Origin of the sequence: Streptomyces peucetius (assembly GCF_025854275.1) — a bacterium.
Classification (GTDB): domain Bacteria; phylum Actinomycetota; class Actinomycetes; order Streptomycetales; family Streptomycetaceae; genus Streptomyces; species Streptomyces peucetius_A.
Genome location: NZ_CP107567.1, coordinates 3,755,114 through 3,870,456 on the forward strand (window position 1 = coordinate 3,755,114; position 115,343 = coordinate 3,870,456).

Annotated in this window: 91 protein-coding genes, 11 tRNA genes, 3 rRNA genes, 1 other RNA gene, 7 pseudogenes and 1 riboswitch (2 of these 114 running past the window's edge); of the genes and pseudogenes, 50 read left to right on the top strand and 63 right to left on the bottom strand. The window is 70.0% G+C overall.

Annotated features, from left to right (window positions below; genetic code table 11):
- A protein-coding gene (locus tag OGH68_RS17205; protein WP_264245024.1) for a sensor histidine kinase crosses the window boundary here: on the top strand, positions 1-94 show its 3' end. The gene continues 1,193 nt to the left of window position 1, outside the view; the window shows 94 of its 1,287 coding nt (coding positions 1,194-1,287); its start codon lies beyond the left edge, outside the window; the stop codon is at positions 92-94.
- Positions 91-768: a response regulator gene (locus OGH68_RS17210; protein WP_264245026.1), complete on the top strand. Its 678-nt coding sequence runs from the start codon at positions 91-93 to the stop codon at positions 766-768. The genes OGH68_RS17205 and OGH68_RS17210 overlap by 4 nt, the downstream gene beginning before the upstream one ends.
- Before the next feature lie 81 nt (positions 769-849).
- Here the strand turns inward: OGH68_RS17210 and rrf are convergent.
- From rrf to OGH68_RS17230, 4 genes are all read right to left on the bottom strand, one after another.
- Positions 850-966: ribosomal RNA gene (gene rrf, locus OGH68_RS17215) — 5S ribosomal RNA — on the bottom strand.
- A 96-nt stretch (positions 967-1,062) separates the two neighbouring features.
- Positions 1,063-4,187, bottom strand: a 23S ribosomal RNA gene (locus OGH68_RS17220).
- 288 nt (positions 4,188-4,475) lie between these two features.
- A 16S ribosomal RNA gene (locus tag OGH68_RS17225) occupies positions 4,476-6,003 on the bottom strand.
- The 16S, 23S and 5S rRNA genes sit together here, the layout of an rRNA operon.
- A gap of 630 nt (positions 6,004-6,633) precedes the next feature.
- Positions 6,634-7,203: a MarR family winged helix-turn-helix transcriptional regulator gene (locus tag OGH68_RS17230; RefSeq protein WP_264245027.1), complete on the bottom strand. Its 570-nt coding sequence runs from the start codon at positions 7,201-7,203 to the stop codon at positions 6,634-6,636.
- Between the two features lie 156 nt (positions 7,204-7,359).
- Between OGH68_RS17230 and OGH68_RS17235 the strand changes: the two genes are divergently transcribed.
- Entirely contained in the window at positions 7,360-8,658 is a 1,299-nt protein-coding gene (locus OGH68_RS17235; protein WP_264250126.1) for an MFS transporter, read from the top strand.
- A gap of 15 nt (positions 8,659-8,673) precedes the next feature.
- On the opposite strand, the gene OGH68_RS17240 is transcribed toward OGH68_RS17235, so the two are convergent.
- Both OGH68_RS17240 and OGH68_RS17245 read right to left on the bottom strand, forming a co-directional pair.
- Positions 8,674-10,401 (bottom strand): SpoIIE family protein phosphatase, encoded by a 1,728-nt coding sequence (locus OGH68_RS17240; protein WP_264245028.1) that lies wholly within the window; start codon positions 10,399-10,401, stop codon positions 8,674-8,676.
- Positions 10,402-10,528: 127 nt separating this feature from the next.
- Entirely contained in the window at positions 10,529-12,016 is a 1,488-nt protein-coding gene (locus OGH68_RS17245; RefSeq protein WP_264245029.1) for an NAD(P)/FAD-dependent oxidoreductase, read from the bottom strand.
- Positions 12,017-12,341: 325 nt separating this feature from the next.
- Between OGH68_RS17245 and OGH68_RS17250 the strand changes: the two genes are divergently transcribed.
- Together OGH68_RS17250 and OGH68_RS17255 are read left to right on the top strand one after the other, a co-directional pair.
- Entirely contained in the window at positions 12,342-13,118 is a 777-nt protein-coding gene (locus OGH68_RS17250) for a TetR/AcrR family transcriptional regulator (protein WP_264250128.1), read from the top strand.
- 197 nt (positions 13,119-13,315) lie between these two features.
- Positions 13,316-15,274, top strand: coding sequence for a sigma-70 family RNA polymerase sigma factor (locus tag OGH68_RS17255; protein ID WP_264245031.1), 1,959 nt, complete (start codon positions 13,316-13,318; stop codon positions 15,272-15,274).
- 48 nt (positions 15,275-15,322) lie between these two features.
- Here the strand turns inward: OGH68_RS17255 and OGH68_RS17260 are convergent, their stop codons facing one another.
- A complete protein-coding gene (locus OGH68_RS17260; RefSeq protein ID WP_264250129.1) occupies positions 15,323-17,488 on the bottom strand; it encodes an asparagine synthase-related protein in 2,166 nt (721 codons plus the stop codon).
- 683 nt (positions 17,489-18,171) lie between these two features.
- On the opposite strand from OGH68_RS17260, the gene OGH68_RS17265 reads away from it, so the two are divergent.
- The 4 genes from OGH68_RS17265 to OGH68_RS17280 all read left to right on the top strand — a co-directional run bounded on the left by OGH68_RS17265 (position 18,172) and on the right by OGH68_RS17280 (position 23,653).
- Positions 18,172-19,665 carry an MFS transporter gene (locus OGH68_RS17265; protein ID WP_264245033.1) on the top strand — a complete coding sequence of 498 codons (1,494 nt, stop codon included), beginning with the start codon at positions 18,172-18,174 and terminating at the stop codon, positions 19,663-19,665.
- A gap of 187 nt (positions 19,666-19,852) precedes the next feature.
- On the top strand, positions 19,853-21,061 hold the full coding sequence (gene lhgO, locus OGH68_RS17270; RefSeq protein ID WP_264245036.1) for an L-2-hydroxyglutarate oxidase: 1,209 nt from the start codon (positions 19,853-19,855) through the stop codon (positions 21,059-21,061).
- Between the two features lie 355 nt (positions 21,062-21,416).
- Complete coding sequence (gene trmB / locus OGH68_RS17275) at positions 21,417-22,208, top strand: tRNA (guanosine(46)-N7)-methyltransferase TrmB (protein WP_264245038.1); 792 nt, start codon at positions 21,417-21,419, stop codon at positions 22,206-22,208.
- A gap of 71 nt (positions 22,209-22,279) precedes the next feature.
- Complete coding sequence (locus OGH68_RS17280; RefSeq protein ID WP_413470995.1) at positions 22,280-23,653, top strand: PrsW family intramembrane metalloprotease; 1,374 nt, start codon at positions 22,280-22,282, stop codon at positions 23,651-23,653.
- 167 nt (positions 23,654-23,820) lie between these two features.
- On the opposite strand, the gene OGH68_RS17285 is transcribed toward OGH68_RS17280, so the two are convergent.
- The 3 genes from OGH68_RS17285 to OGH68_RS17295 all read right to left on the bottom strand — a co-directional run bounded on the left by OGH68_RS17285 (position 23,821) and on the right by OGH68_RS17295 (position 26,830).
- Positions 23,821-24,870, bottom strand: coding sequence for a M23 family metallopeptidase (locus OGH68_RS17285; protein WP_264245040.1), 1,050 nt, complete (start codon positions 24,868-24,870; stop codon positions 23,821-23,823).
- 10 nt (positions 24,871-24,880) lie between these two features.
- Positions 24,881-25,036: riboswitch (cyclic di-AMP (ydaO/yuaA leader) on the bottom strand.
- Positions 25,037-25,425: 389 nt separating this feature from the next.
- A complete protein-coding gene (locus tag OGH68_RS17290) occupies positions 25,426-26,574 on the bottom strand; it encodes a PP2C family protein-serine/threonine phosphatase (RefSeq protein ID WP_264245042.1) in 1,149 nt (382 codons plus the stop codon).
- Between the two features lie 182 nt (positions 26,575-26,756).
- Positions 26,757-26,830, bottom strand: a tRNA-Met gene (locus OGH68_RS17295).
- Positions 26,831-26,969: 139 nt separating this feature from the next.
- On the opposite strand from OGH68_RS17295, the gene sigJ reads away from it, so the two are divergent.
- Positions 26,970-27,848 carry an RNA polymerase sigma factor SigJ gene (gene sigJ, locus OGH68_RS17300; protein WP_264245043.1) on the top strand — a complete coding sequence of 293 codons (879 nt, stop codon included), beginning with the start codon at positions 26,970-26,972 and terminating at the stop codon, positions 27,846-27,848.
- Positions 27,849-27,859: 11 nt separating this feature from the next.
- Here the strand turns inward: sigJ and OGH68_RS17305 are convergent, their stop codons facing one another.
- Positions 27,860-28,162 (bottom strand): hypothetical protein, encoded by a 303-nt coding sequence (locus OGH68_RS17305; protein WP_264245044.1) that lies wholly within the window; start codon positions 28,160-28,162, stop codon positions 27,860-27,862.
- A gap of 73 nt (positions 28,163-28,235) precedes the next feature.
- On the opposite strand from OGH68_RS17305, the gene OGH68_RS17310 reads away from it, so the two are divergent.
- Positions 28,236-28,916, top strand: coding sequence for a class I SAM-dependent DNA methyltransferase (locus tag OGH68_RS17310; RefSeq protein ID WP_264245046.1), 681 nt, complete (start codon positions 28,236-28,238; stop codon positions 28,914-28,916).
- 105 nt (positions 28,917-29,021) lie between these two features.
- On the opposite strand, the gene OGH68_RS17315 is transcribed toward OGH68_RS17310, so the two are convergent.
- From OGH68_RS17315 to OGH68_RS36440, 3 genes and pseudogenes are all read right to left on the bottom strand, one after another.
- A complete protein-coding gene (locus tag OGH68_RS17315) occupies positions 29,022-29,582 on the bottom strand; it encodes a hypothetical protein (protein WP_264245049.1) in 561 nt (186 codons plus the stop codon).
- A gap of 103 nt (positions 29,583-29,685) precedes the next feature.
- The gene (locus OGH68_RS17320; RefSeq protein WP_264245051.1) at positions 29,686-29,904 is read right to left on the bottom strand and encodes a hypothetical protein; all 219 of its coding nucleotides are present in this window, start codon (positions 29,902-29,904) and stop codon (positions 29,686-29,688) included.
- A gap of 64 nt (positions 29,905-29,968) precedes the next feature.
- Positions 29,969-30,058 (bottom strand): annotated as a pseudogene (locus tag OGH68_RS36440) (transcriptional regulator); the annotation flags it as partial.
- Positions 30,059-30,598: 540 nt separating this feature from the next.
- Here OGH68_RS36440 and OGH68_RS17325 point away from each other — a divergent pair.
- Positions 30,599-31,012 carry a hypothetical protein gene (locus tag OGH68_RS17325; RefSeq protein ID WP_264245053.1) on the top strand — a complete coding sequence of 138 codons (414 nt, stop codon included), beginning with the start codon at positions 30,599-30,601 and terminating at the stop codon, positions 31,010-31,012.
- A 132-nt stretch (positions 31,013-31,144) separates the two neighbouring features.
- The gene (locus OGH68_RS17330; RefSeq protein ID WP_264245054.1) at positions 31,145-31,279 is read left to right on the top strand and encodes a hypothetical protein; all 135 of its coding nucleotides are present in this window, start codon (positions 31,145-31,147) and stop codon (positions 31,277-31,279) included.
- Positions 31,280-31,335: 56 nt separating this feature from the next.
- Here the strand turns inward: OGH68_RS17330 and OGH68_RS17335 are convergent, their stop codons facing one another.
- Positions 31,336-32,067 (bottom strand): DUF5919 domain-containing protein, encoded by a 732-nt coding sequence (locus OGH68_RS17335; protein ID WP_319020274.1) that lies wholly within the window; start codon positions 32,065-32,067, stop codon positions 31,336-31,338.
- A gap of 394 nt (positions 32,068-32,461) precedes the next feature.
- Here OGH68_RS17335 and OGH68_RS17340 point away from each other — a divergent pair, with 394 nt between their 5' ends.
- Positions 32,462-32,956, top strand: a complete 495-nt coding sequence (locus OGH68_RS17340; RefSeq protein WP_264245058.1) for a glycine-rich domain-containing protein — start codon at positions 32,462-32,464, stop codon at positions 32,954-32,956.
- Between the two features lie 325 nt (positions 32,957-33,281).
- Here OGH68_RS17340 and OGH68_RS17345 read toward each other — a convergent pair.
- The 9 genes from OGH68_RS17345 to OGH68_RS17385 form a co-directional block, all read right to left on the bottom strand.
- Positions 33,282-33,354, bottom strand: a tRNA-Lys gene (locus tag OGH68_RS17345).
- A gap of 125 nt (positions 33,355-33,479) precedes the next feature.
- Entirely contained in the window at positions 33,480-36,962 is a 3,483-nt protein-coding gene (locus OGH68_RS17350) for a FlgD immunoglobulin-like domain containing protein (protein WP_264245060.1), read from the bottom strand.
- A gap of 208 nt (positions 36,963-37,170) precedes the next feature.
- Entirely contained in the window at positions 37,171-40,617 is a 3,447-nt protein-coding gene (locus OGH68_RS17355; RefSeq protein ID WP_264245062.1) for a hypothetical protein, read from the bottom strand.
- 78 nt (positions 40,618-40,695) lie between these two features.
- Positions 40,696-44,118, bottom strand: a complete 3,423-nt coding sequence (locus OGH68_RS17360) for a FlgD immunoglobulin-like domain containing protein (RefSeq protein WP_264245063.1) — start codon at positions 44,116-44,118, stop codon at positions 40,696-40,698.
- Between the two features lie 220 nt (positions 44,119-44,338).
- Positions 44,339-46,453, bottom strand: coding sequence for a DEAD/DEAH box helicase (locus OGH68_RS17365; RefSeq protein ID WP_264245064.1), 2,115 nt, complete (start codon positions 46,451-46,453; stop codon positions 44,339-44,341).
- 293 nt (positions 46,454-46,746) lie between these two features.
- Complete coding sequence (locus tag OGH68_RS17370) at positions 46,747-47,409, bottom strand: hypothetical protein (RefSeq protein ID WP_264245066.1); 663 nt, start codon at positions 47,407-47,409, stop codon at positions 46,747-46,749.
- Positions 47,410-47,514: 105 nt separating this feature from the next.
- On the bottom strand, positions 47,515-47,877 hold the full coding sequence (locus OGH68_RS17375) for a fluoride efflux transporter FluC (protein WP_264245068.1): 363 nt from the start codon (positions 47,875-47,877) through the stop codon (positions 47,515-47,517).
- Entirely contained in the window at positions 47,874-48,377 is a 504-nt protein-coding gene (locus tag OGH68_RS17380) for a FluC/FEX family fluoride channel (RefSeq protein WP_264245070.1), read from the bottom strand. Before OGH68_RS17380 ends, OGH68_RS17375 begins: the two co-directional genes overlap by 4 nt.
- Positions 48,374-48,724: a metallopeptidase family protein gene (locus tag OGH68_RS17385; protein ID WP_264245073.1), complete on the bottom strand. Its 351-nt coding sequence runs from the start codon at positions 48,722-48,724 to the stop codon at positions 48,374-48,376. Before OGH68_RS17385 ends, OGH68_RS17380 begins: the two co-directional genes overlap by 4 nt.
- Positions 48,725-48,798: 74 nt before the next feature.
- Between OGH68_RS17385 and OGH68_RS17390 the strand changes: the two genes are divergently transcribed.
- The 4 genes from OGH68_RS17390 (at position 48,799) to OGH68_RS17405 (ending at position 50,780) form a co-directional block, all read left to right on the top strand.
- Positions 48,799-50,418, top strand: coding sequence for a metallophosphoesterase family protein (locus OGH68_RS17390; protein ID WP_264245075.1), 1,620 nt, complete (start codon positions 48,799-48,801; stop codon positions 50,416-50,418).
- Between the two features lie 80 nt (positions 50,419-50,498).
- Positions 50,499-50,571 (top strand) — tRNA-Glu (locus OGH68_RS17395).
- Positions 50,572-50,609: 38 nt separating this feature from the next.
- Positions 50,610-50,684 (top strand) — tRNA-Asp (locus OGH68_RS17400).
- A gap of 22 nt (positions 50,685-50,706) precedes the next feature.
- Positions 50,707-50,780: transfer RNA gene (locus OGH68_RS17405), tRNA-Phe, on the top strand.
- 631 nt (positions 50,781-51,411) lie between these two features.
- Here OGH68_RS17405 and OGH68_RS17410 read toward each other — a convergent pair.
- Genes OGH68_RS17410 through OGH68_RS17420 form a run of 3 tightly spaced genes read right to left on the bottom strand, consistent with a single transcriptional unit; the run spans position 51,412 to position 53,450 of the window.
- Complete coding sequence (locus OGH68_RS17410; RefSeq protein WP_264245076.1) at positions 51,412-52,242, bottom strand: cytochrome c biogenesis CcdA family protein; 831 nt, start codon at positions 52,240-52,242, stop codon at positions 51,412-51,414.
- Positions 52,239-52,991, bottom strand: coding sequence for a DsbA family protein (locus OGH68_RS17415; protein ID WP_264245078.1), 753 nt, complete (start codon positions 52,989-52,991; stop codon positions 52,239-52,241). The genes OGH68_RS17410 and OGH68_RS17415 overlap by 4 nt, the downstream gene beginning before the upstream one ends.
- 57 nt (positions 52,992-53,048) lie before the next feature.
- Positions 53,049-53,450, bottom strand: coding sequence for a hypothetical protein (locus tag OGH68_RS17420; protein ID WP_264245080.1), 402 nt, complete (start codon positions 53,448-53,450; stop codon positions 53,049-53,051).
- A 144-nt stretch (positions 53,451-53,594) separates the two neighbouring features.
- On the opposite strand from OGH68_RS17420, the gene hrpA reads away from it, so the two are divergent.
- From hrpA to OGH68_RS17435, 3 genes are all read left to right on the top strand, one after another.
- Positions 53,595-57,566 (top strand): ATP-dependent RNA helicase HrpA, encoded by a 3,972-nt coding sequence (hrpA, locus tag OGH68_RS17425; RefSeq protein WP_264245081.1) that lies wholly within the window; start codon positions 53,595-53,597, stop codon positions 57,564-57,566.
- A 94-nt stretch (positions 57,567-57,660) separates the two neighbouring features.
- A tRNA-Asp gene (locus OGH68_RS17430) sits at positions 57,661-57,735 on the top strand.
- Positions 57,736-57,971: 236 nt separating this feature from the next.
- Positions 57,972-58,226, top strand: coding sequence for a DUF6274 family protein (locus OGH68_RS17435; protein ID WP_264245082.1), 255 nt, complete (start codon positions 57,972-57,974; stop codon positions 58,224-58,226).
- Between the two features lie 379 nt (positions 58,227-58,605).
- Here OGH68_RS17435 and bldC read toward each other — a convergent pair whose 3' ends face one another.
- Positions 58,606-58,812 (bottom strand): developmental transcriptional regulator BldC, encoded by a 207-nt coding sequence (gene bldC / locus OGH68_RS17440; protein WP_003949541.1) that lies wholly within the window; start codon positions 58,810-58,812, stop codon positions 58,606-58,608.
- A 479-nt stretch (positions 58,813-59,291) separates the two neighbouring features.
- Positions 59,292-60,131 carry a hypothetical protein gene (locus OGH68_RS17445; protein ID WP_264245083.1) on the bottom strand — a complete coding sequence of 280 codons (840 nt, stop codon included), beginning with the start codon at positions 60,129-60,131 and terminating at the stop codon, positions 59,292-59,294.
- Between the two features lie 181 nt (positions 60,132-60,312).
- Here OGH68_RS17445 and OGH68_RS17450 point away from each other — a divergent pair, with 181 nt between their 5' ends.
- Both OGH68_RS17450 and OGH68_RS17455 read left to right on the top strand, forming a co-directional pair.
- Positions 60,313-61,404 carry a Leu/Phe/Val dehydrogenase gene (locus tag OGH68_RS17450; protein WP_264245084.1) on the top strand — a complete coding sequence of 364 codons (1,092 nt, stop codon included), beginning with the start codon at positions 60,313-60,315 and terminating at the stop codon, positions 61,402-61,404.
- A gap of 279 nt (positions 61,405-61,683) precedes the next feature.
- On the top strand, positions 61,684-61,938 hold the full coding sequence (locus OGH68_RS17455; protein WP_005315345.1) for a DUF3073 domain-containing protein: 255 nt from the start codon (positions 61,684-61,686) through the stop codon (positions 61,936-61,938).
- Between the two features lie 133 nt (positions 61,939-62,071).
- On the opposite strand, the gene purM is transcribed toward OGH68_RS17455, so the two are convergent.
- The 9 genes from purM to purS form a co-directional block, all read right to left on the bottom strand.
- Positions 62,072-63,175: a phosphoribosylformylglycinamidine cyclo-ligase gene (gene purM / locus OGH68_RS17460; RefSeq protein WP_264245085.1), complete on the bottom strand. Its 1,104-nt coding sequence runs from the start codon at positions 63,173-63,175 to the stop codon at positions 62,072-62,074.
- Between the two features lie 32 nt (positions 63,176-63,207).
- Entirely contained in the window at positions 63,208-64,725 is a 1,518-nt protein-coding gene (gene purF, locus OGH68_RS17465; RefSeq protein WP_264245086.1) for an amidophosphoribosyltransferase, read from the bottom strand.
- 317 nt (positions 64,726-65,042) lie between these two features.
- Complete coding sequence (locus OGH68_RS17470; RefSeq protein WP_264245087.1) at positions 65,043-65,861, bottom strand: META domain-containing protein; 819 nt, start codon at positions 65,859-65,861, stop codon at positions 65,043-65,045.
- Positions 65,862-65,965: 104 nt separating this feature from the next.
- Positions 65,966-66,757 (bottom strand): maleylpyruvate isomerase family mycothiol-dependent enzyme, encoded by a 792-nt coding sequence (locus tag OGH68_RS17475; protein WP_264245088.1) that lies wholly within the window; start codon positions 66,755-66,757, stop codon positions 65,966-65,968.
- A 9-nt stretch (positions 66,758-66,766) separates the two neighbouring features.
- The gene (locus OGH68_RS17480) at positions 66,767-67,606 is read right to left on the bottom strand and encodes a M23 family metallopeptidase (RefSeq protein ID WP_264245089.1); all 840 of its coding nucleotides are present in this window, start codon (positions 67,604-67,606) and stop codon (positions 66,767-66,769) included.
- 23 nt (positions 67,607-67,629) lie between these two features.
- Positions 67,630-68,145: an ArsR/SmtB family transcription factor gene (locus tag OGH68_RS17485; protein ID WP_264245091.1), complete on the bottom strand. Its 516-nt coding sequence runs from the start codon at positions 68,143-68,145 to the stop codon at positions 67,630-67,632.
- A gap of 113 nt (positions 68,146-68,258) precedes the next feature.
- Positions 68,259-70,508: a phosphoribosylformylglycinamidine synthase subunit PurL gene (gene purL, locus OGH68_RS17490; protein WP_264245092.1), complete on the bottom strand. Its 2,250-nt coding sequence runs from the start codon at positions 70,506-70,508 to the stop codon at positions 68,259-68,261.
- Positions 70,505-71,185: a phosphoribosylformylglycinamidine synthase subunit PurQ gene (gene purQ / locus OGH68_RS17495; RefSeq protein ID WP_264245094.1), complete on the bottom strand. Its 681-nt coding sequence runs from the start codon at positions 71,183-71,185 to the stop codon at positions 70,505-70,507. The genes purL and purQ overlap by 4 nt, the downstream gene beginning before the upstream one ends.
- Positions 71,182-71,427, bottom strand: a complete 246-nt coding sequence (gene purS, locus OGH68_RS17500) for a phosphoribosylformylglycinamidine synthase subunit PurS (protein ID WP_189887244.1) — start codon at positions 71,425-71,427, stop codon at positions 71,182-71,184. The genes purQ and purS overlap by 4 nt, the downstream gene beginning before the upstream one ends.
- 291 nt (positions 71,428-71,718) lie before the next feature.
- Here purS and OGH68_RS17505 point away from each other — a divergent pair, with 291 nt between their 5' ends.
- From OGH68_RS17505 to OGH68_RS17525, 5 genes and pseudogenes are all read left to right on the top strand, one after another.
- On the top strand, positions 71,719-72,057 hold the full coding sequence (locus OGH68_RS17505; RefSeq protein WP_264245095.1) for a histone-like nucleoid-structuring protein Lsr2: 339 nt from the start codon (positions 71,719-71,721) through the stop codon (positions 72,055-72,057).
- A 110-nt stretch (positions 72,058-72,167) separates the two neighbouring features.
- Positions 72,168-72,239 (top strand) — tRNA-Gly (locus tag OGH68_RS17510).
- Positions 72,240-72,319: 80 nt separating this feature from the next.
- Positions 72,320-72,392, top strand: a tRNA-Gly gene (locus OGH68_RS17515).
- Between the two features lie 351 nt (positions 72,393-72,743).
- A pseudogene (locus OGH68_RS17520) lies at positions 72,744-73,143 on the top strand (DNA-binding response regulator); the annotation flags it as partial.
- Between the two features lie 22 nt (positions 73,144-73,165).
- Positions 73,166-73,238: transfer RNA gene (locus tag OGH68_RS17525), tRNA-Gly, on the top strand.
- A 95-nt stretch (positions 73,239-73,333) separates the two neighbouring features.
- On the opposite strand, the gene OGH68_RS17530 is transcribed toward OGH68_RS17525, so the two are convergent.
- The 6 genes from OGH68_RS17530 to ffs all read right to left on the bottom strand — a co-directional run bounded on the left by OGH68_RS17530 (position 73,334) and on the right by ffs (position 81,926).
- A complete protein-coding gene (locus OGH68_RS17530; RefSeq protein WP_264245096.1) occupies positions 73,334-74,233 on the bottom strand; it encodes a phosphoribosylaminoimidazolesuccinocarboxamide synthase in 900 nt (299 codons plus the stop codon).
- A gap of 169 nt (positions 74,234-74,402) precedes the next feature.
- Positions 74,403-75,863 carry a N,N-dimethylformamidase beta subunit family domain-containing protein gene (locus OGH68_RS17535; protein WP_264245099.1) on the bottom strand — a complete coding sequence of 487 codons (1,461 nt, stop codon included), beginning with the start codon at positions 75,861-75,863 and terminating at the stop codon, positions 74,403-74,405.
- Between the two features lie 259 nt (positions 75,864-76,122).
- Complete coding sequence (locus OGH68_RS17540) at positions 76,123-77,778, bottom strand: hypothetical protein (protein ID WP_264245100.1); 1,656 nt, start codon at positions 77,776-77,778, stop codon at positions 76,123-76,125.
- A 362-nt stretch (positions 77,779-78,140) separates the two neighbouring features.
- Positions 78,141-79,391, bottom strand: a complete 1,251-nt coding sequence (gene purD, locus OGH68_RS17545) for a phosphoribosylamine--glycine ligase (protein ID WP_264245102.1) — start codon at positions 79,389-79,391, stop codon at positions 78,141-78,143.
- A gap of 60 nt (positions 79,392-79,451) precedes the next feature.
- Positions 79,452-81,773 carry a DNA polymerase III subunit gamma and tau gene (locus tag OGH68_RS17550; protein ID WP_264245104.1) on the bottom strand — a complete coding sequence of 774 codons (2,322 nt, stop codon included), beginning with the start codon at positions 81,771-81,773 and terminating at the stop codon, positions 79,452-79,454.
- Positions 81,774-81,827: 54 nt separating this feature from the next.
- Positions 81,828-81,926: signal recognition particle sRNA small type (gene ffs / locus OGH68_RS17555), an RNA gene on the bottom strand.
- A 119-nt stretch (positions 81,927-82,045) separates the two neighbouring features.
- Here ffs and OGH68_RS17560 point away from each other — a divergent pair.
- Positions 82,046-82,133: transfer RNA gene (locus OGH68_RS17560), tRNA-Ser, on the top strand.
- Positions 82,134-82,198: 65 nt separating this feature from the next.
- On the opposite strand, the pseudogene OGH68_RS17565 reads toward OGH68_RS17560, so the two are convergent.
- The 17 genes and pseudogenes from OGH68_RS17565 to OGH68_RS36455 all read right to left on the bottom strand — a co-directional run.
- Positions 82,199-83,178, bottom strand: a pseudogene (locus tag OGH68_RS17565) (tyrosine-type recombinase/integrase); the annotation flags it as partial.
- Between the two features lie 118 nt (positions 83,179-83,296).
- Positions 83,297-85,486 (bottom strand): prolyl oligopeptidase family serine peptidase, encoded by a 2,190-nt coding sequence (locus tag OGH68_RS17570; RefSeq protein ID WP_264245106.1) that lies wholly within the window; start codon positions 85,484-85,486, stop codon positions 83,297-83,299.
- Entirely contained in the window at positions 85,483-86,457 is a 975-nt protein-coding gene (locus OGH68_RS17575; protein WP_264245107.1) for an aminoglycoside phosphotransferase family protein, read from the bottom strand. Before OGH68_RS17575 ends, OGH68_RS17570 begins: the two co-directional genes overlap by 4 nt.
- Entirely contained in the window at positions 86,454-87,074 is a 621-nt protein-coding gene (locus tag OGH68_RS17580) for a flavoprotein (RefSeq protein ID WP_264245108.1), read from the bottom strand. The genes OGH68_RS17575 and OGH68_RS17580 overlap by 4 nt, the downstream gene beginning before the upstream one ends.
- A complete protein-coding gene (locus OGH68_RS17585; RefSeq protein ID WP_264245109.1) occupies positions 87,071-88,009 on the bottom strand; it encodes an LLM class flavin-dependent oxidoreductase in 939 nt (312 codons plus the stop codon). The genes OGH68_RS17580 and OGH68_RS17585 overlap by 4 nt, the downstream gene beginning before the upstream one ends.
- A gap of 130 nt (positions 88,010-88,139) precedes the next feature.
- Complete coding sequence (locus tag OGH68_RS17590) at positions 88,140-88,283, bottom strand: hypothetical protein (RefSeq protein ID WP_264245111.1); 144 nt, start codon at positions 88,281-88,283, stop codon at positions 88,140-88,142.
- A 178-nt stretch (positions 88,284-88,461) separates the two neighbouring features.
- Positions 88,462-89,487: a T3SS effector HopA1 family protein gene (locus tag OGH68_RS17595; RefSeq protein WP_264245113.1), complete on the bottom strand. Its 1,026-nt coding sequence runs from the start codon at positions 89,485-89,487 to the stop codon at positions 88,462-88,464.
- Positions 89,484-90,575, bottom strand: coding sequence for a class V lanthionine synthetase subunit LxmK (lxmK, locus tag OGH68_RS17600; protein WP_264245114.1), 1,092 nt, complete (start codon positions 90,573-90,575; stop codon positions 89,484-89,486). Before lxmK ends, OGH68_RS17595 begins: the two co-directional genes overlap by 4 nt.
- Complete coding sequence (locus OGH68_RS17605) at positions 90,572-91,216, bottom strand: hypothetical protein (RefSeq protein WP_264245116.1); 645 nt, start codon at positions 91,214-91,216, stop codon at positions 90,572-90,574. The genes lxmK and OGH68_RS17605 overlap by 4 nt, the downstream gene beginning before the upstream one ends.
- The gene (locus OGH68_RS17610) at positions 91,209-91,766 is read right to left on the bottom strand and encodes an XRE family transcriptional regulator (RefSeq protein WP_264250133.1); all 558 of its coding nucleotides are present in this window, start codon (positions 91,764-91,766) and stop codon (positions 91,209-91,211) included. Before OGH68_RS17610 ends, OGH68_RS17605 begins: the two co-directional genes overlap by 8 nt.
- Before the next feature lie 146 nt (positions 91,767-91,912).
- Positions 91,913-92,533: a response regulator transcription factor gene (locus tag OGH68_RS17615; RefSeq protein ID WP_264245118.1), complete on the bottom strand. Its 621-nt coding sequence runs from the start codon at positions 92,531-92,533 to the stop codon at positions 91,913-91,915.
- Entirely contained in the window at positions 92,530-93,759 is a 1,230-nt protein-coding gene (locus OGH68_RS17620) for a sensor histidine kinase (RefSeq protein WP_264245120.1), read from the bottom strand. The genes OGH68_RS17615 and OGH68_RS17620 overlap by 4 nt, the downstream gene beginning before the upstream one ends.
- 69 nt (positions 93,760-93,828) lie before the next feature.
- Positions 93,829-94,584, bottom strand: coding sequence for an ABC transporter permease (locus OGH68_RS17625; protein WP_264250134.1), 756 nt, complete (start codon positions 94,582-94,584; stop codon positions 93,829-93,831).
- Between the two features lie 41 nt (positions 94,585-94,625).
- On the bottom strand, positions 94,626-95,600 hold the full coding sequence (locus OGH68_RS17630; RefSeq protein ID WP_264245121.1) for an ABC transporter ATP-binding protein: 975 nt from the start codon (positions 95,598-95,600) through the stop codon (positions 94,626-94,628).
- Between the two features lie 257 nt (positions 95,601-95,857).
- Positions 95,858-96,532 (bottom strand): DDE-type integrase/transposase/recombinase, encoded by a 675-nt coding sequence (locus OGH68_RS36445; protein WP_413470996.1) that lies wholly within the window; start codon positions 96,530-96,532, stop codon positions 95,858-95,860.
- Complete coding sequence (locus tag OGH68_RS36450) at positions 96,441-96,839, bottom strand: IS3 family transposase (protein WP_413471114.1); 399 nt, start codon at positions 96,837-96,839, stop codon at positions 96,441-96,443. The genes OGH68_RS36445 and OGH68_RS36450 overlap by 92 nt, the downstream gene beginning before the upstream one ends.
- Positions 96,812-96,976 (bottom strand): annotated as a pseudogene (locus tag OGH68_RS36455) (transposase); the annotation flags it as partial. The gene OGH68_RS36450 and the pseudogene OGH68_RS36455, both read right to left, overlap by 28 nt.
- 41 nt (positions 96,977-97,017) lie before the next feature.
- On the opposite strand from OGH68_RS36455, the pseudogene OGH68_RS17640 reads away from it, so the two are divergent.
- The 10 genes and pseudogenes from OGH68_RS17640 to OGH68_RS17685 form a co-directional block, all read left to right on the top strand.
- A pseudogene (locus tag OGH68_RS17640) lies at positions 97,018-97,248 on the top strand (transposase); the annotation flags it as partial.
- A gap of 1,424 nt (positions 97,249-98,672) precedes the next feature.
- Positions 98,673-99,392: a helicase-associated domain-containing protein gene (locus OGH68_RS17645; RefSeq protein ID WP_264250136.1), complete on the top strand. Its 720-nt coding sequence runs from the start codon at positions 98,673-98,675 to the stop codon at positions 99,390-99,392.
- Positions 99,352-99,615: pseudogene (locus OGH68_RS17650) on the top strand (ATP-binding protein); the annotation flags it as partial. The gene OGH68_RS17645 and the pseudogene OGH68_RS17650, both read left to right, overlap by 41 nt.
- Before the next feature lie 538 nt (positions 99,616-100,153).
- Positions 100,154-101,884 carry a lysyl oxidase family protein gene (locus tag OGH68_RS17655; RefSeq protein ID WP_264245122.1) on the top strand — a complete coding sequence of 577 codons (1,731 nt, stop codon included), beginning with the start codon at positions 100,154-100,156 and terminating at the stop codon, positions 101,882-101,884.
- A 212-nt stretch (positions 101,885-102,096) separates the two neighbouring features.
- Entirely contained in the window at positions 102,097-102,513 is a 417-nt protein-coding gene (locus tag OGH68_RS17660; RefSeq protein ID WP_264245124.1) for a YciI family protein, read from the top strand.
- Positions 102,507-103,766, top strand: a pseudogene (locus OGH68_RS17665) (RNA polymerase sigma factor). The gene OGH68_RS17660 and the pseudogene OGH68_RS17665 overlap by 7 nt, the downstream one beginning before the upstream one ends.
- A 65-nt stretch (positions 103,767-103,831) precedes the next feature.
- Complete coding sequence (locus OGH68_RS17670; protein WP_264245125.1) at positions 103,832-104,500, top strand: HhH-GPD-type base excision DNA repair protein; 669 nt, start codon at positions 103,832-103,834, stop codon at positions 104,498-104,500.
- Positions 104,501-104,665: 165 nt separating this feature from the next.
- Positions 104,666-106,198 (top strand): M28 family metallopeptidase, encoded by a 1,533-nt coding sequence (locus OGH68_RS17675; protein ID WP_264250139.1) that lies wholly within the window; start codon positions 104,666-104,668, stop codon positions 106,196-106,198.
- Positions 106,199-106,535: 337 nt separating this feature from the next.
- Entirely contained in the window at positions 106,536-106,832 is a 297-nt protein-coding gene (locus tag OGH68_RS17680) for a type II toxin-antitoxin system VapB family antitoxin (protein ID WP_003955420.1), read from the top strand.
- A 150-nt stretch (positions 106,833-106,982) separates the two neighbouring features.
- On the top strand, positions 106,983-107,606 hold the full coding sequence (locus OGH68_RS17685; RefSeq protein ID WP_264245126.1) for a LytR C-terminal domain-containing protein: 624 nt from the start codon (positions 106,983-106,985) through the stop codon (positions 107,604-107,606).
- Between the two features lie 91 nt (positions 107,607-107,697).
- On the opposite strand, the gene upp is transcribed toward OGH68_RS17685, so the two are convergent.
- Positions 107,698-108,333, bottom strand: a complete 636-nt coding sequence (upp, locus tag OGH68_RS17690; protein WP_264245127.1) for a uracil phosphoribosyltransferase — start codon at positions 108,331-108,333, stop codon at positions 107,698-107,700.
- 117 nt (positions 108,334-108,450) lie between these two features.
- Between upp and OGH68_RS17695 the strand changes: the two genes are divergently transcribed.
- The 9 genes from OGH68_RS17695 to OGH68_RS17735 all read left to right on the top strand — a co-directional run bounded on the left by OGH68_RS17695 (position 108,451) and on the right by OGH68_RS17735 (position 113,785).
- A complete protein-coding gene (locus tag OGH68_RS17695; RefSeq protein WP_264245128.1) occupies positions 108,451-108,633 on the top strand; it encodes a hypothetical protein in 183 nt (60 codons plus the stop codon).
- A 161-nt stretch (positions 108,634-108,794) separates the two neighbouring features.
- The gene (locus OGH68_RS17700) at positions 108,795-109,331 is read left to right on the top strand and encodes a hypothetical protein (RefSeq protein ID WP_264245131.1); all 537 of its coding nucleotides are present in this window, start codon (positions 108,795-108,797) and stop codon (positions 109,329-109,331) included.
- Complete coding sequence (gene tadA, locus OGH68_RS17705) at positions 109,331-109,861, top strand: tRNA adenosine(34) deaminase TadA (protein ID WP_264245133.1); 531 nt, start codon at positions 109,331-109,333, stop codon at positions 109,859-109,861. The genes OGH68_RS17700 and tadA overlap by 1 nt, the downstream gene beginning before the upstream one ends.
- A gap of 238 nt (positions 109,862-110,099) precedes the next feature.
- Positions 110,100-110,184: transfer RNA gene (locus OGH68_RS17710), tRNA-Ser, on the top strand.
- Positions 110,185-110,353: 169 nt separating this feature from the next.
- The gene (locus tag OGH68_RS17715) at positions 110,354-110,518 is read left to right on the top strand and encodes a hypothetical protein (RefSeq protein ID WP_264245135.1); all 165 of its coding nucleotides are present in this window, start codon (positions 110,354-110,356) and stop codon (positions 110,516-110,518) included.
- Positions 110,519-110,548: 30 nt separating this feature from the next.
- Positions 110,549-110,842 carry a Dabb family protein gene (locus OGH68_RS17720; RefSeq protein ID WP_264245138.1) on the top strand — a complete coding sequence of 98 codons (294 nt, stop codon included), beginning with the start codon at positions 110,549-110,551 and terminating at the stop codon, positions 110,840-110,842.
- A 176-nt stretch (positions 110,843-111,018) separates the two neighbouring features.
- Entirely contained in the window at positions 111,019-111,861 is an 843-nt protein-coding gene (locus tag OGH68_RS17725; protein ID WP_264245140.1) for an RNA polymerase sigma factor SigF, read from the top strand.
- Between the two features lie 233 nt (positions 111,862-112,094).
- Positions 112,095-112,952 (top strand): RNA polymerase sigma factor SigF, encoded by an 858-nt coding sequence (locus OGH68_RS17730; protein WP_264245141.1) that lies wholly within the window; start codon positions 112,095-112,097, stop codon positions 112,950-112,952.
- 50 nt (positions 112,953-113,002) lie between these two features.
- Entirely contained in the window at positions 113,003-113,785 is a 783-nt protein-coding gene (locus tag OGH68_RS17735; protein ID WP_264245143.1) for a hypothetical protein, read from the top strand.
- Positions 113,786-113,861: 76 nt separating this feature from the next.
- Here OGH68_RS17735 and OGH68_RS17740 read toward each other — a convergent pair whose 3' ends face one another.
- Positions 113,862-114,083 carry a hypothetical protein gene (locus OGH68_RS17740; RefSeq protein WP_264245144.1) on the bottom strand — a complete coding sequence of 74 codons (222 nt, stop codon included), beginning with the start codon at positions 114,081-114,083 and terminating at the stop codon, positions 113,862-113,864.
- A 202-nt stretch (positions 114,084-114,285) separates the two neighbouring features.
- Here OGH68_RS17740 and OGH68_RS17745 point away from each other — a divergent pair, with 202 nt between their 5' ends.
- Both OGH68_RS17745 and OGH68_RS17750 read left to right on the top strand, forming a co-directional pair.
- Positions 114,286-114,750, top strand: coding sequence for a MarR family winged helix-turn-helix transcriptional regulator (locus OGH68_RS17745; protein ID WP_264245146.1), 465 nt, complete (start codon positions 114,286-114,288; stop codon positions 114,748-114,750).
- A gap of 8 nt (positions 114,751-114,758) precedes the next feature.
- On the top strand, positions 114,759-115,343 hold the 5' portion of the coding sequence (locus OGH68_RS17750) for an MFS transporter (RefSeq protein WP_264245148.1). Its footprint extends 1,872 nt past the window's final position; 585 of the gene's 2,457 nt are visible here — the first part of the coding sequence; the start codon lies at positions 114,759-114,761; its stop codon lies beyond the right edge, outside the window.

Sequence of the window (115,343 nt, forward strand, 5' to 3'; positions counted from 1 at the left end):
CCTGTACGGCGGCACACTTGAGGCCGGCCCGCTGCGCCGGCCCGGTGGGGGCTGGCGAGTCCATCTCTGTCTTCCGAAGGAAACCGACCAGTGACGACCGTGCTCATCGTCGACGACCAGCCCATGCAGCGCTTCGGCTTCCGGATGCTGCTGGAGAGCCAGGACGACATGACGGTGGTGGGCGAGGCGGGAAACGGCACGGAGGCGGTCCGCGCGGCCGGTGAACTGCACCCCGATGTCGTCCTGATGGACATCCGCATGCCCGGCCTCGACGGCATCGAGGCGACCCGCCGCATCGTGGCCTCCGGCGCCCGTACCCGCGTCCTCATCGTGACGACGTTCGACCTCGACGAGTACGCGTACAACGGCCTGCGCGCCGGCGCCAGCGGCTTCCTCATCAAGGACGCCCTGCCGGAGGAGCTCCTCTCCGGCATCCGCGCGGTGGCGGCCGGGGACGCGGTCGTCGCACCGAGCCTCACGCGCAGGCTCCTCGACACCTACGTGCAGCACCTGCCGGAAGCGGGGGACGGGAACGGTGAGGGGACGGCGGCGCCCGACCAGCGCCTGGCGCGGCTGACGGAACGGGAGCGGGAGATTCTGACCGTCATCGGCCAGGGCTGGACGAACACCGAAATCGCGACGCGGCTGCATCTCGCGGAATCGACGGTGAAGACGCATGTGAGCCGCATCCTGGCGAAGACGGGTGCGAGGGACCGGGTCCAGGCCGTCATTCTGGCGTACGACACGAGGCTGGTGAATCCGTCGTGAAAGACCGGCCTCTGGGCAGGTGAGGCCCTGAACGCGGAAAAGCCCCGCACCACAAGGGTGCGGGGCTTCCCCACAAAGATTGTTCGGCGGCGTCCTACTCTCCCACAGGGTCCCCCCTGCAGTACCATCGGCGCTGAAAGGCTTAGCTTCCGGGTTCGGAATGTAACCGGGCGTTTCCCTAACGCAATGACCACCGAAACACTATGAAGATGTCCGAACTACCAGCCGGCAACCCCGCAACAGGGGTCGGGCGAGTTCGTTACTTCAGAACTAACACAGTGGACGCGAGCAACTGAGGACAAGCCCTCGGCCTATTAGTACCGGTCAACTCCACCCCTTACAGGGCTTCCATATCCGGCCTATCAACCCAGTCGTCTACTGGGAGCCTTACCCTCTCAAGGAGGTGGGAGTCCTCATCTCGAAGCAGGCTTCCCGCTTAGATGCTTTCAGCGGTTATCCTTTCCGAACGTAGCCAACCAGCCATGCCCTTGGCAGGACAACTGGCACACCAGAGGTTCGTCCGTCCCGGTCCTCTCGTACTAGGGACAGCCCTTCTCAAGACTCCTACGCGCACAGCGGATAGGGACCGAACTGTCTCACGACGTTCTAAACCCAGCTCGCGTACCGCTTTAATGGGCGAACAGCCCAACCCTTGGGACCGACTCCAGCCCCAGGATGCGACGAGCCGACATCGAGGTGCCAAACCATCCCGTCGATATGGACTCTTGGGGAAGATCAGCCTGTTATCCCCGGGGTACCTTTTATCCGTTGAGCGACGGCGCTTCCACAAGCCACCGCCGGATCACTAGTCCCGACTTTCGTCCCTGCTCGACCCGTCGGTCTCACAGTCAAGCTCCCTTGTGCACTTACACTCAACACCTGATTGCCAACCAGGCTGAGGGAACCTTTGGGCGCCTCCGTTACCCTTTGGGAGGCAACCGCCCCAGTTAAACTACCCATCAGACACTGTCCCTGATCCGGATCACGGACCCAGGTTAGACATCCAGCACGACCAGAGTGGTATTTCAACGACGACTCCACCTGAACTGGCGTCCAAGCTTCACAGTCTCCCACCTATCCTACACAAGCCGAACCGAACACCAATATCAAACTGTAGTAAAGGTCCCGGGGTCTTTCCGTCCTGCTGCGCGAAACGAGCATCTTTACTCGTAGTGCAATTTCACCGGGCCTATGGTTGAGACAGTCGAGAAGTCGTTACGCCATTCGTGCAGGTCGGAACTTACCCGACAAGGAATTTCGCTACCTTAGGATGGTTATAGTTACCACCGCCGTTTACTGGCGCTTAAGTTCTCAGCTTCGCCCCACCGAAATGGAGCTAACCGGTCCCCTTAACGTTCCAGCACCGGGCAGGCGTCAGTCCGTATACATCGCCTTACGGCTTCGCACGGACCTGTGTTTTTAGTAAACAGTCGCTTCTCGCTGGTCTCTGCGGCCACCCCCAGCTCAAGCAGCAAGTGCTATCACCAGGAATGGCCCCCCTTCTCCCGAAGTTACGGGGGCATTTTGCCGAGTTCCTTAACCATAGTTCACCCGAACGCCTCGGTATTCTCTACCTGACCACCTGAGTCGGTTTAGGGTACGGGCCGCCATGAAACTCGCTAGAGGCTTTTCTCGACAGCATAGGATCATCCACTTCACCACAATCGGCTCGGCATCAGGTCTCAGCCTCAATGTGTGACGGATTTGCCTATCACACGGCCTACACCCTTACCCCGGGACAACCACCGCCCGGGCTGGACTACCTTCCTGCGTCACCCCATCGCTTACCTACTACAAGTCTGGTTCGTCGGCTCCACCACTCCGACCTCGTCCGAAGACTCAGCCGGCGGCTTCACGGACTTAGCATCGCCTGATTCGATATTGGGCGTTTCAAAGCGGGTACCGGAATATCAACCGGTTGTCCATCGACTACGCCTGTCGGCCTCGCCTTAGGTCCCGACTTACCCTGGGCAGATCAGCTTGACCCAGGAACCCTTAGTCAATCGGCGCACACGTTTCTCACGTGTGTATCGCTACTCATGCCTGCATTCTCACTCGTGAACCGTCCACAACTCGCTTCCGCGGCTGCTTCACCCGGCACACGACGCTCCCCTACCCATCCCAGCGGGCGTTGGCCCTCATGCTGGAATGACACGACTTCGGCGGTACGCTTGAGCCCCGCTACATTGTCGGCGCGGAATCACTTGACCAGTGAGCTATTACGCACTCTTTCAAGGGTGGCTGCTTCTAAGCCAACCTCCTGGTTGTCTCTGCGACTCCACATCCTTTCCCACTTAGCGTACGCTTAGGGGCCTTAGTCGATGCTCTGGGCTGTTTCCCTCTCGACCATGGAGCTTATCCCCCACAGTCTCACTGCCGCGCTCTCACTTACCGGCATTCGGAGTTTGGCTAAGGTCAGTAACCCGGTAGGGCCCATCGCCTATCCAGTGCTCTACCTCCGGCAAGAAACACACGACGCTGCACCTAAATGCATTTCGGGGAGAACCAGCTATCACGGAGTTTGATTGGCCTTTCACCCCTAACCACAGGTCATCCCCCAGGTTTTCAACCCTGGTGGGTTCGGTCCTCCACGAAGTCTTACCTCCGCTTCAACCTGCCCATGGCTAGATCACTCCGCTTCGGGTCTAGAGCGTGCAACTCAAACGCCCTGTTCGGACTCGCTTTCGCTACGGCTTCCCCACACGGGTTAACCTCGCTACACACCGCTAACTCGCAGGCTCATTCTTCAAAAGGCACGCAGTCACGACTGACAGCACAAGTGCTGCCAGCGACGCTCCCACGGCTTGTAGGCACACGGTTTCAGGTACTATTTCACTCCGCTCCCGCGGTACTTTTCACCATTCCCTCACGGTACTATCCGCTATCGGTCACCAGGGAATATTTAGGCTTAACGGGTGGTCCCGCCAGATTCACACGGGATTTCTCGGGCCCCGTGCTACTTGGGTGTCTCTCAAACGAGCCGTATGAATTTCAGCTACGGGGGTCTTACCCTCTACGCCGGACCTTTCGCATGTCCTTCGCCTACCCATACGGTTTCTGACTCGTCGACCAGCCGGCAGACTGATCAAGAGAGATCCCACAACCCCGTATGCGCAACCCCTGCCGGGTATCACACGCATACGGTTTGGCCTCATCCGGTTTCGCTCGCCACTACTCCCGGAATCACGGTTGTTTTCTCTTCCTGAGGGTACTGAGATGTTTCACTTCCCCTCGTTCCCTCCACACTGCCTATGTGTTCAGCAGCGGGTGACAGCCCATGACGACTGCCGGGTTTCCCCATTCGGAAACCCCCGGATCAAAGCCTGGTTGACGACTCCCCGGGGACTATCGTGGCCTCCCACGTCCTTCATCGGTTCCTGGTGCCAAGGCATCCACCGTGCGCCCTTAAAAACTTGGCCACAGATGCTCGCGTCCACTGTGTAGTTCTCAAGCAACGACCAGCCACCCACCACCCCGCCGCAACCGCGACGAGTTCACTGGGGCCGGCATCCCGAAGGACGAGCAACGCTCGCACCCTCAGACACCCAACAGTGTGCCCGGCAGAATCTCCCACCAGCCGCCTCGTTCCACGCTCCGAAGAGCAGTACTGGAAGCAGCAGGCGAGCAAGTCCCTGCCGAATAATCAACGTTCCACCCATGAGCAACCGTGCGAGTCATTCGCTCGCAGTCGGCCATGTGCTCCTTAGAAAGGAGGTGATCCAGCCGCACCTTCCGGTACGGCTACCTTGTTACGACTTCGTCCCAATCGCCAGTCCCACCTTCGACAGCTCCCTCCCACAAGGGGTTGGGCCACCGGCTTCGGGTGTTACCGACTTTCGTGACGTGACGGGCGGTGTGTACAAGGCCCGGGAACGTATTCACCGCAGCAATGCTGATCTGCGATTACTAGCAACTCCGACTTCATGGGGTCGAGTTGCAGACCCCAATCCGAACTGAGACCGGCTTTTTGAGATTCGCTCCGCCTCGCGGCTTCGCAGCTCTTTGTACCGGCCATTGTAGCACGTGTGCAGCCCAAGACATAAGGGGCATGATGACTTGACGTCGTCCCCACCTTCCTCCGAGTTGACCCCGGCAGTCTCCTGTGAGTCCCCATCACCCCGAAGGGCATGCTGGCAACACAGAACAAGGGTTGCGCTCGTTGCGGGACTTAACCCAACATCTCACGACACGAGCTGACGACAGCCATGCACCACCTGTATACCGACCACAAGGGGGGCACCATCTCTGATGCTTTCCGGTATATGTCAAGCCTTGGTAAGGTTCTTCGCGTTGCGTCGAATTAAGCCACATGCTCCGCTGCTTGTGCGGGCCCCCGTCAATTCCTTTGAGTTTTAGCCTTGCGGCCGTACTCCCCAGGCGGGGAACTTAATGCGTTAGCTGCGGCACCGACGACGTGGAATGTCGCCAACACCTAGTTCCCAACGTTTACGGCGTGGACTACCAGGGTATCTAATCCTGTTCGCTCCCCACGCTTTCGCTCCTCAGCGTCAGTAATGGCCCAGAGATCCGCCTTCGCCACCGGTGTTCCTCCTGATATCTGCGCATTTCACCGCTACACCAGGAATTCCGATCTCCCCTACCACACTCTAGCCTGCCCGTATCGAATGCAGACCCGGGGTTAAGCCCCGGGCTTTCACATCCGACGCGACAAGCCGCCTACGAGCTCTTTACGCCCAATAATTCCGGACAACGCTTGCGCCCTACGTATTACCGCGGCTGCTGGCACGTAGTTAGCCGGCGCTTCTTCTGCAGGTACCGTCACTTTCGCTTCTTCCCTGCTGAAAGAGGTTTACAACCCGAAGGCCGTCATCCCTCACGCGGCGTCGCTGCATCAGGCTTTCGCCCATTGTGCAATATTCCCCACTGCTGCCTCCCGTAGGAGTCTGGGCCGTGTCTCAGTCCCAGTGTGGCCGGTCGCCCTCTCAGGCCGGCTACCCGTCGTCGCCTTGGTAGGCCATCACCCCACCAACAAGCTGATAGGCCGCGGGCTCATCCTTCACCGCCGGAGCTTTCAACCGCAGACCATGCGATCCGCAGTGTTATCCGGTATTAGACCCCGTTTCCAGGGCTTGTCCCAGAGTGAAGGGCAGATTGCCCACGTGTTACTCACCCGTTCGCCACTAATCCCCTCCCGAAGGAGGTTCATCGTTCGACTTGCATGTGTTAAGCACGCCGCCAGCGTTCGTCCTGAGCCAGGATCAAACTCTCCATGAATGTTTACCCGTGATCGGGTGCACATCCGAAGAGCGGAACAACCGGTCGGAATAGGACCGGTCGTTCACAGCGTCCTCGCTGTGATTGCCGCCCCGCAAGCGGGACGGACTTTTTCAAAGGAACCTCGACCATCCGAAGATGGACGGGGTATCAACATATCTGGCGTTGATTTTTGGCACACTGTTGAGTTCTCAAGGAACGGACGCTTCCTTTGTACTCACCCCAGATTCCTCTGAGGCTTTCCTCCGGGCGCTTCCCTTCGGTCTTGCGCTTCCGACTCTATCAGATCTTTTCGATCCGATTTCCTCGGTGCTTTCCGGCCTTTCGGCCTTCCGGCGGTTCCGACTCTATCAGACTCTTTCGGGCCTGACTCCCAGTCAGCGGGAGTTGTCTTTCCGGCTGTTGGGCCGTTCCGACGCTCAAACTCTAGCGGATTTCCCCGGCGGCTCATAATCGAGCTTTCGAAATGAATTTCGGCATGCCGAAATTCTTCCCGGCCGGGAGATCGTGCTGAGTTTGGTTGCCGCGTTCGCGGCGGGGATGGCTGTCGAAGAACCGTTCCGGCTCTGTGACAACTCGAAGTACCTTACGGATCGGGAGGGGCAGTGTCAACCTCCCCTGGTCACCGGTTCAGTCCAGGTCGGTGAGGCGTCCGCCGGCGTCCGGCTGATCGTGCTCGACGCGGCGCAGTACGCGGATGAGCAGCTCGCCGAGGAGTGACCGCTCGTCGCCCGAGAGGTCCTGAAGCAGGTCCTCCTCGAAGTTCGTCGCCATGCGCATCGCCTCGAGCCACTTGGTGCGGCCTTCGTCCGTCAGCTCAACGATCACCCTCACCCGGTTGCTCTCGTCGCGGTCGCGGGTGACGAGGCCTTCGCCGGCCATGCGGTCGATGCGGTGCGTCATGGCGGCAGGTGTGAGGCCGAGGCGCTTGGCGAGTTCACCGGGGCCCATTCGATAGGGAGCACCGGAGAGCACCAGGGTCTTCAGCACCTCCCACTCGGTGTTGCTGATGCCGAGGTCGGCGACCTGACGCCCGTACGCGACGTTCATGCGGCGGTTGAGCCGGCCGAGGGCCGAGACCACCTTCTCGACCTGGGGATCGAGGTCGCCGAATTCTCGCTGGTAGGCGGCGATCTGCTCGTCGAGGCTCGGCTCGTGCGGGCCGGAGGTCATGGAGGCCTCGGGGGTCTCGGTAGGCATGCGCCGAAGTATGACACGGCACTCATTGGCATTGAAGTCCTTCTCTGTGTACTCTTCAATATCGAACTTTAGTTTTGAAGTCTTCAGGTCTCAGTCCTCTGGTCGCCACTCCCGTGACCTCGCGGGCCGCGGCCTCCGATCTTGAAGTAGGTGAGTGTGACCAAGGCGAAGGGTGCAGCGATGCGCCGGATCCAGACGGGGAACGCGCTGAGCGCGTTCGGGCTCGGCTTCACCGTTCCCTATCTCTACGTCTATGTGGCGCAGGTGCGGGAGCTGGGCGCGGGCACGGCGGGTGCCGTGCTCGCCGTTTTCGCGATGGCCGCGCTCGTCGCGCTCCCCTTCACCGGCCGGATCATCGACCGGCGCGGGCCGCTGCCCGTCCTGGTGGCCGCCGCTCTGCTCGCGTCGGCCGGCGCGGCGGGGATGGGCGTCTCCGGCAGCGTCCCGGCCGTCGTCCTGTCCGCCGCGGTCCTCGGGGCCGGTACGGCGGTGATGCAGCCGGCGCTGGCCACGCTGATCGTCTGGTGCTCGGAGACGGCGACCCGTACCCGCGCCTTCGCCACACAGTTCTTCCTGCAGAACCTGGGGCTCGGCATCGGCGGCCTGATCGGCGGGCACCTCGTCGACGAGAGCCGGCCAGCGAGCTTCACCCTCTTGTTCGGCATCGAGGCCGTGATGTTCCTGGTGCTCGGCGGGATCGCCCTGACCGTGCGGCTCCCGCACTCACCCGCACTCTCCGGCCCCCGGCCCGCGGACACGGAGTCGGCCGCCAAGGGCGGGCTGCGGGTGCTGCTCGGACACCGGGCCATGGTGCAGCTGCTGGTCCTGGGCTTCGTCCTCTTTTTCGCCTGCTACGGCCAGTTCGAGTCGGGCCTCGCCGCGTACGGCACGGAGGCCGCCGGTATCCAGCCCTCGACCCTCGGGACGGCACTGGCCGCCAACACCGCGGTCATCGTGCTCGCCCAGTTCCTGGTGCTGAAGTTCGTGGAGCACCGCCGGCGCAGCCGTGTCATCGCCTCGGTCGGGCTCATCTGGGCCGTGGCGTGGCTGACGGCGGGCTACGCGGGGCTCGGGCACGGCAGCCAGGCCATGGCGACCGCCGCGTTCATCTCCACGTACGCCCTCTTCGGCCTCGGTGAGGCGATGCTGTCGCCGACCGTGGCTCCGCTCGTCGCGGACCTGGCGCCGGAAGCCATGGTCGGGCAGTACAACTCCGCCTTCGCGCTGGTGAAGCAGCTCGCGCTGGCGGTCGGCCCGGCCGTGGGCGGGCCGATGGGCGCCGCGCTGCACGGCCCGTACATCGTGACCTTCGTGCTGTTCTCGCTCCTGATCACGGTGCTGGCGCTGCGGCTCGGCAAGCGGCTCACGCCAGTGCAGGACCGCCCGTCGCTCGCCGCGAAGAGCCGCGTGGTGGCGGTGCACAAGCCTGAGGACGCCGTCGCCCCGGCCGTCTGAGGCGGGGGCCGGGCGTCAGCGGGCGGCCGGTTCCCCCGGCCCGCGAGCCGCCAGGGCAGTGTCGCGTCGGGGCAGGGCGAATTCGCACCAGACGGCTTTGCCGCCGCCGGGTGTGCGGCGGCTTCCCCAGGACGAGGCGATCGTCGCGATGATGGAGATCCCGCGGCCCGCCTCGTCCTCCGTCTCCGCACGGCGGCGGCGCGGCAGATGCTCGTCGCCGTCCGTCACCTCGACGATCAGCCGCCGGTCGGTGCGGCGGAGCCGCAGACGCATGGGCGGCGTGCCGTGCTGGAGCGAGTTGGCGACCAGTTCGCTCACGGCGAGGACACCGAGGTCGTGCAGCTCGGGGGAGAAGCGCCAGGAGGCGAGCACCCCTGACGCGAAGGCCCGGGCACGTGGCGCCGCCTCGATCCCTCCCAGCAGGTCGAGAGCCGCGTTGTGGAACAGCTCGGCGTCCGCCCCCTGGCGCGTCGGATGCTGGAGCACAAGCACGGCGACGTCGTCGTCGTGCTCCGCGGTCACGCCGAGGGCCCGGATCAGCCGGTCGCACACCACCTGCGGGCTGCCCGTCGCCCCGGCCAGCGCACGCTCCAGCGCGGCGACCCCTTCGTCGATGTCCTCGCCCCGGCGCTCCACCAGACCGTCCGTGTAGAGGACGGCGGTGGAGCCGGGCGGCAGGTCGATGGCCCCGGAGGTGTGCAGCCAGCCGCCGGTACCGAGCGGCGGGCCGGTCGGTTCCGCCGCTGTGTGGACCGTGCCGTCCGCGTCGCGCACCAGGATCGGCAGATGGCCGGCGGAGGCGTAGACGAGCCTGCCCTCGTTCGGGTCGTGGACCGCGTAGACGCACGTGGCGATCTGGCTGGGGTCGATCTCGGCGGCCAGCCCGTCCAGCAGCTGGAGAACCTCGTGCGGCGGGAGGTCCAGGCGGGCGTAGGCACGCACGGCGGTGCGCAGTTGGCCCATGACGGCGGCGGCCCGCACACCGCGGCCCATGACGTCGCCGATGACCAGAGCCGTACGGCCCGCGCCGAGCGTGATCACGTCGTACCAGTCGCCGCCGACCGCGGCGTCCGTGCCGCCGGGCTGGTAGGTGGCGGCGAAACGCAGGTCGTCGGGCTGCTCCAGTTCCTGAGGCAGCAGCGAACGCTGCAGTGTCACGGCCGTCTCGCGGTGACGGCGCTCGCTGGCACGCAGCCGCTCCGCGGCGTCCGCGTGGTCGGTGACGTCGGCGGCGAAGACCAGGACGCCCGCGGTCTCGCCGCTACCGTCGACCCGCTCGGCGGGCAGGCAGGTCACCGTGTACGAACCCTCCCCGCGCCGGTCCTTACCCCCGCAGCTCTGGATCCGGCGGGATTTGACCGTCCGCGGCTTGCCGCTGCGCAGCACCTGGTCCATCAGCGGCAGCAGACCCAGCTCGGTGAGCTCGGGGCAGACGTCGGCGGCGGGGACGCCGGCCGGCCGGGAGCCGAAAGCGGCTGCGTAGGCGTCGTTGACGTACACGACGCGGTGGTCCGGGCCGTGGACGAGCGCGACCAGGGCGGGCAGACGGCCGAGAATCTCCGGTACGGAGAAGTCCTCCAGCGCGGGGACGTCGGGCGGGGGCTCCGGCTGGCCGTACTCGCCGCGTGCCGCGGGCACGGAGCCCTCGGACCGCTTCGCCGGGGAGAGCCCTTGGTCGGTCCCCCGCGCCGCGGCGCGACGCTGCGTACCGGGGAGCCTGGCGCTCCAACGCGTGAAGTTCACTGACTTTCTAGCCTCAATGGGTTGTCGCGAAGGGTCACTCTGTGCAGGTGTGAGCCCACCTATGGTCACACGTCCAGTGTGGCCGACCGGACTGACAGTCCTCTTTCCGCAAGGTGCCGAACAGCCGTCAAGTCCCCTTGGGATCGTCGGTCGATCCGTCCGGTGACCCGTCGGCCGACTGCTCCTCGGGTTCTTCCCCGGGGCGTGCGGACTGCCGGCCCTGGGAGCCGTTCGCGGGTCGCCCGCCACCCGCCGCGAGTTCGAATTCGGCACGCGGGTGTTCCAGCGACCCGAGGGAGACGATCTCACGCTTGAAGAGACCTGAGAGGGTCCATTCGGCCAACACCCGTGCCTTGCGGTTGAAGGTGGGGACCCGGCTGAGGTGGTAGATGCGGTGCATCAACCACGCCGGATACCCCTTCAGCTTGCGGCCGTAGACGTGCGCGACACCCTGGTGCAGACCGAGGGACGCGACCGAGCCGGCGTACTTGTGCACGTATTCCTGCATCGGCGTGCCGCGCAGCGAGGCGACGATGTTCTCGGCGAGCACCTTGGTCTGGCGGACGGCGTGCTGCGCGTTCGGCGCGCACTCCGCGCCGGGGCTGCCGGCGGCCAGGTCGGGGACCGCCGCCGCGTCACCGGCGGCCCAGGCGTGGTCGACGCCCTCGACGGCGAGCCGGGCGTCGCACTTGAGCCGCCCGCGCTCGTTGAGAGGCAGGTCGGTGGCGGCGAGGACCGGGGCGGGTTTGACGCCCGCCGTCCACACGAGGGTCCGGGTGGGGAAGCGGGAGCCGTCGCTCAGCACGGCGACGCGGTCCTCGCAGGAGTCGAGGCGCGTCTCGAGACGTACGTCGATGTTGCGGGCGCGCAGCTCACGTACGGCGTACCGGCCCATCTGCTCGCCGACTTCGGGAAGGATGCGGCCCTGTGCCTCGACCAGGATCCACTTCAGGTCCTCCGGCTTGATGTTGTGGTAGTAGCGGGAGGTGTAGCGGGCCATGTCCTCGAGTTCGGCGAGGGCTTCGACTCCCGCGTAGCCGCCGCCGACGAAGACGAAGGTGAGCGCGGCGTCGCGGATGGCGGGGTCGCGGGTGGACGAGGCGATGTCCATCTGCTCGATCACGTGGTTGCGCAGGCCGATCGCCTCCTCGACCGTCTTGAAACCGATGCCGAAGTCGGCGAGACCGGGGACGGGAAGGGTGCGTGAGATGGATCCGGGAGCGATGACGAGCTCGTCGTAGGTGATCTCGACGGGCCCGGCGCCCTCCTCCTCGGTCGCGAGCGTGGCGACGGTCGCGGTGCGTTTGGCGTGGTCGACGGACTTCGCCTCACCGATGACGATCGTGCATCTGTCGAGGACGCGGCGGAGGGGGACCACCACATGGCGCGGGGAGATGGAGCCGGCCGCGGCCTCCGGGAGGAACGGCTGATACGTCATATAAGGGTCGGGGGTGACCACGGTGATGTCGACGTCGCCGCGCGCGAGCTCGGGCTTCAGCTTCCGCTGCAGGCGCAGCGCGGTGTACATCCCGACGTAACCGCCGCCGACGACGAGAACGCGCGTGCGCGGCGGGGTGCCGGGGGTCGTGCCCCGGTTGTTTGCAGCCTTCACCATCCCATGAGGCAACGACCTCAGGAGTTTGTCCACAGGCCCGGCAAATTGTGTGACCGGAAGGCAACTGCCGCCCGATCGGTGGCCGGCGCCGGGCAAAAAGGAAGCAACGCAGGTCAGACGTGGCGGACGGGTCGGCGACCGGGGGCGTAATGGGGAGCCTTCCGGCCCTTGCTCCGATCGGGGGGCGCTCCGTGCGGAAGTACCCCCTTCTGAATTGACTCGGGCTCAACTATGTTCGTACCCGGTCGGGGTGTCGGGTCACGACATGCCCGGCGGCCAAGCGGGGAGGTCTCCGGGGGGAGACGACATGACCGGGGGAACGCTCATGCATATTCAGGATTCTCATTGGCAGACGGCTGTCGCGCCGACTTCGACGGCGGACAGTCATGGGAACGGACGAGGCCCGGGCGGAGCGGGTCGCTCGGCTCCGCTGCGGGTGGACGCGCAGCGCAATCTCGAACATGTGCTGCGTGCGGCGCGCGAAGTGTTCGGCGAGCTGGGGTACGGGGCGCCGATGGAGGACGTGGCCCGGCGGGCCAGGGTCGGCGTCGGCACGGTGTATCGCCGCTTTCCGAGCAAGGACGTGCTGGTGCGCCGCATAGCCGAGGAGGAGACCTCCCGGCTGACGGAGCAGGCGCGTACGGCTCTCGGGCAGGAGGAGGAGCCGTGGTCGGCGCTCGCCCGTTTCCTGCGCACCTCGGTGGCATCCGGTGCGGGGCGGCTGCTGCCGCCCCAGGTGCTGCGGGTGGGTGTGGACGGCGAGGAGTCGACGGTCGTCGCGGGCGGCGCGGATGCGCTGGACGAAGCATGCGTGCCGGAGCAGCGGCCGACGGCACAGCCGGGGCTGCGCGTGGTCGCTCCCCGGCCGGTTCCGGCCGCGGAGCTGGACGACGCGGGTGCGGCGGATCTGCTGGAGGTCGTGGGCCGGCTCGTGGAGCGGGCCCGGGCGGCGGGTGAGCTGCGGGGCGATGTGACCGTGGCCGATGTGCTGCTGGTGATAGCCACGGCCGCTCCGTCGCTGCCGGACGCGGCACAGCAGGAGGCCGCCTCGGCCCGGCTGCTGGACATTCTGCTGGAGGGTCTGCGGCCGCGTTCGGCGTGACTCCGAACGCCCGGTGACGTCCACGGACCGTGTCAGTACGGCTGATCGAGCGACCCTCCAACGGGTGGCGCCGAGGGCGCGGTTCTGGGGAAGTCACCCCTGATGAGTGGTGGGCCGCGGAAGGGTTCGGCACACGGCGGCTCTGTGGCACGCTTGCCCGGTGTTCGGGTCTGCAGGTGCTTACGGGGGCTTCCGCGATGAGCGGTGACGGGCAGGGCGAGTCGCTCGGCGGTGCGGCCGGGCCGGGGTCGGACGACCCTTCCGCGTCCCAGGTACCGAGCCAGGGAGGCCCGGGCGGTTCGGGCGCTCCGGGCGCTCCGGGCGGTTCGGACGCGGATTCGGGCGTCCCGTGGTCGGCGTCCGCGGAGCGCGCCGGGTCCCAGGAGCGGTACGCCGTGCCCCAGCAGCGGGAGCCGGGCGCCGGCCACGACTCGGTGCTGCCGCCGCCCCGCGAACTGCCGCCGTCGGACGCCGACCTCCTCCAGCACATGCGGCACGGCGACGACAGCGCGTACGAGGAACTGTTCCAGCGCCGCTCGGATGCCGTCCGGCGGTACGCCCGCACCTGCTGCCGGGACGCCGACACCGCCGACGACCTGACGGCGGAGGTGTTCGCCCGCACACTCCAGGCGGTACGCAACGGCGCCGGCCCCGAGCATGCCGTACGGGCCTACCTGCTCACCACGGTCCGCCGCGTCGCCGCGACGTGGATGAAGTCCGCGAAGCGCGAGCAACTGGTCGACGACTTCGCGGTCTTCGCCGCTGAGGCTGCCCGCACCGCGGACGCCTCCGGCGAGGACACCCTCGAGCTGGGCGCGGACGTGCGGGCGATGCACGAAGCGGAGCAGTCGCTCGCCATGCAGGCGTTCCGGTCGCTCCCGGAACGCTGGCAGGCGGTGCTGTGGCACACCACGGTCGAGGAGGAGTCCCCGAGCGAGGTCGCGCCTCTCTTCGGGCTCACCGCCAACGCGACCGCGGTACTGGCGAGCCGCGCCCGCGAAGGGCTCAAGCAGGCGTATCTCCAAACCCATGTGAGCACCTCGCTCACCACGGGCGGCGACTGCGCGCGCCATGCGGACCGGCTGGGTTCCTACGCCCGCGGCGGCCTGCGGCTGCGGGCGGAGCGCAGGCTGCGCAAGCACCTGGACGAGTGCGCCAAGTGCCGGCTCGCCGCCGGTGAACTGGCACACGTCAACGCCGGTATCCCGGCACTGCTGCCGATCGCGGTGATCGGCTGGTTCGCGGCTGGGTACTCCCTCAAGGCCGCGGGCGTCGTGGCCGGCGGGGCGGCGGGGGCGGCCGGGGCCGGGGCTGCTGCGGCGGCCACCGGTGGCGCGGCGGCCGAGGGGCTGGGGGCGCCTGCGAAGGCCGGCCTCGCGGGAGCCGTCGCCGTCGCGGTGACCACGGGTCTCGTCTGGGCCCTCGCCGGTGAGCCCGCCCCGGCTCCCGAGCCGGTCGCCAAGCCGCCTGTGGCCGAGCCCGTCGTGCCGACGCCGCCGCCCGCGCCCGAGCCGCCGCCGCCCGCGCCCGAGCCGCCGCCGCCCCCGCCCGAGCCGCCGCCGCCCCCGCCCGTGCCGGAGCCCCCCGTGGTGCGCACGGTGGCGAAGCCACCACCGCCACCGCCGCCGACCCCCGCACCGCCGAAACCGAAGCCGTCCCCGACGCCGACCCCGACCCCGACTCCCACACCGCCTCCTCCTCCGCCGCCACCGGCCCCCGAGGTCTACCAGGTGAACCGCCTGCAGTACGGGAACTTCGGTGACGGGACGGGCCCGGAGTTGCGCCTGGGCGAGAGCGGCTGGGTCTGGCAGCGGTCGGGCATGTCGATCGGCGGCAAGCAGTACTCCCACGGCGTCACCGCGCACGCCAAGTCGTCCATCACGATCGACCTCAACCGCCGGTGCACCACGTACGACGCCGTCGCCGGCATCGACGACATGACACGCGCGATGCGGCAGACCGCGGTGCGCTTCTCGGTGTACGGCGACGGGACGCGGCTGTGGCGCTCCCCGTTGGTCCGCAGCGGGGAACCGGCCGTGCCCGTCCATGTGCCGCTCTCCGGCGTACGCACCATCCGCCTGGTGGCGGAGCCGCAGACAGCACGGGACCACGTGGCGCTGGCGGACTGGGCGGAGTCGCGCATCAGCTGCACGTAGCCGTTACCGGGGTGGCGGCCGCTGCGCGGAGCGTTTCCCCTACCCGCCCTACGACTGCAGCGTCGGCCGGCGCGGCACGCCGCCCGCCACCGCACGCTGTCTCGGCGCCGCCGTGCCCGTCCAGCACGTGCCGCGGCGCGAGAGCAGGCGCCGGAGCCACAGCTCCGTGGAGATCAGGTCCGCGAGTCCGTCCAACGGCACGGGCTCTCCCTCGGACGCCGCGCGCAACGCCTTGCGGACGACGCGGGCCTCGACCAGGCCCGCGTCCGCGAGCAACGGCGCCTCGAACAGGGCCAGCAGGTTCGGCAGCGCGGCCCGCAGCCCCGCCCGGGCGGCAGCCGCGGACGACGCGTGGGTGGGGGAGCCCCAGCCGGACGGCAGGTCGTGGATGCCCGCGCCGGCGAGGACCGTGCGCAGGACCGCCGCCCGCGCGCCCGGCTGGACGCGCAGCGACTCCGGCAGGTCGCGGCAGGCCCGTACGACCTGGTTGTCGAGGAACGGCGCGTGCAGCCGCTGGCTGCGGATCTCGGCGGCCTGTTCCAGGATCCGGTGGTCGAAGGCGTGGCGGGCGAGCGCCGCCCGCGCCCGGGCCTCGCCCGGCCGTTGGACGGAGGTCGGCCTCGTCGCCGCGTCTGTCAGACGAACCGATACTTCAGCGAGCGCCTCCCCGGTCAGCCAGCGTGCCGCGGGCCCCGGCCGGGACCAGGCCAGCGCCGCCAGGGACGCGCCCACGGCGCCGTTGCGCAGCGCCGGCCCCGGGCGGTTGGCGAGGAGCAGGCGGTCGGCGGCCGTCTCGAGGCCGGTGCGGTAGGGCGTACGGGCGAGCCTGCGCGCCGCCCGGTACACCGTCAGCGGTACGAACAGGGCCTGCGGTGAGGGGCGTTCGGACCGGGCGAGCGCGGTCACCGGACGCAGGAGGTGACGTCTGCGCCGGTCCAGCAGCAGGTCCGCCAGGCGCGCCGGGTGCGCGTCGAGGACCTGCCGGGCGCCCGCGCCGGTGAAGTGGTCGGCGCTGCCGGCGGCCAGTCGGCCGCGGTGGCGTTCGGCGGTGACCAGCGACGGCGCGGGTTCGTCCGTCAAGGGACCGGATTCGAGGTTCGCGTACGGCAGCGCTTCCTCGCCGGCGGCGACCACGACATGGTGCAACCGGGGGTTGGCGGCGATGGCCCGGGCCCGTTCCAGTTCCGGTTCGCGCAAATCGCGGCCGCTGGTGGCCAGGTCGTTGAAGGTGACGGCGAGCAGCCGCTCGCCGGCGCCGGTGCCGTGGCCGAGGACGGTGCCGGGCACGCCGGGCAGTCCGGCCGCCAGCAGCGCGAGGGTGCTGGAGGCGCTGCCCCCGGAGAGGTCGGCGCCGATACCGGGAGCCGGCGCGCCGCGCGCGGCACGGCGTTCCGCGGGCCCCATGCCGGGGACGGGCCCCGGGTCGGGCGGCAGGGTCTCCGGCGCGTGCCGGGGCGCGGTCAGCCTGGCCCGTACGGCCTCGACCAGCGCGTCGCGTACGCCGTCGATGGCGCGGGCCGCCTCGACCTGCGGGGCGGCGACCGCGAGCGAGGCGACCGGCTCGTAGCCGGTGATCTCCCGTGAGCCCTCCCGCAGGATCAGCGCGTGACCGGGCGGGATGCGTTTGACCCCGGCGTACGGAGTGGAGTCGCGCAGCGCCTCGGGTGTCTCGGGGCAGGCGAGCAGTGCGGCCAGGTGACCGATGTCGAGCTGGGCCTCGATGAGGTCGGCGAGCGGGAGGGCGGCGGTGGCGTACGCGGTGCCGTTCGCCCAGGGGGTGTAGAAGACGGGCCGCGCGCCCGCGAGGTCGCCGACGACGGTGATACGGCGGCCGACCTGGACGACGACGGTGTAGCTTCCGGCCCATGCGGTCAGATGCCGGAGTGCGCCGCCGCGTGCCGCGAACAGGCCGACGCGCAACTGCTCGTCGCTGGCCGCGCAGCAGCCGAGGACGGCGAGCCGGGTCACGGCGGCATTCTGTGCGCCGGCGGCGTGGGGACCTGCGGGGAAGGAGTGGGGCCGCTGGTGCGGTTCCGCTGTGATGACGCGCACCTCGTCGGGACGCCAGTCGCCGACCGCCCACAGCGGATCGGGGTCACCCCACAGGAGCTGGGCCCCGACGGGATGGACAGTGCGGCCTTCCCCGGACGCGCCGACGGCTCCCACCGTGCCGAAGTTCGCGGCGATACTGCTCCACCCCACCAGCCACCGCATCGCCGCCTCCCCAACATTGCCGAAGCCGTTCGGGAACATGCTGCCACGAAGGAGGCGCGTACGAGGGGCTCCGGGTAGCGCGCGCAAAAAGGGAACGCGCCCCTGGCATTGGCGATTTGCCGATGGTGCGGACGCCGGCCGGCAGACCGCCCGGGGTTCGCAGAAGCCGCAGAAACGGCGGGTCGGACAGGCGACATCAAGCCATTTTTTGAGGGCACCCGCGCGCCCATTTGGCCCCAACACATGGACCGGGAGGCGCAGTTCGCCCCCCGGACCCTGTCCACCGCCCGCGGGGAATTGAGGCGATGGTGTCCCCCAGCCCGCTGGTTCCAGTACGCAGCGGGCCGACCCACGCAGCTCTCATGGAAGCGCTCCCGTCCCTGACCGGCCAGAGCGCACGGACGGGCGCACGGCCACACGGCGGGAGCACGACGACGGACCGGCGTCCGCCCTCGCGGACCACAATCCCGCCATAGGGAAGTTGGCCCCTTAACGGTCGGGATGCGGCGAACTACGCTGGGTTTACTGATGTTCTCCGCAGGCGCGCATACTCCGCAGAGCCCGGCCGCATGGTTGTGCAGCCGGGACCGGTCGGGAACGGGGGGTCGCGAACCGGGAGAACCCAGCACGAATGCCGTGCGCGGGCCGCGCACGGCAGCCGTCTGTGTGTCGAGGGGTGGCGCATGTCCAGGGAGCAACGCGGGCCGAACGAAAAGCTCGGCACGGTTCTCGCCCTCGCGGGAATCAGCAACGCGGGCCTCGCGCGGCGGGTCAACGACCTCGGTGCGCAACGTGGTCTGACCCTCCGGTACGACAAGACGTCGGTGGCCCGGTGGGTGTCGAAGGGCATGGTGCCGCAGGGCGCCGCACCCCATCTCATCGCCGCCGCCATCGGGGCCAAGCTGGGCCGTCCGGTGCCACTGCACGAGATCGGTCTCGCGGACGCCGACCCGGCCCCAGAGGTGGGGCTGGCCTTTCCGCGCGACGTCGGCGAGGCGGTGAAATCGGCCACCGAGCTGTACCGGCTGGATCTTGCGGGCCGCCGGGCCGGCAGCGGGGGGATCTGGCAGTCGCTGGCCGGATCGTTCGCAGTGAGCGCTTACGCGACGCCCGCGTCGCGCTGGCTGATAACCCCGGCCGACCCGTCGGTCGAGCGGCTGCTCGACACTGCGGGCGGCTCCCGTGCACTGCCCGACGCCTCCGCGCCCCTGACATCCCCCGCCGACGTCCCCGACACCCCTGACACAGGCGACACGCCCGCACGCGTGGGCCACAGCGACGTGGCGAAACTGCGGGAGGCGGCGGAGGACGCCCGGCGCTGGGACTCCAAATACGGGGGAGGCGACTGGCGTTCGTCCATGGTCCCCGAATGTCTTCGCGTCGACGCCGCCCCGCTGCTCCTCGGCTCCTACTCGGACGAGGTGGGCCGCGCCCTGTTCGGTGCGACGGCCGAGCTGACCAGACTGGCCGGCTGGATGGCCTTCGACACCGGCCAGCAGGAGGCCGCGCAACGCTACTACATCCAGGCCCTGCGCCTCGCACGCGCCGCCGCGGACGTCCCGCTCGGCGGGTACGTCCTCGCGTCGATGTCGCTCCAGGCGACGTACCGGGGGTTCGCCGACGAGGGCGTCGACCTCGCCCAGGCGGCACTGGAACGCAACCGCGGGCTCGCCACCGCCCGGACCATGAGCTTCTTCCGGCTGGTGGAGGCGCGTGCCCACGCGAAGGCGAACGACGCGGCGGCCGCGGGCGCCGCGCTCCGAGCGGCGGAGGGGTGGCTGGAGCGTTCCCGGGAGGGCGACGGCGACCCGTCGTGGCTGGGCTTCTACTCGTACGACCGCTTCGCGGCCGACGCGGCCGAGTGCTACCGCGACCTGAAGGCACCCCGGCAGGTGCGGCGCTTCACCGAGCAGGCACTGTCACGGCCCACCGAGGAGTACGTACGCTCGCACGGGCTGCGTCTCGTGGTCTCCGCGGTGGCCGAGCTGGAGTCGGGCAACCTGGACGCGGCCTGCGCCGCGGGCACCCGGGCCGTGGAGGTCGCCGGCCGTATCTCTTCCGCGCGGACCACCGAGTACGTACGGGACCTGCTGCACCGGCTGGAGCCGTACGGCGACGAGCCGAGGGTCATGGAGCTGCGGGAGAGGGCCCGCCCGCTCCTGATGGCACCGGCCTGACCCCTGGGGCGACGGCCCGGCTTCGACGGCTGGGCCGCACATGAGAACCGGTTCCGACCGGGCAGGTCCGGACGGCCCGGTCCGACGCCCCGCGGTGTCCGGACCCCGAGCGTGTGCGTCCCGCGTGGACGCTGGTTTAAGCGCGTTGTCGGCGGGCCAGTGCACTATCGGGGTGGGAGGTGACGCGGTGAGGGCGTCCGGGCAGGACTTCGACTGCGACGTGCTGGTGGTCGGCGGTGGCATCGTCGGCCTCTCGACGGCGTACGCACTTGTCCGCACGGCGCCGGGCACGCGGGTGACGGTCCTGGAGAAGGAGCGCGGCCCCGCCAGGCACCAGACCGGGCGCAACAGCGGCGTGATCCACAGCGGGATCTACTACCGGCCCGGCTCGCTGAAGGCGCGGTTCGCGGTCCGCGGCGCCGCCGAGATGGTCAAGTTCTGCGCCGAGTACGGCATCGGCCACGAGGTCACGGGCAAGCTGATCGTCGCGACGGACCGGGACGAGCTCCCACGGCTCCACGCCCTGGTCCAGCGGGGCCGGGAGAACGGCATTCCGGTGCGGGAACTGGGCCCGGCCCAGATCACGGAGTACGAGCCGGAGGTCCGTGGGCTCGCCGCGATCCACGTGGCGACGACCGGCATCTGCGACTACGGGGCGGTGGCCGCGCAGCTCGCCACGGCGTCCGGCGCGGACGTGCGGTACGGCGAGGAGGTCACCGTCGTCGACCGCCGGCCGTGGGGCGTCGCGGTGCGGACGCGGTCGGGCACGATCGTCCGGGCCCGGGCGCTGGTGAACTGCGCCGGACTGCACTGCGACCGGGTGGCACGGCTGGCGGGAGACGACCCCGGGATGCGGATCGTCCCCTTCCGCGGGGAGTACTACGACCTGGCCCGCCCCGGTCTCGTGCGCGGCCTGGTGTATCCGGTGCCCGACCCGGCCTTCCCCTTCCTCGGTGTCCATCTGACCCGCGGCATCGACGGCGGCGTCCACGTCGGTCCGAATGCGGTCCCGGCGCTGGCCCGCGAGGGCTACCACTGGTCGACCGTCCGGCCCCTGGAGCTCGCCGCCACGGTCCGCTGGCCCGGCTCGTGGCACATCGCCCGCAGGCACTGGCGGTACGGGGCCGGCGAAGTGCGCCGGTCGCTCTCGAAGCGTGCCTTCACCACGGCGGCGCGCCGGCTGCTCCCCTCTCTCACGGAGGAGGACCTGCGGCCGGCCCCGGCCGGTGTCCGGGCGCAGGCGGTGTTGCGGGACGGAACGCTCGCCGACGACTTCCTGATCCGCGAGGCCCCGCGGACGGTGCACGTCCTGAACGCACCCTCGCCGGCGGCGACGGCCTCCCTCCCCATCGGCCGCGAGATCGCCCGCCGCGCCCTCGCCTCCCTCTCCGCCTGACCGGCGGCCGGGCGGGCCCCGAAAGTCCTGGCGGACCCGCCCGGCGGCGCGGCTGACCGGCTCCGGCGGGCGGCACGCACCTCCGGCGTCGCGTACCGGGCCCGCCTGCCCGGGCGGCCCACAGGTCGGCGTCGCGTACCCACCCGGCGGCCCGTCCGGCCTCGCGCACCTCCGGCCTCGCGTACCCGGCCCCGCCTTCCCTCCTGTCCGGCCTCGGGTACGTCGCGGCCTCGCGTCGGGCGCCGCGCCCCTCGGCGTCGGCGGGCGCCACAGGGCGGCCACCGCTCGCGCCCCCGGCGCGGGGCGGGCGCCCCGGAGCCGTCACCGCTCGCGCCCTCGTAGAATCGGGAGCACTGTGTCTGAGCCCCGTAACACCACCCCCCACGCCCTCCGCCACCCCATCCGCGCCAAGGGCGAGCCGCGCTTTCCCGGCGGGCCGGCCGCCGACCCGGCCGGATCGCATCACGAGCGTCGTATCCGCAGCTTCCAGCCGCGGCGGAGCCGGGTCACCGCCGGGCAGGGCGATGCGCTGCAGCGGCTGTGGCCGGTGTGGGGCATGGACATCGACGGGCACCGGGTGCTGGACCTCGACGAGATGTTCGGCGGACTGCCGGTCGTCCTGGAGATCGGCTTCGGGATGGGCGAGGCCACCGCACAGATGGCCGCCGACGACCCCGGCACTGGAATCCTCGCGGTCGACGTGCACACCCCCGGCCAGGGCAATCTCCTGGCCCTGGCGGAGCGGAACGGCCTGACCAACATCCGGGTGGCCAACGGCGACGCGATCATCCTGCTGCGGGAGATGCTGCCGCCCCGCTCGCTCGACGGCATACGCGTCTACTTCCCGGACCCGTGGCCCAAGAAGCGGCACCACAAGCGCCGGCTGATCCAGCCGGACTTCCTCACCCTCGCCGCCCAGCGGCTCAAGCCCGGCGCGGTCCTGCACTGCGCGACCGACTGGGAGCCGTACGCCGAGCAGATGCTCGAAGTGCTGTCCGCGCACCCGCACTTCGAGAACACCCGGGACGACGGCGGTTTCGCGCCACGTCCCGCGTTCCGTCCGCTGACCCGCTTCGAGGGCCAGGGCCTCGACAAGGGCCACAAGGTGCACGACCTGCTCTTCCGCCGGGTTCAGCCGCAGGACTGACGGGTGCTCCGGTGCCCGGGATGCGTCTCGCGCCGTCGCCGGTTGTCAGTGCGTCTGGTTAGGGTCGACGGGTGTCCGACTCGTCCGCGCAGCCATCGCAGCACCGCCCGCCCAGCGCCGCGGTGCCGTCGCACCCGGTGCTGCCGGCGTGCCGCCAGGAGCATGTCGACGCGCTGCTCACCGAGGTCCCCGAGCCCGCGCGCCGGCGCTACCGGCCCCTGGCGGCCTCGAGGTTCTGGCGCAGCAGGGCGGTCCGCGCCGGTGCGGTGATCACGCTGCTCGCCCTCTGCGGCCTGGTGATCCTGGTGCTGGTGCGGGAACAGACCGGCACCCACGGGTTCGTGGTCGGCCTGGCTCTGGCGACACTGCCCGTCCCGCTGCTGCTGGCCGCGTTCCGCTGGCTGGACCGGGTCGAGCCAGGCCCCTGGCGGAACCTCCTCTTCGCCTTCGCCTGGGGCGCCTGCGCCGCGGCCCTGATCGCGATCATCGCGAACACGTTCGCGACCCGCTGGATAGCGACGGCGACCGCCGATCCGGCTTCCGCCGACACCATCGGGGCGACGGTCATAGCGCCCGTGGTCGAGGAGAGCGCGAAGGCCGCAGCGATCCTGCTGATCTTCGTCTTCCGCAGACGGGACTTCACCGGACTCGTGGACGGCGTGGTGGTCGCCGGCTTCACCGCCACCGGCTTCGCCTTCACGGAGAACATCCTCTACCTGGGCAGCGCGTTCGACGAGGACCAGTCGACGGGCACCTCCGGCTTCGCGTCGGTGACCGCCGCGACCTTCTTCGTACGGGTCGTGATGTCACCGTTCGCCCATCCGCTCTTCACCGTGCTCACGGGCCTCGGCTTCGGTGTCGCCGCGCTCGGCGCGCGCCACCACCGGCGTCTGCGGCGTATCGCCCTGCCGCTCCTGGGTCTTGCCCTCGCGATGGGCATGCACGCCCTGTGGAACGGCTCGGCGTCGATGCTCGGCCCGTGGGGCTTCTACGCGGTGTACGGGGCGTTCATGGTGCCGGCGTTCGGGCTGCTCACCTGGCTGACGATATGGACCCGCCAGCGCGAGCTGCGCACGATATCCGACGAGCTCCCCGCCTATGCCGCGGCGGGCTGGATGCCGGCGTCCGAGCCGCGCGCCCTTTCGTCGATGCGCGCCCGCACGCTGGCGCGTGACTTCGCCCGGCGCACGTACGGCCCGGCCGCCGGCCACGCGGTGTCGGAGTACGAGGCGTTCGCGACGTCACTGGCCTTTCTGCGCCGCCGGGCACACCGGGGCGCGGCGGACCCGGACTTCGCGGAGCGCGAGCAGGAACTGCTGCACCACCTGTGGCAGCGCAGACAGGTGGCGGGTCCGTCACTGGCGTACGCGGCCCGGGCGACGAGCCGGGTGCCGGTGCCGCCGCCGTACCGGAACTACGGCGGCTACAACCCGTACCGCTACTGACCCGCGTCGGCGGCCGCGACAGCGCGGACGCCCCATCGGCGGCGGGTGCCCGGGCACAGCCCGGCAGCCCTGGCGTCGGGGGGTGCGGCAGGAATGCCGGAGACATGGAGATGCCCGGCACGGAGAAGCGCATGGGAGAGCATGCGGAGCCCCGTACCGGGCAGGGATCAGATCGTGAGGCCCTTGCCGCGCAGCCAGGCCATCGGGTCGATGCCGGAGCCGCCCGCGGTGTGCACCTCGAGGTGCAGATGGGGCCCGGTGACGTTGCCGGTGGCGCCGACACGCCCGATCGTCTCGCCGGTGGTGACCTTCTGGCCCGCGCTCGCCGTCATGGACGACAGGTGGGCGTACAGGACCTCGGTGCCGTCGTCGAGTTCGAGGACGATGCGGTAGCCGTACGAGCCGGACCACCCCGCGGACTTGACCGTGCCGCTGTGCACGGCCTTGACCGGGGTGCCGGTCGGGGCGGCGAAGTCCAGGCCGGTGTGCTGGCCGGAGGACCACATGGAGCCGGACTCGCCGAAGGTGGAGGTGATCGTGTACGAGGAGGTGGGCAGGGAGAAGCTCCTCGCGAGCTCGGCGAGACGCTCGGCCTCCGCCTTGGCCCGGGCGGCCTCTTCCGCCTTGCGCTTCTCTTCCGCGGCCTTGGCCTCTGCCTCGCTCTGCTGCTTTTCCGCAGCGGCCGCGGCCTGTTCGGCGGCGGCCTTCTCCGCGGCGGCCTTGGCCTCCGCGTCCGCGGCGGCCTGCTGCTGCTCGGCCTGCGCGAGGATGCGGGCCCGCAACGCCTCGCCCGCGCCCGTCGCCCGGGCGGAGCCGTCGCCACCGTCGGCCACCGTGGTCGCGGCGGTCAGCGGGGCGGTGTTCACGTCCGCCGCGGCGTCGGAATCCGAGTCGTCGGACACCAACGAGCCCACGCCCGGCAGGGACTTGGCGTCGGGAAGATTGTCCGTGATGGCGTCGGGAAGGGAAATGGAGACCGCCGGCTTGTCCTGCGCGGTGGCTATGCCACCCGCGCCGACCGCGGCGATCACACCGACGCCGAGCACCGTGGAGCTGCGGGCGAGTCCGCCGCGCTGCTTGATGACACGGTGCCGGCCGCGCACCGGGCGGATGGACTCCTCTGTGGGATTCCATTCCTCCCAGGTCCGCTCGGGTGCGTCGTCACCGATGCGTTCGGACGCGAAGCGGGCCTCTGGGGCAGGCATGTTGGACGCCACGAAGGCGTTCTCCTTCCTTCCTTCTCGCCTACCGGGTTAGCTGACGGGTTCGGAGCAGGAAGGTCTCCTACGGGCGCCTCGACCGCGGACTGAGCGGCAAAAGGTGCCCGATTCACCCCAATTGGTGGTTCCCCGGTTCCCTTGCGGGATTCGGCGCGTGCGCGCGGTGCCGCCTCTGACGACGGCTGGGACGACCGCGCTGCGTTATCGAACGTTAATAGACGGCGGGGCCGGATTCCAAGCTGTTCCGACTGATCATTAGCGATTTCGACGGGGACTTAACGTGACAGAGGCACTCAGAATCGGGCGACTTGATCAAACATCGGACAGAGACCTTTTCCTGACGGTGTGTCAAATGTTATGCGGAGAGGTGCCCTTGGGTCACAGGCCGTAAGGACGACCGAGGCCGGCCCGCGGGTCGAGGCGCCGACGGCGCGCGGGCCGGTTGACGCGCGGGCCGAGGGCCGACGGGCGGTCCGACGACACGCGGGCCGGCGGCTGACGGACGGTCCGACGGCCCTCGGGAAGAGGACGACATCCGCTTCCGCCGTCGGCTCAGACCGCCGGAGGAACCACCGGCACAATCCTGCGCCGCTCCGGCTGGCCCCGAGCCGGACGGCCGACGGCCAGCAGAGCCATGTCGTCGTTCGAGCCGCCGCCGGTGTACCGGCGTACGTCGTCGACGAGTGCGTCCAGCAGCTCCCCCGGCCCCGGGAAGAGCCGCCCGGTGAGCCGTTCCACCGGGTCGTAGAAGACGCCGCGGTCGTCGCGCGCCTCCGTCACCCCGTCCGTGTAGAGCAGCAGCGTCGCCCCGTCGGGCAGCGGATACTCCGCCGCCCGGTCCGGCCACTCCCCCAGATCACCCATGCCGAGCGGCAGCGCCGCCTGCGGCGGACGGAGCACGTCCAGCCCCCCGTCGGCATGCAGCACCAGCGGCTCCGGATGCCCCCGGTTCACCAGCCGCACCAGCGGACGGCCGCGGGGAATCTCGCCCAGCACGGCCGTGGTGAAGCCCTCCACCGCGTCCAGGCCCTCGCGCCGGTCCCCCTCCCGCTTGAGCGCGCGCTCCAGCCGCTGCCCCACACCCTCGAGCGAGCGCTCCTGCTCCGCGGCCTCGCGGAACGCGCCGATGACGACCGCCACGGTCGCCACCGCCCCCAGCCCCTTGCCCCGGACGTCGCCCACGAGGAGCCGCACACCGTGCGGGGTGTCCTGCACCGCGAACAGGTCGCCGCCGATGAAGGCGCCCTCCTGCGCCGCCTCGTACCGGGCGGCGATGTGCAGGCCGCCGATCCGCTCGGCCGGCGCGGGCAGCACGGCCCGCTGCGCGGTCTCGGCGATCACCCGCGCCGAGGCCAGCTGCTCGCCTCTGCGCTGTACGACCCTGTTGATGACCAGGGCCAGAGCGGCGACGGTGAGCACCGTGGTGGTCTCGGTGGCCGCGGTGATCTGCGCGGCGGTCCCGTTGTAGACGTGCATGCCGCTCACCCCCAGGATCGCGGCGACACCCATGAGCAGGGTCGCCACGAACGAGACGAGAGGGGCGGCGAGAAGGGGCGCGGCGGCGAAGAGCGGCACCGCGGTGAAACGAGGCGGTGTCAGCATGTCGAAGACCACCCCTGCGACGATCATCGCGACGGGCAGGGCACGCACGAACCACGGGGCCCGACGCGCGCCGCCTTCATCCCGCCGCTGCTGTCCCAAAGGTGGTCTCTCCTGCCGGGTCCGCTGACGGCTGCGGACAGTACCGCGCCCACCTCAGGCTCGGCGCCGACGCGCCGTGCAGCCACTTCCCATCGCCCAACCGGGCGAATGCCGAGGCGACCGGAAAAGCCACCGGCCCGATGGTCGATCTCCAGGATCGACCATCGGGCCGGTGTCATCAGTAGCGGGGACAGGATTTGAACCTGCGACCTCTGGGTTATGAGCCCAGCGAGCTACCGAGCTGCTCCACCCCGCGTCGGTGAACACAACCTTACGCCATCCGGAGCAAGATCAACTCCACTTTTTCCGCGAGGCCGCCTCGATCCGGTCACACCGCCCCGCCGCCGTTCGTCATACATCCGGACAGCCGAGGACGACGAGGGGACAGAACGACGATGGACGACCACGACTTCCTGGCCGAGCGCTTCGAGACGCACCGTACGCAACTGCGCGCGGTCGCCTACCGAATGCTCGGCTCGCTGAGCGAGGCGGACGACGCCGTCCAGGAGGCGTGGCTCCGGCTCAGCCGCAGCGACTCCGAGGCGATCGACAATCTGGGCGGCTGGCTGACCACCGTGGTGGGCCGGGTCTGCCTCGACATGCTGCGCTCGCGTACGTCGCGCCGCGAGGAACCGATGGATGTGCGCCTGCCGGAACCGATCGTGAGCGGCGTGGACACCGTCGACCCGGAGCACCAGGCGCTGCTCGCCGACTCGGTCGGTCTCGCGCTCCTCGTCGTACTGGAGACCCTGGCGCCCGCGGAGCGGCTGGCGTTCGTGCTGCACGACATGTTCGCGGTGCCCTTCGAGGAGATCGCGCCCGTCGTCGGCCGCACACCGGCGGCCACCCGTCAGCTGGCCAGCCGCGCACGGCGCCGGATCCAGGGCTCCACCCCCGTACCGGACGCCGACCTCGGCCGGCAGCGTGTCGCCGTCGACGCCTTCCTCACCGCGGCACGCGGGGGCGACTTCGAGGCGCTCGTCGCGGTGCTCGACCCGGACGTCGTGGCCCGCTCCGACAGCGGGACGCTGCGTCCCGGTTCCGTCGTACGGGGCGCGGCGGCCGTCGCCGGCCAGGCGATCACCTACGCGCGCCTCGCGGAGGTGGCCCGGCCGGCCCTGGTCAACGGAGCGGCCGGGGTCGTCGAGATCGCGGGCGGGCGGGCCCTGGCGGTCATGGCCTTCACGGTCACCGGCGGAAGGATCGCGGAGATCAACATCCTTACCGACCCGGAACGGCTGGACCGCCTGGACCTCACCGTCCCGAACGCGTGAGGCCTCCCCGGTCACTTCTGCCCCAGCCAGAGGTCCGGCCCGGACACGTCGTGATGGATGTCCACGGCGGGAACGCCCAGGCGCGGCAGGTCGCCCCGGACGGCGCGCATGAAGGGCAGCGGGCCGTACCGGTGGGCCGCGAGCATCTCCGGCAGGTCCGGCACGCCGATGTCGGCGCGCCCGGCCGCCGCACCGTCACCCGCCCTCTGCTCCTCGCACCAGAGGTGCAGCGACGCCGCCGGGCACGCGTCGACGAGGCGGCGCAACTGCTCGCGGTGACCGTGGTCGGCGGCGCCGCGGTCCGCGTCGACCACGCTCCGGTACCTGACACCAGGGGCCCGCAACGCGATGATGGGGCATCCAGGGAGAACTACGAAAGGTACGTCCGTGACCACAGGGGACGACGACGCGGTCTACGAGGGGCTGCAGACCGAGCGCCGGGAACAGGCAGCGGCCTTCGACGCCATCGGCGACCGCTACGACGAGGCCTTCCCGCACAAGGAGGGACAGCTCGCCGCCGGTGAATGGCTGACCCGTTCCCTGCCCGCCGGTTCACGGGTGCTGGACCTGGGCTGCGGCACGGGCCTGCCGACCGCGCGCCAGCTGGTCGATGCCGGGTTCGAGGTCGTGGGCATCGACCTGTCGAGCGGGATACTGGAGCTCGCCCGGCAGCACGTCCCCGAAGCGTCCTTCCACCACCTGGACATCGCCGACCTGAAACCGGGCGGCCCGGCCGACCTGGGCCGCTTCGACGCGATCGCGGCCTTCTTCTCCCTCCTCATGCTCCCCCGGGCCGAGATCCCCGTGGCCCTCGGGACCATCCACCATCTGCTGGCCCCGGGCGGCCTGTTCACCCTCTCGATGGTGGAGGCCGACGTGGACAACCGCGCCATCCCGTTCCTCGGGAAGACCATCCGGGTGTCCGGCTACCTCAGGGAAGAGCTGCGCAAGGTCGTCGAGGAGGCCGGCTTCGAGATCCTCAAGGAGACCTCCTACACCTACGCCCCCGCCATCAGCGACGTGCCGCCGGAGGAACAGGTCTTCCTCTCCTGCCGCCGCCGCGACTGAGCTCCTGCCGCCCCGGCCTGGCCCCGGACCGGGGCCAGGCCGGCGGGCCGGCCTGGCCCGGACGTGAGCAACGGAACGACGTGCGCCGTCACGACAGACGCACGGTCACTGGGTGAAGAACGACGCCACGAAACACGCCAAGGCCAGAACCAGCATCGCCTCGAACACCGCATCCCGGACCATGCCGTATTCGATCTCCTGCTCGGCAGCGCCGCCCCGAGGGCTCCGCTTCTTCGCCTTGCCGATCGCTTCGGCGGCCTTGGCGGCAGTCTGGAATCGATGGTCCAGGAGAGATCCGGCGAATCCGACAGAGAAGACTTCAGGCTCTCCCCTGAAGTCCTGCTTGGTACGTAGGACAAGGCCGCTCCCCGGTGCGGCTTCCGCCCTATGGACAGCCGCGTAGGGGACGGAGTACCAGAAGACCGGATTGACGACTACCACTCGCCCCTCCGCAAGGTGGATTCGTGACCTGGTGATACGGAGCACCAACCCGCCGACGATCAGTATCAAACCGGCCGCCTTGAAGGCGTCGGGGTCCGAACTCAGAAATCCGTCGAACACGGCATAGGACGCCATCGCTCCGAACGCCCCCGGGAGGACGCACGAAGCCCACCGGAAGGTCCGCCGCCAGAGGAGTTGGCCACACGCGATCCGCCGATAATCCATGGCTCACACCCTCTGAATGGGAATGCCGGGAAAGCGAGTTCGGTGGCTGCGGCCCCCTACAAGCTGCCGTAGTCCGTGCCGGCCTTACGGCGGACCGACCTGCTCAGGGATGGACCAGACCGAGCGAGAGGTCCACTGCCGACGCTGTGGCGAGAAGCCCGAACGTGACCCTGACCATCATCGGCGTCAGGAGCCGATTGACCCCCACCCGGTTCGCCATGAAGCCGTGGATCCGCCAAGCGACATCACGGTAGTTGCACGCCACCGCCAGAGCGGCTGCCGCGAAGACCAGGTCCCACCCCGGCCCTGCCCATGAGCTCATCGCCCCCCCCAGAAGCGCTCGACTCCGATCGCGCCTTGCCCGCCGAGCAGTATGCCGTCCCAGGTCAACCCAGTGCATCGATCGCCTTGACGATCAGTGCCCGCGCCCGGGCGCCGTACACGGCCATGGACCGCAACTCCTCGAACGCCTTGAGTTACAGGTCCTTGCTCGGCGCGCGTCTCCATGGCCAGGAGCCCCGTACCTCCGACCGAAGACCATCTGAAGCGCCGCGTCCTCGAAGGGGTCGCCCACCTCATGGGCGACCAGCCCGCCGTGTTCCTCCGCGACGTGTACGACGCCTTCCAAGCCCGCCCCGCCACTGCTCACCTCGACGATGCACGACTTCGCGCCGTCCTCGTCCGCTGCGGCATCACCATCGACAAGACCGTGCGCATCGGCGACCAGACCGGCCGCAGCGGCATCAAGCGCACCGACCTCGGCACCCTCCTCTCCCCCACGCCGGAAGAGGAACCCGAATCCGACGTAGACGCAGGTCACGACGCCTCAGAAGGGTCTGTAGACCCGCGTAGAACGGGCCGTAGACCCGCCAGGAGACCCAATGCGACGCCATCCACGCCTTCATCCACAAGCTGGGGACCACCTTCCCTCCCTGCCGTACTGCCCGCGCTGGGGCCGCCACTACCCGCCGCACAGCCACCGACAGACTGCGCACGCGCGCGAGAGGATGGCCGCCATGAAGGACGCCGCAGTGACGGTCCTCGGCTTCGCCGCCATGCTTGCCGCACTCGCCGCATGGTTCCTGCTGAACGGATCGCCTGGGTACAAGGAGCCAGACCACGGGTCCACAGCGGTCTGCAACGACGGCACCGTCCTCGAACCACCCTGGAACAGCTGTGGCGGAGAGCACGACCACCTCGACCACTGGACAACCGCGCCATCCCCCAGACCGGGATCCAGCACTGCGACCATCACGCCAGAGACACCCACTGTGGAAGCAGAGCCCTCTGTCGGCCCGACTCCCGACATCTGCGTCGACGCCCACACCCGGGGCGTCGTCCCGCGCGACCGGTGGACCCCATGCGGCCAACTCCTCGGCTACTTCGACGACTGGGCCACACCACCAGGCGCACCAGCCTTTCCACACTGAGGGAGAGGTGCCCCAGCCCGGCACTGGAGCCATGGGGTGCCTGATGCCGCCCCGCGGCATCCTCACCACATCCATGGCCGCCATGGCCGCAGGCATCCAACCCGCCACCATCCGCGACTGCAGCAGAAGGCCATGGTCCTGCGCGCTGGCGCGGTCGTGGGACAGGTGGTGTTGAGCAAGGTCGCCAAGCAGCAGGCGGCCACCCTGGGCCTCCCCGCCCTGGCGGTCGTTGTCCTCGGCCTCGCGGCCAGCACAGCACTCGGGTAGTCCCCGCACAACAGCGCCCCTTCCCGCCCAAATGGGGAAGGGGCGCTGCCGTGCGTTCATGACCAGACGGGGCGCCCGGTCTCCCACAGCGCGGTGACATGGGAAGCGAACCGGTCGTACAGACCGTCCTCACTGAGGCGGCGCAGGTGCAGCATCGGCGACTCATGCCCCAGCAGGTTCGAGATGTGCGGCGTCACGAGCATCTGGTCGTCGAACGCGAACACCGACAGAGCGATGTGCTCATCGCTGAATCGGGCCTGCAGGCCGGGCGCCTCGCGCATCTTCTCCAGCGCGTCCAGAGTGATCCGGATCCGGGTGCCCACAGTGAGCGGCACGCCCTCGACCTCCTCGCGCCGGCGGGTCACCTCAGACTCCGGGTCGCCGACGATGAACCGCACCGAGCAGCCGTCCTCACCCTTGCGGCGCAGCCGGTCGGCGAGCCGCGGATGCTCCTGCCAGACGAAGTAGTTGGTGTACCCGGCGAACGTTATCGACTGCGAGGCGCCATCGATCAGCTGCGCCCACACCGAGGTTGGGCAGGCGTTTCGGTACGGGTACGCCGCCACGATCTCGCGGTCCGGCCCGGTCTTCACTGCCGATCGGACGGCCTTCGGCCACAGCACCTCAGCGCTCACTCCCAACGCGTCTTCTACGTCAGAGCGGGTCCGCGGGTGAGGGACCCGTGACGGGTCGGATAACCAGCGTTCGGCCGTCTTAACCGTCACGCCGACTGTACGGGCGAGGCGGCCAACGGTCATATCGGCCTGGGCCATAGCGTCACGCAGCACCGTATTCAAGGTGACCCCCTGGGACGTTTGGGCTTTCTCGGACGGTAGTCCCGAAGCGTCCTGTCCGTCAGGGGCACGGCCGTAGAAACGTCCTAAAGGCTGGTCCACGTTGGCTACATGACGGACAAGCAGCAAGGACACGGCCCGTCTGCCGCCCGCGAAACCCTGCGGCAGCTACTGCGCGAGCGAGACGGCATAGGCCGCGGCGAGCCCGCACGCGAAGCCGTGGAGCTCCCGGAAGGCGCAGCGCCCGGGATCGGCTCGATGGCGTTCCCGCCGTGCCAGTGCCCCCGCTGCCGCTGACCGTCCCATACCCCCGCCCCGACCGGACCATCCCGCCAGGAAACCCCGGCCGGGGCGGGTTCATCCCACCACCTCAGTGAAGGGACTGCCCATGTCCATGCCCGTACCCGACCCGCCCGGAAACCCGATCCCGACCGGCCCGCGCGCCCTGGTGGGCGAGCACTTCGACAACGTCCGCAAGACGGTGCTGGACGCCAACCCCGACATGCCCGAGGACATGGCCGACCGGATCGTCGAGGAGGGCATCAAGTTCGTCGTCACCTGCGCGCAGAACCCCGGCGTCGGCATGGCCCCGTCCCGCGTGGTCGACGAGGGGTGGCACGCGCTGCTGCTGCACTCAGTCCTGTACGCGGAGCTGTGCGGCCAGTTCGGCTCGTTCGTGCACCACTACCCGGGCTGGGACCCGACCCACTACGACCCGGCGATCCTGGACCGCACGCGGGAGCTGATCGCCCGTGCAGGGTTCGACGTCGACTCGGAGCTGTGGGGCGCGCCCGACGAGAAGCTCCTCGTCTCGGTGTCGGCGAACTGCCAGCATGCGCCGAACTGCAGCATCCGTCCGATGCCGAAGCCCGAGTGGCCCTAGCCTGAGGGGCAGGAGGTGACCCGCATGTCACAGGAGTGGATCGACCCGCGGTACGCCGAGCTGGTGGCGGCGTGGCGGCGAGCGCAGGAGCCGCCGTCGCGTGATCCGGATGAACCGCGGCCTGTGCGTGGCTTCATCTTCTCGCCCGCAAGCTGAGGCACCCTACGGCCCCGGCCGGTCTGCGTCCCCCGTCGCAGCCCGGCCGGGGCTTCTTCATGCCTTGATCGTTTACCGTTCGGGCCAGCAGCGGGCCAGCAATCGAGCGAATCGACCCCGGTAACAAGACCAGCCCCAGGTCAGAACCTCCTGACCTGGGGCTGGGCGGTAGGCCGTGTGGGACTCGAACCCACAACCAACGGATTAAAAGTCCGCTGCTCTGCCAATTGAGCTAACGGCCCTCGCCGCAACACCCATGAGCATAGCGGGAGAGATCCCCGGAGCCGATCGGGTATCCGTTCCCGGCCGCGTCCCCGTGCCCCGCCGGGAGCGGCGAGGCACGGGAAGCGGGCGGGTACTCGTCGCGTCAGCTCATGTAGTAGCCGGCGACGTCGGCGATCAGGTTCACCGAGCCGGCGTTGTTGTAGAACGACACCCTGCCGTTCACCACCGGGACGATCACCAGGTTCGGCGCCGTCTGCCCCGCCACCACGTTCAGGTTCGACGCGCTGGTACGGGTCGTCCCGTTCGGATACACGGAAATGTACGTCGACGCCGTCGGACCCGTCGCGGTCACGTTCATCACGACCGCCGTCACACCGGTGGCCGGGACACCGTTCTTACCCGTCACCTGGAGGGTGACCGTCCTGCCCGCGCCCACCTTCGCCTGCGCCACGCCGAGCCCGGTACGCGTGTCCATGAACCGCGTCGGCGTCAACGGCCGGTACGTGGAACCGTCGTCGGCCGACGTGAAGTACCCCGACACATCCGCGATCAGATTCACCGAACCGGCATTGTTGTAGAAGTTCACCTTCCCGTTCACCACCGGCACGACCACCAGATTCGGCGCCGTCTGCCCCGCCCGCACATTCAGGTTCGACGCACTCGTACGCGTCGTCCCGTTCGGATACACGGACACATACGTCGACTCCGTCGGACCCGTCGCCGTCACATTCAGCACCACCGCCGTCACCCCGGACGCCGGAACCCCGCCACGACCCGCCACCTGAAGCGCGACCGTCTTCTTGGCACCGACCTTCGCCTTCGGCACACCCAACCCGACACGCGAGTCCATCAACCGCGTCGGCTGCACCGGCTCGTACGTCGAGCCCTCGCCCGACGCCGTGAAGTACCCCGACACATCCGCGATCAGATTCACCGAACCGGCATTGTTGTAGAAGTTCACCTTCCCGTTCACCACCGGCACCACGACCAGGTTCGGACGCGTCTCACCGGTACGGACGTTCAGGTTCGACGCACTCGTACGCGTCGTCCCGTTCGGATACACGGACACATACGTCGACTCCGTCGGACCCGTCGCCGTCACATTCAGCACCACCGCCGTCACCCCGGACGCCGGAACCCCGCCACGACCCGCCACCTGAAGCGCGACCGTCTTCTTGGCACCGACCTTCGCCTTCGGCACACCCAACCCGACACGCGAGTCCATCAGACGATTGGGCTGCACCGGCTGGAACGTGCCGGTGACGGCCTCGGACCCGCCGGTGACCTCGAACGTGCCGGAGCTGGTGGCCGTCGGCCCGGTGCCGTCCGCCGGAATCGCCCGCAGGGTCCAGCTGTACGTGCCGTCGACGACGGCCTTGCCGTCCGTGCTCCTGCCGTCCCAGGTCACCCGCACGGGGCCCCGGGTCTGACCGCCGACGACGGAGTGCACGGCGGTGCCCGCCTTGTCGTGCACCGTCAGCCGCCAGGAGGAGGCGGGCCGGGAGAGCTGCCAGCTCGCGGCCCAGCCCGTGCCGCTCGTCAGGTCGACGGCCGCCGGGACACCGGCGGGAAACGCCGCCAGGTCGGAGACGGGGACACCGCTGGGGATGACGTGGCCCTGGAACTCGTCGTCGATGTAGGCGATGCCGCCGCCGAAGCGGTCGACGGTCCAGGAGTACCGCATGCTGGCGCGTCCGCCGGTCGTTCCCGGCCGCACACCCAGGTCGCGGGTCTCGGCCGTGCCGTCCTGGAACTCCGTCACGACGAGGCTCCCGAAGACGGTCACGAAGTACCCGTCACCCAGCAGGCCCCGACTGTCGGGCAGCGACACCTTGGTGCCGTTGTCCCGGTCGATCGCGCCCTGCGTCCTGAAGTACGGGCAGGACCAGGAGAGCCAGCGGCCCGCCGTCTGCAGTTCGACGGGGACGCAGCTCGCGCCGGTCTGGAGCGTGCCCGTCCTCGTGCCCGTCCGCAGGTCGGTCAGTTCCACCTCACCGGCCGTGCCCGTCGCGGTGTACAGGGTGCTGCCCCAGATCGTCGCCGCCGTACGCGGCTTGGTCAGGACGATCCCGGAACCGGCGGGCGCGTCGAAGTCGACGACGACCAGCTTCCCGGCCGCGTCCGGCTGGCCGACGGACACCACGCCGCTCGCGAAGACCGCGTACCGACCGAAGGTGTCGACGATCTGCCCGGAGCCCTGGCCCGTGTTCACCCGCGCGACTCGGTCCGTGGCGCCGCGGGCCACGAGTTCGTCGGTGGTCGTCCCGTTCAGAGCCGTCCTGACCTCGTAGACGGAGCGCCCGTCGCCGGAGGCGAACACCGACTCGCACGCGGCCGTGCCGCAGCTTGTGGTCTCGTAGCGGCTGGTCTCACGGCCGAGCCACTCGGCCTTGCCGGCGGTGGTAGGAGATGTGAGCGGGGCGAGGTCCCGGCGGTAGAAGCCGGACGTCGACCTGACGCCGTTCTCCTCCAGGGTCGTCACGGAACCGCCGGCCACCGCGATCGCGTCGACCTCGGCCGTCATCGGTTCGATGTGGTGCAGCTTCCGCAGCAGCGGAGTGCCGTTCTCGACCGTGACCCGGTGGACGAACCAGGCCTCGGACGACTCACCGCCGATCGTGACCGCACCGCCGCCGGGGAACTGCTCGGTCTGCGAGCCCGCGTTCTCCAGCAGGACCTTGCGCTGCGTCCCATCCAGGGAGAACGCGACGATGCCCCTGCCGAACGGGACGGTCGTGCCGTCCTTCTCCGGCGCCATCAGCCATTGACCGTCGAGGAGGGCGACCTGCTCGTGGTCGAGGTCCTCCGGTACGGCGATCGTTCGCTCACCGCCGTCGAGAGCCGCGCGATCCCGGATGTGGACACTGCGGTCGCGGTAGTCCCACCAGGCGAGCCGCTCGGGGTCGAGAACGACGCGAGTCGCCGCCTTGGCCTCGAAAGAGCGCAGCTCCCCGGTCGCCAAGTCGATGACGCCCAGCATGTCCGGCTCGTCGTACTCGTCCGGAGTGGTGCTGAAGGAGGCCACGACGGACCGGGCATCGCCACCGAGGGCGCGGGCGCTCCCGAGGTCGCTGCCCGCGGGCCAGCCCTCGACCGGGGTGCGGGCGGTCGAGCCGTCCTCCTGCGGACGCAGCACGTACCAGCCCGCCTGGTCCGGGTTCTCGCCCGTGGCGCCCTCGACCAGCACGCTGGAGCCGAAGACGCCGACCCTGACGTCGCCGCTCGGGACCTCGACGCGGGTCACCGTGCCGGTGGCCATGTCCTTGAGGTCGACGCTCTCACTGCGGAGCTCGTCGAAGGCGATGACGTCGGACCCCTCGCCGGCGGAACCGAGAGCGCCGCTGCCGGGCCCTCTGACCCCTCCGAGGCCCGTGAGCTCGGTGCTCCTACCGGACTCGTACGCCGTCCACACGGAGGCGTCACCACTGACGCTGCTGTGGCGCTCCGAACCGTGGAGGTAACCGGTCGGCCCGAGGTTGTAGATCTCCTCCTGGCGCGGCAGTTTGCGCGAGGTCGGCGTGAAGTCGACCTGCCCGGCGACGGACTCGGCCGTCGGGGTCGCGGCGGCAGGGAGCGCGAGCGGCCCGAGTCCCGCGACAAGAGCGAGGGCTGCCGTGACGGACACGGCGTGACGAATGGATGGGCGTCTGTGCACCCGGTTCCTCCCCTGGGATGGAGCTGGGGAGGGGAGTGCGGTCGACACCGACGACGTCCTCCCCGCCAGATCCCCCCGGCCTCTCCCGCAGCACAAGTAGGCGGATCCTAGCAACAGGGCCCGTACACCACCGAAGTGGTGTACGGGCCCTCGCGTCACGTCGTGCGCGGCTGCCGGATCAGCCGGTGTAGTACCCGGCGACATCGGCGATGAGGTGCACCGAACCGGCGTTGTTGTAGAAGCTGACCTTGCCGTTGACCACCGGCACGACGACGAGGTTCGGGGCCGTCTGCCCCGCCACCAGATTCAGGTTCGACGCACTCGTGCGCGTCGTCCCGTTCGGGTACACGGCGACATACGTCGAAGCCGTCGGCGACGTACCCGTCACGTTCATCACGACCGCGGTGACCCCGGTCGCGGGCACCTTGCCCCGGCCGGTGACCTGCAGGGTCACGGTCTTCCCTGCACCGACCTTCGCCTTCGGCCCCCCGAGGCCGGTCCGGGTGTCCATGAAGCGTGTCGGGGTGAGCGCCTTGTACTCGGAGCCGGTCGCGGCGCGCGTGTAGTACCCGGCGACATCGGCGATCAGGTGCACAGAGCCGGTGTAGTTGTAGAAGTGCACCCGTCCGGCGACGACCGGCACCACCACGAGGTTGGGCACCGTCTGCTTCGCTCTGACGTTCAGGTTCGACGTGTCGGGAAGCTCCCCGCCCTCGTAGGCCTTGATGAACGTCGTCTCCGTCGCTCCGGTGGCCGTCACGTTGAGCACCACGGCTTCCACGTCCCTTGCCGGGATCCCGGCCCTGCCCGTCACCTGAAGATGAGCGGAGTCACCCGGACCGATCTTTCCCTTCCTCTCACCCAGCCCGGTGCGAGTGTCCATCAGCCGTGCCGGACGCACGGGCTCGTACGTGGAACCGGTCCCGTCAGAGGTGAAGTAACCCGAGATGTCGGCAAGCAGGTTCACCGTGCCGGCGTTGTTGTAGAAGCTCACCTTCCCGTTGATCACCGGCACCGTGACCAGGTTCGGACGGGTCTCGCCGGCACGGACGTTCAGATTCGACGCGCTCGTCCGGGTGGTTCCGTTCGGGTACACGGTGATGTACGTCGTCGCTGTCGGCGTCGTTGCCGTCACGTTCATGACGACGGCCGTCACTCCCGCGGCCGGGACCTGGGCCTTCCCCGTCACCTGAAGCGTGACGGTCCTTCCCGCTCCCACCTTCGCCCTCGACACCCCGAGTCCGGTCCGGGTGTCCATGATCCGCTTGGGTGTGACGGCGTGGTACGTGCCGTGCTCGGCGGGTGCGGCACCGGTCAGTCTGGCGACACCGCTCCGCCGGACGGCTGATCCGACGCCGTCCGCGGCCTGCGCGGTCAGCTCCCAGGTGTACATGCCGTTCGGCATCAGTGCACCGGAATCGTCGCGTCCGTCCCACTTGGCTTCCAGCAGGCCCCGGGTATCGCCACCGCTGATGTGGGCGGTTCTTCCCGTCGCGTTGGACCGTACGGTCATCGACCAGCCGGAGACCGGCTTCGAGAGCCGGAGCCGGGTGAGTCGGGTCTGCCACGCGACGTCGCCCTTGACGTCCGTCGACGTGGTCTCGTCCAGGACGGAGAGCGGCTGGGCGGGAACGCCGCCGGCCACCACATGCACCTGCTCGTGCGCGTCCACGTAGGCCAGGTGCCCGCCGAAGCGGTCCACCGACCAGCGCACATGCCGCTGGGAGATACCGGTGTCCGGCAGCTCACCGACGATGCGACGAACCGTCTCTTCGCTGTGCACCTCGGTCAATACCAGCTGTCCCGCCCGCTTGTCGTGGGTGACCACGTAACCGTCGCCGAGCAGCGCCTCGTCCGACGGAACGGCCTTGGACATGCGGGTCGTACGGTCGTACACGCCGGCCGGGCCGTCGGCTCCGCAGCTCCAGTAGAGCCATCGCCCCGCAGCCTGCAGTTCCTGCGGCACACAGTCGGAGCCGAGGTGGTGGGTCCCGAGCTGCCGCCCGGTGGACAGGTCCGTCAGGGCGGCGGTGCCCTTGTCCCTTCCCGCCGTCCACAGCAGATGGCCCCACAGCGCGGCCCCGCCGGTGTGCGCCGACACCTCCTTGCCCCAGGTGCGCACGACCGACCGGGTGCCCGCCGCGGCGGGGACGGTGTGGATCAGGTGGTCGTTCGACGCGTCCGTGACCACGGCGCCCGGGGGAAGGTCCACCTCGCTCCAGCCGTGATCGTCGGCCCCGGCGATGGTGAAGCGGAGCCCGGTGTCGCTCCGGTCGGTGAGGCGGGCGAACCGCCCGTCGCCCACGGCCAGATACCTCGCGCACGCGAGGTCGCCGTCGTCGCACGCAGTGAGTGCTCTGCCCGTCAGCCGCCGGCGCTCGCCGTACGCGAGAGACCCGTCGGCCGTAACGGTCCGGGCGTACTCGTGGACCGCACGGGTGTCGGCGCTGTCGTCCACGACGGACAGCAGGCCCTGCGCGAGCGCTATGCCCTGGATCCGTCCGGGTATCCCCGGCAGTTCCTTCACCGTCGTGACGACCGGCTTGCCGTCCGGTCCGCCGGTGATGCGACGGACGGCCCAGTCCGTGACGCCCGAGCCGCCGACCACGACCGCTGTGCCGTTCGGCCCGCCGGAGATCCGGTGCGTGCTCTTCTCGAGCAGGCTGACCGGTGTGCCCCCGGCGATCGGAGCGGCTTTGACCTCCCCCAGGGACCCCCGGTAGACGATCCAGTCCCCGACGAGCGCGATGTGATGAGCGGGGCTCTGCACCGTGGTGTCCAGGTTCACCTCTGTGAAGGGCGCGGACAGGTCGGAGCGCGAGGCGACGAGCACCGTGCGGTTCCGGTAGTCGTTGCTGTAGAGGGCGACGTAACCGGGGGAAATCGTCGCCTGTTCGTACATCTCCGGGATCGGCGGTGTGACGCCTTCGACCCGGCCGGTGTCCGGGGAGACCACGGCGTAACGGCGCAGCCCGTCCGGGGACTTCACGGACATCAGGAGCCCGGTCTCGTCACCGGCGAGGGCGCCGCGCACGCTGGTGCCCTCCGGATGCCCGTGGGGCAGCACGTCCCGGGTCGTTCCGTCGGGCGCGGGCGAGAGAAGGTGCACCTGCCAGGCCGGCGTACCGTCCGGGCTCTCCAGCTTCTCGGCCGTGACGGCCGTCGAACCGAAGATCTCCGGATACAGATGCCCTTCGGGCACGGCGATGCGGCGCACGGTGCCGTCCGGCCCGTTGCGCAGCTCGATCTCTCCGTCGCGGAAGTAGGCCAGGGCATCCGTCGCGGTTCCCCTGACCGATGTCCAGGGGGTCTCGGGCTCGGTGACCGGGAAGCTACGGCCGTCCGAGTACCGCGTCCACAGCAGGCCTGCTTGGTCCTGCTCGGTGTGGTAGACGCCGGCCGCCCCGGCGGCGTCCGCTGCGCCGACCTGTTCCGAGAGATGCAGACGCGCCTCGCGTGGACGCGGCTTGTAACCCGGTGGGACCACGATCTCGTCTCCCGCCACCGGAGCGGCGGATACTCCCTGCGCAACGGCCGCGCTGTGGAGCGGCAGCAGTCCGCCCACGGTCAGTGCGCATCCGACGGCCATGGTGAGCACACCACGCACCAACGTGCGACGTGCCATTCCGACTCCCAAGTGAAGTATGCCGACGGTGCCGGTACGCGCCACGCACGTACCGGCACCCTTCTCATGGCCTGCTCGTCAGTCCACGTAGTACCCGGCGACGTCGGCGATGAGGTTCACCGAGCCGGCGTTGTTGTAGAAGCTGACCTTGCCGTTGACCACCGGCACGACGACGAGGTTCGGGGCCGTCTGCCCCGCCACCAGATTCAGGTTCGACGCACTCGTGCGCGTCGTCCCGTTCGGGTACACGGCGACATACGTCGAAGCCGTCGGCGACGTACCCGTCACGTTCATGACCACCGCCGTGACCCCGGTCGCCGGGACACCGTTCTTCCCCGTCACCTGGAGCGTCACCGTCTTGCCGGCGCCGACCTTCGCCTGCGGCGCACCGAGGCCGGTACGGGTGTCCATGAACCGCGTCGGCGTCAGCGGCCGGTAGACGGAGCCGGTGTCGGCCGCCGTGAAGTAACCCGACACGTCCGCGATCAGATTCACCGAACCCGCGTTGTTGTAGAAGTTGACCTTGCCGTTGACCACCGGCACGACCACCAGGTTCGGCACGGTCTGCCCCGTGACCACGTTCAGGCTCGACGCGCTCGTGCGGGTCGTGCCGTTCGGGTAGACGGAGACGTAACTCGTCGCCGTCGCACCCGTCGCGGTCACGTTCATGACCACAGCGGTCACGCCCGACGCCGGCACACCGCCCTTGCCGGTCACCTGCAGGGTGACCGTCTTCGCGGGGCCGACCTTCGCCTTCGGCACGCCCAGTCCGATCCGCGTGTCCATCAGCCGCGTCGGCGTCACCGGCTCGTACGTCGAGCCCTCGCCCGACGCCGTGAAGTAGCCCGACACATCCGCGATCAGATTCAGCGAACCGGCGTTGTTGTAGAAGTTGACCTTGCCGTTCACCACCGGTACGACCACCAGGTTGGGGCGCGTCTCACCCGCCCGTACGTTCAGGTTCGACGCGCTGGTCCGCTGGGTGCCGTTCGGATACACGGACACATAACTCGACGATGTCGCCCCCGTCGCCGTCACGTTCATGACGACCGACGTGACGCCAGAGGCCGGGATGCCGCTCTTGCCGGTCACCTGGAGGGTGACCGTCTCACGAGCACCCACCTTGGCCTTCGGCACGCCGAGCCCGGTACGGGTGTCCATCAGCCGCGTCGGCGTCAGCGGCCGGTACGTACCGGCGCCCGCTTCCAGGCCCATGCTGCCCGTCAGTTCCAGCGCGGGTCCGGCGCCGTCCGCGGGGGCGGCCTTGAGCGTCCAGTTGTACGTACCGGGGTTCGCGATCCGGCCCTCGGTGTCCTTGCCGTCCCACGCGGCGGCGATCACACCACGGGCCTCGCCGCCCTGCACCGTACGCACCGGGCCGCCGGCCGCGTCCGTGATCTCCAGCTGCCATGAGGCGGCCGGCTTGGAGAGCCACCAGCGCGGCGCCCACGGCGACTTGCCGCCGTCCGTGGCGTGGGCGGCGGGTACGTCGGCGTCGATGTGCGCCAGGGGCGAGGCCGGCACACCGAGGTCGGCGACCTCGACGTCACCGGCGGCGTTCTTCTGGTAGGCGAGGCGCCCGGTGGCGGTGTCGACGGCGAAGGGGCCGGTCTCGTAGTTGAACTCGCTGAGCCGATAGGTGCCCTTGACCACGGGCTCGCTGCCGCGGATGTCGGTGACGGTCACCTCGGGACCCTCGCCCCACCCCACCACGTACCCGTCACCGAGGTCGGAGAAGGGCTCCGTGTAGGTCCGGTTGGTGTTCGTGTCGAGGTCGAAGACCCCACCCTTCCGGGGCAGACCGGCGCAGTCCCAGCTCAGCCAGTGGGCCGTCACCTTGAGGAACTCGGCCCTGCAGCCGCTCTTCAGGTCGACGGTGCGCTTCACGGCGCCGGTGCGGACGTCGTAGCCCACGACGGTGCCGGCCACCTTGCCCGCGGCCCACAGCGTGTCGCCGTACAGCGTGAAGTCTTTGTAGTCGTTGTTGAGCGGGAAGGTCGCCAGGCGCTTGCCCGTGTCGAGATCGATCGCGGTCACGGGCACATAGGTGTCGTAGTCGAGCCCGGTGAATCCCGATCCGATCGCGTAGCGGCCGGATACATACGTCACCCGGAAGCTTTCGAAGCCCGGGGCCAGGTCGACGCCCTTGGTGCCGCCCGGCGCCACCACCACCGGCTTGGCAGCGCTCTGCGCGGCCGGCTGGATCACCGTCCGCCCGTCGCCCGTGGCGAAGATTTCCGGGCATCCGCCGGAATCATTGCAGTCCTTGAGCGGGATGCCCAGGTCCCCGCGTTCCTCCGTCGCGCCGGCGCTCAGCGCACCCGTCACGGACACCGTCCGCGAGCGGAAGGCGTTGCTCTCGTCCGGCATGCGCTCCAGCGATTCGAGCCGCCCGTGACTGAAGCTGAACGACCGTGGCTTCGAGGTGGCCGGGGCGATGTCCACCAGCTCGGCGGCCGTCGTCCCCGAGCCCTCGGAGCGGATGCGCTGGAGGCCCAGGTCACCGGCGGACGAACCGGCGACGATCAGCAGCCCGCCGTCCGGTGCCGCCAGCGCGTGCTTGCGGCCGTACGCGAAGACAGTGGTCTCCTCCCCGCCCGCCCTGGGCACGGAGACGACACGGTACGGGGCGGATCCGCCCGCGCCGGTGGCCCTTGCGACGATCAGCCGTTCACCGACGACGCCGAGGAGCATGTCGCCTTCGCTGTGGGCGAGTTCGGTCGTGGCGGTCAGCGGAAGCGGGCCCGAGGAGCCTGCCTCGCCCTTGGCGTAGAACCGGACCTTGTCGTCCTTCGTCCACTCCACGACCTCGGTGGGGCTGTGGACGAAGTTGACACCCTGGGCGGTCACGTCAGTGGACACGGGCCGGGCCTGACCCGAGGCAAGGTCGATCCAGACCGGGCGGGCGACGCCGTTCAGCGTGTACGCGGTGAGGGCACCGTGGGCATCACCGGCCGCCGCCCTGGCGGGCCACCCGGAACCCTCCGGCCAGCCGGTCACCGGAGTGTCCTGCAGCGAACCGTTCACCAGTCGGAGCACGTGCCACGCGCTGCGGCCCTGAGTGACCACCCTGTCACCGAAGGTCCCGACATACCGGTGTCCATCGGGGACGGTGACGTAGCTGTTCGTCCCCGCGGTGACGTCCCACAGCCGGACAGTGCCGTAGATGCCGGGCCGGTTGAAGCCGAGGGCCGCGACGACGTCGGAGCCGGCGCCGTAGACACCGCCCGTCTCCGGGCCTTCCTGTTCGTTGACGACAGGTGTGGTCTCGCCGTCCCAGCTGGTCCAGAACTGCCCGACCCCCTGCTCGTAACGCAGGTAGCCGTTCGGTCCCGCGGCGAGCGGGACCACATTGCGCGGCTCGGCCGCGACGGCCGCCGGGAAGACGACGCTGTCACCGTCGGCGGCTGCCGCCACGGGTACGAGCGGGCCGATGCCGGCGAAGAGCGCAGCCGCTGCGACGGCTGCGACGGAATGGCGTAGGAGAGCGCTGCGAGGCACTCGGGTCCTCCCCTGGATGGCTGAAAGACATAGGGGATCAGCGGTGCCTGCGAATGACATATGTGTCCGAACGGCCCCCCGGCCGTGCCCCCCATGTAAGTGGGGGTGACTGTAACAGCAGCTCACAGGCCGATGGAAGCGACTTTCGCCCTCGTTCAACGCAACAGGGCCCGTACGCCACCGAAGTGGTGTACGGGCCCTGGCCGGAATTCAGCAGGCGTCAGCCGTTGCGCTTCCAGCGCGGCTTGTCGTCGCGGCGGCCGCCGCCGAAGGAGCCGGAGCCGGCGCCGCCGCGGTGGTCGTCACGGCGGCCGTGGGGGCGGTCGCCGGCGCCGGAGCGGAAGCCGCCCGACGGGCGGTCGTCACGGCGGTCACGGTTGAAGGGGCGGTCGCTGCCGCGGTGGCCGGTGGGACGGTCGTCACGACGGAAGCCACCACGGTCGTTGTCACGACGCTCGTCGCGGCGGAAACCGCCACGGTCGTCGCGACGCTCGAAGGTACGGCCGCCACGGTCGTCACGGCGCTCGAAGGAACGCCCGCCGCGGTCGCCACCACGGTCGTTGTCCCGGCGGTCGTCACGACGGAAACCACCACGGTCGTCACGACGCTCGTCGCGGCGGAAACCGCCACGGTCGTCACGGCGCTCGAAGGAACGGCCACCACGGTCGCCACCACGGTCGTTGTCCCGGCGGTCGTCACGACGGAAACCACCACGGTCGTCGCGACGCTCGAAGGAACGGCCACCGCGGTCGCCACCACGGTCGTTGTCGCGGCGGTCACGGCGCTCGAAGTTGCCGCGCTCGTCACGGGACTCGCGGGGCTCGCGGACCGGCTCGGCCTGGGCCGGCACCGCCGCGAGCTCGGCCTCGGCGGCCTCGGTCACCTCGGCGACCGCTGCCTCCGGGTCCTCGCCGCGCTCACGTGCCGCGCGGGCCACCAGGCGGTCGGCCTCCTCGCGGAGTTCGGTCGCACGGCGCTGGACGCGCTCGAGCTGACGCGTCAGCTCGACGACCTCGCGCTCGGCCTGCTTGGCCGCGTTGTTCGCGGAGTCGGCCTGGACCTCGGTCAGCGAACGGGCACCGGTGATCTCGGCGACCTCGGGGTCGAACGCGCCCGCCCCGCCGACGATGTGGCGCGAGGCGTCGACGCCCGCGTCCTCCATCAGCCGGAAGATCTGGCGGCGCTGGTGCGGCAGCGAGAGCGAGACGACGACGCCGGACCGGCCGGCGCGGGCGGTACGGCCGGAGCGGTGCAGGTAGTCCTTGTGGTCACCGGCCGGGTCCACGTTCAGGACCAGGTCGATGCCGTCGACGTGGATGCCGCGCGCGGCGACATCGGTCGCGACGAGCGCGTTGACGTAGCCGTCCTTGAAGTCGGCCAGCGTGCGGGTACGCGCGCCCTGGGTCATGCCGCCGTGCAGCGCGTCGGCCTTCACGCCCGACTCGCGCAGCTGCTCCGCGATGCGGTCCGCGCCGAGCTGGGTGCGGACGAAGATGATCGTGCGGCCCTTGCGGGCGGCGATGGCGGCCGTGACCGGCGCCTTGTCCTTCGGCTTCACGACGAGCACGTGGTGGCTCATGGTCGTGACGTTGCCCTGCGCGCTGTCGACCTCGTGCGTGACCGGGTCGGTCAGGTAGCGCTTGACCAGGGTGCTGATCTCGTTCTCCATGGTGGCGGAGAAGAGCATCCGCTGACCGCCGGCCGGGATCTGGTCGAGCAGCTCGGTGACCTCGGGCAGGAAGCCCAGGTCGGACATCTGGTCGGCCTCGTCGAGGACGGCGACCTGGACGCTCGAGAGGGAGCAGGCGCCGCGGTTGATGATGTCGCGCAGGCGGCCGGGGGTGGCGACGAGGACGTCGACGCCGCGCTCCAGCGCGTAGATCTGGTTGCCCATGGAGGTACCGCCGCAGACGACCTTCATCTTGAGGCCGAGCACGTCGCCGTAGGGCTGCAGCGCGTCCGCGACCTGCATCGCGAGCTCACGGGTCGGGGTGAGGATGATCGCGCGGGGCTTCTTCTTCTCGGTGTGGCCGCCGGCCAGGGTGGCCAGGGTCGGCAGACCGAAGGAGAGGGTCTTGCCGGAGCCGGTGCGGCCACGGCCGAGGATGTCCTTGCCGGCCAGGGCGTCCGGGATGGTCGCGGCCTGGATCGGGAAGGGCGTGGTCACGCCGTTCTGGGCGAGCTTACGGACGACGCCCTCGGGGAGGCCGAGGTCCCCGAAGGTGACCTGGGGCTCTTCGGGGGCCTCCGCGGCCTCCGCGACAGCCGCCTCGGCCGTCGCGACAATCTCGTCGTTGTCGGGCATGACGGAGTGATCAGTGCTGAAAGTGGACATGCGAAATGCGAAACCTTCCGGAGTCTCGGCACGCGCCCAAACTCCGTGAATTCGCAAATCGACCGCCTCTATGCGGTCAGCCACGGTCAGGGAGAGTACGCGCCACACGGCGCTCTTCTGTTTCGGCGCCGGGCAATGGGATCAAACGATCTACCACCATACGCACCCTCCCCGGGCGAAGGCAAACCGCTTCCCAGTGAACCGGACCACACCGACCGGATGACCACACCGACCGGGCCGCACCCACCGGACCGCACCCCCGCCACCGGTTCCGCCGCGCCCACGGTCAAGCCCTACGCCGCAACCCGCCGGCCGGACCGGTCCTCGCCGCTCCCCTGGCCCCCGTCGGCCCCGCCCTCCGCGTCCTTCCCGCGCTTCCCGTCCGCCGGGCCGGGGTGGTGCTGCGGCGAGGCTGCCGGCTCGGCATGCGCGTCCGCAGGCTGGTCCCCCGCCCGCATCGCGCCTATGTGCACCTCTGGCGCGGAAGAGGCGCTCGGCGGGTCCGAGGGCTCCGACGCGGACGGCGCGGGGCTCTCCTCCGGCGGCTCCGGCGGCTCCTCCGGCGGTGGCGGGACGGACGACCGGGACGGGGAGGGCGACGCGCCGCCGGTGGGCACGGGCGGCTCCGGGGCCGGGGGCTGCTTGCCCGGCCGCGTCGGCTCGGGACCTGCGGACGACGCCGACCCGCTCGGGCTCGGCGACGCGCCGCCGTTCTTCGCGTCCGGGCCGTCGGTGGAGTCCTCGCCGGCGTCCCCCGCCCGCCCTCCGTGCCCGCCCGGCAGCACGTGCCCGCCGTCCGGCTCGGCCACCGCCCCGTCACCGTCGGCGGACGTACTCGGCACGGGTTTTCTGCTCTCGTGGTCGCTCACGCTCATACAGCCCGCCGAGGCCAGGACCGCCAGTGACGCGGCGATCCAGACGGCCGTACGGCGGCCGGGGGCTGACAACTGGCGCACGGGGGCACCTCCGGGACAGGGGACGCGGGTCCCCCTGCCCAACTCCCGGCACCCCGCCGGGGACACGCCCGGGATGCTCGTGCCGCGACGGGCCGGCGGCCCGTCTCACGCGGTGAGCGCTCGCGCCAACTCCAGCCCCAGGAAGACCGATCCGAGCCCCACCAGGAGCGAGGCGGCCACGTTCGCCACGGCCAGGAACCGCCATCCCCGCTCCGCCAGACGCAGCGTCTCGTAGGAGAACGTGGAGTACGTCGTCAGCGCCCCGCACAGCCCCGTGCCGAGCAGCGCGTACGTGGGCGAGGAGACCGACGCCCCGGCGACGGCCCCGAGCACCAGGCTCCCCCCGGCGTTGACCACGAACGTGCCCCACGGGAACACGGAGTCGTGGCGCGCCTGCACCGCACGGTCCGTCAGGTACCGCAGCGGGGCGCCGACCGCGGCCCCCGCGACCACCAGCAGCCAATTCACCGCGCCGCCACCCGCCTCAGCGCCGCCCTGGCCGCCGACGCCGCGAGCCACACCGCGGCCACCGCCCCGGCGACCGTCCCGCCCGCGTACGCCAGCGCGGTGCCCGCCTCCTCACGCTCCAGCAGGTCCGAGAAGTCGAGCGCGTACGTCGAGAAGGTCGTGAACCCGCCCAGCACGCCCACTCCGAGGAACGGCCGCAGCAGCGGCGGGGCCGGGCGCCCGCCCTCGCTGACGAACACCATCAGCACACCGATCAGAGCGCAGCCGAGGACGTTGACCCAGAACACCGCCCAGGGGAAGGCGCCCTCGGGCGCCGGCCACAGCAGGGAAGCCCCGTACCGCCCGGACGCGCCGACCGCGCCGCCCGCCGAGATCGCGGCGAGCACCGGCCACTTGTGCGCGCCCGCCGTCTCCGCCCGCTGCGCGGGCACATGAAGGTCGACGTCCGGGTCGATCGCCTCCGCGTCGCCGGCGGGGCCGGAGGCCGGGCCGGAGGTCACCCGTATCCCAGTTCGTGCAGGCGCTCGTCGTCGATGCCGAAGTGGTGGGCGATCTCGTGCACCACGGTGATCTCGGTCTCGGCGACGACGTCCTCGCGGGACTCGGACATCCGCAGCGTGGGTCCGCGGTAGATCGTGATGCGGTCGGGCAGCACACCCGCGTACCACTCGCCGCGATCCGTCAACGGAGTCCCCTCGTAGAGGCCGAGCAGATCGGGGTCGTCCGCGGCGGGCTCGTCCTCCACGAACACGGCGACGTTGTCCATCAGCCGCGTCAGTTCGGGCGGAATCCTGTCCAGGGCCTCGGCGACCAGTTCCTCGAACTCCTCGCGCGTCATCTCCAGCACCCGGCCATTGTCACGTACGCCGTGCGAGTGGTCGCCCCGGCATGCCCGCCCGCCCGTGCGGGCATACGGGACCAATGGCCCGCGAAGCCCAGGAACCGCCCCGCTCGCTCACGTCACCGTCCCCGATCCGCACCGCACTCGTCCGGCTCAGGCGCCGCCTGTCCACGCCCGGCCGCTCCCCGCGCGCCGTGGCGCCCGCCCCCGGCCTCGCCCCCACACCACGGCCATGGCTCCGGGCACTGGGCCTGACAGGTGTCGTGCTGGTCGGTGCGTGGCTCGGGCTGCTGATCGTCGGCAACGTCCGTACGCCGGTCGGCCCCATGGACACCACGATGACGCTGCGCCCGTCCCTTTCCGGCGGAACGAAGATCAACGTGTCCCCGCTGGGCGCACTGGAGCTCGACTCGCACATCGCGCCCGTACGGCTCGACGTCGACGTCGACCGCCTCGACCCCGTCCGCTCCCGGGTCCTGGTCGAGCATCCGGAACTGATCTCCGGCCTCGAGGAGGAGATCACCGGCGACGTCCGGGACGGCACCACCGAGTTGGCCGTGCGCTCCGTCGTCGCCGTCGTCTCCGGAGCGACCGCGCTCGGCCTCGCCGTCTACCGCCGCCCCCGCCGGGCCCTCGCTGCGGGCGGCCTCGCGCTCGCCCTGCTGGCCGCGTCCGCCGTCAGCGCGTACGCCACCTGGAACCCGAAGTCCGTCCTGGAGCCGAAGTTCTCCGGCCTGCTGACCTCCGCGCCCTCCGTCGTCGGCAACGCACGCTCGATCGTCACCGAGTTCGGCGTCTACCAGGAGGAGCTGGCCCGGCTCGTCACCAACGTCACCAAGCTGTACGAGGCGACGTCCACCCTCCCCGCCTATCAGCCCGACCCGGGCACGATGCGGTTGCTGCACGTCTCCGACATCCACCTCAACCCGGCGGCGTGGCACATCATCGCCTCGCTCGTCGAGCAGTACGACATCGACGTGATCATCGACTCTGGCGACACGATGGACCACGGTTCGGCCGCCGAGAACGGCTTCCTCGACCCCATCTCCGACCTCGGCGCGCCGTACGTCTGGGTGCGCGGCAACCACGACTCGCGCGTCACGCAGGAGTACCTGCGCGGCCTGAAGAACGTCCACGTCCTGGACGACGGCAGGGCCGTGACCGTGGCCGGGCTGCGCATCGCCGGCAGCGGCGACCCCCAGTTCACTCCCGACCGCTCGGTCGTCGCCCTGGGCGACCCGGCCGAACGGATGACGGGCATCCGCCTCGCCTCGGCCCTGCGCGACCAGGAGCGCGCCGGCACGCCCGTCGACATCGCCGTCGCCCACAACCCGGTCGCCGCCCGCGAGACCGACGGCACGGTCCCCCTCGTCCTGGCCGGTCACGTCCACCGGCGCCACACGGAGATCCTCAAGCACGGCACCCGCCTGAAGGTCGAGGGCTCCACGGGCGGCGGGGGCCTGCGGGCGGTCCAGAACGAGAAGCCGGAACAGGTCCGGGCGTCCGTCCTCTACCTGGACCGCGAGACCCGCCGGATGCAGGCCTGGGACGAGATCACCCTGGGCGGGCTGGGGCTGACGACCGCCGAGGTCAGCCGCCATCTCGCCGAGCAGCCCGAACCGGAGCCGTCCCCGTCGGGAAGCCCCTCGGGGACCCCTCCCGCGGGCACGCCCAGTCCTTCGCCCAACCCCTCGCCGTAAACCGTTTTGGCGATAGCTCCCCGCATCCCATATGCTTCTCACGTCCCCGACGCGCTGCGAAGCGCCCAGGTGGGCCCTTAGCCCTCATCGTCTAGTGGCCCAGGACGCCGCCCTTTCAAGGCGGTAGCACGGGTTCGAATCCCGTTGGGGGCACGCTTTACCGTGTGCGAGACTTGTCTCGCACATTGCTTGGTCCTGTGGAGCAGTTTGGAGTGCTCGCCACCCTGTCAAGGTGGAGGCCGCGGGTTCAAATCCCGTCAGGACCGCTGAGGCTCTCAGGAGTCTCGTGGCTGGGTAGCTCAGTTGGTACGAGCGATCGCCTGAAAAGCGATAGGTCGCCGGTTCGACCCCGGCCCCAGCCACAACCCGAAGGCCCCGGCTCACCGAGCCGGGGCCTTCGCCGTACCCGAACACGCGGGTCCGCTGCGCGGGGCGTCTTCCCCTCCCCGCCCCTTCCCGAACCGGGCTCCGCCCGGACCCGTCTCCGGTGGCTCCGCCCCCGGGCCCCCGCGCCTGAAATGCCGGCGAGGCTGGAACTTGCCCGTCCCCTGTCGGGGCTCCGCCCCGAACCCCTCGTCTCAAACGCCGGCGGGGCTGAACTTCGCTCCCGCCCGGGGCTGGATGCCGCGCAACGGCACACCAAGCCCGGCTCGAGCCCACCGCGCAAAGCGCAGTACCGGGGCCCAAGAGCCGAAGCCCCGAACACCGCCCCCAGGGCGGACCCGGGCCCGGGGCTGGGCGAAGCCCGGGCACGGAGCGAAGGCCCGAAGGGGGTCCAGGGGCGAAGCCCCCGAACACCGCCGGGCGGTACGGGGTCCGGGGGCGGAGCCCCGGGGGCTAGGGGCGGAGCCCGAAGGGGCCCCGGGGGGCGAAGCCCGAAAGGGTCCAGGGGGCGAAGCCCCCCGGTTTCGGGAAGGGGCGGGGAGGGGAAGGGCCCGCCGCAGGCGCCGCCCACCCGCACCCGCCCCGCACCCGCGCACCGCACCCCCGCCGTCACGCCCGTTCGTCACCCCGCCGTGCCCGCCCCCGCACCGCCAGGATCAGACCCACCACCGCCACCACCAGCACCATCAGCACCCAGTCGGGCACCGACCGCCCCACCCCCGACACCCATTCCTCCGCCGCGAACGAGTCGTCGACCGACAGCAGCCCCGGCAGGGCCGTCGTGCCGTCGAAGGCGAGGAAGAGCGTGCCGATCACGATGAAGAACAGGCCCGACAACAGTGACGTCGTGTGCAGTTCGAAACGCCCCACCCGCAGTGCCCGCCCGCGCAGCCACCCGCGGCGGCCCAGCTCGAAGCGTTCCCACAGCAGTGCGAGGACGAAGAGGGGAACCGCCATGCCCAGGGCGTAGACCGCCATGAGCAGACCGCCGTAGACGGGGCTTCCGCTCACCGCGGCCACCGTCAGCACACTGCCCAGGATCGGGCCGGCGCAGAAGCCGGCCAGTCCGTAGACCAGGCCGAGGGCGTAGACGGACATCGCCGTCGTCGGGCGGATACGGCCGGAGACCGCGGCGATGCGGCGCGAGGCGAAGCCCATGCCGAGGATCTGGGCGACACCCAGCACGATGATCAGCCACCCGCCCACGGCGATCAGCAGGTCGCGGTTGCCGTAGAACAGCCTCCCGGCGAACGACCCCGCCGCGCCGAGCGGCACGAGGGTGGTGGCCAGGCCGACGTAGAAGATCCCGGTGCGGGCCAGCAGCTTGCCGGCCGAGTCGATGGAGTACGCGAAGAAGGCCGGGAGCAGCAGCGCGCTGCACGGGCTGATCAGCGCGAGCAGGCCGCCGAGGAAGGCGGCCAGGTAGCCGATGTCGCTCACCGGCCGGCCTCGCCCGCGGCCTTCTTCGCCGCCTCGATCGCCTCGGTGAACGTCTCCGTCGGCTGGGCGCCGGCGATGGGACGTCCGTTGATCAGGAACGACGGCGTGGACGTGGCGCCGAGTCCGTACGCCTCCTCCTGGTCCTTCTTCACGGCCTGCCGCGCGCCGTCGCTGTCCAGGTCACGGGTGAAACGGTCGAGGTCGGCCACGCCCGCCTCGTCCGCGAGGGCCCGCAGCCGGTCCTTGCCGAAGCCCTTCTCCTTGACGCCCTCCGCGTACGCGGCGGCGTGGAACTCCCAGAAACGGTCCTGCTGTCCCGCCGCCCACGCGGCACGCGCCGCGGACTCCGACTCCTCGCCGAAGATCGGGAAGTTGCGCCACTCGATCCGCAGGGTGCCGTCCTCGACGTACTTCTTCACCAGCTCGGGCTCGGTGTCGCGGGCGAACTTGCCGCAGTAGCCGCAGCGGAAGTCGGCGTATTCGATCATGACGACGGGCGCGTCGGTACGGCCCTGTGCCAGCTTGTCGGCGGCGTCGCGGCGGGCGAGCCCCTCGAGCGCGGAGTACGCCCCGGTCTGCGGGTCGGCCTGCGGGTCGGCGGAGGCCCCGGCCACGGACGAGGAGCCGCCGGACGACGCGTCGGGCTTGGTCGCCGTGTAGGAGGCGTAGCCGAGCAGCAGAGCGGCGGCGACGACACCCGCCCCGATGGCGAGCGGCTTGCGTGAGGTGCGTGCGGTGGAAGAGGACATGGTTGTGCTCCTGAGCGAAGGTCTGACGGGTTGAGCAAGTGAGGGGGGCCGTCGGGCCTAGACGCGCAGGACGGAGAGTGCGACCGGCGAGGGCGGTGCCGGTGGCGGGAGCGCGGGCAGCGGCGACACGTCGAGGAACGCGTGGCCGGGCACTGCCGGGGAGGCGGGGCCGCTCGTCTGGTGCAGCGAGGGCAGCAGCTCGTACGCGGAGCCGCCGCGCGGCGGCGTTCCAGGGTGCGCGCCGCTGTCGTTGTCGTCGGCGCCCCTGCCGCAGCCCGGGGACTGCACCGGACCGGCGGCCGCGGCGGCGACCGCAGCAATGTCGTGTCCCGTCCCGCCGACGGGGCCGGCCGTCGCGGCCGCCACGTTTCCGGTACAGCCGAGAAGCACTCCGAGCAGGCCCAGCAGCAGGCTCGCGGTCGCCACGAAGCGGTGCCGGCTGTCGCGGGCGATCGGCATGGACGCGCTGTCCCTTCGAAGTCCGGAGGCGGGGCGCCCCGGCGGGGCGCCGGGCGGGCGGAGACGGATCGCTCCATACTGCACCAGCTCGGGGGCGAAATGGGTTCGCCAGTGGTTTCCCGGGGGTGCGATCCTGGAGGCCGTATGTCTACTTCCTTCGCCGAGATCCAGACCCTGCTGGCCGGGGCGTCCCTGCGGGACGCCCACCGGCTCGGCCGCCGTCTCGAAGGCGCCCGCCGCATCCGTAAGCCCGAGGCACGGCAGGCCGTGCTGGACGAGATCGCCGCGGAGGTGGAGAAGTCCGCGGCCCGCATCGCCCGGCGCGCCGGGCGCGTGCCCGAGGTCACGTACCCCGAGCAGCTGCCCGTCAGCCAGAAGAAGGACGCGATCCTGGAGGCGATACGGGACCACCAGGTCGTGATCGTCGCAGGTGAGACGGGGTCGGGCAAGACGACCCAGATTCCGAAGATCTGTCTGGAGCTCGGCCGCGGTGTGCGCGGCATGATCGGCCACACACAACCCCGGCGTATCGCCGCCCGCACCGTCGCGGAGCGGGTCGCGGAGGAGCTGAACACCCCGCTGGGCGAGGCGGTCGGCTGGAAGGTCCGTTTCACCGACCAGGCGAGCGGCGACACCCTCGTCAAGCTGATGACGGACGGCATCCTGCTCGCCGAGATCCAGACGGACCGGGAGCTGCGCGCCTACGACACGATCATCATCGACGAGGCGCACGAGCGGTCGCTGAACATCGATTTCCTGCTCGGCTATCTCGCCCAGCTGCTGCCGAAGCGTCCCGACCTCAAGGTCGTGGTCACCTCGGCGACGATCGACCCGGAGCGTTTCTCCCGGCACTTCGGCGATGCCCCGATCGTCGAGGTCAGCGGCCGTACGTACCCGGTCGAGGTGCGTTACCGGCCCCTGCTGGAGGAGCAGGGCGACGACAGCGACCGTGACCAGATCACCGCGATCACGGACGCCGTCGAGGAGCTCATGGGCGAGGGGAAGGGCGACATCCTCGTCTTCCTCTCCGGCGAGCGCGAGATCCGCGACACGGCGGACGCGCTCAACAAGAAGCAGTACCGGTTCACCGAGGTGCTCCCTCTCTACGCCCGGCTCTCGCACGCCGAGCAGCACCGGGTGTTCCAGCAGCACACCGGCCGCCGGATCGTCCTCGCGACGAACGTCGCGGAGACGTCGCTGACCGTCCCCGGCATCAAGTACGTGATCGACCCGGGCACCGCCCGCATCTCCCGCTACAGCCACCGCACCAAGGTGCAGCGGCTGCCCATCGAGCCGGTCAGCCAGGCGAGCGCCAACCAGCGCAAGGGCCGCTGCGGCCGTACGTCGGACGGCATCTGCATCCGGCTCTACTCGGAGGACGACTTCAACGCCCGTCCCGAGTTCACGGACGCGGAGATCCTGCGGACGAACCTGGCGTCCGTCATCCTCCAGATGACCGCGGCCGGTCTCGGCGACATCGAGAAGTTCCCGTTCATCGACCCGCCGGACCACCGCAACATCCGCGACGGGGTCCAGCTCCTCCAGGAGCTCGGCGCGTTCGACCCGGCCGAGAAGGACCCGCGCAAGAAGCTCACCGAGACGGGCCGCAAGCTCTCGCAGCTGCCGGTCGACCCGCGGCTGGCGCGCATGATTCTCGAGGCCGACAAGAACGGCTGTGTCCGCGAGGTCATGGTGATCGCGGCCGCGCTCTCCATCCAGGACCCGCGCGAGCGCCCGGCGGAGAAGCAGGCGCAGGCGGACCAGCAGCACGCCCGCTTCAAGGACGAGACGAGCGACTTCCTCGCCTTCCTCAACCTGTGGCGCTACGTCCGCGAGCAGCAGAAGGAGCGCGGCTCCTCCAGCTTCCGCCGGATGTGCAAGCAGGAGTATCTGAACTTCCTGCGCATCCGCGAGTGGCAGGACATCTACTCGCAGCTGCGGACGGTGGCCAAACAGATGGGCCTCCATCTGGAGGAGCCTGCGGCGGGTACAGCCGCCCCCGACCAGTCCGTCCATGTCTCGCTCCTCGCCGGTCTGCTGTCTCACATCGGCATGAAGGACGTGAAGGAAACCGGGCGGGAGGGTGGGAAGAGCACAGCGAAGAACGAGTACCTGGGCGCCCGCAACGCCAAGTTCGCGATCTTCCCGGGCTCCGCCCTCTTCAAGAAGCCGCCGCGGTTCGTGATGTCCGCCGAGCTGGTGGAGACCTCACGCCTGTGGGCGCGGGTCAACGCGAAGATCGAACCGGAGTGGATCGAACCGCTCGCGCAGCATTTGCTGAAGCGTACGTACAGCGAACCGCACTGGGAGAAGGACGCGGCCGCGGTGATGGCGTACGAGAAGGTGACGCTGTACGGCGTGCCGATCGTCGCCCAGCGCAAGGTCAACTACGGGCGGATCGACCCGGAGGTCTCGCGCGACCTCTTCATCCGCAACGCGCTGGTCGAGGGCGACTGGCGCACGCACCACAAGTTCTTCGCGGACAACCGCAGGCTGCTGACCGAGGTCGAGGAACTGGAGCACCGGGCCCGCCGGCGCGACATCCTCGTCGACGACGAGACGCTGTTCGACTTCTACGACCAGCGGGTGCCCGAACACGTGGTGTCGGGCGCGCACTTCGACTCCTGGTGGAAGCACAAGCGCCGTGAGCAGCCCGAACTGCTCGACTTCGAGCGCGAGATGCTCATCAACGAGAAGGCCGGCGAGGTCACCAAGGACGACTACCCGGACTCGTGGCGGCAGGGCCGGCTGAAGTTCCGGGTGACGTACCAGTTCGAACCGGGCGCGGACGCGGACGGTGTGACCGTCCACATCCCGCTGCAGGTGCTGAACCAGGTCACCGACGAGGGCTTCGACTGGCAGATCCCGGGCCTGCGGGAGGACGTGGTCACCGAGCTGATCCGTTCCCTGCCGAAACCGGTCCGCCGCCACTACGTGCCCGCGCCGAACTACGCGAAGGCGTTCCTGGACCGCGCCGTGCCCCTGCAGGAGCCGCTGCCGGTCACGCTGGCGCGAGAACTGCAGCGGATGGTCGGCGTGCCCGTCTCCGCGGACGACTTCGACCTGTCCCGCGTACCCGACCATCTGAAGATCACCTTCCGGATCGTCGACGAGCGGCGCCGGAAGATCGCGGAGGACAAGGACCTGGAGGCGCTGCGGCTCAAACTGAAGCCGAAGGCCCGTCAGGCGCTCTCCAAGGCCGCCGCGGCCGCCACGGCGGGCCCGTCCGGCTCCGGGGAGTCCCTGGAGCGCACCGGCCTCATGGACTGGACGATCGGCACGCTGACGAAGGTCTTCGAGACCCGGCGGGCTGGCCAGCCGGTCAAGGCGTTCCCGGCCCTGGTGGACGACGGTGCCTCGGTCTCCGTGCGGCTCTTCGACACGGAGGCGGAGCAGGCGCAGGCCATGTGGCAGGGCACCCGTCGGCTGATCATGCTCAACATTCCGGTGAACCCGGCGAAGTTCGCCTCCGACAAGCTGACGAACCAGCAGAAACTGGCGCTGTCCCGCAATCCGCACGGCTCGATCCAGGCGCTCTTCGAGGACTGCGCCCTGGCCGCGGCCGACCGGCTGATCGCGGAGCACGGCGGACCGGCGTGGGACGAGGAGTCGTTCCGGAAGCTGTTCGACAAGGTCCGCGCCGACCTCGTCGACCTCACCGTCCGCACGATCGACCAGGTGCAGCAGATCCTGGCGGCCTGGCAGGCCTGTGAGCGCCGTCTGAAGGCCACGAACAGCCTGGTCCTGATCAGCAACGTCCAGGACGTACGCGACCAGCTGGCGGCCCTGGTGCCCGCCGGCTTCGTGACCCGCACGGGGCTGCGCAGGCTGCCGGACCTGATGCGCTACCTCATCGCGGTGGACCGCCGTCTGCAGCAGATGCCGACGGCCGTCCAGCGCGACACCACGCGCATGGAGAAGGTCCACGAGATGCAGGACGAGTACGCCTGGCTGCTCGAGCAGATGCCGCAGGGCCGTCCCGTGCCGCAGGCGGTCCTGGACATCCGCTGGATGATCGAGGAGCTGCGGGTGAGCTACTTCGCGCACGCGCTGGGCACGGCGTATCCGGTGTCCGACAAGCGGATCGTGAAGGCGATCGACGCGGCCGCGCCGTGACGGGCCCGTCGCCGGGAGTGAGTTCGACCTGATGGTCGCACCTGCTGTACAGTCTTCCTCGCGGCCAAGGAAGCAGTCACCGGCTGCGAAACCTGGTCCTGTGGAGCAGTTTGGAGTGCTCGCCACCCTGTCAAGGTGGAGGCCGCGGGTTCAAATCCCGTCAGGACCGCTTGAAGTGACGAAGGCCCGCATCACACGATGCGGGCCTTCGCCGTACCCCGGCCCCCGAGGCCGCGCCCGCGGCGAAGCCGCCGTCGGACACAGCAAATCCCGTCAGCACGACCCGAACCGGCCGAGGCCCGCATCACACGATGCGGGCCTCGGCCGTACCCGGGTGTCTTGACGGCGTCATCTGCCGGGGGTACCCAGTCATTAGAGGACGGCACACACCCGGAGGTGACGTGCATGGCGGCGTCCACGGCAAGGCGGTACGAGACCAGGGCGCTGCTGCGCGCCCATCTGTCGGCCGTGTCCGGCTACCGGCACCTCACGAGGTCCTGCCCCATCTGTCATCGCCTCCTGCGGCTCGCCATGGAGCGCCCGGAGCACGAACCGACGGCACGCGCACCGCGGACGTTCCCACCGAGGACCGTCGAGCCGGCGCCGGAGCCACCCCACGACGCACCGCCGGCCGAGGACAAAGGTCCCACCAAGGAGTGACCAACAGCCCCTCCACGGCGCTCTTTTCCGTGACAGGCTGGACTTTGGCAAGGGCTGGGCAGTGTGACGGGTGTCACCGAACGGGTTTTCAGAACTGCGGCACTTAGACCCTCCCTACAACGGGCCGATTTAATATGTGCCATTGCACTCCCCTTCAGGACGGTCCGGCACAGGTCACCACAAGGCACCCGTCCGCTTCCCGCCGGCTCCCCACGCCTCCCCCAACCCCCTCCCCGGGCAACAAAAATCGCGCTGGACCCGGCGGAGTCCAGCGCGATCGATGACGAAGGTCTGTTGGGGCAGACACCGTCACATGGAGCTAGGGGTGTGGGCGGTCCGAGGTGGGGGCCCCGGAAATGCCCGGTCGAACGGGGTGTGTTCAGGCCTCGCTGCGCTGCTGCGGAATTCCCGCAAGCAGTGCGCGGACCTCTGCCTCGCGGTACCGGCGATGTCCTCCGAGCGTGCGGATGGACGTGAGCTTGCCTGCCTTGGCCCAGCGGGTGACCGTCTTCGGGTCCACGCGGAACATGGTGGCAACCTCAGCCGGGGTCAGCAGCGGCTCGGCATCAGGGGTGCGAGCGGTCATGAGCGGCCTCCTCGGGAGAACCGAACCTTCTCGGTTCTTTCCTCTAAATTCTGCACCTTGACCCGCGTTGCCCGAAATGGCGGACGCGGGCCGAGTCGGTTATAGGACGAACGGCTTGTCCTCGGCACTACAACTACACCATCTGTCCAGCGACGTCGGCCAAACCGATGGAATTGCCCTCTCAGGTGTCCATCAGCGGCCGAAGCCCGATGGACCATGCCATAACGGACAGTCACGTCACAGTAACGATCAGTCACAGAGCGATCAGGAGTCGCCAGACCCCCCATAGAGTGCAATGCTGAGCATTCCGCCCGTACTTGGGCGGAAGGAACCCTCCCCGGACTCCTTGTCCTATTTTGACACGAGGGTAGGTGATGGGCGCAAGGGCGCGGTTAGTGTAGTCCGTCACCCTTGAGGCAAGTGCCCGGATCGGGGCCTACGTCCTGTACACAGCGGAACCCGGACAACGAAGTCGGCCTTCAGTTCGCGAACTGAAGGTCCTTGACGGCCCGCCAGCGCTCCGTCAGCCGGGCATAGGCCTCGGCCGCCCCCTCGTCGTCGCCGGCCCGCAGCGCCGCGATGCCCTCCGTCACATCGGCCGCCGACCGGTCGTCCGCCAGCTGCTCCCCGGGCAGCGCGTGCACCAGGCCGCCGTAGTCGAGCTCGACGAGCGAGCGCGGGTGGAATTCCTCCAGCCATCGGCCCACGTCCACCAGGGCCTCGGTCAGCGGCCCCTCGTCGATCGCCTCCCGCAGGGTCCGCAGCGCCCGTGCCACCCGCCGGCGCGCCTGGACCATCGGCGTCCGGTACCGCAGCACGGGAGCCCCCGGCCCGGCCGCCTCGTACTCGCGCTCCTCGTCGGCGAAGAGCGTGAACCAGCCGACCGGGACATGCCAGACCGCCGTCCTGATCCACGGCCGCGCGTCCGGGTTCCGCATCCGCCACTGATCGAAGTCCGCCGCCGCCTGTCCCCGTACGACCGGCGGCAGCGCCGCGTCCAGCAGCGGCTCGGGCAGCTGCTCCGCGAGCGCCTCGAGGGCCAGCCAGCCGCGCAGCCTGGTCCGCCACGGGCAGACGCAGACCACACCGTCGACGTCGGCCACGAACGCGTCGGCGCTCTCGTGGACCGGGACGGGTACCGGCGGGGTCGGCAGCAAATCGGCCAGGGACCGGCGCAGTTCGTCCTGTGCGGTCGGGGTGGCCTCCCGGCGGGCGTAGCGCGCCCAGTGACTGCGTTCCGGCTCGGGAAAGGCCGCCAGCGGCTCGTAGATCCGCAGATACGAGGCGTAAGGGACAAGAACCGAGGACAGCGCTGGCATGCGGCGATCCTTCCACGCCGGTACCCCGCGAGAGGGTGATCCTCGGCACTGGATCGGATCTACGCACGCGTAGGACTTACTCTCTTGCCCAACCGGACCTTTCCGGCCCTCCCCAGCCACAAGCGACCGGGAGGACGGAGGAGGGCCCGCACCCGCCGCTTCGTACTTGGGAGTCACCACCGTGACCGATGTGACCGGCGCCAATGCCGACGTACTGCACACCCTGTTCCGGTCGGAACAGGGGGGCCACGAGCAAGTCGTGCTGTGTCAGGACCGCGCCAGTGGCCTGAAGGCTGTCATCGCCATCCACTCCACCGCCCTGGGCCCGGCCCTCGGCGGCACCCGCTTCTACCCGTACGCGTCCGAGCAGGAGGCCGTCGCCGACGCGCTCAACCTCGCCCGGGGCATGTCGTACAAGAACGCCATGGCCGGTCTGGACCACGGCGGCGGCAAGGCCGTGATCATCGGTGACCCCGAGCAGATCAAGTCGGAGGAACTGCTGCTGGCCTACGGCCGGTTCGTGGACTCCCTCGGCGGCCGCTACGTGACCGCCTGCGACGTCGGCACCTACGTGGTGGACATGGACGTCGTCGCGCGCGAGAGCCGCTGGGTCACCGGCCGCTCCCCCGAGAACGGCGGCGCGGGGGACTCCTCCGTGCTCACCGCCTACGGCGTCTTCCAGGGCATGCGGGCCTCCGCCCGGCACCTGTGGGGCGAGCCGGCGCTGCGGGGCCGCAAGGTGGGCGTCGCCGGCGTCGGGAAGGTCGGCCACCACCTGGTCGAGCATCTGGTCTCCGACGGCGCCGAGGTCGTGATCACGGACGTGCGCGAGGAGTCGGTGCGCCGGATCCTCGACCGGCACCCCGAGGTCACCGCCGTCGCCGACACGGCCGCCCTGATCCGCACCGAGGGCCTGGACGTCTACGCCCCCTGCGCGCTCGGCGGGGCCCTGAACGACGCCACCGTCCCGGTCATGACGGCCAAGGCCGTCTGCGGCGCGGCCAACAACCAGCTGGCGCACCCCGGCGTCGAGAAGGACCTCGCGGACCGCGGGATCCTCTACGCCCCCGACTACGTGGTGAACGCCGGTGGCGTCATCCAGGTCGCCGACGAGCTCCACGGGTTCGACTTCGACCGGTGCAAGGCCAAGGCGTCGAAGATCTTCGACACTACGCTCGCGATATTCGCACGTGCGAAGGATGACGGGATTCCGCCGGCCGCCGCGGCCGACCGGATCGCCGAGCAGCGCATGGCGGAGGCGCGCGGTCGCTGAGCGTGGCCGTCCGGCTCGCCGGCCTCGGGGAGACATGACTCACCCCGGTCGGCGGGTCGACCGTCGCGAAGAGGTTAAAATCGCAGTTGACCAGCGAGGACAGGGCTCCTCGCCGGTCCTGCGAAGGGGCACGTGATGCGGGCGGCGTACCGTATGGCCGCGGAAGCAGGTACCGTTGAAGCCCTACGGACCGGTCTCTCCGAGGAGAGCCCGTTCCGACTCATGAACGCGTGTCAAGACTCTGGGGCCGTCGAGCCCCGTCACCGAGGGGGTCGAGCCATGGGGCGCGGCCGGGCCAAGGCCAAGCAGACAAAGGTCGCCCGCCAGCTGAAGTACAACAGCGGCGGGACTGACCTGTCGCGTCTGGCCAACGAGCTGGGCGCTTCGACTTCGAGTCAGCCTCCGAACGGCGAGCCGTTCGAGGACGACGACGAGGAAGACGACCCGTACGCACAGTACGCGGATCTGTACAACGACGACGAGGACGAGGACGACGAGTCCGGTCCGTCGTCGCAGCAACGCCGCGGCGCTTGACGCTGTACTGACACTGACCCGGTCCTGGGGCGACCCCGGACCGGGTTCTGTGCTGTCGGCTCTCGCCACCGGCGGGTCCTGTCAGGCCTCGCCGGCGGTGCTGCTGTCAGCTCCGCCGGCGGCCTCCCTGCTGCTACGACGCATAGGTACCGGTCAACTCGGCGCCGGTGTGCCCGGCGTCGGTCCGCTCCACGATGCTGCCGGCGACCCAGGCCTCGACGCCCCGGTCGGCCAGTGTGGTCAGCGCCACATCGACGGACTCCTGCGGGACGACGGCCATCATGCCGACTCCCATGTTCAGCGTCTTCTCCAGCTCGAGCTGCTCGACCCGGCCGGCCGTGCCGACGAGATCGAACACCGGGCCCGGCGCCCAGGTCGACCGGTCGACGACCGCGTGCAGCGCGTCGGGGACGACCCGCGCCAGGTTGTTGGCGAGCCCGCCGCCGGTGATGTGGCTGAAAGCGTGCACCTCGGTGGTCCTGGTGAGCGCCAGGCAGTCCAACGAGTAGATCTTGGTGGGCTCGAGCAGCTCCTCGCCGAGCGTCCGGCCGAGCTCCTCCACCCGCTGCTCGAGCGACATCTTCGCCCGGTCGAACAGCACGTGCCGGACCAGCGAGTACCCGTTGGAGTGAAGCCCGGACGACGCCATCGCGATGACGGCGTCACCCTTACGGATGCGATCCGGGCCGAGCAGCCGGTCCGCCTCGACCACACCGGTCCCCGCGCCCGCGACATCGAAGTCGTCCGGACCCAGCAGCCCGGGGTGCTCGGCGGTCTCGCCGCCGACCAGAGCGGTACCGGCGAGGACACAGCCCTCGGCGATGCCCTTCACGATCCCGGCGACCCGCTCGGGGTGGACCTTGCCGACACAGATGTAGTCGGTCATGAACAGCGGCTCGGCGCCGCAGACGACGATGTCGTCCATGACCATGGCCACCAGGTCGTGGCCGATCGTGTCGTACACGCCCAGCTGCCGGGCAATGTCGACCTTCGTGCCGACGCCGTCGGTGGCGGAGGCGAGCAGCGGACGCTCGTAGCGCTTGAGGGCGGAGGCGTCGAAGAGGCCGGCGAAGCCGCCCAGGCCGCCGAGGCCCGCGACCTCAGGGCGCTGCGTCTTCTTCACCCACTCCTTCATCAGCTCGACGGCGCGGTCGCCCGCCTCGATGTCCACACCCGCGGCCGCGTAGCTGGCACCGGTGCCCGCGTGCGGAGCACGCTCGGAAGATTCAGCAGACATGCTGGAGAACTTTCGTGTCGTACTGCAGGGGATCACGGACGACGGAGCGCGTCGGCGGCGTCGGAGCCGCCCGCCAGCTCGGTCTCCAGAAGCTGCTTGCCGAGCAGCTCGGGGTCGGGCAGCTCCATCGGGTACTCGCCGTCGAAGCAGGCGCGGCACAGGTTCGGCTTGGCGATGGTGGTCGCCTCGATCATGCCGTCGATGGAGATGTACGCCAGGGAGTCGGCGCCGAGCGAGGTGCCGATCTCGTCGATCGTCATGCCGTTGGCGATGAGCTCGGCACGGGTCGCGAAGTCGATGCCGAAGAAGCAGGGCCACTTCACCGGCGGGGAGGAGATCCGGATGTGGACCTCGGCGGCGCCGGCCTCGCGGAGCATCTTGACCAGGGCCCGCTGGGTGTTGCCGCGGACGATCGAGTCGTCCACGACGACCAGCCGCTTGCCCCGGATGACTTCCTTGAGCGGGTTCAGCTTGAGGCGGATGCCCAGCTGACGGATGGTCTGGGACGGCTGGATGAAGGTGCGGCCGACGTAGGCGTTCTTCACCAGGCCGGAGCCGTACGGGATGCCACTGGCCTCTGCGTAGCCGATGGCCGCGGGCGTGCCCGACTCCGGCGTCGCTATGACCAGGTCGGCGTCGGCCGGGGCTTCCTTGGCCAGCTTGCGGCCCATCTCCACACGGGAGAGGTAGACGTTCCGGCCGGCGATGTCGGTGTCGGGGCGGGCCAGGTAGACGTACTCGAAGACACAGCCCTTGGGCTTCGCTTCTGCGAATCGCGAACTGCGGAGGCCGTTCTCGTCGATCGCGATGAGCTCACCGAGCTCGATCTCGCGGACGAAGCTGGCGCCGCAGATGTCGAGCGCGGCGGTCTCGGACGCGACGACCCAGCCGCGCTCCAGACGGCCGAGGACCAGCGGGCGGATGCCCTGCGGGTCACGGGCCGCGTAGAGAGTGCCCTCGTCCATGAAGACGAGCGAGAAGGCGCCCCGCACGTCGGGAAGGACCTTGGCGGCCGCCTCCTCGACGGTCAGCGGCTTGCCGTCGTCGTCGACCTGGCCGGCGAGCAGCGCGGTGATCAGATCAGTGTCGTTGGTCGCGGCGACCTGGGTGGCCCGGCCGTCCTCCTTGGGGAGATCGGCGACCATCTCGGCGAGCTGCGCCGTGTTGACCAGGTTTCCGTTGTGGCCGAGCGCGATGGAGCCGTGGGCGGTGGCCCGGAAGGTCGGCTGCGCGTTCTCCCACACCGAGGCGCCCGTGGTCGAGTAGCGGGCGTGACCGACCGCGATGTGACCCTTGAGGGAACCGAGGGAGGTTTCGTCGAAGACCTGGGAGACCAGGCCCATGTCCTTGAAGACGAGGATCTGGGAGCCGTTGCTCACCGCGATTCCCGCGGATTCCTGGCCTCGATGTTGGAGGGCGTAGAGCCCGAAGTAAGTGAGCTTCGCGACCTCTTCCCCCGGAGCCCAGACACCGAAGACGCCGCAAGCGTCCTGGGGGCCCTTCTCACCGGGGAGCAGGTCGTGGTTGAGTCGTCCGTCACCACGTGGCACGCCACCGAGTGTAGGCGAGATCGACCACTGGTCCGAATTGGGGACGCCGCCCGGCCCGCTCCGCGGGGCCTCACGGAGCGGGCGGAAGCCCGAATTCCGTTGTGCGCGGCGAGGCGCGCGACCTCCTCGGACGCCCGGAAATCCGTCCACCGGCCCGTCCACGATCCAAGACGACGGCCCGTTTCCCGCGCGGGCCAGGGGTTCAGTGCCCCCCGGCCCGTCGCATCGGCGTGATCACGCTGCGTCGTACCGCCCCGACTCCGGCCGGAGAGCGGCCCGGGGGGAGAGCCGGCGCGGGAGTGTGCTAGTTCACACCGTCACTTCTCGCCGGGGAGGTCCGTGGCAAGGGCGGCGAAGCCTTCGCCGTCCGGGCCGGTGAGCGTCAGGGAGCGGTGGTTCAGCTCGTACGCCACCGTCCCTTCGAAAACCTTGACCATCTTGCGCTCGAGGTCCATCTCGGGGCCCTCGCACAGCTTCTTCGTGGCGGCCAGGCGGCCGAAGGTGATCGAGTCCTCGGAGACCTCCGCGGTGCTGGTGAAGCGGTTGCAGCCGAGACTGCCGGCCACGGAACCGTCCTTGCCGAAGGTCAGATACGCCTTGTCCTCGGCGCCGGCGGGCAGCGATGCCGCCGTGTCGCCGGAGACCAGGCTGTTCACCGTCCACCTGGTGCCGACCAGCGGTGCGGGCGGCTCCGACGTGAGGGTGATGGAGTCGCCCTTCTGCGTCGTGAGGGTCAGCCTGCCGTCGGTCAGGTCGGCCCTGAGCCGGCCGGTGAGGGCGGCGCGCAGCATGTCCTCGAAGTTCTGGACCTTCTCCTCGCAGGCCATCTCGGTCATCTCGGCGGGCTGCACGATGATCGTGTCGCCCTCGACCTTCACATCGGCGCCGAAGTGGTTGCACCCGTAGTTGCCCTGGGCCCTGCCCTCGTCGGTGATCTCGACATGCGCGTCGGCCGGGGCCGCGGTCCTTCTGCCGTCGACGGTGACGCTGTCGACCGACCAGTGGACACCCGTCACGGGTACGTCCGGCTGCACGGTACCGCCGCCGGAGCCCGGTCCGGAACCGGACTCCGCGCCGCAGGCGGCGAGCGCGACGACGGCCAGTGCGGTGACTGAGATGCTCAGCTTGGTGCGCATACCGGTGGGACGGAGCGACCTCCGCGCCGGTTCCGCCACCTCACCCGTACGGCTCAGCCGGGCTCCCTGCGGCTTCCCGGAGACCGCGGAGCCGGGCTGCGGTCTCAGCCGAGGATCGGCAGCAGCGCCCCGAGGTCGGCGCGCTCCCCGCTCGCGCTGGCCTTCGCCGCGTCCAGCGCGTCCCGCCACGCCGTACGGCCGGTGGCCAGCCGGATCCAGGTCAGCGGATCGGTCTCGACGACGTTGGGCGGGGTGCCCCGGGTGTGCCGGGGGCCTTCGACGCACTGCACGACGGCGAACGGCGGGACCCGCACCTCGGTCGACGCCCCCGGCGCCTTGACCGCCAGAGCGTCGGCGAGCAGCCGGGTGCACGCGGCCAGCGCCCGTCGGTCGTAAGGGACGCCCAGCCCGGTCGCGTCGTTCAGGTCGTCGGTGTGGACGATCAGCTCGACGGTACGGGTGACCATGAAGTCCCCGAGCCGCATGCCGCCGAAGCGCATCGGTACGAGTCGCTCCGCGGCCGCCGCCGCCAGCAGCTCCCCGAGGCCCGCGGCCGTACGGTCGAACAGCTCGACGACCGAGCCGCCGTCGGCGAACACCCGGGTGTCCTCGTCCACCTGCCCGGCCGCCGTGACCGTCGCGAAGGGCCAGTCGAGCAGCGCCAGGTCCTGCCGGCCCGGCTCCGGCAGCCGCAGATACCGCGTGACGAGCCCGGAGACCATCGCGATGTGTGCGGCGAGCTCCCGCACGCTCCAGTCACCGAGCCGCGTCGGCAGCGCGAGCTGCTCCTCGGTGAGGGTGCCCACCGCCTGCCGCACCTGCCCGAACTGGGCGAGGACGGCGGCACGCGTGGTGTCGAAATCGTAGGCGCGAAGGCGCTTGCTGGCCGGTGGCATGAGCCGACCCTACGGGGTGCCCATGCCGTGGGACACGGGGTTCTCGACGACGAACGCCTCGCCGTTCGCCGGGACTCCGACTCCGCGCCAGCGGAACGGGATCCCGACCGCGGTGTCGGCGTCGGGGCCGTCCATCAGCTGGAAGTGGAGGTGGGGTTCGGTGGAGTTGCCCGAGTTCCCGCACCGGGCGATCTGCCGGCCCGCCCGCACCCGGTCACCGGGGCGGACGGTCACCGAGCCCAGCTGGAGGTGGGCGTACGCGGCGAACACACCGTTGCCGAGGTCGAGGACGACATGATTGCCAAGGATCTTGCGCACCCCGCCGATGTCCCGCAGCGACCCCTCGACGAGCATCAGATAGAGCACCGCGGGCAGGGAGTTGCGGCTGAGATGGTCGCGCTGGCGGTTCTCCGTGTGGACGACCGTGGCGTCCGCGACGGCGAACAGCGGCTCTCCGAAAGTGGGGAAGTCCTTGTTGCGGCGCACCATCGGCCACAGCGCCCGGAAGCCCGGCCGGCCGCCTTCCGCCGGCTCGGCCAGGACGTCGATGGCGTACGTCTGGCCGTAGCCGTGCGTGCCGTGGCTCGGTGTCCGGTCGGCGGGGCTGTTCAGCGCCGCCCAGCGACCGCGTACGGGGGGCTCGGTCTCGACCGGCTCACGCGGGTCCTGGCGCTGCACGCGCCGGGCGCGGGCCGAGGCGCCCAGGACTATCGCCACCGCGACCAGCGCGGGGAGCCAGATCCAGAGCATCGGGAACGGCAGACCGACAAAGACCTTGATGGCGACGAGCGCGAAGAACGCCATCCAGCTCAGCCGGTAGACGATCCTGAACAGTTTGCCGACGGTCATGTTTCTCTGTCCCCCTTGTCGTGTCACGGGCACGCGGCGGTCAGCACCACGAGCAGCGGGACCACACGGGCCCCGGGCACCTCGTAGCGACCGCGGCCTGTGGTGTGGAGCCAGCCCGCACCGGTCAGCTGGCGCAGATGGTGGTAGATCTGGCCGGTCGTGCCGAGCCCTTCGAGCTCGGCCAGTTCGGCGGCGGTGCGGCGGCCGCCGAGGATCTCGCGCAGCAGCCGCAGCCGGACGGCGTTGCCGAGGGCGGCCAGTGACTCAGCGGTCTGCGACCGGTCGCCGGCGTCCTCGCCGAGGACGTCGGCGGTGAGCACGCCGTACTGCCACTCGTACCGCTCTTGGGTGGGCAGGCGTACGGCTCCGGTGAAGAGCACGCCGCCGTCCGCTGCGGCCTCGCCCGCCTGGGCGAGTTGCTGCTTCAGGCCTTCCAGTGCCCAGAAATCGCCCTCTGCGGGCGCTGCGACGGTGGGCGCGGCGCCTTCGAGCGCCGCCATCCGCCGCTCCAACTCGGCGACCCGCTTCTCCAGATCCATGCCACGAGATTACGTAATTACGTAATCTCGTGCAAGCCTCCATGGAAGAACCCCCGCACCGGGCGGACCGGAGCGGGGGTTCCTTGAAGCGGGTCGAGGCGGGGTGAGGCAGGTCAGACGAGCAGACCCGGGATGGTCTCCTCGTGGGCGGTGCGCAGCTCGGTCAGCGGGATGCTGAACTCGCCCTGCACCTCCACCGCGTCACCGTCGACGACGCCGATGCGGGTCGCGGGCAGGCCGCGTGCGCCGCACATGTCGGTGAAGCGGAGCTCCTCGCTGCGCGGGACGGCGACGACCGCGCGGCCGGCCGATTCGCTGAGCAGGAACGTGAAGGCGTCGAGGCCGTCGGGGACGACCAGGCGGGCGCCGTTGCCGCCGCGCAGGCAGGACTCGACGACGGCCTGGACCAGTCCGCCGTCGGACAGGTCGTGGGCGGCGTCGATCATGCCGTCGCGGGAGGCCGAGATGAGGATCTCGCCCAGCAGCTTCTCCCGGTCGAGGTCGACCTTCGGCGGCATGCCGCCGAGGTGGTCGTGGATCACCTGGGACCAGGCCGAGCCGCCGAACTCCTCACGGGTGTCGCCCAGGAGATAGAGCAGCTGGCCTTCCTCGGCGAACGCGATCGGGGTCCGGCGGTTCACGTCGTCGATCACTCCGAGCACGGCCACGACCGGTGTCGGGTGGATCGCGCTCTCGCCCGTCTGGTTGTAGAGCGAGACGTTGCCGCCGGTGACCGGCGTGCCCAGCTGCAGGCAGCCGTCCGCCAGACCACGGGTGGCCTCGGCGAACTGCCACATGACATCCGGGTCCTCCGGCGAGCCGAAGTTCAGGCAGTCGGAGATCGCCAGCGGCCTCGCACCGGAAGCGGCGACGTTGCGGTACGCCTCCGCCAGCGCGAGCTGCGCACCGGTGTACGGGTCGAGCTTCGCGTACCGGCCGTTGCCGTCGGTCGCCATGGCCACGCCCAGGTTCGACTCCTCGTCGATCCGGACCATGCCCGCGTCCTCGGGCTGGGCAAGCACGGTGTTGCCCTGTACGAACCGGTCGTACTGGTCCGTGATCCACGCCTTGGAGGCCTGGTTCGGAGAGGCGACCAGCCTGAGGATCTGCTCGCGCAGCTCCTGCGCGTTCGCCGGACGGGCCAGCTTGTTCGCGTCGTCGGCCTGCAACGCGTCCTGCCACGACGGCCGGGCGTACGGACGGTGGTACGTCGGGCCCTCGTGGGCGACGGTGCCGGGCGGCACGTCCACGATCTGCTCGCCGTGCCAGAAGATCTCCAGCCGCTCGCCCTCGGTCACCTCACCGATGACGGTGGCGATGACGTCCCACTTCTCGCAGATCTCCATGAAGCGGTCGACGTGGTGCGGCTCGACGATCGCGCACATGCGCTCCTGCGACTCGCTCATGAGGATCTCCTCGGGCGAGAGCGTCGCATCGCGCAGCGGCACGGTGTCCAGCTCGACCCGCATACCGCCGGAGCCGGCGGACGCCAGCTCGGAGGTGGCACAGGACAGACCGGCGCCGCCGAGGTCCTGGATGCCCGCGACGAGCTTCTCCTTGAAGATCTCAAGGGTGCACTCGATCAGGAGCTTCTCCTGGAACGGGTCACCGACCTGCACGGCGGGCCGCTTGGTGGGCTTCGTGTCGTCGAAGGTCTCGGACGCGAGGACCGAGACGCCGCCGATGCCGTCGCCGCCGGTCCGGGCGCCGTAGAGGATGACCTTGTTGCCGGGGCCCGACGCCTTGGCGAGGTGGATGTCCTCGTGCTTCATCACACCGATGCAGCCGGCGTTGACCAGCGGGTTGCCCTGGTAGCAGGCGTCGAAGACGACCTCGCCACCGATGTTCGGCAGACCCAGGCAGTTGCCGTAGCCGCCGATGCCGGCCACCACACCCGGCAGGACACGCCTGGTGTCGGGGTGGTCGGCGGCACCGAAGCGCAGCGGGTCGACCACGGCGACCGGGCGGGCGCCCATCGCGAGAATGTCGCGGACGATGCCGCCGACGCCGGTGGCCGCACCCTGGTAGGGCTCGATGTACGAGGGGTGGTTGTGCGACTCGACCTTGAAGGTGACCGCGTAACCCTGGCCGACGTCGACGACACCCGCGTTCTCACCGATGCCGACGAGCATGGCGTCGTTTGCGGGGGTCTTCTCACCGAACTGCTTCAGATGGACCTTGCTGCTCTTGTACGAGCAGTGCTCGGACCACATGACGCTGTACATCGCGAGCTCCGCGCCGGTCGGACGCCGGCCCAGGATCTCGCGGATACGCGCGTACTCGTCCTCCTTGAGGCCGAGCTCCTTCCAGGGCTGCTCGGCGTCCGGGGTCTCGCCCGCGTGCTTGACGGTGTCGAGAGTCATGCTGCAATCAGCCTCTTCAGGATCGAGGTGAAGAATCCGAGCCCGTCGGTACGGCCGGTACCGATCAGGGGCTCCACGGCGTGCTCGGGGTGCGGCATCAGGCCGACCACGTTGCCCGCGGCGTTGGTGATGCCGGCGATGTCGCGCAGCGAACCGTTCGGGTTGCCGTCGAGGTAGCGGAACGCGACCCGGCCCTCCGCCTCGAGCTCGTCCAGCACCCGCTCGTCGGCGACGTACCGGCCGTCGATGTTCTTCAGCGGTACCGAGATCTCCTGGCCCGCCTCGTAGTCGGCCGTCCAGGCGGTGTCCGCGTTCTCCACCCGCAGCTTCTGGTCACGGCAGATGAAGTGCAGATGGTTGTTGCGCAGCATCGCGCCCGGCAGCAGATGCGACTCGGTGAGGATCTGGAAACCGTTGCAGATGCCCAGGACCGGCATACCGGCCCTCGCCTGCTCGACGATCGTGTCCATCACCGGCGAGAACCGGGAGATCGCCCCGGCACGCAGATAGTCGCCGTACGAGAAGCCTCCGGCGAGCACGACCGCGTCGACCTGCTTCAGGTCCTTGTCGCGGTGCCACAGCGGAACCGGCTCGGCGCCGGCGAGTCGCGCGGCGCGCAGCGCGTCACGGTCGTCCAGTGTTCCGGGGAAGGTGACGACTCCGATACGAGAGGTCACGACTCCACCTTCACGACGAAGTCCTCGATGACGGTGTTGGCGAGGAACGTTTCAGCCATCTCATGGATGCGGGCGAGCGCGGCGTCGTCGACGGGTCCGTCCACCTCCAGTTCGAAGCGCTTTCCCTGACGGACGTCCGCGATCCCGGCGAATCCCAGGCGAGGCAGTGCACGCTGCACCGCCTGTCCCTGGGGGTCGAGGATCTCGGGCTTGAGCATGACGTCGACTACGACGCGAGCCACGGGCACTCCCGGTGGTGTGTTGCGAGGGCGGTTCCCTCAGCGTACCCGGCTCGAAAATCTACGCGGGTAGATATACGGACGGCACACAAGAAAAACGACAGAAAGAATCCCGGCCTCCAATGCGAAGGACACGCGGAGGTAATTGCCAGGGCTTCACAATGCGCCACCGACCGCTGTACAAAGGAATGCAGAGGAAAGCAGCATTGCTCCTCGACGGCCGAATAGCCGGTATCACCGCACGTCAGAACCTGCTCCGTAACCGGTGATACCGCAGGGAAAGGACCGATATCCGTGGCTCAGCGAGTGGTGGTCACGCTCTCCGACGACATCGACGGCGGAGAAGCGGCGGAAACGGTCGAGTTCGGCCTCGACGGTAAGTCGTACGAGATCGACCTCAATCCCTCCAATGCAAAGAAACTGCGCAAGGCACTGGCGCCGTACATGGCGGCCGGCCGGAGGCGGGCGACCGGCGGCAAGCGCGACAGGTCCCGCACCGTCACCTACCGCCACACCGCGGTTGAGCCCGCGCCGGCGGCGGTCCGGGCATGGGCACAGTCCAACAAGATGGACGTCCCGGCCCGCGGGCGCATCCCCAAGCACGTCTACGAGGCGTTCCGCGAGGCGAGTTGAGCCGCACCCGGCCACGCCCGGGCCGAACGGAGTTGCACTGCACCCCTGGTGATCGGCTAGAGTCTGGAGCACGCCGAGGGGCAAGCCGAAAGGCCCGCCTCGAGCAGCGTGCGGGTGTAGTTCAGTAGTAGAACATCCCCCTTCCAGGGGGAAGGCGCAGTGTGCAATTCCTGTCACCCGCTCTGCATCGCTTTACCGTCCACCACTGTGGATCAGGTACAGTGATGAACGCACCGCCCAGTGAGAGCTGAGCGGGAGCAATGCGGACGTGGCTCAGTTGGTAGAGCATCACCTTGCCAAGGTGAGGGTCGCGAGTTCGAATCTCGTCGTCCGCTCAGCATCGAAGGCCCTGGTCGATATGACCAGGGCCTTCGTCGTTCCCCAGGGCCGCCGCCCCCTGATATTCGTCATGACCGGCGATGACAGGACGCACCTCCCATCCCCTTCGCCGGCGGAAGCCGTGGGCATGACCGACGACGACTGTGTGATCGAGACGGAGGGCGTGCGACGCGCGTGCCTACGCCAGCGGCATCGAAGCCGTGACCCGTATCACCTTCCGGGCCGCGCGCGGTGACATCTTCGCTGACGGCTTCGCCCGCCTGCGCACCGACGCCGACACCGACACCGACACCGACGACTGTGCGACCGCTGCTCGGCGACGAACTCCGGATCGGGGTGCGCGGGGCGGTGTGACTGTAGCCACAGTTGCGCGGGGCGAGCCGCCTGGCCGCAGGGCCCTGATCGTGGCCGGCCACGGACTGCCGGTCACCTGAGAAGGGCCCTCACGGCGTGGTGCGGGACTCCGCGCCGAAGGCCGTGAACGGTCGGGCGGCTCGCCGAGATCATCCGTACCGCGCACGCCGTAAGCCGTTACGTGGACCCCGAGTTGGCGGGCGACCCGCCGCTCCGCTCGAGAGGCCGCGGTGCCGGGTCTCGCGGCCGACGGGGCCCCGGTCGCGGAGATCGCCGAGCCGGCCTCGCTGTGTCAGAGGACGGTACGGACGCCGCTCCTCGGCCACGGCGGAGCCGAGTGCGGAAAACCGTCACACGGCAGTGCGTCTCGCACACCGCCGAGGTTGGGTATAGTGGGTTCCGCGCTACGGCGCATGCGGACGTGGCTCAGTTGGTAGAGCATCACCTTGCCAAGGTGAGGGTCGCGAGTTCGAATCTCGTCGTCCGCTCAGTGTGAAGCCCCCGGCGATCTCGCCGGGGGCTTCTTCGTGTGCCGCCGGGGCGGGGCCCGGCAGACGTTTCCCGTCCGCCGGACCTGCCGCCGCTACTGCCAGGCGGTGCCGGTCAGGAGCTCGTAGGCCTCCACGTACTTGGCCCGGGTCGCCGCCACGACCTCCTCGGGCAGGGCGGGCGGCGGCTGCTCGCCGGCGCGGTCCCAGCCGGAGGCGGGGGAGGTCAGCCAGTCGCGCACGAACTGCTTGTCGTACGACGGCTGGGCGCGCCCCGGCTCCCAGCTCGCGGCCGGCCAGAACCGGGACGAGTCCGGGGTGAGCACCTCGTCGGCGATGATCAGCGCGTCCCCGTCGAAGCCGAACTCGAACTTCGTGTCGGCCAAGATGATGCCCCGGCCGCGCGCGATGTCGCGAGCCCGGGAGTAGACGGCGAGGGTCGACTGGCGCAGCTGGGCGGCGGTCTCCGCACCGACCTGGCGGGCCACCTCCTCGTAGCTGACGTTCTCGTCATGCTCGCCGACGGCCGCCTTGGTGGCGGGCGTGAAGATCGGGGCGGGCAGCTCGGAGCCGTCGCTCAGCCCCTCGGGGAGCGCCAGACCGCACACCGTGCGGGTCTGCCGGTACTCGGCGAGGCCGGAACCGGTGAGGTAGCCGCGGGCCACGCACTCGACCGGGACCATGCGCAGCGACTTGCACACCATGGTGCGGCCGGCCCAGTCGGCGGGCGCGCCCTCGGGCACGTCCGTGGAGATGACGTGGTTGCCGATCAGGTCCTCGAGGCGCTCGAACCACCACAGCGAGAGCTGGGTCAGTACCCGGCCCTTGTCGGGGATCTCCGTGGGGAGCACCCAGTCGTACGCCGAGATGCGGTCGCTGGCGACCATCACGAGGTCGCCGGCCTCGTTCTGGTACAGGTCGCGCACCTTGCCGGTGTGCAGATGCACCAGACCTGGCACCTGCAGCGGCTCGGGCTTTTCGACGAATCCGGACACGGTTCCTCCCGTGGCTGTGAACAACAGCTCCGATTGTCCCGTACGCGGGCAGGAGGCACCCGGTCAGGGGTGGGGGCCCGGTCCTGCGGGCGGAAACGGTCCGGTTCCGCCCGCGGATGCGGTCCGGTTCCGCCCGCGGATGCGGTCCGGTTCCGCCCGTGAATGCGGCTCAGTCCCGCTTGCAGATGCGGTCCAGCAGATTGGCGGTCGCCCGCTGGATACGGGTGTCGACATGGCCGGGCCGGTCCAGGGCCGGAGACCAGGCGAACGTCCCCGACGCGAAGACGAGCGCACCCGAAGGGGCGCGGTAGAGCGACGTCTCCTGGTGGCGGCGTGCTCCGTCGCCGTCCCGGTAGGGGGAATGGGCCAGCAGGATCCGGCTCTCGTGCTCAGGCAGCGCGGTGCGAGGGAAGTACCGGTCGGCCTCGCCGGCGACCAGCCCCGGCAGCTCGTCGCCCTCCCCCGCCCCCGTCGCCTCCCACAGCCAGTGGTCCGCGTTCCGTACGACCAAGGGGGACGGTTCCGGCACGCGGCCCGCGTACTGGATGCCCAGCAACTGCTGCTCCGGCCGGTCCACCTCACGCCACAGGGCGTGCTTTCCCGGGCCCCGGCGTTTGCGGCAGGTCAGCAGCCGGTCGGGCACCCCGGAGGCGGAGGGGCCGAGCTCGACCTGCCAGTACATGGTGTTGGCGGAGAGGAACACGAGCGAGGTCCCCCGGTCGCGGGCCAGCTCCGTGGCACGCCGCATGGGGGGCGACCAGTACTCGTCGTGGCCGGGGAAGATCAGGCCCCGGTACCGCGCCGGGTCGATCCGGCCGGCATGCAGGTCGCGGGTCTCGGCGTAGGCCAGGTCGTAGCCGTACCGCTCCGCCCAGCGGATGAAGTCGTAGGCGTGGCCCACATGGAGCGGGAGGCCCGCGCCCGCGTACGGGCGGTCGAACGAGACCGTGATCGCGGCGTTCTCCTCGCCGAGCAGCATGCCTTCCTCGTCCCAGGCGTGGTAGAGACTCGCGCCGGTGCGGCCGTCCTCGGGGTAGAGGTTGTAGGCCTGCCAGGTGATGTCCGGCAGCAGCAGAAGAAGGTCCGCGGGATGGTCGTCGCGAACCGTGAAGGGGATGTGGGAGCGGTAGCCGTCGAGCGTGGTCAGTACGGCGACGTACGCGCCGATCGACCAGTAGGACGGGATCTGCAGCCGCCACGAGAGCCACCAGTGATGGCAGGAGACCGTGCGGTCGGCGGTGAGCGGGGGAGGTTGCACGATCCCGGAGAGCCGGGGGCTCGTGGTGATCTTGGCGGCGCCGTCTCCTCCGTAGTGCCCGATGCGGTAGATGTCGACGGAGAACTGCTGCGGCGGGTCCACAGTGATGTGGAAGTCGATCGCCTCGCCGGGGGCGGCGGCGCCGGTGCCGGCGAACCCCTTGATCTGGCGGCGCACGTCGTCCGCGCTGCGGGGGCCGCCGGAGCCTCCCCTGGCCAAGGTCGGGTCGGCGTACCAGGGGACGACCTGGCCGGTGTCGTCGAAGTAGTGCTCGCTGCCGCGCAGCCAGGGCAGCGGGCCCTGCCCGAAGGGGTCGGAGACGGCGTGCGCCAGGGCACCCGACTCCCAGCGCCTGATCTGGTCCGCCCCCATGCCTGCCCCCTCCCTCGGTGCCTCTGTGACCACCGTGCTGCGCCGACCTGTTCAGCGCCGGTCTCCAGCACATCACATTACGCACGCACTTCGTCACCGTTCGTCGCGAATCGACGACAAGGAGACGTCAAGCGGAAGAGATCGTTCCGCATTGAGTGCCGGTGACAGCGACCTCCCGGCCGCGGACCGTCGACCGCCCGCCGTCCGGTCCGTCATCCGGCCCGCCGTCCGTATCATGCGGTCCGCCGTCCGTCATGCGTCAGACGAGGCGGACCGGTTTTTCCGGGCGCACACCGAGGGAACCGAGCCAGCCCCGCAGCGGCTGCGCGTCTCCGTCCTCCACCAGGCTCAGCACCGGCGGTACCAGGTCCGACAGGCGCTCGCCGTCGACCAGGAGTGCCGGGCCGTCCAGCCAGTCCAGGCCGGGCACCGCGCCCACCGTGTCGACCGCTGTGCAGCACACCATCGCGACGACATGGTCGGCGAGCAGCTCCCGGCCCGTGCGGGGCGGCTGGAGCGGCATCAACGGCAGCGGATCGCCGCCGCCCCAGAGAGCCAGGGCCCCCTCGGAACCGTCCACCGCGGGCTCCACGGCCGGGGCGGGGTCGAGGGCCGCCTCCTCACGTGCGATCCGGGCGGTCAGCACGGCGGCCAGTGTGTCGCTCGCCTCTGCGCCCGGCCGTGCGGAGAGATGGTCGATGACCCGCGCCAGCGTCGGCCCCTGCGGCCCCCTCGACGGCGGGACGCCCAGCTCGTCGAGGACCCGGTGGATACGAGCCGCCTCCGTACGCCACTTCCGGTCGACGACCTCCTCCGGATACTGCTGCCAGTCGACCGGCGCCCAGTCGGGTCCCTGCCACGGGGGACCACCGTGGAAGAGCCGTGCGGCCAGCAGCGACGCCGCCTCGTCGACAGCGCCCGGTTCCTCCAGCAGGTCACAGGCGGGGCGCTCGCCCAGCCGCGAGGTGAAGCCCTCCGCCAGACGGTCGCGCCGCGACAGCTCCGTCAGCGCCGACACGACCCCTGCGTCCAGCCGCGACGGCCAGCGCCCCATCCGCCACGCGGGCAGCGCCACCCTCGTCAGCAGCCGGTCCCAGCCCGCGTACGCGAGACCGACCTGCTCCTGCGCGACGATCCGCAGCCCGTGGTCCACAGCCTGTGCGCGCTCCGAGGCGGCGGCCGCGACCCAGCGCTCCATACCCGCGGCCTGCTCCTGGCAGCCACGCAGCAGCAGCCGCGCCGCTCTGCCGAAGAAGCCGGCCAGCGCCTTGCCGAGGAAGCCCCGGCCGGGACGGGCGGCATCGGCCACCGCCGCGTCCAGCCCGCGTACGTAACGGCGGGCGGCGGCTATGTCGGGATCGGCTGCCGAACCGGTGCCGGCGACGACCGGGGCGAGCACCGCCCGCAGCTCGGCCACCCGCATCCACCACAGGAACGGCGACCCGATCACCAGCACGGGCGCCTCCCCCGTACGCCGCCGGGCACCCGATATCGAGTGCGCCGGATGCGACCGGTCCTCGAGCCAGCTGTCGCAGTCGGGCGTGAGCGCCACCGCGGACGGCGCGGGCACCTCCAGGCGCTCCGCCAGGTCCCGCACCAGCCGGTAGAGGTCCGGGGCGGAGCGCTCCGGAAGATCCACGGTCGGGCTGAGCGCAGGGGACGCCCGCACGATCACCGCGGTGACGGCGACGGCGGTCACCAGCACGATCACCGCGCACACCGACACGACCCAGCGGGCGATGTCCCAGCCGCCGCCCTCCATGTGGCCCGCCGCGCCGCCGGCGAACAGGACGACGGCGACCGCCGCCGGGAGGAGAGCCACGGCGACCGCCCTGCTGCGGACACGCAGCACGGCCAGCGCCATGGCACGCGCGCCCCTGGCGCCCATCGACTCACCGATACCGGTACTGGACACGGCCGGAACTCACCCCCTCTGCTCTGCGACGGTGTTGGTCACTCCCCCACTGTGGCACCGCCCACCGACATCGCAATGTCGGTGGGCCAAGTGCCGGAATGCCTGCGCCGCACCCTAGTTGGGGCTTTCGCGGCCGTCATCCGGATGGGGCAGCCGTCACTCGATGGAATGGCTTTGGGCAAAGGAACGCCCACCCGGACGGAAGGTCGGGGCGGGCGTCGAGCCACGGCTGAAAGGGGCTTGCTGGGGCTGCTCGGGCGGCGCTGCGGGAGGGTCGGACGCCTCGCGCGGGCGGGTAGCGCTCCGGCGCGCCCGGGCGGGGGCGGACCCGCGCCCGGGATCCTCCCGCCGAGGCGCCGGGGTCAGGCCTCCGCGGCCTTGCGGGCGATGTCCGTGCGGTGCTGGGAGCCGTCGAGACGGATCCTGGACACGGCGCGGTACGCGCGCTCACGGGCCTCGACGAGGTCCTTGCCGGTCGCCGTGACCGACAGCACCCGGCCGCCCGCGCTCACGACCGCGTCGCCGTCGCGCTTCGTACCGGCGTGCAGGACGTACGCGTGCGGCGCGTCCTCGGCCGCGACGGCGTCCAGGCCCTCGATCGGGTCGCCGGTGCGCGGCGTACCGGGGTAGTTGTGCGAGGCGACCACCACGGTCACGGCCGCGTCGTCGCGCCAGTTGAGAGGAGGTTCGGCGTCCAGAGTGCCCTTCGCCGCGTTGAGCAGGACGCTCGACAGCGGGGTCTTGAGGCGGGCCAGGACCACCTGGGTCTCGGGGTCGCCGAAGCGGGCGTTGAACTCGATCACCCGCACACCGCGGGAGGTGATGGCCAGCCCCGCGTACAGCAGTCCGGAGAACGGCGTACCGCGGCGGCGCAGCTCGTCGACCGTCGGCTGCAGCACGCTCGCCATGACCTCGTCGACCAGCTTGGGGTCGGCCCACGGCAGCGGCGAGTAGGCGCCCATGCCGCCCGTGTTGGGGCCCTCGTCGTTGTCGAGGGCCCGCTTGAAGTCCTGCGCGGGCTGCAGGGGGAGGACCGTCTCACCGTCGGTGATGGCGAACAGGGACACCTCGGGCCCGTCGAGGAACTCCTCGATCACGACCCGTTCGCAGGCCAGAGCGTGCTCGCGGGCCGCCACCGGGTCGTCCGTGACAACGACGCCCTTGCCGGCCGCGAGGCCGTCGTCCTTGACGACATAAGGGGCGCCGAAGGCGTCCAGCGCCTCGTCGATCTCCTCGGCGGTGGTGCAGACGTAGGCGCGGGCCGTGGGAACGCCGGCGGCCGCCATCACGTCCTTGGCGAAGGCCTTGGAGCCCTCCAGCTGCGCGGCCTCCGCCGAGGGGCCGAAGCAGGGGATGCCCGCCCTGCGCACGGCGTCGGCCACACCGGCGACCAGCGGCGCCTCGGGGCCGACCACGACGAGCCCCGCACCGATCGCGGTGGCCAGCTCCGCCACGGCGGCACCGTCCAGCTGGTCGACCGGGTGGAGTTCGGCGACCTCCGCGATGCCGGCGTTTCCGGGCGCGCAGTGCAGAGCGGTGACGTCGGGATCGAGGGACAGAGAGCGGCACAGGGCGTGTTCGCGGGCGCCGCCGCCGATGACGAGGACCTTCACGGCAGCCAGCCTAACCGCCGACCCGCCGGAGCCTCGTACGGGCCTCCGAGGAGGGGCCCGCTACTCGTTCGTATATTCCTCCACGACCGTGGCGCCGAGCTCGCGCACGATCAGGTCGTGGCCGGACAGCGCGGAGTCGACGAGGTCCGGGTCGTCGGCCTCCGGCACGTCGTCCTCGAGGGAGACCGGGGGCGGCGTGTACGCCTCCGGCGGCCGGGGCGGCTCCGGTGCGGGAGCGGCGGGGCCCGGGGCGGAGGCAGCCTGGTGGGACGGCTGGGCCGCGGGCTGGGCGGGGCGCGGTGCCGGCGGGGCCGCGGGAGCGGGCGCCGGGGCGGCGGACTGCGGCCGGCTCTGGCCGTAGCCGCCCTGGGTGCTTTGGGCGCCGTAACCACCCTGGCCGGGGCCGGGCTGGTTCCCGTAACTGCCGGGACCCGACGAGGGGGCCGGGGCGGTGCCACCGGGTCCGCCGGAACCTCCGGACGGGTCGATGATCGCCTCGACCTTCCACTGCACGTTGAACTGCTCGGCGAGCGCCTGCTTCAGGACGTCCTCGCTGCCGCTGCTCGAGAACGTGTCCCGGGCACCGGCGTTGATGAAGCCGAGCTGGAGAGTCGTCCCGTCGAAGCCCGCCACCTGCGCGTTCTGGCTGAGCAGGATCCAGGTGAAGCGGCGGCGGTTCTTCACTGCCTCCAGGATCTCCGGCCACATGTTCCGTACCTGGCCGGCTCCCTGCGCCATGCCCGGGCCGGGCCCCGCGCCGGGAGCCGGAGCCGCCGGGGCGGGCGCGGCCGGGGCAGGGGCCGGCGCAGCAGCGGCGGGCGGCGGGGTGCCCTGGCCCGGCGCGGAGGCCGTGGGCCAGCCACCGGGCCGACGAGCCGGCTCGGCGGCCGCGGAAGGCCCGGTGGTACCGGGCCAGGCGCCGGGCCGAGGGCCGGCAGGCGGCTGGCTCTGCCGGGGCTGTGGCTGCTCGGCCTGCGGCTGAGGCGGTGAGGGCTGCTGTTGCGCGGGCTGCGGTTGCGGCTGCGCGGCGGGCGGGGGCGCTGCCGCGGGAGCGGGCGCCGGGACGGCAGGGGGCTGAGCGGGGCCGGCCGGCGGCCCCGCGTCGCCACGCACCGCGGCACGGGCGGCGGCCGGGCCGCCACCCGGGGGCACCGGCACATGCGCCTGGGCGTCCGGCCCCGGCACGTACCCCATGGCGGGTCCCTGCCCGCTGGGCGAGAACGACGCCCCGCGCTCCAGACGGTCCAGCCTGGCCTGCACCGACCGCTCGTCGTCGAACGCCGCGGGCAGCAGCACCCGGGCGCAGATGAGCTCCAGCTGGAGCCGCGGCGAAGTGGCTCCACGCATCTCGGTCAGACCTGTGTTGACCAGATCGGCGGCCCTGCTGAGCTCGGCGGCGCCGAAGACCGAGGCCTGCGCCTGCATCCGCTCGACCACGTCGGCCGGGGCGTCGATCAGCCCCTTCGTGGCGGCGTCCGGCACAGCGGCGAGGATCACCAGGTCGCGCAGCCGCTCCAGCAGATCGGCGACGAACCGGCGCGGATCGTTCCCGCCTTCGATGACACGGTCGACGACCTCGAAGGCCGCGGCCCCGTCGCCCGCCGCGAAGGCGTCCACGACGGAGTCGAGGAGCGACGTGTCCGTGTAACCGAGAAGAGCCGTCGCCATGGCATATGTCACACCGTCGTCGGCGGCGCCGGCGAGCAGCTGGTCCATGACGGACATGGAGTCACGCACGGAGCCCGCGCCCGCCCGCACGACCAGCGGCAGGACCCCGTCCTCGACGGGAATGCCCTCCTGGCCGCACACGGCGCCCAGGTACTCCCGCAGGGTGCCGGGGGGAACCAGGCGGAACGGATAGTGGTGCGTCCTCGACCGGATCGTCCCGATGACCTTCTCGGGCTCGGTGGTCGCGAAGATGAACTTCAGATGCTCCGGCGGCTCCTCGACCACCTTCAGCAGGGCGTTGAACCCCGCGGAGGTGACCATGTGGGCCTCGTCGATGATGTAGATCTTGTAACGACTGCTCGCCGGGCCGAAGAACGCCTTCTCGCGCAGCTCACGGGCGTCGTCCACGCCACCGTGCGAAGCGGCGTCGATCTCGATGACATCGATCGATCCCGGCCCGTTGCGCGCCAGGTCACGGCAGGACACGCACTCCCCGCAGGGTGTCGGAGTCGGCCCCTGCTCGCAGTTCAGGCAGCGCGCGAGGATGCGGGCGCTGGTCGTCTTGCCGCAGCCGCGCGGCCCGCTGAACAGGTACGCGTGATTGACCCGGTTGTTCCGCAGGGCCTGCTGAAGCGGGTCAGTGACATGCTCCTGACCGATGACCTCTGCGAACGACTCGGGGCGGTAGCGGCGGTACAGCGCAAGGGACGACACACCTACGAGGTTATCGGGGCCCACCGACAACCGGAGCCGCCCCGGACCCCGGGTAACGCAAGCGCCCCTCACGCACCCGCCAGAGCCGACCTACCCTTGCTGCCTTCCGGCCCTGGGGGAGTTCAGTCAGATAGCGCCACGTGAGGGGCTGAGGCCAGGTTACCCGATGCGCGGGGGTGGTCGGGCCACCCGGGGCAGTCGGACCGGCTTCCCCGGAGAGAGATCGCGAAGGGGTTCGCGAGCACTCCTCAACGTCTTGTATTGTTTGCGGCGGAGGATTCGCCTAGTGGCCTAGGGCGCACGCTTGGAAAGCGTGTTGGGGGCAACCCCTCACGAGTTCGAATCTCGTATCCTCCGCCAGTGCCTCACCGGGCACTAACGTCGAAGGGCCCCGCTGCTTGCAGCGGGGCCCTTCGACGTTGTCCTCAGCCCTGGTTGTCCTGGTTTTTGTCCACAGCGGGTGTTTCCGGGTCCCCCAGATCGCATCGGCGATCTTCCGGGCGATGTCCTTGAGCATGGCGTCCGGCACGTGGAGGTACCGCGCCAGCATGCTTGCGGAAGTGCCCGGCTCCCGCCCCATGATCTGATCAATGACCCGGGCCGGGACACCGAGCAGCATGAGCACAGTGGCGGCCGCGTGTCGGGCGTCGTGCAGCCGACCGTCCCGAGCCCTCGCGTCTTCCAGCAGACGCTTCCAGTCGTGGTAGTCCGTGTTCGGGCTCAAGGGGCCACCCAGCGGCTTGGTGAACACGTAGTCCGACGCGGTCCAAAGGTCGCCGGCCGCCTTGTGCTCGCGCTCCTGCGTCTCGGCGTGTGCACGGAGCATGGCGACCAGCGGACCCGGCAGGGGCACGGCACGTCGGCCCGCCCGGGACTTGGTGTTCTTGGTCTCACGCCGGACCTGCACCTTGTGCGGGCAGTATCCCGCCTTCCGGCCGCACGGTGAGGCTTCCGGACACCCGTGCTCGTACCTGGGGCGCAGACGGTTCCGCCGCAGCTTCGGGTACTCGTTGCCCAGGTCGACGTCAGACCAGCGCAGTCCCAACGTCTCACCCTGCCGCAGACCGAGCGCCAGCGCCAGCATCCAACGGGCGCTGTTCCGGCGCTTGTTGGCTTCGAGCAGTAGGCACTGAACCTCTTCAACGGAGTAGGGCTCAACCTCTGATTCGTCCTCTTCCATCCATGGTGGCTTCGCCAACGCGGCAGCGTTCTTCGCCGCGTGGCCGCGCCGTACCTCCCCCAGTGCGGTTCCGGCGGTCCGGTGAGCCTGGTGAGCCGTTCCGGCCTTACGCTGCCCGTTCGCCTGCATACGGCGGTACAGGCTTGCCAGGTGCTCGGGCTGCAAACGGTCAAGGCAGTGCTTGCCGACCCCGGGCACGAGGTGCACGCGAACGGCGGCCTCGTACCGCTTGGCGGCTGGGGTCCTCGGCGTGTCACGGTCTCATTTATTTCCGGTGTTTGCGACATTCTGCACGGCGTGACGCAGCGCTCTCCTGGCGTGGACACAGCGATCAGCGGTGAATCTACCCTTCGCCGCCAGCCAGTGCCCGGGACAGCCGACCCGTCGACCCGCCCGGCAGGACCAGTCCCGACTGCCAGGCCGCGAAGGACAGCTGGTCCACCGAAAGCTCGATGATGCGAGTCATGGCGCGTGCACCGTGGCCGACGCCGGACTCGACACGCAGGAGGGTCAGTCCCCTTCCGTCCTCGGCCGGCGAGGGACCGACGGCATGCTGAAGTCCCGCGCACATTTTGCGCGCATGCAGAGGGTCCACCACGGCGTCCCCCTCGGAAACCGTCAGGAGGACCGCCGGGTAGTCAGTTCCGTCGCTGACGTGGTGGTAGGGGGAGTAGCCGAGGAGCCAGGCCAGTTCCTCGCGCACTGTCGCGGAGCCGTATTCCGCGGTCCAGGACGCGCCGAGACCGGAGTATTCGTAGCGCATCATGTCCAGGACCGGTGCCGCGCACACGACCGCTCGGTAGAGGTCAGGGCGCTGGGTCAGCGCGGCGCCGACCAGCAGACCGCCATTCGACTCACCGCTGATCACAAGCTGGGACGGGGTGGTCCAGCCCTGTTGGCAGAGGGCCTCAGCGACTGCGTGGAAGTCGTCGACGGACTTCTGCTTGCAGGCCCGGGTACCCGAATGGTGCCAGTCGGCCCCTTCCTCCCCGCCGCCTCGTACGTGAGCGACCGCATAGACACCGCCGGCCTCGACCCAGGCGACGACCTCAGGGTTGTACACGGGGGTGTAGGACAGGCCGAACCCGCCGTAGCCGTAGAGGATGGCCGGGCGCGGTCGTCGAGTTCTGCCGTGTGTCTCCTCGCCGTGCGGTGCGAGGACAGTGATCCGTACGGGTGTGCCGTCCGCTGACGCGCACGTGATCTGTCGCATCGTGCCGACGGCCCGGTGGGCCGGTTCGGGCCCGTGTCCCGGCGGGGTCGCCCATACAGTCGTCGTGCGGTCTGTGGCGTCCCAGCGGAAGACGGTCACGGGAGTGAACGGGTCGGTGTACGTGAACCACACCTCGTGGCCTGTGCCTCGGATCTCCCCCACCGTTCCCAGCCCTGGCGTCGGGATGGTCTCCAGCTGTGTCCCGGTCTCCAGGTCGTGCACGGTGATCTCGCTGACAGCGTGGCGGCTCCGGACGACCAGGAGCAGCGCTCGGTCCAGGCCCGGGCCGTCCAGGAGAGTGAAGTGGTCCAGTCGGGCCTGCGGGTCCTCGGGGAGGAGTTCCTTCCACGTTTCGGGCGGCGGCGCGCCCAAGGCATCGAGTTCTTCGAGGTCGACGGCCGCAAGTCGTCCGCGGGGCGCGTCATGGTCGGTGTGCAGGTACAGGGTTCCGTGCCGGCCGACGACCGCGTTCGTGTGAGCGTCGATGCCTGTCTGCACCGGTACGAACGCCGGCGCCTCGTGACCGTGCTTCGTGATGTCCGCGATCCATATGTCATTGCGGCGTACCGCACCGACGGCGCGCGTCACGGTGAGCCAGCGGCCGTCCGCGCTGACACCGGCCGTGTACGAAGCCGTCTTGGGACCGTCGTGCCCGAAGACGAGCCGGTCATCCGTGTCGGGGGCCGTGCCCACGCGATGCAGGTGGACACGCCGGTGGTAGCGCTCCTCACCAGGTGGCACCGCGTGGGCGGGCAGGCGTCGTACGTAGTAGAAGCAGTCGCCGCCGGGCAGCCAGGCGATCGGGGACTGCCGACAACGGGAGATGGGGCCGTCGAGCAGGGCGCCTGAGCCGACGTCCAGGACGTACAGCAGGCTGCCGTCGTCTCCCCCGGTCGAAACCTGGTAGACGAGCCGACGGCCTTCCCGGTCGGGGTGCCAGGTGTCCAACGTGGTGCGTCCGGTCGGGTCGAGGGCCATGGGGTCGAGGAGGACTCGTTCGGTGCCGTCCGGGTCCACGACGTGCAGGACGGCGTGCTCCTGTCCCGGGCAGCGCCGCATGAAGAACCGTCGCGCCCCCCGCCACACCGGAGGACCGGTCACGCCGAGGGACAGCAGTCCTTCCATCCGGCCGCGCAGCCAGTCGCGCCCCGGCAGGTCGTCGAGGGCGGCGTGGCGCAGCGCGTCCTGCGCGGCCAGCCACGCCAGGGTCTCTGCGCTGTCGCCCTGTTCCAGCCACCGGTACGGGTCGGCGATTCGGTGCTCGAAGAGGTGGTCCACCACATCCTGGCGGCGCGCCGCCGGATGTCGTAGGCGGATCATTGAACGCCTTCCTGTTCGTCCATGAGGTCCGCGGCTTCCATGGTGTCCGCGACCAGGGCCGCATACCGGCGGACCTCCGTTTCGTCCCAGGTGACGAAGACGGAGAAGTCATGGAGGTGCAAGAGCGAGCGCAGCACGGTGGAGCGGTGGACCAAGGGATCGCAGGGCCGCCCGTAGCCGCTGAGGAAGGACTGCTCCAGCCGCTCCCAGTCGGTCTCGGGGCGATGCAGCCGGGCCGAGAAGAAGCGGAGTTCCCGAAGCTCGGCGAGGACCCAGCCGACGTCCCACTGCCAGGGGGCGACACCGACGTCCTCACCGGTGATCAGCCCATGGGGGGTGTCGCGGACTTCGGCGGGCACCAGCAGTCCGAGACCGGGAGCACCGTGGACCAGCGTGCGCGGCACGGCCTGCGGCAGCTCGCTCAACCACCCTTCGACACGGCGCGAGCGGGAGGTGCCGAGCAACTCCCGCAGACAGCGGTGCAGTTGTGCGGCACGGCCGGCTGCCGGCGAGTCGGCCCAGGAGCGCAGTCTGCGCCATGCGCCCGGCAGCGCGTACGCGTCGGCCTCGCCCGCCGTCGGCAGCGGTGCCGCATGGAGCGCTCGGAGCAGGCAGCCGAAGCCGTACAGCACGTCCTGCGTGCTCAACGTGTCGTTCGGCGCGCTCGAGGGATCGCCGGGCAGCAGCAGCTCGGCCAGGGATCTGCGTCCGGGCAGCGGATAGCGCAGTCCCCCTTCGCTGCCGTACGCGCGCGGCAGGACACACTGGACGCCGGGGCCGCGATCGGTGGCCGGGTCGTGTTCCAGAGCCGTCAAGGCGGCCAGGAGCGCGCGAGGCGGTTGCCGCAGCGATCCGGATCGAGCCGCCCCGGGAGTACGAATCCAGGTGAAGCGGCCGCCTTGCGCACCGGCCAGCACCTTGGTGCGTACGAGCCCGCTGCCGTACTCGGCCACGACGGTTCCGGCGGTCATCCTTCCTCGCCTTCGCCCCGCGCGGCCACAAGCTCCCTGTGGCGCTTCTCGATGAGGTTGAGGAGGGTCGGCAGCGGGGCGGCGGTGGACCGCTCGACGCGTCCCGTGGTCACGCTGCGCCCCAGCTCGGGCTCTGCCACGGCCACTTGGGGGCGTGCGCGCAGTGCGGCCAGGTGGGAGCGGAAGGCGTGGCTCTGGTATCCGCCCGGCGGGAGGGCCGGGGACAGGCCGATCGGCGCGGTGGTGCACTGGAGCGCCAGCATCACGGGGGTGTCGCCGAGCCCGAGGGCCAGCCGGCTGACGAAGTGGAAGGTGGCAGGGAAGACGGCCACCGCCTCGGGCCAGTCGGCGAGTTCCACATGCGGGGCAGTCACCTGCGGTTCCGTGGGCCATGCGTCGTGGAACAGGGGCTTGCCCCCGATCGCGGTGAGCGCAGCGGGCGCGACGAAAGTGGTGGCCTGACGGGTGAGCGCCACTCTCGTCTCGATGTGGGGGTAGCTCTCGCACAGCCAGCCGAGCCAGCCCGGGAGCGAGGAGACCCCGAGCGCTCCCGTTCCCACCAGGAGCAGGCGGCGGAAGGTGAGGTCGGACAGTGCCGAGTGGTCGCCGTGGGTCATCGCACGCTCCTCCGTGCTGCGGTGATGGTGCCGAGCGCGTCCAGCGAGGCGCGTGTCCCGTCGACGGTTTGGATGCCGATCGCGCTGAGCACCACCTCGTCGGCCCCGGCCTCCCGGTACGCCACGACTGCGCGGAGGATGTCGTCGGCGCCGCCCACCGCCGCCGTACCGCTGTCGAGGAGCCGGGCCGAGGTCTTCGGCAGATCCTGCGGGTCGACCTCGATTCCGGCGCGGCGGAGCATGTCGGCGTAGTGCGGGGCCTGGAGGTGGGCCTTCGAGGCGGCGAGCACGATCCGCTCGTGGTCGCGGCCCGGGGCATCGAGCGAGACGTGGACGACGGCGGCCACGCGCGGGCGGGGACGATCCGCGCGATCCGCTCCCCTGGCCAGCGCGGGGACGATCACCTCCGCTAGGTAGCTCGGGGGCGCGAGCCAGGTGATGGCGACGTCCGCGAGCTCTCCGGCCAGCTCGGCCATCCGGGGCCTGAGCACCCCCAGGCCCAGTTCGACGCGCGGGGTGTCCATGGCCACGAGGGCTCCACCCATCGCGTGGTACTCGCCGACGAGGTCGACGACCTCTCCTGCCAGGAGATCACGGACGATGGTGGCGTACTCGCGCACCGCGGTGAGCGGACTCTCGTAGCCCTGCCCGCGCAGTGACCGGACGAACGGCTCCGGCCCGGTGCCGAGCCCTGTGACGAACGGCTGTCCGGTCAAGGCCGCGAGGGAGCGCGCCTGGAGAGCAGTCTGGAAGGGGTGGCGCAGTGGCATGAGGGTCACGCTGGTGCCCATGGGTATCCGGGCACCGGCACCGGCTGCGTGGGCGAGCGCGGAATGCGGCTCGATCAGGAGCGACTGACCGGTCCACAGCCGCTCGACGTCTCCTTTCCGAACGATGTCCGCGAACGGCAGCAGTTGTTCACCGGATACCGGCATGAAAGGAAGGAGAATCGACGTGCTCATTTCTCGGTGCCGCCCCCTGGTTCCTGGTTTTCCGGGCTGGACAGCCGTGCGGCCGGCGGCACAGCCGCCGACCGCACGGAAACAGCACTGCTGCGGGCGTGTGTCAGCAGCCCCACTTGATGCTGGCAACGACGCTCAGCGAAACGATGGTCTGCGGCGAGGGGGCCTCGTCCGGGGTGACCTCGTCCGCCATCTCGTTGACGTCCGCGTAGGTGTCGAAACCGGCGGCCAGCTCAATGTCGTTCATATCCTTCTCCCTTAATCGTTGAAGGTACGTAACCAAGCCACAAGGGAAAGGATCCGAATTCACCGGCGTCTTCCCTGCGACCTCCAGAAAGCTAGTTCGACTCGAAAGGGCTGGGCAAGATCCTCTCGTTGAAAGGTTGTTCGGCGGGCCACCGGACATCAAACCCCCGCAGCGCACATCAAAACTCGGCGGCAAAAAAGGGCGGAGAGGAAAGATTGCGCGCCGGATCCAGAGGGTCGATGCCGGCCTCCAGCAGAGCCTGGCCTACAACCGCCGACCGGTTCGGGTGCGGGCCGTCGGCTTCGGTGGCATGTTCGGTGACGTACCGGATCAGACCTACGGCAAGCACCCGCGACCTGTGCTCTCCGAAGCTGGTGTTGCGCATGCCCGGCCTCGAGTCGTCCGGCTCCCAGGCCACGGCGACGCCAGGAGCGAGAGGCCGGGTGAGGGGGGAGGTGTCGGCGCCCAGGGCGGCCCCCTCCAACGCTTCCACCAGGCCCGGCAGTACGTGTTGGTCCCCGCTCTCCAGGTAGACCACGACGCCGTCGCGCCGGGGCAGGGCGTGGGCGGACGAGGCAGCCTTGGCGCGATAGGGAACACCGAGATCCTCCAGGCACCGCAGCGCCCTGCCCCAGGCGTCGAGAGCGGCGCCGGGTGTTTCGACATGCAGGTACACCCGGAGGATCGCATCCTGACGGGTCAACGGCAGTGAGCCGTCAACCAGGAAAAATCCCGGGGAGAGCGACGGGCGGGCCGCAGCGACGAGTACGTCCGCCTCTTCTTCGTGCGCTCCTCGCCCCTCTGCGTGAGTGGCGCCGGCGACGCGTGCCCGAGGGACGGTGACCCGCTCACGGGGAACACGGACACGTATCCCCGAGAGGCCGACGACCAGCCCCCCATCTCCTCGGTCGTTCAGGACGGACCCTCGATGGCGGGTGCGCTCATGGGGGACGCCCCGGGCAAGCCCTGCTTCCAGATCGCGGGCGCCGGACAGGTTGTGTGCCGTTGCCGGCTCCGTCGCCGGCCGACCGACGTGGGCCACTGCGTACAGGGCGGTGGCGAGCTGACCCGTGAGAGCTCGCGGGGAGTCGGCGGTCACCGTCCTTCCCCGCACGGTCGCGGACAGGCAGTCGGGCCGAACGTGTACTTCGGACAGCACCGCTTCGAGCCGAGTGGACAGGACGTCCGGGGTTGTCTCCTTCATGCTGGGGCCTCCGTCAGTCCGAGGGTGACAAGAAAGGCCCCCGGAGTGAGCAGAGCCTTCCTCCCGATGCCTGCCATCGCACGAGGGAGGGCGGCAAGACGAGGCGCCGTGCGCGCGCCGGCCAGCAATCGGTCGAGCAGATGCCAGCCGGCGAAAGCAGCAACCCGCTCGGCCAAGTGGCTGTCACCGGTCGGCCGGGTATCGCGGTAGCCGTTCCAGAAAGCGGTGATCCGTGGGCGGACGCTCCCGATTCCGTCCGTCAGCTGGGCCAGCATGCGTGCATGGGACGGAGGCTCCGGCGCTGCCCCGTCACTCGTGGCCGCATCCAGCAAAGCGCGATGCAGCAGATCTCCGACCACGCCTCCGAGGTCGCGAGCCGCGTCGCCGGCCTGGAACTCCTCGAAGTCGGTGAGGTACACCGCACCGTCAGCGATCAGGAACTGGTCGAGCCGCAGATCACAGTGCGCGGCAACCCGATCCGCGAGCCGTTCCCGGTCCAGGAGTCGGCGCAGAGCCTGCCCCAAAGTGACATCGTTCTGCAGAAGGCTCCACGCCTGCAGTTCTGCTGCGGACGAGGTCTCGAAGAGGGAGATGGGGAGGGCTTCGAGTAGTTCCTCGGAAGGAAGGAGAGGGCTGGCTCCTTCGTCGTGCACGATCTCTTCAACCGGGAGGTTGTGCAGTAGCCCGACCGTGTGCCCCAGGGAATACGCCAGGTCGGACGTGAGCCGGTCCTCGCGCACCGCCTGTGCCGCGGACCTCGCTTCGTCCACGCAGGCGAAGACCAGCACGCGTGCTTCGGTATCGGCGGCGAGAAGCCGAGGAGAGAGCAACTCGGCAGACGCGCCACTTCTCAGTATCCGGTCGAAAGTGACGCACTGTCGGATCCGCGCGGCCGATGCTTCGGCCGGCCCCTCGAGTCTCTTGACGAAAACGCGCTCCCCGGTGCCGGTGGTGCCGATCCAGTTGTGGTTACGGCCGGGTAACTTCCTGACGTTTGCCTGCCCGGCCAGAGACCCGAACCCCGTGCGGGTCAGAAGGTCCTGCACTTCGGAGTACTCATTGAGGGTGTCCGTGGTCCCGTCCGTCACGGTTTCGCCCTCCCGGCGACCGAGCGGCTGATCAAGCGGGCCGCCTCTCCCGGTTGGTCGGCGGCGGCATAGATCCGCCTTGCCAGCACCGGTTCGCCTTTTCGCAGCCGCAGCAGCAGCGGCTCTTCGAGGTCGATGACAAAGCTGGTCGCACTGCCGACGGTGCAGGCCACTGCGCCGTCCTCGCCCTGGACCCTGCGCAGTCCGTACCCGTGGGTGGAACCGTGCGCGACGCGTACAGACCCGAGCGCCTCAACCGGAATCGTCAACTCACGGAATGGTCCGGTGCGTAGGCGCAGGTTCCTGCTGTCCAGCAGGTGAGGTGAGCGGGCGGTCATCGCGCAGAAGCCCAGCGAGAGAACGAGGGAGAACACCATCCACAGGAGATGGATCGCCCGACCGGCCGGCGGAAGCATCGCGTCGATGACGAACCCGGTGACCAGGTCGGTCCCGGCGAAGGCCCAGACGATCATCCGTACGTCCGAAGAATGGGGGATCGGCAGCCGTCCCTCGGGCAGGGTCATGGGTCTGCGAGCCGACCAGTCCCCCAAATCGCGCAGCATGGCGCCCGTCCATTGTTTCCAGGACCGGCGGGGCGCCGATCCCGCTTCGACGGACTCAGGACCGGTGTGGTCATGCATTTCTCAGGCTCCTTCCGAGCCAGAAACCGGACGCTATGCAGGCCCCGGCCACAAAGGTGAGTGCTGCTGCTTTCGGCTTGCTGCCGACCAGTCCGGCCACGCCGGCCATTCCGGTGGCTCCCGCGAATCCCGCGAGGGCAGGCAGGATCACCTTCAGATGATCCGGGTTGCGTATTCCGTGAGAGGTGGCCTTTGGCGAGTCGAGGGGGTGGGGCATGTTCGTATGCGCAGCGACCGGTTCAGGAAGAACTCCCGAGGTACGGAGGCCAGAAGTCTCGGAAGCGCGTAAGGCGGCATCGGTTTCCTTCCAGTACCTCCTCCAGAAGACGACATCGCCCTCGCACGCCCCGACGTAGGCCAGCGTCACCTCCAGGCTGGGGAGGCTGAGCCCCCGGGCTGCCTCCGACAGAGTCGTCCCCGAATAGTTGGCGCGGCTCGCCAGTTCGCGATACGAAGGGTTGCCCACCGAGCTTCGGAGCGCTCTGAGCTCGTACGCGAAGCTCTGCAGTGGTCCCTCGGAAGGATCTATATGCGTCTCTGGGCGTCCCATCTCGGTCAATTCCCCGTTTCCTTTTCGCGTTGCCATCTCAGCTCCACGAGCACACATCAGGCCAGCCTCGCTCGTGTTTGTCACAAGCCCTGCCGGTAGCACTCGTAAAAGAGGCTGATCTTTGGTCGTGAAAGCGGTGATCGCTCTCAGATCCAGCCGTGCTCGCGCGCCATACGTGCCGCGGCGTGACGGTTCTCCGCCCCGAGCTTGCTCACGGCTGACGACATGTGGTTGCGGACGGTTCCCGCCGACAGCCCGACACGCTCGGCGATCTCCGCGATCGAGGAGCCGTCCGCCGCAAGGGCCAACAAGTCGCCTTCGCGTGGGGTGAGCGGGCTGTCCCCTGCGCTGATGGCCTCTGCTGCCAGCTCTGATGAGATGTAACGCTTGCCGGCGTGGACCGTCCGGATGATGTCCGCCAGATCATGAGCCGACACCGTCTTGGGCAGGAACCCGCGGACACCGATCTCCAGGGCCCGCTTCAAGTACCCCGGCCGTCCATGGCTGGTGATGATCATTGTTCGGCAGTGCTGCAGTTCGTCACGGAGCTCCTCGGCGACGGCGAGGCCGTCGAGCCCTGGCATCTGCAAATCCAGGACCGCGACATCAGGTTGGAGCGCTCGCGCCATGGCCAGGGCCTCTGTGCCCGTAGATGCCTGGGCCACCACGGTCAGATCCCCGGTGAGCCCGAGCAGGGCTGCCAGAGCGCCTGTGATGAGCTGCTCGTCGTCGGCGAGCAGGACCCGGATCCGTCTTTCATCGGTCACGACGGCATCGTCTCCAGTGCCTGGGAAGGCTCCAGGGGAAGACGGACGCACAGGGCGAATCGTCCATCGCTCCTGGGACCTGCCTCCACAGTGCCGCCCAATGCGGCCAGGCGCTCGGTAAGGCCGACAATCCCGCCGCCCCCCTTCGGTGTGCACCCTCGGTCGACTCCGTCGTTCTCGATGGTCAGGACGACGGTCCTGTTGTCCTGAACGGACAGCGTGATGGCGCACCACCGCGCCTCGCTGTGCCGCAACACGTTGGTCGTCCCTTCACGGACCGCCCAGGCCAATGCCGACTGTCGCTCGTCCTCGAGCTCTGCCCGGCCCTCGACGCGGCAGTTGACGCCTGCCGCTCGCAGTACCGATCGGGCGCCTTCGATCTCCGTCAGCAGATCCGCCGTGCGATAGCCCCGGACAACCGCTCGTACCTCGTCCTGGGACTCCTGGGCGATGCGCTGTACATCCGCCATCTGAGCCGCGGCCTGCCCGGCTTGACCCTGCTGGTTCAGTGCCACTGCCAGTTCGCTCTTCAACGCCATGACCGTCAGATTGCGCCCCAGTACGTCGTGCAAGTCCCGTGCGAACCTCAGCCTCTCTTCGGCCACCGCCAGTCGGGCCTGAACTTCACGGGTACGTCTCAACTCACGCACCACGCCGAGCGTCCAGCCGGAGAACCAGTGAGCACAGCAGAACGCCACACCCGCGACAAGGCCCACCACGCCTGCTTCGGCGATCACCCCACCCGGTGTGTCCAGTGCACCGGCTGCCAGTGCACCGCAAGCCGCGAGCCCGGTCAGCAGCGCCAGAGCCGCGCTCAGTGGCCAGGCCATGACCAACGGTCCGGCCAGGAACGTCAGTGCACCGCCGGCCATCAACTCGACCGCGTCCGCGTCGAGTAGCGGGGGCCGAGGGTACAGCGCGAGCGGTACCACCATTGCCGCAAGACTCGATGCCGCAGCGAACGCGACCCTCAACCGATGCCGTGAACCGTGAGGCGCAGGAGGGGCCAGTCCGGCGCGCAGCAGCTCCACGCACGCCACGGTCTGCAACAGTCCCAGAGCCGTCAGCGGCCAGGTCAACGATCGGCCGTTGGCCATCGGCGGCGCGGACACCAGCCAGATGATCAGCAGGATTGGTTCCAGCAACACAAGCAAGTACAACGAGAGGTGCGTGTACAGCTCGATCCGCTCTTGACCTCTGTGGTGCTCGCGCAGAACCGGAGGCACGCGGTTCCCCTCCCCCCGCCAAGGAAGTCCTTGCCCCCCATTCAAGCATTCGCAGCCGAACCATATTGATCATTTTCTGGGGTCCCAGCGGAACAACCGCGCCGCGGCCCAGACGGCGATGGCCGTCCAGAGCACGGCACCTCCGAGATGAGGCAGCCCCGCGTTCCACGTACCGTCATCCGCACCGAGCCACCCGATCCGTACGGTCTCCATGACCGGGGTGAGCGGCAGCAAGCGGCAGATATCGGCAAGCCTCTCGGGCATGGCGGCGAGGGGCATGACCAAACCGGAACCAGCGACGGAGGCCAACAGCAGCGGCATCGTGGTCAGCTGCGCCATCTCCACCGTGCGGGTCAGCGCGGACGACAGGGCGGCCAGGGCCGCCACCAGCACCGTTCCCAGAAGCACTCCGACTGCCAGCAACAGCGGATCGGCAGGTGCTCGCACATGCAGAACCGTCATGCCGACACCGATCACGATCGCGCACTGTACGAGTGCCACCACCACCGCGGGCAGCGCCGTCCCGGCCAGGACCTCGCCGTCCGCGAGCTGCCCTGTACGCAACCGCTTGAGGACCAGTCCCTCACGGCGGGCCACATAGGCGCTGACCAGAGTGGAGTAGACGACGAAGAGCAGGACCATGCCGATCGTGCCCGTCGCAAGCACCGGTGCGGCCTCGAGCTTGTCTCCGTTCGTGGTACTGAACGACGACGGCGTGACGGAATGCATGAGCCACAGCGAGCCGAGCGGCAGTGCGAGCGCGGAGGTGAGAGCCGTCCTGTTCCGGACCAGCATCATCATTTCGGCTCGCCCCAAGGCCACCATCCTGCCGCCCCGTCCAGCCAGCGCGGACTGGGTACGCACCATCACGCCACGCTCCCGACCGGAGCGTCACTGCGCCCTTCTGCCACCGCCAGAAAGGCCTCCTCGAGCGACGCCGAGCGTGCGTCCAACCGTTCCAACGCGACGCCTGTCTCGGCCGCCCACGCGAGCAGCCGGGTGAGCGTCGCCTGCAGACTGCCGGTCTCGATCGTCACATGCCTTCCCCGAGCCACCGGCTGCCCGGCTCCGGGCAGTGCCGGGACCGACTCCGGTGACTGACCGTCCGGAAGCTCGAAACAGATCCGCGAAGGATGCGCGGCCACCAATTCCGCGGACGTCCCCTCCGCGACCACCCGCCCTTCCTTCATAATGGCCAGCCGGTCGGCGAGTTCCGCGGCTTCCTCCAGGTAGTGCGTCGTCAGCAGCACCGTTGTCCCCTCGTCTCGCAGATCTCGCACGAGCTGCCATGTGTCGCGGCGTCCTTCTGGATCCATCCCTGTGGTCGGCTCGTCCAGGAACAGCACATCGGGGCGTCCGATCAACGCCAACCCCAGATCCAGCCGCCGGCTTTCCCCACCGGACAGTTGCTTGACCCGCACGTTCCGACGATGCGCAAGCCGGACTTTTTCCAGTACCTCCGCCACAGGTTGCGCCCCCTGGGTGCAACTGGCCCAGAATCGCGCGACCTCCGCGACCGTCAAATCACCGGGGAATCCACCGGACTGCAACATCATCCCGGTCCGGGGGCGCACCTGTGCCCGCTGCCGATAGGGGTCATGCCCAAGGACTCGCACCTGCCCGCCGTGCGGAAGTGCCAGCCCCTCCAACAGCTCGACAGTCGATGTCTTGCCGGCTCCGTTGGTTCCCAACAGAGCGAAGAGTTCCCCCCTGCGCACCTGGAGGCTCACTCCCCGTACCGCTTCGTGCTCCGTACGCCCGCGAGTCCCGTATCTCCTGCGCAATTCCTGGGCATCAATCACGACCTCATCGGTTTGTTGTTCTGGAGCACGAGCTGTCATGCGGCCAGTCTTCTGTCGCGAGACGTGCACCGGCAGTGCCGTGTGTCATCGATCTTCATGACAGCCCCACAGGGGAGCCATGGCATTTGTCACGCCTGGCATGTTGCACGGCAAACCGTTGTGACCACGATCGAGGTCGACGGCACCGCCCAGGTTGCCCGCCCAGTCGAACCGGCAGCGGGCGGTTCAAGCAGCTCACTGCTCCGACGCCACCACTCGCCATGAATGCCCTCTGAGCTGGGATAACAGCCAGACCTCTAGTAGTACTTCGTTAGGTTGATTTGATCTCGGGCTGTGGGGTTGGGCATGCTGTCCTGATGGAGCTGGGGGAGATCGAGGAACTCCGTGGTGAGTTGGCGGCGTTCGTGGCTGAGGTGTTCGTGTCGGTGCCGCGCCGGGATCAGCGGGCGAATGAACTTTCCCGTGATGCTGGACACTCGTTGCTTACGCTGCGAGGGTGTGTTCTTGCTCGTGTCGCTGTCGGATCTCCAGCGGGGTGAGGTACCCCCAGGCCGGATGCTTCCGCAGTCGTCTGCGGTTGTAGAAGGTCTCGATCTCGATGAAGGCGAAGATCTCCGCGCGGCAGCGGTCCGGTCGGGCCAGTGGCGGGTGCCGATCTCCGCTTTCAGCAGCGCGAAGAAGCTCTCGGCGGCGGCATTGTCGTAGCACGAGCCGGTTCGGCCCATGCTCTGCCGTAGCCCGAGCCGGCGTACTTCCCGGCGGAGTTCGTCAGCGGTGTACTCCGCTCCGCGGTCCGAGTGCACGATGCAGCCGGGCTGGAGGTCGCCGCGGCCGGCGGCCATCGTCAGTGCGTCGACCACCAGGGAGGCACGGTGGTGGTCAGCCATCGAGTAGCCGACGATCTCGCGGGTCGCCAGGTCCAGCCAGGTCGCCAGATACAGCCAGCCCTCGTCGGTGGGGATGTACGTCACCGACCAGTTTCCGGCCCGGGGCGCCGGCCGTGAAGTCGCGTCCGATCAGGTCCGCGGCAGGTGCCGCCTTTTTCGCGGGGCGGGTCAGGGACCGGCGCTTGCGCCGGGTGACGCCGGTGATGTCGCGCTCACGCATGATCCGCTCCACTCGCTTGCGGTTGACCCGCCGGTCCAGCCTGCGCAACTCGGCATGGATACGCGGCACCCCGTAGGTGCACCGGGAGGCGATGTGCACGGCGGTGATCTCCTGGGCGTCAGCTCGCCCGGCGCCCCCTGCCCGCGGTCGACCTGGTCCTGCTTGACCCAGTTCCGCAGCCCCTCGGCGCTGACTCCGATCTCCCGGGCCACCTCAGTGACGGTCCTGCCGGAGGACCGGACCAGCGCGACCGCGTCGCGCTTGAACTCCTCCGTGTACCGCCTGCTGCGGTTGCTCTTGCTTCCCACCTGGCACTACTTCCTCTGGAACCTCACGTCCCAGTCTCCAGGTGTCCAACATCAAGAAGAAGCTTCAGAAGGGCGACTGCTACCTGCGGGGATTGATGCTGGACGGTCGCAGGAAGTCGATCCAGCCGATGGCCGAGCGGCTGCCGGACGGTGACATGCAAACTCTGCAGCAGTTCGTGAATCAGTCGCCGTGGGACCACGTGGCGGTGCTGCGCGCGGTGGCCGTCAAGACGGTTCCGGTCGTAGATCCTGAGGTGTGGGTGATCGACGACCAGTTGCAGTTTTGGTTGCATTCACCCCCGTCCGGCGCCGTCCACCGCCTGTCCGGCGAACCGCTCCGTCGCAGGTCAGAACGCCCGCGAGCATTGCCGAACCCCCAGACGAACATTTGGAAAGTGTGTTGGGGGCAACCACTCACGGGTTCGAATCTCGGATCCACCGCAGTCGCCTGACCAGGCGAAACGAGGAACCGGACCGCTTCTCGCGGTCCGGTTCTTCGGCATGCTGTGGTCGCATCTCGGGTTACGTATATATCGCCTCAATTACGAGTATTTCAGCGCACTTGAGAGCGACACCGCCCGAGAGATGGCGACGCCTGCAGGGAGGAACCCCTTCGGTTCTGCACCCACGACCCCGGCGAAGGCACCATGCTTGAGCTCGGCGCCGGAGCGGCTTCGGTGCTGGCAGGCGCGACCTCGGACGAGTTGCGCGCCATTCTGGTGGCCCTCGAGATCAAGCCACCCGGCACCAAACAGCAGCGACTGGCGGCCCTGGTGGAACACCACAGCGACCCGGAAACCGTCGCCAAAGTGGTGGCACGGGCGCCCGCGATCACACAGAAGCTGCTTACCCACCGAGCGGAGGCCACGGCAGGGCAGCGGCAGTTCATCATGTTCGGGTCACCCGGCCCCGACCTCGAACCCGGCGCGCGATGGGCACTCGACCGGGGACTCCTGATCGTGGACCGGCACCGGTACGGCACCGGACGCATGCCTGTCGAAGTCGCGCTGGCACTGCGCGGGCCGGACTGGCACGCTCCGTTCGACCCCTTCCGCCTCCCGTGCAGTTGGTGGCCACCGACTCCGCCGAGGTGGAGCGGGAGGCCGCAGCCGCAGCCACGGCGTTCGCCGCCCACGCCGCGTCCGTCCTCTCCGCTTGTTCCGCGTCTCCGCCGGCCAGGCTCAAGTCCGGCGGTATCGGCGCCCGCGAACTGACCCGGATCGGCAAGGCCGCCCAGACCGACGACGCCGTGGTACGCCTCACTCTGGAGACCGCGAACGCCGCCGGCCTGCTGGGCCGGGACAGCGACCGCGTGGCCCCCACCGGCGAATACGACGCCTGGGCGGAACAGGAACCCGCCGAACGGCTCGCCGTACTGCTCCAGGCATGGCACCGCCTGGCGCTCACTCCCACCCAGGCCCGTGACGAGGACAACAAGGCGCTCCCCGCCCTCGCGGGAGCACCTCCCTGCAGCGGTTGCCTGCAGGCCCGGCACGGGCTGCTCCACGCGGCGGCGCAGCTTCCGGCGGGGCACGGCGTCGCCATCGCCTCAGACCTGGGGCCGCTGGTGGCCTGGTATCGCCCGCTCGCCGACTCGTCGCCCCAGGACGTGGCACCGTTCGCCACCCTGATCCGCGAGGCTGAGCTGCTCGGCGTACTCGCTCGTGACGCGCTGTCTCCCCTCGGTACCGCTCTGATGGAAGACGACGCGGCGGGACTGGCCGCCGTGTGCCGACGGCTCCTGCCCACGGCCACCCGGACAGCACGAATCGGCGCGGACCTCACCGCCGTCGTCACTGGCCCCCCGTCGGCGCCACTCGCAGCGCTGCTGGATTCCGTCGCCCACCGCGAGACCAGCGGCACGGCCTCGGTGTGGCGGTTCAGTACCGGCAGCGTCCGCCGAGCCCTGGACGCGGGACACTCACCGGACGACCTCACCGCCGACCTGGCCGCCGTCGCCTCCCGGCCGCTGCCCCAGCCCCTGTCCTATCTCATCGCCGACACCGCCCGCGGTCACGGCCGCGTGCGCGTGGCTCCCGCCGCCTGTGTCATCCACGGTGAGGAGCCGGCGCTCCTCACCGAGCTCGCCGCCCACCGCAAGCTCACCGAACTCGGCCTGCGGCAGCTCGCACCCACGGTGCTGATCAGCCGCAGCCCGCTCGGGGCGACTCTCGCCGCGCTCCGTGCCGAGGGCTACGCCCCCGTCGCCGAGACCGCCGACGGAACCGTACACATCGGGAAGAAACGACCGCAGAGGGCCCCCGCCCCCGTGCCGACCCCCCGACAAGCCAGCACAGACGCCGACCGCCGCAAGGCGGTCCGCCACGCCGCGGCGACACCGACGACCGTCGACCCGAACGCCCTGGCCGCCCGTCTCCCGCAGCAACGACGTGGGAATCGACCTGGTGGGCGCTGACAGGCAGCCTGTGGCCGAGCGGTTGCTCTTCCTCGGCTCGGTCAAGTGGCTGGAGAATTCCGCGTTCGACAGCCACGATCTGGCCGCGCTGCAGAAGCACCGGGCCGCGATCACCGACGAGCCCGTACCGCTCGTGGCGGTCTCCCGCAATGGGATCAGTTGTTCCGGTCTTCAGGCGGCGTACGGCCCCGAGCAACTGATCAGTGCCTGGCGCAGGACCTGAGTTCCAGCGCTTGCGGTTCTGGTTGCGTTCGCCTCCGTCCGCAGCTGCCCGGGCGGAGGAAGCCAGACCGCTCCACCGCAGGTCAGGATGGGTACGGCCCTCCCCGGGCCCGTTCGTATCCTCCGCCGGTGCCTCACCGGGCACGATGTCGAAGGGCCCCACCGCTTGCGGTGGGGCCCTTCGACGTTCCGGCGTCCGGCCGGGCCGGGCCGGAAAGGCACCGGCCGTCGCAGTCGCCCTACGGGGTGGTGAGAACGTCAGGTCGCTCCGGCTCGCAGCACGGCCCGTCGGCGTAGCACGCGGCGGGAGCCCGGCGGGCGGGATCGTGTCATGTCGGCCTGATACGGCAAAACCGCATGGTTCCGGCCAACCATCCACAGGCTGTGGGTCCGCAGACAACCGACAGGGCCGTCCGTCCCCTCTCACAGGCGGAAGACAGCTTCGCGACGGGGGCCGCCTCGTTCCTACAGGGGTGGCCGGTTATGGACGCGGGCTGTTGATCCACCGTCCCATCAGGCACTTCGGACAACGAGGATTCATGACCAGATCCCACCAAGCCCGCCTGTGGCGCTCCGTGTTCGCCGCGGGAGCGGCGATCGCTGTCACCGCCGGCGTCGTCGCCGCCGCTCCCGACGCCGACAAGGCGAAGACCGGGCCGACGTTCCGTCTGATCGCCGCTTCCAACGCGGTGACACTCGACTCGTGGAAGGATGAACCCGGCGTCTACCTGGACCTCGGGACCTACCTCACCGCAGAGAACAGCCCCCTCGAAATCAAGGTGACCCGCAAGTCCTACAAGGACCCGGTCGTCGCCACCCAGATCATCCGCCAGGGCAAGAGCGTCCGGACCAAGACGCTGCCCGCCGGGCTGGTCAAGGACTTCTCGGGGCTGCCCGGCTTCATGAGGGTCACGATCAGCGACGCCGCCGGCAAGACCGTGCTGGCCAAGAGCGAGTCGTTCTGCCCCAACAACGCCTCCGGCCGGGTACGCCCCGACGCCCCGGCCAAGTCGAAGTATCCCGAGAGCTGTCCGGTGAATCCCTTCACGCTCGGCTCGGTGTGGGGTGTCGAGAACGGCTGGGCGTCCAACACGTACTCCGGCTACTACTCCGAGCCCGTCGCCCTCAAGCCCGGCAAGTACACGGCCAGGGTGTCCGTGGCGAAGCGCTACCGCGACCTGCTCGGCATCGCGGCCAAGCCGCAGACGATCAAGGTGACCGTACGCGAGCGCAGCTGGGAGGAGGGCGCCGCACGGGCGTCGGCCGCCGGAGGTCATGCAGGAGGACATGAAGGACACGCGTCCGGACACTCCGCACCCAGTGGCCACAGCGGCCACGACGCCATGCGCCCCGCCGCTCCCGCGGCACCCACGAGCGGCGCCGGTCCGGCGTACAACGTGGGGCACGGCCCCTACCCGTCCGCTCCGCCCGCCGTCCCGTGGGCGGTGAAGAAGGCAGCCGGTCTACGGGCCGCCGCACAGGCCGAGGACGGGCTCGGACAGACCGACGGCTCCCGCCAGGCGCCGGCGCTGTCGCCCAACGGGAAGCGGCCGACGGGCAAGGCCTCCGTGCCGAACGTGCCGAAGCCCGACCTCCGCTCGCTGCCCGCCTACGGCATCCAGATCAGCGACGGCGGTGAAGAGGTCCCCGGCAAGGACTATCTGGCCTTCAGCGCCAACGTGTGGAACGCCGGTCCCGCGCAGCTCGTCGTGGACGGCTTCCGTTCCCCCGGCAAGAAGCTGATGGACGCCTACCAGTACTTCTACGACGCGAACGGCAAGCAGGTCGGCTACACGCCGACCGGCACCATGGAGTGGGACCCGCGGCCGGGACACGAGCACTGGCACTTCACCGACTTCGCCAGCTACCGCCTCCTCAAGGCCGACCAGAAGGAAGCGGTGCGCAGCGGCAAGGAGGCGTTCTGCCTGGCCAACACGGACGCCGTCGACTACACGGTGAAGAACGCCAACTGGCACCCGGAGAACACCGACCTGTCCACCGCGTGCGGCCAGGAGAACTCGATCTCCGTCCGTGAGGTGCTGGACGTGGGCTCCGGCGACACGTACACCCAGGACCTGCCCGGCCAGTCCTTCGACATCACCGGCCTGCCCAACGGCACCTACTACATCCAGGTGCTGGCCAACCCGGAGAAGCGCCTCAAGGAGACCAACCTGAACAACAACAGCGCGCTCCGCAAGGTCGTGCTCGGCGGCAAGCCCGGCGCCCGCACCGTGAAGGTGCCGGCCCACCACCTGGTCGACGCCAACTGACATCCGCACGACGGACGCCGGTCCCGGGGCATGTTCCCGGGGCCGGCGTCGCGCTTCCGCCGCCCCACGGGGCACATCGGGAGCGGATCTGCCGCCCCGGCGAACCGTGGGAGAAGTTGCCGCCGCGCCGTGTCGAGAATGCCGCACCGTCTCCGACGTCCCCTGTGAAAGTTGCCCACAGGGGGCGACCACCCGGCCAGAGGGAGCGGATCATGAAGTACCTGGTGATGATTCAGGGGACGCAGGCGGACTACGAAGCGACGCGTGGCAACGCCTCGGAGAACGCCCCCGTGTGGAACGAGAAGGACATGCAGGCGATGTTCTCGTTCATGCAGAGCATCAACGACGACCTCGCCGAGTCTGGTGAGTTCGTCGACGCGCAGGGCCTGGCGGAGCCCGCGCGGGCCCGGCACGTCCTGTCCGGCAAGGACGGCCGGCCGGTGATCACGGACGGGCCCTACGGCGAGACGAAGGAGGTGCTCGCCGGGTACTGGGTCCTGGACTGCGAGAGCCTGGACCGCGTGACGGAGATCGCGACCCGCATCACCCAGTGCCCGGTCCCCGAGGGCACCGTCGAGTACCCCGTGGTGATCCGGGAGATCATGGAGGGCGGAGGCGACGTGTGCTGACTCCCGCCGAGGTCGAGTACCTGCTGCGCCTCCACGCGCCGCAGGTACTCGGCGCGCTGGTGCGCCGCTACGGGCACTTCGACCTGGCGGAGGACGCGGTCCAGGAGGCGCTGCTGGCGGCGGCGCAGCAGTGCCGGAGGGCGGCCCGCCGGACAACCCCCGGCGCTGGTTGATCCGGGTCGCCTCCCGCCGTCTGACGGACCTGCTGCGCAGCGAGGAGGCACGCCACCGCCGTGAGGAGACGGCGGGCCGGCCGGCCCCCCGCGACGCCTTCACCGCGCCGCCGCCCGGTGAGGGACGCGCACCGTCCGAGGACGACACGCTCACCCTGCTCTTCCTGTGCTGCCACCCGGAGCTGAGCCCGCCCGCGCAGATCGCGCTGACGCTCCGGGCGGTGGGCGGTCTGACGACGGCCGAGATCGCGCGGGCGCATCTCGTTCCGGAGGCGACGATGGCGCAGGGGGCACCTCCCATGCCGAAGGCCATGGGGGAGGATCAGCCGGGCGAAGCAGTGGATCAGAGGGGTGCCGTTCCGGCAACCGGGGCCGCAGGACCGCGACGACCGGCTGGCCGCCGTGCTCCAGGTGCTGTACCTGATCTTCAACGAGGGATACACGGCGACCTCCGGCCGCGATCTGCACCGCGCCGACCTGGCGGCGGAGGCGATCCGGCTGGCCGCGCCGTACGCCGGCTGCTTCCGCGGGAGGGCGCGGTGAGCGGGCTGCTGGCTCTGAAGCTGCTCACCGAGGCCCGCGGCGCGGCCCGCACGGGCCCGCACGGCGAGCTGGTCCCGCTCGACGAGCAGGACCGTACGCTCTGGGACCGCGCGGCGATCGCCGAGGGCACGGCCCTGGTGGAGGAGGCGCTGGCGGAGGGGCTGGCGGGCCCGTACCAACTGCAGGCGGCGATCGCGGCGTTGCACGACGAGGCCCCGCGCGCCGAAGACACCGACTGGCCGCAGATCCTCGCCCTGTACGACCTCCTCGTGGCCCGCGCCCCCGAACCGATGGCACGGCTCGGCCGGGCCGTCGCGACGGCGATGGTGCACGGTCCGCGCCGGTCTCGCCGAAGTGGCCCGTCTGGAGGACCGGCTGGCCGGCCATCACCGGCTCGACGCCGTACGGGCGCATCTGCTGGAGCGGGCGGGTGATCTGGAGGAGGCCGAGGCGGCGTACCGCACTGCGGCGTCGCACACCCTGAGCATCCCCGAGGCGCGCTACCTACAGGCCAGGGCGGCCCGCCTGCGCCGGTGACCCCGCGGGCGGACGCGCCGGCCGCCTCACTGGCGGCGCACCTGCCACGGGGTGATCATCGGGGCATGAGAGCCACGATCCACCTCGCCCAGCAACCGGAGGCCGACGAACTGCTCGGCCGCAGTCCGCTCGCCGCCCTGATCGGGATGCTCCTCGACCAGCAGATCCCCATGGAGTGGGCGTTCACCGGCCCCTACACGGTGGCGCAGCGCCTGGGCACCGGCGATCTGGACGCCGCCGAGATCGCCGCGTACGACCCTGACGCCTTCACCGGGCTGCTGACGGAGAAGCCCGCGGTCCACCGCTATCCGGCGTCGATGGCCAAACGGGTGCAGGAGCTGTGCCGGTTCCTCGTCGACGAGTACGACGGCGACGCGAGCGCCGTCTGGTCGGACGCGCGGAGCGGGGCGGAGCTGCTGGCGAGGCTGAAGGCGCTGCCGGGCTTCGGCGAGCAGAAGGCGCAGATCTTCCTGGCGCTGCTCGGCAAGCAGTACGGCGTACGGCCCGAGGGCTGGCGGGAGGCCGCCGGTGCCTACGGCGAAGAGGGCGCCTACCGGTCGGCGGCCGACATCACCGGGCCCGAGTCGCTCGCCCGGGTCCGGGCGTACAAGCAGGAGAAGAAGGCCGCCGCGAAAGCGGCCAAGGCCGCACAGACCGCCCGGACGGTGAAGGCCACGAAGGCCGCGGGCACGGCGAGGTCCACCGGGTCCGCGAAACCGCCCAAGGAGCCCTGATGAACAGCGTATTCATGTGGATGGACAGCTTCCGTATGCGAATGGGCCGAAATGCGCCATGAGTTACGGCACAGGTGTTCACAGCGGCCGCAGAGATCGCTAGCTTCCCTTCAACCCTCGTTCACATCGGGAAGGACCTCTGTGAAGGCAACCCATCGCAGAGCCGTGGCCACCATGGCCGCAGCCGCACTCGCGACCCCGCTCCTGCTGGCATCCGCCTCCCCGTCCGCCGCGCGTCAGGACCCGGGCGACCGGGCCGCGAAGGACGCGTCGAAGCTGGCACGGAAGCTGGTCCAGAAGTCGTCCGCGGACGACGCATTCGAGCACCTCGAGAAGTTCCAGCAGATAGCGGACAGCACGGGCGGCCACCGCGCCGCCGGATCGCTCGGCCACGACGCGTCGGCCGCGTACGTGTACCAGCAGATGAAGAAGTACGGGTACGACGTCTCGTACCAGCGCTTCTCGTTCATCTACACCGAGACCCTGGCCGAGAAGCTCTCGGTCGTCTCGCCGGCGCCCCGCGACATCGAGATCGCGGCCATGACGTACACCAAGTCCACCCCCGTCGGCGGCATCAAGGCCGATGTGGCGGCCGTGCCGGTGGACGACACGACCGGCTGCGAGGCGGGCGACTACGCGTCGGGCACCTTCACCGGCAAGATCGCGCTGATCAAGCGCGGCGGCTGTACGTTCGCCGCCAAGCAGGCCGCCGCGGCCGACGCCGGCGCGGTCGGGGCGATCGTCTACAACAACACCGAGGGCTCCCTCTCCGGAACCCTGGGCGACCAGGCGTCCGCGAAGATCCCGACCGGCGGCATCACCCGGGCGGACGGCGAGAAGCTCGCCGCAGAGCTCGCCAAGGGCCCGCTGAACGTCTCCTTCGAGATCCGCGAGCTCCAGGAGGAGCGCAGCACCAACAACGTGATCGCTCAGACCCGCCGGGGCAACGCCGCCAACACCGTGATGCTCGGTGCGCACCTCGACTCCGTGACCGCGGGCCCCGGCATCAACGACAACGGCTCCGGCTCCGCCGGCCTCCTCGAGGTCGCCGAGGAGCTCGCCAAGCGGGAGAAGCAGCCCACCAACAAGGTGCGCTTCGCCTGGTGGTCGGCGGAGGAGAACGGCCTGCTCGGCTCCGAGCACTACGTCGCGAACCTCAGCAGCCTGGGCAAGAAGGAGATCAAGCTCTACCTCAACTTCGACATGATCGCGTCGCCCAACTACGGGCTCTTCGTCTACGACGGCGACGACTCCGACGGCGTGGGCGCCGGCGCGGGCCCGGCGGGCTCCGCGCAGCTCGAGCGCGACATCAACGAGTACCTCGACAAGCAGGGCACCCCGCACGAGGGCACCGACTTCACCGGCCGCTCCGACTACGGGCCGTTCATCGAGGTCGGCATCCCGTCCGGCGGCACCTTCACCGGCGCCGAGGGCATCAAGACCGAGGCGCAGGCGAAGAAGTTCGGCGGCGTGGCGGGTCTCGCCTACGACCCGAACTACCACGCCGTCGGCGACGACATCAGCAACATCAACATGAAGGCGTTCGCCGTCAACATCGGCGTCATCGCCAACGCCGTGGGCACCTACGCGCACGACATCAGCTCGCTGCGCAAGCCGGTCACGACCGTCCCGACGGACGGTGACGCGGGCAGCGGCGGCGGTCTGCACGACGGGCACGACCACGAGGTGACCGAGTAACACCCCGGCCCGGCTCACACCGGTACGGCTGCGGCGCGCCGCGGGCACGACGCCCGCGGCGCGCCGTCTCCGTTCCCGCCACCCGGGCGCGGCGGCCGTCCTTCCCGCGCGGCGCGGCCGCTCCCGTTCCCGGGTGCGGCCCTCTCCGTACCCGTCACCCGCCCGGCCCGTCCGCCCGGAGCCGCCGGACAGGGCCGGCCCCACTCCTTTCGGGCGAATCAGCCGCACGGCGGGCGGCGGCGCGAGGACCCGTTTTCCCGGTTTGCAAAGTTTTGATCGGGATCGTGCCGCGGTTCCATGGCTGCACCATGAGGCTCTTGACCGGTAGGCTTTCCGTGTGATCTTCAAGCGCATCGGTAACGGGCGGCCGTATCCCGACCACGGCCGGGAAAGCACCCGGCAGTGGGCGGATGTCGCGCCGCGCCCGGTCCGCCTCGATCAGCTCGTGACCACCAAGGGCCAGCTGGATCTCGAGACGCTGCTCGCGGAGGACTCGACGTTCTACGGCGACCTCTTCGCCCACGTCGTGAAGTGGCAGGGCGACCTCTATCTGGAGGACGGCCTGCACCGGGCCGTGCGCGCGGCCCTTCAGCAGCGGCAGGTGCTGCACGCCCGCGTGCTCGAGCTGGGCTGAGCCAGGCCGCCGCAGGCGGTCGCCCGCTGCTTTGAATCGGCTCCTCCGCAGGGCGGCCGCTGGTCCTTTCGGGGGCGTTTCGGCACCGTACGGGCGCAATCCGCTGATCGTTTAGTAGGCATAGCCACCGAGCGGCACTACGCTGCGCCCATGAGCATGCTGACTCCCCCCGGCATGGGCGGAAAGTACCGCATCACGGGCGACAAGTACCCACGAATGCGACGCCCCCGGAGCCGCCGCAGGATCGTATTTGCGGTGGTCGCCGCGGTGACCGCGCTGGGCCTGGCCGGCTGGGGGACGCTGCAGCTCATCGACGCGTTCACCGGCGGCGGCGAGAAGACCGCCGCGAGCGCGCGCGGCGCCGCCTGCAAGCCCGGCCCGTCCCCTTCCGCCGCGCCCCCGCCGCCGCTGCCCCGCCAGATCACGGTTAACGTCTACAACGCGACACCGCGCTCCGGTCTGGCCAAGTCCACGGCCGACGAGTTGAAGAAACGTGGCTTCAAGATCGGCAAGGTCGCCAACGCGCCCGCCACGTACGACAAGAAGGTCCCCGGCACCGCCCTCTTCCTCGGCGCGGCGACCGCGCAGGACGGAGCCTTCCGGGTGCTCGGCACCCAGGTGCAGGGCTTCCAGGCGAAGACCGACACCCGCAAGACGGCGGACATCGACCTGATCATCGGCACGGCCTTCAAGGCGCTCGACCCGAAGGCCAGTGCGGACGTGGCCCTCACGGCCCTGACCAAGCCGGAGCCGGTTCCGTCCGGAAAGTGCTGAGGAACGGCGGAAGGGCCGGGAACCGTCCCGGCCCTTCCTGACGACGACGGCACGAACGCCCCGCGAAGGGACCGGACGCCGCGCGAACGGACTACTCGGCCGACCCGTACATACGGTCACCCGCATCGCCCAGGCCCGGCACGATGTACCCGTGCTCGTTCAGGCGCTCGTCCACCGAGGCGGTCACCACGGTCACCGGCGTGCCCGCCAGCTCGCGCTCCATCACCTCGACGCCCTCCGGCGCCGCCAGCAGCACGACGGCGGTCACGTCGTCCGCACCGCGCCGGATCAGCTCACGGATCGCCGCGACCAGCGTGCCGCCGGTCGCGAGCATCGGGTCCAGTACATACACCTGGCGGCCGGACAGGTCCTCCGGCATACGGGTCGCGTACGTCGACGCCTCGAGCGTCTCCTCGTTGCGGATCATCCCGAGGAAACCCACCTCGGCGGTCGGCAGCAGCCGCACCATGCCGTCGAGCATGCCCAGACCGGCCCGCAGGATCGGCACCACCAGCGGCCGCGGGTGGGACAGCTTCACCCCGGTCGTGCCCGTCACCGGGGTCTCGATGTCGACCTGTTCGGTGCGCACGTCCCGGGTGGCCTCGTACGCGAGCAGGGTGACCAGCTCGTCGGCGAGCCGCCGGAAGGTGGGGGAGTCGGTGCGCCTGTCGCGCAGCGTTGTCAGTTTGTGCGCCACCAGCGGGTGGTCGACGACGTGGATCCGCATGCCGTCAACAGTAGCCCGCGCTCGCATCAAGGACGGGTCCGGAGGGAAGGTGGAGAGGTGTACCCCCAGGCGACGGGGTCGAGGGCGGTACGGAAGCAGCCGTGGGGTGGTGTGGCGATGCCCGAGTCAGAGCCGGAGCACGAAGAGGAAACCGCGACCGACGCGGAGCGCCGCAGGCGACGCGCCCAGTTCCTGCGCGAGCTGAACGAGGCCAAAGCGCTGCGCGACCGCGTCCAGCCACGGCGCGCCAGGGCCGCCCGGATGCGCCAGCAGATGCGTATGCGGACGTTCCGCTGGTAGCCCGTCCCACGCCCGTCCCATGGACACCGGTAAGAACTGATGGCCGACGCAACGACGGAAGACCTCTCGCAACGCGGCTCTTTCTGCCACGATTCCGAGTGGGCGGGGCACGACGCAACGCACCGCCGGTCGTCACACCTCTGATCAGTGGGAGAGTCACGGTGTACTTCGCCGCACTGCTCGCGCGCACTCATGACGGGTGGGAAGCGAGCGACACAGAGCTCGACGATGTGGAGACCCTGTCGGATCTGACCGACCTGGCCCGTGAAGCCTCGGTGGACGAGGACACGGTGCTCGTCTTCATCGAACAGGAGGACGCCTGGTTCGGCGTCCTGCGGGTCGAGGGCGAGGAGGATCCCCGGATCTTCGTCTCGGACGCGGCCGCGGCCGCACGCTCCTCCTATGGGGAGATCCTCACCAACGAACTGCTCGGCGGGGACGACGACGACCCCGCCGACGACCTGGACTCGCTGAACCTCGACGGCACGGAGGACGGAGAACCGGAGGAGGACGAGCAGAGCACGGTCGACGTCCCCGCCCAGGGCGGCGAGACGGTGCCGGCCGGCCCGGTCGGCGACCGCGAGATCCTCGCCGACCTCGGACTGTCGGAGAAGGAACTGCTGACACTGGACACCGACGCGCTGATGGAGATCGCGGACGCGCTCGGTGCGGGCGAGGTGCTGGAGACCGTGCGCTAGTGCCCCGGCAGGCAGACGAACAGGAACCGGGACGTCCCGCGGGGCCGGTGCCCGGTGGCGATCCCGTACGCGGTCCGTGGGAGGCGACGATGCGCCTCGCCCTCGGCGAGGCGGACCGTGCGGCACGGGGCGGCGACGTGCCGGTCGGTGCCGTCCTGCTGGCCGGGGACGGCACGATCCTCGCCGTGGGCCACAACGAGCGTGAGGCGACGGGAGATCCGACGGCTCACGCCGAGGTGCTGGCGATACGCCGGGCCGCCACCGTCCTCGGCGAGTGGCGGCTGACCGGCTGCACGCTCGTCGTGACGCTGGAACCGTGCACGATGTGCGCCGGCGCGATCGTGCAGTCACGGGTGCAGCGCGTGGTCTACGGCGCCCGGGACGAGAAGGCGGGCGCGGCCGGTTCGCTGTGGGACGTCGTACGGGACCGGCGCCTCAACCACCGGCCGGAAGTCGTCCTCGGGGTGCTGGAAGAGGAGTGCTCGCAGCAGCTGACGGCGTTCTTCCGCGACCGGCCGGGCGACCGCTGACCGGTGCCCGGGCGACGCCTCGAGGTCGCACCCCGGAACCCGGCCGGCGGCCCGCGCGACGGCCGGGGCGTGGCGAAGAAGGCGTCCGGGAAACGGCGCGGAGGCCGTCCAGGGCATGGCGCGGAGGGCGTTCGGGGCACGGCTCGGAGGGCGCCGCGACGCGGCTCGGACCCGTGGGCCGGGCCCTTTCCCAGAACCGATTTCAGAGCACGGGCCACCTTGGGCTAGGATCTCTCCCGGTAGCGTGTCCGAGCGGCCGAAGGAGCTCGCCTCGAAAGCGAGTGTGGCGCAAGTCACCGAGGGTTCAAATCCCTCCGCTACCGCTCTTGTCGAAGGGCCCCGGTGCGATGCACCGGGGCCCTTCGCCTTGTCCCGGCCCGGGCCGCCCCGGCCGCTCGCGCCCCATGAAGATCCTGTCCGAAATCCGCTCGGCTAGACTCACGCGACGCGTGGCCGGGGCAGGGGCAGGGACAGCAGGGGAGACAGGGGCCGATGGTGCAAGCCAAGAAGATAGCCGTCTACATCGTCGTCGTCTTCATCCTGTGGACGATCATCAAGACCCCTAAAGAGGCCGCCGACCTGGTGGAAGTAGGGTTCGAAGGGATTTCGAACGCCGCACAGGGCGTCGGAGAGTTCATGACCGAGCTCGTCACCTAGGGCCGGTCAGGCCAAGCAGGGAGTGCCCCCTTGATCCGCCATCTGGTTCTCTTCAAGCTCAACGAGGGCGTCGGGCGGGACGAGCCGCGTGTCGTCGCCGGTGTGAAGGCCTTCCAGGAGCTGGACGGCGTCGTGCCCGAGCTGGAGTTCTGGGAGTGCGCCTGGAACATCACCGACCGGCCGATCGCCTACGACTTCGCCATCAACTCGGCCGTGGCCGACAAGGACGCGCTGAAGCGCTACATCGAGCATCCGGCCCACCAGGCTGCCGCCGGACAGTGGCGCGAGTTCGCCACGTGGGTGATCGCCGACTACGAGTTCTGAGGACCGTTCCGCCGGCCCCTCGCCCGCTGGGGCGGGGGGCTTTTCGGTTTTCCATCCCAACGCGACGTCAACACGGCGTTATCGGGTGCTTGCACACGGTGGACATGTCTTGTGATGCTATGACCGCTTTTGACGAATGAATTGACCGTAAATGACCGCAAAGGGGTGGCTTGACCGTGTCGGCCAGTACTGCGCCTCAGGTGCCACCTCAGAACGAGAGGCCGGACGACACCGCACCCGCCGCGAAGCCCGCGCGGCGCGGCGCCGACACCCGCGCCCTGACCCAGGTGCTGTTCGGCCGCCTCAAGGGGCTGGAGGCGGGCACCGCGGAGCACTCCAGGGTCCGCGCGGCGCTCATCGAGGCCAACCTCCCGCTGGTGCGGTACGCCGCCGCCCGCTTCCGCAGCCGCAACGAGCCGATGGAGGACGTCGTCCAGGTCGGCACGATCGGCCTGATCAACGCCATCGACCGGTTCGACCCGGACCGCGGGGTGCAGTTCCCCACGTTCGCGATGCCCACGGTGGTCGGCGAGATCAAGCGGTACTTCCGCGACAACGTGCGCACGGTGCATGTGCCGCGCCGGCTCCACGAACTGTGGGTGCAGGTCAACGGGGCGACCGAGGACCTGACGACGGCCCACGGCCGCTCCCCCACGACGGCCGAGATCGCCGAGCGGCTGAAGATCGGTGAGGACGAGGTGCTGGCCTGCATCGAGGCGGGCCGCTCGTACCACGCGACGTCGCTGGAGGCGGCTCAGGAGGGTGACGGCATGCCGGGCCTGCTGGACCGGCTCGGCTACGAGGATCCGGCGCTGGCCGGCGTCGAGCACCGCGATCTGGTGCGCCACCTGCTCGTGCAGCTGCCGGAGCGGGAGCAGCGGATTCTGATGCTCCGCTACTACAGCAACCTGACCCAGTCCCAGATCAGCCAGGAACTGGGTGTCTCCCAGATGCATGTGTCGCGCCTGCTGGCGCGAAGCTTCGCTCGGCTTCGTTCCGCAAACAGGATCGAAGCGTAGCTCGAACGGGTAGAGACTCCTGGATCACTGACGTAGCCTCAAAAGCCTTGTACCCCCTGCTTCCTGGGCATTTTTGCGTGATACTTGTCGACATGTCACTACAGCGTGTTGCCGACATGTGACATTCTGCTGGAACCGCGTTTGCCGCAGCCTCGCCGCCGGTATTCAGGTGGAGGCTGCGTTCCTCAGACGGTCGCGGCCACCGCGACCGTCCGCGACCTCAAGGGGGTGGCATGTCCGTAGAACAGGGCAGCTCGAAGGTGCTCACTCGCGCGCCAAGCGCGCCCGCACCTGCCGAGTCCGGCAGCTCGGAAGCCATCGACACCCGCACTCTCTCCCGCTCCCTGTTCCTGCGGCTGCGCGCCCTGGACTGCGAGGGCGCGGCCGACGACAGCCCGGAGCGCACCTATGTGCGCGACACCCTCATCGAGCTCAACCTCCCCCTCGTCCGGTACGCGGCGGCGCGCTTCCGCAGCCGCAACGAACCCATGGAGGACATCGTCCAGGTCGGCACGATCGGGCTGATCAAGGCGATCGACCGCTTCGACTGCGAGCGGGGCGTGGAGTTCCCCACCTTCGCGATGCCGACGGTCGTGGGCGAGATCAAGCGCTTCTTCCGCGACACCTCGTGGTCGGTGCGGGTGCCGCGCCGGCTCCAGGAGCTGCGCCTCGCCCTCACCAAGGCCAGCGACGAACTCGCCCAGAAGCTCGACCGCTCGCCGACCGTCCCCGAACTCGCCGCCGTCCTCGGGGTGTCGGAGGAGGACGTGGTCGACGGCCTCGCGGTGGGCAACGCCTACACGGCCTCGTCGCTCGACTCGCCCTCGCCGGAGGACGACGGCGGCGAAGGCTCGCTCGCGGACCGGCTGGGGTACGAGGACTCGGCGCTGGAGGGCGTCGAGTACCGCGAGTCGCTCAAGCCGCTGCTCGCCAAACTCCCCCCGCGGGAACGGCAGATCATCATGCTGCGCTTCTTCGCCAACATGACCCAGTCGCAGATCGGCGAGGAGGTCGGCATCTCCCAGATGCATGTCTCCCGGCTGCTGACCCGCACGCTCGCGCAGCTGCGGGAAGGGCTGATCGCGGACTGAGGTCCGTCACCGGGGTTCCTTACTGACGGCCCGTCAGCCACACTGGCGCGATGCGACGACGGACCGGCCCGGGGATCGTGGCGTCGGCGCTCTGCCTCTGCGGAGCGCTGACCGCGTGCGGCGGTGGCAGCAGCGACGGTGACGTGGCGCTCGGCGCCGCGGGCGCCGGGTCCGACGGGGCCCCGACGGCCGCGGTGCCACCGAAGGGCAAGGTCTCGCTCGCCCCGCTGGACGGGGTGCGTGACGGGCCCGCCGCACCGGCCGCGAAAGCGCCCGGCAAGACGCCCGGCAAGAGCTCCGACGCGTCCGGCCGGACGACGGGGCAGCAGGGCGACAGCGGACAGCACCGGGCCGGTACGGGGGACAGGAGCGGTACGAACGGCTCCGGGCAGCCGGAAGACGGCGGACCTCAACTGGCGCCGGGCCCCGACGGCACGCCGGGCACCCCTGCCCCCTCGCCTTCCCCGAAACCGCCACCGACCCCGCCCGCACCCGCGCCGCCCGACCCGGAACCGGGCCCCACGGGCCCCGCCGTGCTCCGGCTCGGCGAGCCGGTGCGCGAGGCCCTGGACAAGCGGTGGTGCGAGAAGGTGACCGTGGAGTTCCGCAACAGCGGTGGCACCGCCGCCACCTCCGGGACCGTCACGTTCGCCACGCACATCATCGGTGCGCTCGGCATCGACTGGGCGACGGTCGAGTCCCGGCAGCCCCTGCCCGCGCCGATCGCACCAGGAGCCGTACGAAAGCGGACGTACACGGTCTGCGTCGAGGCCTGGCGGGTGCCTTGGGGAATGCACATGGAGACCCAGGACGTCACCGCGACCTGGAAGTGACCGGAGTTCGGCCGGAGCGGCGGGGGCGGGCCGGCCGGGGCCGGCCCCAGCGGGGCGGCCGGGGCAGCCGGGCGCCTCAGCCGAGGGCGAGCCAGGCGACCGCGCCGAGGACGACCACCGCCGCGATCACACCGGCGATCAGGCCGACGCGCGACGAGGACGACGCGGCCGGGGTCGCGGCCGCGCGGCCCTGGGGCGCGCCTTCGTCGACGAAGGCGCGGAACATCTGAGTGCTGCCCGCGGGGTCGTAGTTGCCCTCGGGGCCCTGGCCTTGGGGAGCATGGGGGTTGTGTGCCATGGCCCAGGACCCTAGCGAACGGCGGTGCCCGGCCCAACCCCGGGCGGACGCCGAGAGACACCGGGCACGGACATGACTTCCGCATGACTCTGCAGATGCAAAGCCTTTTGGGTTCCTTTACCCGTTCCAGTCCCTTTTCATTTGCCTGTAGCAACCAACGGCTTTTATCGTTGCCCTAAGCAACAAACACTGTGGAGGGGTCGTGGCCGAGCGCAGTCAGTACGAGGAGCTGGCCCGGCAGATCAGTGCCGTCGGAGCCGTGAAGCGCAGCCTCTCGCGGATGCTGCCCGCCGACTGCCCCTCCGGATCAGCCGCCGTACTGGCCCTCGTCGGCCGACACGGCGAGATGCGGATGAGCCGCCTCGCCGAACTGCTGGCCGTCGACATGTCGGTGACCAGCAGGCATGTGGCCCACGTCGTGGACCGCGGCTGGCTGGAGCGCTCCCCCCACCCCGACGACCGGCGCTCCCGCATCCTGCGGCTCACCGCCTCCGGCGAGGAGCTGCTCGGCGACCTCGGCCGCCGGACCGCGGACATGTTCGCCCACTGCCTCGAGGACTGGTCCGACGACGAAGTCGGACAGCTGAACGCGATGCTGGCCCGCCTCCGGGATTCCGTCGGGGACTGCCGGGCCCACGCCACCCGTACACCCGCACAAGACACGTAAGGAAGTTCATGGCTACGACCACACCGAACGGTGTGCGGGGCGGCCACGCCAAGCATGGCGGGCCGGCCGCCTCCGACGGCGCGGCGCCGATGACGCACCGGCAGATCATGGAGGCGCTGTCCGGGCTGCTGCTCGGCATGTTCGTCGCGATCCTGTCGTCGACGATCGTCTCCAACGCCCTGCCGGAGATCATCACCGACCTCGGCGGCGGCCAGAGCGCCTACACCTGGGTCGTGACCGCGTCGCTGCTGGCGATGACCGCGACCACCCCGCTCTGGGGCAAGCTGTCGGACCTCTTCTCCAAGAAGCTGCTGGTCCAGATGGCGCTGCTCATCTATGTGCTGGGCTCCGTGGTCGCCGGATTCGCGCAGAGTTCGGGCATGCTGATCGCCTGCCGCGTGGTCCAGGGCATCGGGGTCGGCGGACTGTCCGCCCTGGCGCAGATCGTGATGGCCGCGATGATCGCCCCGCGTGAGCGCGGCCGCTACAGCGGCTACATCGGGGCCGTCTTCGCCGTCGCGACGGTCGGCGGCCCGCTGCTCGGCGGCGTCATCACCGACACCGACTGGCTCGGCTGGCGCTGGTGCTTCTAC

Coding starts and splice junctions, on each gene's coding strand:
- OGH68_RS17715 (WP_264245135.1), top strand. CDS start 110,354: ATGGTGCAAGCCAAGAAGATAGCCGTCTACATCGTCGTCGTCTTCATC.
- OGH68_RS17735 (WP_264245143.1), top strand. CDS start 113,003: ATGCGACGACGGACCGGCCCGGGGATCGTGGCGTCGGCGCTCTGCCTC.
- purL (WP_264245092.1), bottom strand. CDS start 70,508: ATGACTCTCGACACCGTCAAGCACGCGGGCGAGACCCCGGACGCCGAG.
- OGH68_RS17580 (WP_264245108.1), bottom strand. CDS start 87,074: ATGACCCACGGCGACCACTCGGCACTGTCCGACCTCACCTTCCGCCGC.
- OGH68_RS17595 (WP_264245113.1), bottom strand. CDS start 89,487: ATGAAGGAGACAACCCCGGACGTCCTGTCCACTCGGCTCGAAGCGGTG.
- OGH68_RS17250 (WP_264250128.1), top strand. CDS start 12,342: ATGCATATTCAGGATTCTCATTGGCAGACGGCTGTCGCGCCGACTTCG.
- OGH68_RS17420 (WP_264245080.1), bottom strand. CDS start 53,450: ATGCCGATCGCCCGCGACAGCCGGCACCGCTTCGTGGCGACCGCGAGC.
- OGH68_RS17435 (WP_264245082.1), top strand. CDS start 57,972: ATGGCGGCGTCCACGGCAAGGCGGTACGAGACCAGGGCGCTGCTGCGC.
- OGH68_RS17645 (WP_264250136.1), top strand. CDS start 98,673: ATGGAAGACGACGCGGCGGGACTGGCCGCCGTGTGCCGACGGCTCCTG.
- OGH68_RS17730 (WP_264245141.1), top strand. CDS start 112,095: ATGTCCGTAGAACAGGGCAGCTCGAAGGTGCTCACTCGCGCGCCAAGC.
- OGH68_RS17255 (WP_264245031.1), top strand. CDS start 13,316: ATGAGCGGTGACGGGCAGGGCGAGTCGCTCGGCGGTGCGGCCGGGCCG.
- OGH68_RS17480 (WP_264245089.1), bottom strand. CDS start 67,606: ATGACCGTCGGCAAACTGTTCAGGATCGTCTACCGGCTGAGCTGGATG.
- OGH68_RS17695 (WP_264245128.1), top strand. CDS start 108,451: ATGCCCGAGTCAGAGCCGGAGCACGAAGAGGAAACCGCGACCGACGCG.
- OGH68_RS17265 (WP_264245033.1), top strand. CDS start 18,172: ATGTCCAGGGAGCAACGCGGGCCGAACGAAAAGCTCGGCACGGTTCTC.
- OGH68_RS17605 (WP_264245116.1), bottom strand. CDS start 91,216: ATGCATGACCACACCGGTCCTGAGTCCGTCGAAGCGGGATCGGCGCCC.
- OGH68_RS17365 (WP_264245064.1), bottom strand. CDS start 46,453: ATGTCCACTTTCAGCACTGATCACTCCGTCATGCCCGACAACGACGAG.
- OGH68_RS17610 (WP_264250133.1), bottom strand. CDS start 91,766: ATGGGACGCCCAGAGACGCATATAGATCCTTCCGAGGGACCACTGCAG.
- OGH68_RS17485 (WP_264245091.1), bottom strand. CDS start 68,145: ATGGATCTGGAGAAGCGGGTCGCCGAGTTGGAGCGGCGGATGGCGGCG.
- OGH68_RS17260 (WP_264250129.1), bottom strand. CDS start 17,488: ATGCGGTGGCTGGTGGGGTGGAGCAGTATCGCCGCGAACTTCGGCACG.
- sigJ (WP_264245043.1), top strand. CDS start 26,970: ATGGACGACCACGACTTCCTGGCCGAGCGCTTCGAGACGCACCGTACG.
- OGH68_RS17660 (WP_264245124.1), top strand. CDS start 102,097: ATGAAGTACCTGGTGATGATTCAGGGGACGCAGGCGGACTACGAAGCG.
- OGH68_RS17415 (WP_264245078.1), bottom strand. CDS start 52,991: ATGTCCTCTTCCACCGCACGCACCTCACGCAAGCCGCTCGCCATCGGG.
- OGH68_RS17390 (WP_264245075.1), top strand. CDS start 48,799: ATGGCCCGCGAAGCCCAGGAACCGCCCCGCTCGCTCACGTCACCGTCC.
- OGH68_RS17590 (WP_264245111.1), bottom strand. CDS start 88,283: ATGAACGACATTGAGCTGGCCGCCGGTTTCGACACCTACGCGGACGTC.
- OGH68_RS17570 (WP_264245106.1), bottom strand. CDS start 85,486: ATGATCCGCCTACGACATCCGGCGGCGCGCCGCCAGGATGTGGTGGAC.
- OGH68_RS17740 (WP_264245144.1), bottom strand. CDS start 114,083: ATGGCACACAACCCCCATGCTCCCCAAGGCCAGGGCCCCGAGGGCAAC.
- OGH68_RS17340 (WP_264245058.1), top strand. CDS start 32,462: ATGTCCATGCCCGTACCCGACCCGCCCGGAAACCCGATCCCGACCGGC.
- OGH68_RS17535 (WP_264245099.1), bottom strand. CDS start 75,863: ATGGGGGCGGACCAGATCAGGCGCTGGGAGTCGGGTGCCCTGGCGCAC.
- OGH68_RS17455 (WP_005315345.1), top strand. CDS start 61,684: ATGGGGCGCGGCCGGGCCAAGGCCAAGCAGACAAAGGTCGCCCGCCAG.
- OGH68_RS17685 (WP_264245126.1), top strand. CDS start 106,983: ATGAGCATGCTGACTCCCCCCGGCATGGGCGGAAAGTACCGCATCACG.
- purM (WP_264245085.1), bottom strand. CDS start 63,175: ATGTCTGCTGAATCTTCCGAGCGTGCTCCGCACGCGGGCACCGGTGCC.
- OGH68_RS17670 (WP_264245125.1), top strand. CDS start 103,832: ATGAGAGCCACGATCCACCTCGCCCAGCAACCGGAGGCCGACGAACTG.
- OGH68_RS17230 (WP_264245027.1), bottom strand. CDS start 7,203: ATGCCTACCGAGACCCCCGAGGCCTCCATGACCTCCGGCCCGCACGAG.
- OGH68_RS17245 (WP_264245029.1), bottom strand. CDS start 12,016: ATGGTGAAGGCTGCAAACAACCGGGGCACGACCCCCGGCACCCCGCCG.
- upp (WP_264245127.1), bottom strand. CDS start 108,333: ATGCGGATCCACGTCGTCGACCACCCGCTGGTGGCGCACAAACTGACA.
- hrpA (WP_264245081.1), top strand. CDS start 53,595: ATGTCTACTTCCTTCGCCGAGATCCAGACCCTGCTGGCCGGGGCGTCC.
- OGH68_RS17325 (WP_264245053.1), top strand. CDS start 30,599: ATGAAGGACGCCGCAGTGACGGTCCTCGGCTTCGCCGCCATGCTTGCC.
- OGH68_RS17655 (WP_264245122.1), top strand. CDS start 100,154: ATGACCAGATCCCACCAAGCCCGCCTGTGGCGCTCCGTGTTCGCCGCG.
- OGH68_RS17585 (WP_264245109.1), bottom strand. CDS start 88,009: ATGCCGGTATCCGGTGAACAACTGCTGCCGTTCGCGGACATCGTTCGG.
- OGH68_RS17470 (WP_264245087.1), bottom strand. CDS start 65,861: ATGCGCACCAAGCTGAGCATCTCAGTCACCGCACTGGCCGTCGTCGCG.
- OGH68_RS17445 (WP_264245083.1), bottom strand. CDS start 60,131: ATGCCAGCGCTGTCCTCGGTTCTTGTCCCTTACGCCTCGTATCTGCGG.
- OGH68_RS17330 (WP_264245054.1), top strand. CDS start 31,145: ATGGTCCTGCGCGCTGGCGCGGTCGTGGGACAGGTGGTGTTGAGCAAG.
- OGH68_RS17355 (WP_264245062.1), bottom strand. CDS start 40,617: ATGGCACGTCGCACGTTGGTGCGTGGTGTGCTCACCATGGCCGTCGGA.
- OGH68_RS17475 (WP_264245088.1), bottom strand. CDS start 66,757: ATGCCACCGGCCAGCAAGCGCCTTCGCGCCTACGATTTCGACACCACG.
- OGH68_RS17625 (WP_264250134.1), bottom strand. CDS start 94,584: ATGGTGGCCTTGGGGCGAGCCGAAATGATGATGCTGGTCCGGAACAGG.
- OGH68_RS17320 (WP_264245051.1), bottom strand. CDS start 29,904: ATGAGCTCATGGGCAGGGCCGGGGTGGGACCTGGTCTTCGCGGCAGCC.
- OGH68_RS17315 (WP_264245049.1), bottom strand. CDS start 29,582: ATGGATTATCGGCGGATCGCGTGTGGCCAACTCCTCTGGCGGCGGACC.
- OGH68_RS17575 (WP_264245107.1), bottom strand. CDS start 86,457: ATGACCGCCGGAACCGTCGTGGCCGAGTACGGCAGCGGGCTCGTACGC.
- OGH68_RS17630 (WP_264245121.1), bottom strand. CDS start 95,600: ATGACAGCTCGTGCTCCAGAACAACAAACCGATGAGGTCGTGATTGAT.
- bldC (WP_003949541.1), bottom strand. CDS start 58,812: ATGACCGCTCGCACCCCTGATGCCGAGCCGCTGCTGACCCCGGCTGAG.